At 62.3% G+C, this 109,716-nt stretch carries 115 protein-coding genes, 1 tRNA gene, 3 pseudogenes and 1 riboswitch (1 of these 120 only partly in view); of the genes and pseudogenes, 49 read left to right on the top strand and 70 right to left on the bottom strand.

All coding sequences use genetic code 11. The features are described from left to right. Together SPO_RS22680 and SPO_RS20355 are read right to left on the bottom strand one after the other, a co-directional pair. Positions 1-144: the 5' portion of a 2-thiouracil desulfurase family protein gene (locus SPO_RS22680; protein ID WP_230981826.1), read on the bottom strand. The gene continues 108 nt to the left of window position 1, outside the view; only the first 144 of its 252 coding nucleotides appear in the window; its start codon is at positions 142-144; the stop codon falls past the left edge of the window. Positions 145-167: 23 nt separating this feature from the next. Then, positions 168-1,382, bottom strand: a complete 1,215-nt coding sequence (locus tag SPO_RS20355) for an MFS transporter (protein ID WP_011241889.1) — start codon at positions 1,380-1,382, stop codon at positions 168-170. A gap of 93 nt (positions 1,383-1,475) precedes the next feature. Here SPO_RS20355 and SPO_RS20350 point away from each other — a divergent pair, with 93 nt between their 5' ends. Then, entirely contained in the window at positions 1,476-2,369 is an 894-nt protein-coding gene (locus tag SPO_RS20350; RefSeq protein ID WP_011241888.1) for a LysR substrate-binding domain-containing protein, read from the top strand. 155 nt (positions 2,370-2,524) lie between these two features. Here SPO_RS20350 and SPO_RS23470 read toward each other — a convergent pair. Together SPO_RS23470 and SPO_RS20345 are read right to left on the bottom strand one after the other, a co-directional pair. Continuing rightward, a pseudogene (locus SPO_RS23470) lies at positions 2,525-2,653 on the bottom strand (IS21 family transposase); the annotation flags it as partial. Between the two features lie 419 nt (positions 2,654-3,072). Next, on the bottom strand, positions 3,073-3,906 hold the full coding sequence (locus SPO_RS20345; protein WP_011241887.1) for a nuclear transport factor 2 family protein: 834 nt from the start codon (positions 3,904-3,906) through the stop codon (positions 3,073-3,075). 116 nt (positions 3,907-4,022) lie between these two features. Here SPO_RS20345 and SPO_RS20340 point away from each other — a divergent pair, with 116 nt between their 5' ends. Next, positions 4,023-4,397, top strand: a complete 375-nt coding sequence (locus tag SPO_RS20340) for a winged helix-turn-helix transcriptional regulator (RefSeq protein WP_011241886.1) — start codon at positions 4,023-4,025, stop codon at positions 4,395-4,397. A gap of 36 nt (positions 4,398-4,433) precedes the next feature. On the opposite strand, the gene SPO_RS20335 is transcribed toward SPO_RS20340, so the two are convergent. Then, a complete protein-coding gene (locus SPO_RS20335; RefSeq protein ID WP_044029510.1) occupies positions 4,434-5,834 on the bottom strand; it encodes an aldehyde dehydrogenase family protein in 1,401 nt (466 codons plus the stop codon). 20 nt (positions 5,835-5,854) lie between these two features. Next, entirely contained in the window at positions 5,855-6,238 is a 384-nt protein-coding gene (locus SPO_RS20330) for a nuclear transport factor 2 family protein (RefSeq protein ID WP_144084093.1), read from the bottom strand. Positions 6,239-6,366: 128 nt separating this feature from the next. Between SPO_RS20330 and SPO_RS20325 the strand changes: the two genes are divergently transcribed. The 7 genes from SPO_RS20325 (at position 6,367) to SPO_RS20295 (ending at position 13,060) form a co-directional block, all read left to right on the top strand. Beyond that, the gene (locus SPO_RS20325; RefSeq protein ID WP_011241883.1) at positions 6,367-7,335 is read left to right on the top strand and encodes a helix-turn-helix transcriptional regulator; all 969 of its coding nucleotides are present in this window, start codon (positions 6,367-6,369) and stop codon (positions 7,333-7,335) included. Between the two features lie 117 nt (positions 7,336-7,452). After that, positions 7,453-8,733 carry an ABC transporter substrate-binding protein gene (locus SPO_RS20320; protein WP_011241882.1) on the top strand — a complete coding sequence of 427 codons (1,281 nt, stop codon included), beginning with the start codon at positions 7,453-7,455 and terminating at the stop codon, positions 8,731-8,733. A 3-nt stretch (positions 8,734-8,736) separates the two neighbouring features. After that, entirely contained in the window at positions 8,737-9,450 is a 714-nt protein-coding gene (locus tag SPO_RS20315; RefSeq protein ID WP_011241881.1) for an ABC transporter ATP-binding protein, read from the top strand. Beyond that, entirely contained in the window at positions 9,447-10,151 is a 705-nt protein-coding gene (locus SPO_RS20310; protein WP_011241880.1) for an ABC transporter ATP-binding protein, read from the top strand. Before SPO_RS20315 ends, SPO_RS20310 begins: the two co-directional genes overlap by 4 nt. Continuing rightward, positions 10,148-11,017, top strand: a complete 870-nt coding sequence (locus SPO_RS20305; protein WP_011241879.1) for a branched-chain amino acid ABC transporter permease — start codon at positions 10,148-10,150, stop codon at positions 11,015-11,017. Before SPO_RS20310 ends, SPO_RS20305 begins: the two co-directional genes overlap by 4 nt. Further along, a complete protein-coding gene (locus tag SPO_RS20300) occupies positions 11,014-11,952 on the top strand; it encodes a branched-chain amino acid ABC transporter permease (protein WP_011241878.1) in 939 nt (312 codons plus the stop codon). The genes SPO_RS20305 and SPO_RS20300 overlap by 4 nt, the downstream gene beginning before the upstream one ends. Before the next feature lie 4 nt (positions 11,953-11,956). Continuing rightward, the gene (locus tag SPO_RS20295; RefSeq protein WP_044029508.1) at positions 11,957-13,060 is read left to right on the top strand and encodes a class II histone deacetylase; all 1,104 of its coding nucleotides are present in this window, start codon (positions 11,957-11,959) and stop codon (positions 13,058-13,060) included. A 235-nt stretch (positions 13,061-13,295) separates the two neighbouring features. Here the strand turns inward: SPO_RS20295 and SPO_RS22675 are convergent, their stop codons facing one another. Genes SPO_RS22675 through SPO_RS20275 form a run of 5 tightly spaced genes read right to left on the bottom strand, consistent with a single transcriptional unit; the run spans position 13,296 to position 16,724 of the window. Beyond that, entirely contained in the window at positions 13,296-13,589 is a 294-nt protein-coding gene (locus tag SPO_RS22675) for a hypothetical protein (RefSeq protein ID WP_084791079.1), read from the bottom strand. Then, a complete protein-coding gene (locus tag SPO_RS20290; RefSeq protein ID WP_011241876.1) occupies positions 13,579-14,628 on the bottom strand; it encodes a hypothetical protein in 1,050 nt (349 codons plus the stop codon). The genes SPO_RS22675 and SPO_RS20290 overlap by 11 nt, the downstream gene beginning before the upstream one ends. Next, the gene (locus tag SPO_RS20285) at positions 14,628-15,038 is read right to left on the bottom strand and encodes a DUF4383 domain-containing protein (RefSeq protein ID WP_011241875.1); all 411 of its coding nucleotides are present in this window, start codon (positions 15,036-15,038) and stop codon (positions 14,628-14,630) included. The genes SPO_RS20290 and SPO_RS20285 overlap by 1 nt, the downstream gene beginning before the upstream one ends. Continuing rightward, positions 15,035-16,522, bottom strand: coding sequence for an FAD-binding oxidoreductase (locus tag SPO_RS20280; protein WP_011241874.1), 1,488 nt, complete (start codon positions 16,520-16,522; stop codon positions 15,035-15,037). The genes SPO_RS20285 and SPO_RS20280 overlap by 4 nt, the downstream gene beginning before the upstream one ends. After that, positions 16,509-16,724, bottom strand: a complete 216-nt coding sequence (locus SPO_RS20275) for a hypothetical protein (protein ID WP_044029506.1) — start codon at positions 16,722-16,724, stop codon at positions 16,509-16,511. Before SPO_RS20275 ends, SPO_RS20280 begins: the two co-directional genes overlap by 14 nt. A 36-nt stretch (positions 16,725-16,760) precedes the next feature. On the opposite strand from SPO_RS20275, the gene SPO_RS20270 reads away from it, so the two are divergent. Further along, positions 16,761-17,090: a hypothetical protein gene (locus tag SPO_RS20270; RefSeq protein WP_044029505.1), complete on the top strand. Its 330-nt coding sequence runs from the start codon at positions 16,761-16,763 to the stop codon at positions 17,088-17,090. Here the strand turns inward: SPO_RS20270 and SPO_RS22990 are convergent. Beyond that, positions 17,078-17,319, bottom strand: a pseudogene (locus tag SPO_RS22990) (transposase); the annotation flags it as partial. The gene SPO_RS20270 and the pseudogene SPO_RS22990 overlap by 13 nt on opposite strands. A 44-nt stretch (positions 17,320-17,363) precedes the next feature. On the opposite strand from SPO_RS22990, the gene SPO_RS20260 reads away from it, so the two are divergent. Continuing rightward, the gene (locus SPO_RS20260) at positions 17,364-17,672 is read left to right on the top strand and encodes a DUF1153 domain-containing protein (protein WP_011241873.1); all 309 of its coding nucleotides are present in this window, start codon (positions 17,364-17,366) and stop codon (positions 17,670-17,672) included. A 121-nt stretch (positions 17,673-17,793) separates the two neighbouring features. Here SPO_RS20260 and SPO_RS22665 read toward each other — a convergent pair. The 4 genes and pseudogenes from SPO_RS22665 to SPO_RS22985 form a co-directional block, all read right to left on the bottom strand. Then, a pseudogene (locus tag SPO_RS22665) lies at positions 17,794-18,552 on the bottom strand (IS5-like element ISSpo7 family transposase). 27 nt (positions 18,553-18,579) lie between these two features. Continuing rightward, entirely contained in the window at positions 18,580-19,110 is a 531-nt protein-coding gene (locus tag SPO_RS20245; RefSeq protein WP_011241872.1) for a DUF6538 domain-containing protein, read from the bottom strand. A gap of 594 nt (positions 19,111-19,704) precedes the next feature. Continuing rightward, positions 19,705-22,008, bottom strand: coding sequence for a hypothetical protein (locus SPO_RS22660; protein ID WP_011241871.1), 2,304 nt, complete (start codon positions 22,006-22,008; stop codon positions 19,705-19,707). Further along, the gene (locus tag SPO_RS22985) at positions 22,005-22,592 is read right to left on the bottom strand and encodes a hypothetical protein (protein ID WP_144084092.1); all 588 of its coding nucleotides are present in this window, start codon (positions 22,590-22,592) and stop codon (positions 22,005-22,007) included. Before SPO_RS22985 ends, SPO_RS22660 begins: the two co-directional genes overlap by 4 nt. A gap of 201 nt (positions 22,593-22,793) precedes the next feature. Between SPO_RS22985 and SPO_RS20230 the strand changes: the two genes are divergently transcribed. The 4 genes from SPO_RS20230 to SPO_RS20215 all read left to right on the top strand — a co-directional run bounded on the left by SPO_RS20230 (position 22,794) and on the right by SPO_RS20215 (position 26,777). Next, entirely contained in the window at positions 22,794-23,996 is a 1,203-nt protein-coding gene (locus tag SPO_RS20230) for a tyrosine-type recombinase/integrase (RefSeq protein WP_011241870.1), read from the top strand. Beyond that, positions 23,915-24,589: a hypothetical protein gene (locus SPO_RS20225; RefSeq protein WP_144084091.1), complete on the top strand. Its 675-nt coding sequence runs from the start codon at positions 23,915-23,917 to the stop codon at positions 24,587-24,589. The genes SPO_RS20230 and SPO_RS20225 overlap by 82 nt, the downstream gene beginning before the upstream one ends. Positions 24,590-24,756: 167 nt before the next feature. Then, a complete protein-coding gene (locus SPO_RS20220) occupies positions 24,757-24,915 on the top strand; it encodes a helix-turn-helix transcriptional regulator (RefSeq protein ID WP_230981825.1) in 159 nt (52 codons plus the stop codon). Between the two features lie 50 nt (positions 24,916-24,965). Beyond that, positions 24,966-26,777, top strand: a complete 1,812-nt coding sequence (locus tag SPO_RS20215; RefSeq protein ID WP_011241869.1) for an AAA family ATPase — start codon at positions 24,966-24,968, stop codon at positions 26,775-26,777. A gap of 383 nt (positions 26,778-27,160) precedes the next feature. Here SPO_RS20215 and SPO_RS20210 read toward each other — a convergent pair whose 3' ends face one another. Then, positions 27,161-27,391: a hypothetical protein gene (locus tag SPO_RS20210; protein ID WP_044029580.1), complete on the bottom strand. Its 231-nt coding sequence runs from the start codon at positions 27,389-27,391 to the stop codon at positions 27,161-27,163. Positions 27,392-27,831: 440 nt separating this feature from the next. Beyond that, positions 27,832-28,338 (bottom strand): GIY-YIG nuclease family protein, encoded by a 507-nt coding sequence (locus tag SPO_RS20205; protein WP_144084090.1) that lies wholly within the window; start codon positions 28,336-28,338, stop codon positions 27,832-27,834. Positions 28,339-28,546: 208 nt separating this feature from the next. Between SPO_RS20205 and SPO_RS20200 the strand changes: the two genes are divergently transcribed. The 5 genes from SPO_RS20200 to SPO_RS20180 all read left to right on the top strand — a co-directional run bounded on the left by SPO_RS20200 (position 28,547) and on the right by SPO_RS20180 (position 33,610). Further along, positions 28,547-28,756: a helix-turn-helix domain-containing protein gene (locus SPO_RS20200; protein WP_230981824.1), complete on the top strand. Its 210-nt coding sequence runs from the start codon at positions 28,547-28,549 to the stop codon at positions 28,754-28,756. Positions 28,757-28,821: 65 nt separating this feature from the next. Further along, positions 28,822-29,022 (top strand): hypothetical protein, encoded by a 201-nt coding sequence (locus tag SPO_RS20195; protein ID WP_011241867.1) that lies wholly within the window; start codon positions 28,822-28,824, stop codon positions 29,020-29,022. Between the two features lie 214 nt (positions 29,023-29,236). After that, on the top strand, positions 29,237-30,340 hold the full coding sequence (locus tag SPO_RS20190) for a DUF4365 domain-containing protein (protein WP_011241866.1): 1,104 nt from the start codon (positions 29,237-29,239) through the stop codon (positions 30,338-30,340). A gap of 113 nt (positions 30,341-30,453) precedes the next feature. Next, a complete protein-coding gene (locus SPO_RS20185; protein ID WP_011241865.1) occupies positions 30,454-32,295 on the top strand; it encodes an ATP-dependent nuclease in 1,842 nt (613 codons plus the stop codon). Next, positions 32,285-33,610, top strand: a complete 1,326-nt coding sequence (locus tag SPO_RS20180) for an ATP-binding domain-containing protein (RefSeq protein WP_011241864.1) — start codon at positions 32,285-32,287, stop codon at positions 33,608-33,610. The genes SPO_RS20185 and SPO_RS20180 overlap by 11 nt, the downstream gene beginning before the upstream one ends. 227 nt (positions 33,611-33,837) lie before the next feature. Here the strand turns inward: SPO_RS20180 and SPO_RS20175 are convergent. From SPO_RS20175 to SPO_RS20115, 14 genes are all read right to left on the bottom strand, one after another. After that, positions 33,838-33,912 (bottom strand) — tRNA-Phe (locus SPO_RS20175). Between the two features lie 79 nt (positions 33,913-33,991). Beyond that, positions 33,992-34,174 carry a DNA gyrase inhibitor YacG gene (locus SPO_RS22655; protein WP_011241863.1) on the bottom strand — a complete coding sequence of 61 codons (183 nt, stop codon included), beginning with the start codon at positions 34,172-34,174 and terminating at the stop codon, positions 33,992-33,994. Continuing rightward, the gene (locus tag SPO_RS20170; protein ID WP_011241862.1) at positions 34,171-35,193 is read right to left on the bottom strand and encodes a ribonuclease E/G; all 1,023 of its coding nucleotides are present in this window, start codon (positions 35,191-35,193) and stop codon (positions 34,171-34,173) included. The genes SPO_RS22655 and SPO_RS20170 overlap by 4 nt, the downstream gene beginning before the upstream one ends. Further along, on the bottom strand, positions 35,190-35,768 hold the full coding sequence (locus tag SPO_RS20165) for a Maf family protein (protein WP_011241861.1): 579 nt from the start codon (positions 35,766-35,768) through the stop codon (positions 35,190-35,192). The genes SPO_RS20170 and SPO_RS20165 overlap by 4 nt, the downstream gene beginning before the upstream one ends. A gap of 10 nt (positions 35,769-35,778) precedes the next feature. After that, positions 35,779-35,997, bottom strand: a complete 219-nt coding sequence (gene infA / locus SPO_RS20160; RefSeq protein ID WP_005978431.1) for a translation initiation factor IF-1 — start codon at positions 35,995-35,997, stop codon at positions 35,779-35,781. Positions 35,998-36,067: 70 nt separating this feature from the next. Next, entirely contained in the window at positions 36,068-36,964 is an 897-nt protein-coding gene (locus SPO_RS20155; RefSeq protein WP_011241860.1) for a carbon-nitrogen hydrolase family protein, read from the bottom strand. A 24-nt stretch (positions 36,965-36,988) separates the two neighbouring features. Then, positions 36,989-37,582 (bottom strand): GNAT family N-acetyltransferase, encoded by a 594-nt coding sequence (locus SPO_RS20150; protein ID WP_011241859.1) that lies wholly within the window; start codon positions 37,580-37,582, stop codon positions 36,989-36,991. Next, positions 37,575-37,973 carry a ketosteroid isomerase-related protein gene (locus SPO_RS20145; RefSeq protein WP_011241858.1) on the bottom strand — a complete coding sequence of 133 codons (399 nt, stop codon included), beginning with the start codon at positions 37,971-37,973 and terminating at the stop codon, positions 37,575-37,577. The genes SPO_RS20150 and SPO_RS20145 overlap by 8 nt, the downstream gene beginning before the upstream one ends. Beyond that, positions 37,970-38,428 carry a low molecular weight phosphatase family protein gene (locus SPO_RS20140; protein ID WP_144084117.1) on the bottom strand — a complete coding sequence of 153 codons (459 nt, stop codon included), beginning with the start codon at positions 38,426-38,428 and terminating at the stop codon, positions 37,970-37,972. The genes SPO_RS20145 and SPO_RS20140 overlap by 4 nt, the downstream gene beginning before the upstream one ends. Positions 38,429-38,431: 3 nt before the next feature. Continuing rightward, positions 38,432-38,911, bottom strand: coding sequence for a UPF0262 family protein (locus SPO_RS20135; protein ID WP_044029498.1), 480 nt, complete (start codon positions 38,909-38,911; stop codon positions 38,432-38,434). 78 nt (positions 38,912-38,989) lie between these two features. After that, positions 38,990-39,778 carry an ABC transporter permease gene (locus tag SPO_RS20130; RefSeq protein ID WP_011241855.1) on the bottom strand — a complete coding sequence of 263 codons (789 nt, stop codon included), beginning with the start codon at positions 39,776-39,778 and terminating at the stop codon, positions 38,990-38,992. Continuing rightward, on the bottom strand, positions 39,775-40,527 hold the full coding sequence (locus SPO_RS20125; RefSeq protein WP_011241854.1) for an ABC transporter permease: 753 nt from the start codon (positions 40,525-40,527) through the stop codon (positions 39,775-39,777). The genes SPO_RS20130 and SPO_RS20125 overlap by 4 nt, the downstream gene beginning before the upstream one ends. 9 nt (positions 40,528-40,536) lie before the next feature. Beyond that, positions 40,537-41,307 carry a transporter substrate-binding domain-containing protein gene (locus tag SPO_RS20120; protein WP_011241853.1) on the bottom strand — a complete coding sequence of 257 codons (771 nt, stop codon included), beginning with the start codon at positions 41,305-41,307 and terminating at the stop codon, positions 40,537-40,539. A gap of 32 nt (positions 41,308-41,339) precedes the next feature. Then, positions 41,340-42,122 (bottom strand): ABC transporter ATP-binding protein, encoded by a 783-nt coding sequence (locus SPO_RS20115; protein WP_051420479.1) that lies wholly within the window; start codon positions 42,120-42,122, stop codon positions 41,340-41,342. A gap of 139 nt (positions 42,123-42,261) precedes the next feature. Between SPO_RS20115 and SPO_RS20110 the strand changes: the two genes are divergently transcribed. The 7 genes from SPO_RS20110 to katG all read left to right on the top strand — a co-directional run bounded on the left by SPO_RS20110 (position 42,262) and on the right by katG (position 52,227). Then, positions 42,262-42,909, top strand: a complete 648-nt coding sequence (locus SPO_RS20110) for a TetR/AcrR family transcriptional regulator (protein WP_011241851.1) — start codon at positions 42,262-42,264, stop codon at positions 42,907-42,909. Continuing rightward, complete coding sequence (locus SPO_RS20105) at positions 42,906-44,093, top strand: pyridoxal phosphate-dependent aminotransferase (RefSeq protein ID WP_011241850.1); 1,188 nt, start codon at positions 42,906-42,908, stop codon at positions 44,091-44,093. The genes SPO_RS20110 and SPO_RS20105 overlap by 4 nt, the downstream gene beginning before the upstream one ends. Next, positions 44,093-45,694, top strand: a complete 1,602-nt coding sequence (locus SPO_RS20100) for a 5-guanidino-2-oxopentanoate decarboxylase (protein ID WP_011241849.1) — start codon at positions 44,093-44,095, stop codon at positions 45,692-45,694. Before SPO_RS20105 ends, SPO_RS20100 begins: the two co-directional genes overlap by 1 nt. Before the next feature lie 6 nt (positions 45,695-45,700). Next, the gene (locus SPO_RS20095) at positions 45,701-46,483 is read left to right on the top strand and encodes a dimethylarginine dimethylaminohydrolase family protein (RefSeq protein WP_011241848.1); all 783 of its coding nucleotides are present in this window, start codon (positions 45,701-45,703) and stop codon (positions 46,481-46,483) included. Positions 46,484-46,624: 141 nt separating this feature from the next. Continuing rightward, positions 46,625-49,060 (top strand): GcvT family protein, encoded by a 2,436-nt coding sequence (locus SPO_RS20090; RefSeq protein WP_011241847.1) that lies wholly within the window; start codon positions 46,625-46,627, stop codon positions 49,058-49,060. A gap of 112 nt (positions 49,061-49,172) precedes the next feature. Continuing rightward, positions 49,173-49,871 carry an aspartate/glutamate racemase family protein gene (locus tag SPO_RS20085; RefSeq protein WP_011241846.1) on the top strand — a complete coding sequence of 233 codons (699 nt, stop codon included), beginning with the start codon at positions 49,173-49,175 and terminating at the stop codon, positions 49,869-49,871. Between the two features lie 160 nt (positions 49,872-50,031). Further along, the gene (gene katG / locus SPO_RS20080; RefSeq protein ID WP_011241845.1) at positions 50,032-52,227 is read left to right on the top strand and encodes a catalase/peroxidase HPI; all 2,196 of its coding nucleotides are present in this window, start codon (positions 50,032-50,034) and stop codon (positions 52,225-52,227) included. Between the two features lie 59 nt (positions 52,228-52,286). Here the strand turns inward: katG and SPO_RS20075 are convergent, their stop codons facing one another. From SPO_RS20075 to gcvT, 4 genes are all read right to left on the bottom strand, one after another. Further along, positions 52,287-53,243, bottom strand: a complete 957-nt coding sequence (locus SPO_RS20075) for a helix-turn-helix domain-containing protein (RefSeq protein WP_051420466.1) — start codon at positions 53,241-53,243, stop codon at positions 52,287-52,289. A 59-nt stretch (positions 53,244-53,302) separates the two neighbouring features. After that, complete coding sequence (gcvP, locus tag SPO_RS20070; protein WP_011241843.1) at positions 53,303-56,161, bottom strand: aminomethyl-transferring glycine dehydrogenase; 2,859 nt, start codon at positions 56,159-56,161, stop codon at positions 53,303-53,305. Between the two features lie 56 nt (positions 56,162-56,217). Next, positions 56,218-56,583, bottom strand: coding sequence for a glycine cleavage system protein GcvH (gene gcvH, locus SPO_RS20065; protein ID WP_044029497.1), 366 nt, complete (start codon positions 56,581-56,583; stop codon positions 56,218-56,220). 120 nt (positions 56,584-56,703) lie between these two features. Next, a complete protein-coding gene (gene gcvT / locus SPO_RS20060) occupies positions 56,704-57,801 on the bottom strand; it encodes a glycine cleavage system aminomethyltransferase GcvT (protein ID WP_011241841.1) in 1,098 nt (365 codons plus the stop codon). Between the two features lie 379 nt (positions 57,802-58,180). On the opposite strand from gcvT, the gene SPO_RS20055 reads away from it, so the two are divergent. Then, positions 58,181-58,795: a helix-turn-helix domain-containing protein gene (locus tag SPO_RS20055; RefSeq protein ID WP_011241840.1), complete on the top strand. Its 615-nt coding sequence runs from the start codon at positions 58,181-58,183 to the stop codon at positions 58,793-58,795. Positions 58,796-58,826: 31 nt separating this feature from the next. On the opposite strand, the gene SPO_RS20050 is transcribed toward SPO_RS20055, so the two are convergent. The 9 genes from SPO_RS20050 to pcaQ all read right to left on the bottom strand — a co-directional run bounded on the left by SPO_RS20050 (position 58,827) and on the right by pcaQ (position 68,194). Then, positions 58,827-59,204, bottom strand: a complete 378-nt coding sequence (locus SPO_RS20050; RefSeq protein ID WP_011241839.1) for a c-type cytochrome — start codon at positions 59,202-59,204, stop codon at positions 58,827-58,829. Positions 59,205-59,239: 35 nt separating this feature from the next. After that, the gene (locus SPO_RS20045; protein ID WP_011241838.1) at positions 59,240-59,761 is read right to left on the bottom strand and encodes a nitrous oxide reductase accessory protein NosL; all 522 of its coding nucleotides are present in this window, start codon (positions 59,759-59,761) and stop codon (positions 59,240-59,242) included. After that, positions 59,758-60,579, bottom strand: a complete 822-nt coding sequence (locus SPO_RS20040) for an ABC transporter permease (RefSeq protein ID WP_011241837.1) — start codon at positions 60,577-60,579, stop codon at positions 59,758-59,760. The genes SPO_RS20045 and SPO_RS20040 overlap by 4 nt, the downstream gene beginning before the upstream one ends. Then, a complete protein-coding gene (locus SPO_RS20035) occupies positions 60,576-61,469 on the bottom strand; it encodes an ABC transporter ATP-binding protein (protein WP_011241836.1) in 894 nt (297 codons plus the stop codon). Before SPO_RS20035 ends, SPO_RS20040 begins: the two co-directional genes overlap by 4 nt. Further along, positions 61,459-62,715 carry a nitrous oxide reductase family maturation protein NosD gene (locus SPO_RS20030; protein ID WP_011241835.1) on the bottom strand — a complete coding sequence of 419 codons (1,257 nt, stop codon included), beginning with the start codon at positions 62,713-62,715 and terminating at the stop codon, positions 61,459-61,461. Before SPO_RS20030 ends, SPO_RS20035 begins: the two co-directional genes overlap by 11 nt. A gap of 3 nt (positions 62,716-62,718) precedes the next feature. Beyond that, positions 62,719-64,626 (bottom strand): TAT-dependent nitrous-oxide reductase, encoded by a 1,908-nt coding sequence (nosZ, locus tag SPO_RS20025; protein WP_011241834.1) that lies wholly within the window; start codon positions 64,624-64,626, stop codon positions 62,719-62,721. 14 nt (positions 64,627-64,640) lie between these two features. Continuing rightward, positions 64,641-66,812 carry a NosR/NirI family protein gene (locus SPO_RS20020; protein ID WP_011241833.1) on the bottom strand — a complete coding sequence of 724 codons (2,172 nt, stop codon included), beginning with the start codon at positions 66,810-66,812 and terminating at the stop codon, positions 64,641-64,643. Next, positions 66,806-67,204, bottom strand: coding sequence for a DUF2946 family protein (locus tag SPO_RS20015; protein WP_011241832.1), 399 nt, complete (start codon positions 67,202-67,204; stop codon positions 66,806-66,808). The genes SPO_RS20020 and SPO_RS20015 overlap by 7 nt, the downstream gene beginning before the upstream one ends. 72 nt (positions 67,205-67,276) lie before the next feature. Then, on the bottom strand, positions 67,277-68,194 hold the full coding sequence (pcaQ, locus tag SPO_RS20010; RefSeq protein WP_011241831.1) for a pca operon transcription factor PcaQ: 918 nt from the start codon (positions 68,192-68,194) through the stop codon (positions 67,277-67,279). Between the two features lie 92 nt (positions 68,195-68,286). On the opposite strand from pcaQ, the gene pobA reads away from it, so the two are divergent. The 7 genes from pobA to SPO_RS19975 all read left to right on the top strand — a co-directional run bounded on the left by pobA (position 68,287) and on the right by SPO_RS19975 (position 72,950). Further along, positions 68,287-69,456: a 4-hydroxybenzoate 3-monooxygenase gene (gene pobA, locus SPO_RS20005; protein ID WP_011241830.1), complete on the top strand. Its 1,170-nt coding sequence runs from the start codon at positions 68,287-68,289 to the stop codon at positions 69,454-69,456. A 22-nt stretch (positions 69,457-69,478) separates the two neighbouring features. Then, positions 69,479-69,856, top strand: a complete 378-nt coding sequence (gene pcaC / locus SPO_RS20000) for a 4-carboxymuconolactone decarboxylase (RefSeq protein ID WP_011241829.1) — start codon at positions 69,479-69,481, stop codon at positions 69,854-69,856. 44 nt (positions 69,857-69,900) lie between these two features. Continuing rightward, the gene (gene pcaH, locus SPO_RS19995) at positions 69,901-70,629 is read left to right on the top strand and encodes a protocatechuate 3,4-dioxygenase subunit beta (protein ID WP_011241828.1); all 729 of its coding nucleotides are present in this window, start codon (positions 69,901-69,903) and stop codon (positions 70,627-70,629) included. 63 nt (positions 70,630-70,692) lie between these two features. After that, positions 70,693-71,313 (top strand): protocatechuate 3,4-dioxygenase subunit alpha, encoded by a 621-nt coding sequence (gene pcaG, locus SPO_RS19990; protein ID WP_011241827.1) that lies wholly within the window; start codon positions 70,693-70,695, stop codon positions 71,311-71,313. 14 nt (positions 71,314-71,327) lie between these two features. Beyond that, positions 71,328-72,179, top strand: coding sequence for a 3-keto-5-aminohexanoate cleavage protein (locus tag SPO_RS19985; protein WP_011241826.1), 852 nt, complete (start codon positions 71,328-71,330; stop codon positions 72,177-72,179). A gap of 31 nt (positions 72,180-72,210) precedes the next feature. Then, positions 72,211-72,591, top strand: a complete 381-nt coding sequence (locus SPO_RS19980) for a FluC/FEX family fluoride channel (protein WP_011241825.1) — start codon at positions 72,211-72,213, stop codon at positions 72,589-72,591. Next, on the top strand, positions 72,588-72,950 hold the full coding sequence (locus tag SPO_RS19975) for a fluoride efflux transporter FluC (RefSeq protein ID WP_044029495.1): 363 nt from the start codon (positions 72,588-72,590) through the stop codon (positions 72,948-72,950). The genes SPO_RS19980 and SPO_RS19975 overlap by 4 nt, the downstream gene beginning before the upstream one ends. Before the next feature lie 224 nt (positions 72,951-73,174). On the opposite strand, the gene SPO_RS19970 is transcribed toward SPO_RS19975, so the two are convergent. Further along, the gene (locus SPO_RS19970) at positions 73,175-75,094 is read right to left on the bottom strand and encodes a di-heme-cytochrome C peroxidase (RefSeq protein WP_011241823.1); all 1,920 of its coding nucleotides are present in this window, start codon (positions 75,092-75,094) and stop codon (positions 73,175-73,177) included. Between the two features lie 526 nt (positions 75,095-75,620). Here SPO_RS19970 and SPO_RS19965 point away from each other — a divergent pair. After that, positions 75,621-76,676: a helix-turn-helix transcriptional regulator gene (locus SPO_RS19965; RefSeq protein ID WP_044029491.1), complete on the top strand. Its 1,056-nt coding sequence runs from the start codon at positions 75,621-75,623 to the stop codon at positions 76,674-76,676. 12 nt (positions 76,677-76,688) lie between these two features. Here SPO_RS19965 and nqrM read toward each other — a convergent pair whose 3' ends face one another. The 3 genes from nqrM to SPO_RS22980 all read right to left on the bottom strand — a co-directional run bounded on the left by nqrM (position 76,689) and on the right by SPO_RS22980 (position 78,226). Further along, positions 76,689-76,925, bottom strand: a complete 237-nt coding sequence (gene nqrM, locus SPO_RS19960) for a (Na+)-NQR maturation NqrM (protein WP_011241821.1) — start codon at positions 76,923-76,925, stop codon at positions 76,689-76,691. A 20-nt stretch (positions 76,926-76,945) separates the two neighbouring features. After that, positions 76,946-77,974, bottom strand: a complete 1,029-nt coding sequence (locus SPO_RS19955) for an FAD:protein FMN transferase (RefSeq protein WP_051420465.1) — start codon at positions 77,972-77,974, stop codon at positions 76,946-76,948. Positions 77,975-78,037: 63 nt separating this feature from the next. Continuing rightward, positions 78,038-78,226: a hypothetical protein gene (locus tag SPO_RS22980; protein WP_044029489.1), complete on the bottom strand. Its 189-nt coding sequence runs from the start codon at positions 78,224-78,226 to the stop codon at positions 78,038-78,040. Positions 78,227-78,333: 107 nt separating this feature from the next. On the opposite strand from SPO_RS22980, the gene SPO_RS19945 reads away from it, so the two are divergent. Further along, the gene (locus tag SPO_RS19945) at positions 78,334-78,858 is read left to right on the top strand and encodes a CBS domain-containing protein (RefSeq protein WP_011241818.1); all 525 of its coding nucleotides are present in this window, start codon (positions 78,334-78,336) and stop codon (positions 78,856-78,858) included. Positions 78,859-78,972: 114 nt separating this feature from the next. Here SPO_RS19945 and nqrF read toward each other — a convergent pair whose 3' ends face one another. The 6 genes from nqrF to SPO_RS19915 are packed head-to-tail and all read right to left on the bottom strand — an operon-like array spanning position 78,973 to position 84,819. Continuing rightward, positions 78,973-80,193, bottom strand: a complete 1,221-nt coding sequence (nqrF, locus tag SPO_RS19940; RefSeq protein ID WP_011241817.1) for an NADH:ubiquinone reductase (Na(+)-transporting) subunit F — start codon at positions 80,191-80,193, stop codon at positions 78,973-78,975. A 12-nt stretch (positions 80,194-80,205) separates the two neighbouring features. Beyond that, complete coding sequence (gene nqrE / locus SPO_RS19935; RefSeq protein ID WP_011241816.1) at positions 80,206-80,814, bottom strand: NADH:ubiquinone reductase (Na(+)-transporting) subunit E; 609 nt, start codon at positions 80,812-80,814, stop codon at positions 80,206-80,208. After that, positions 80,814-81,467 carry an NADH:ubiquinone reductase (Na(+)-transporting) subunit D gene (locus SPO_RS19930; protein ID WP_011241815.1) on the bottom strand — a complete coding sequence of 218 codons (654 nt, stop codon included), beginning with the start codon at positions 81,465-81,467 and terminating at the stop codon, positions 80,814-80,816. Before SPO_RS19930 ends, nqrE begins: the two co-directional genes overlap by 1 nt. Beyond that, the gene (locus SPO_RS19925) at positions 81,467-82,270 is read right to left on the bottom strand and encodes a Na(+)-translocating NADH-quinone reductase subunit C (protein WP_011241814.1); all 804 of its coding nucleotides are present in this window, start codon (positions 82,268-82,270) and stop codon (positions 81,467-81,469) included. Before SPO_RS19925 ends, SPO_RS19930 begins: the two co-directional genes overlap by 1 nt. Further along, positions 82,263-83,471 (bottom strand): NADH:ubiquinone reductase (Na(+)-transporting) subunit B, encoded by a 1,209-nt coding sequence (locus SPO_RS19920; RefSeq protein ID WP_011241813.1) that lies wholly within the window; start codon positions 83,469-83,471, stop codon positions 82,263-82,265. The genes SPO_RS19925 and SPO_RS19920 overlap by 8 nt, the downstream gene beginning before the upstream one ends. 4 nt (positions 83,472-83,475) lie before the next feature. Beyond that, complete coding sequence (locus SPO_RS19915; RefSeq protein WP_011241812.1) at positions 83,476-84,819, bottom strand: Na(+)-translocating NADH-quinone reductase subunit A; 1,344 nt, start codon at positions 84,817-84,819, stop codon at positions 83,476-83,478. Positions 84,820-85,191: 372 nt separating this feature from the next. Here SPO_RS19915 and hpaE point away from each other — a divergent pair, with 372 nt between their 5' ends. The 10 genes from hpaE to SPO_RS19865 all read left to right on the top strand — a co-directional run bounded on the left by hpaE (position 85,192) and on the right by SPO_RS19865 (position 94,775). Next, the gene (gene hpaE / locus SPO_RS19910) at positions 85,192-86,700 is read left to right on the top strand and encodes a 5-carboxymethyl-2-hydroxymuconate semialdehyde dehydrogenase (RefSeq protein WP_011241811.1); all 1,509 of its coding nucleotides are present in this window, start codon (positions 85,192-85,194) and stop codon (positions 86,698-86,700) included. Positions 86,701-86,746: 46 nt separating this feature from the next. Further along, positions 86,747-87,598: a 3,4-dihydroxyphenylacetate 2,3-dioxygenase gene (gene hpaD / locus SPO_RS19905; protein WP_011241810.1), complete on the top strand. Its 852-nt coding sequence runs from the start codon at positions 86,747-86,749 to the stop codon at positions 87,596-87,598. 26 nt (positions 87,599-87,624) lie between these two features. Beyond that, complete coding sequence (locus SPO_RS19900; RefSeq protein ID WP_011241809.1) at positions 87,625-88,476, top strand: fumarylacetoacetate hydrolase family protein; 852 nt, start codon at positions 87,625-87,627, stop codon at positions 88,474-88,476. Continuing rightward, positions 88,473-89,273, top strand: coding sequence for a 2-oxo-hept-4-ene-1,7-dioate hydratase (gene hpaH / locus SPO_RS19895; RefSeq protein ID WP_011241808.1), 801 nt, complete (start codon positions 88,473-88,475; stop codon positions 89,271-89,273). Before SPO_RS19900 ends, hpaH begins: the two co-directional genes overlap by 4 nt. 87 nt (positions 89,274-89,360) lie before the next feature. Then, the gene (locus tag SPO_RS19890; protein WP_011241807.1) at positions 89,361-90,017 is read left to right on the top strand and encodes a TetR/AcrR family transcriptional regulator; all 657 of its coding nucleotides are present in this window, start codon (positions 89,361-89,363) and stop codon (positions 90,015-90,017) included. Beyond that, positions 90,017-90,394, top strand: coding sequence for a c-type cytochrome (locus SPO_RS19885; protein WP_011241806.1), 378 nt, complete (start codon positions 90,017-90,019; stop codon positions 90,392-90,394). The genes SPO_RS19890 and SPO_RS19885 overlap by 1 nt, the downstream gene beginning before the upstream one ends. After that, positions 90,391-91,824: a D-arabinono-1,4-lactone oxidase gene (locus SPO_RS19880; RefSeq protein WP_011241805.1), complete on the top strand. Its 1,434-nt coding sequence runs from the start codon at positions 90,391-90,393 to the stop codon at positions 91,822-91,824. Before SPO_RS19885 ends, SPO_RS19880 begins: the two co-directional genes overlap by 4 nt. After that, positions 91,817-92,989 (top strand): DSD1 family PLP-dependent enzyme, encoded by a 1,173-nt coding sequence (locus SPO_RS19875; RefSeq protein ID WP_011241804.1) that lies wholly within the window; start codon positions 91,817-91,819, stop codon positions 92,987-92,989. Before SPO_RS19880 ends, SPO_RS19875 begins: the two co-directional genes overlap by 8 nt. 9 nt (positions 92,990-92,998) lie before the next feature. Beyond that, positions 92,999-94,144 (top strand): DUF819 family protein, encoded by a 1,146-nt coding sequence (locus tag SPO_RS19870; RefSeq protein ID WP_011241803.1) that lies wholly within the window; start codon positions 92,999-93,001, stop codon positions 94,142-94,144. Positions 94,145-94,295: 151 nt separating this feature from the next. Continuing rightward, complete coding sequence (locus SPO_RS19865) at positions 94,296-94,775, top strand: YHS domain-containing (seleno)protein (RefSeq protein WP_011241802.1); 480 nt, start codon at positions 94,296-94,298, stop codon at positions 94,773-94,775. Positions 94,776-94,826: 51 nt separating this feature from the next. Here SPO_RS19865 and SPO_RS19860 read toward each other — a convergent pair whose 3' ends face one another. The 13 genes from SPO_RS19860 to SPO_RS19800 all read right to left on the bottom strand — a co-directional run bounded on the left by SPO_RS19860 (position 94,827) and on the right by SPO_RS19800 (position 105,715). After that, entirely contained in the window at positions 94,827-95,444 is a 618-nt protein-coding gene (locus tag SPO_RS19860; protein WP_011241801.1) for a (d)CMP kinase, read from the bottom strand. Continuing rightward, on the bottom strand, positions 95,441-96,787 hold the full coding sequence (gene aroA / locus SPO_RS19855) for a 3-phosphoshikimate 1-carboxyvinyltransferase (RefSeq protein WP_011241800.1): 1,347 nt from the start codon (positions 96,785-96,787) through the stop codon (positions 95,441-95,443). Before aroA ends, SPO_RS19860 begins: the two co-directional genes overlap by 4 nt. Before the next feature lie 146 nt (positions 96,788-96,933). After that, complete coding sequence (gene trmB, locus SPO_RS19850) at positions 96,934-97,647, bottom strand: tRNA (guanine(46)-N(7))-methyltransferase TrmB (RefSeq protein ID WP_011241799.1); 714 nt, start codon at positions 97,645-97,647, stop codon at positions 96,934-96,936. A 60-nt stretch (positions 97,648-97,707) separates the two neighbouring features. Continuing rightward, on the bottom strand, positions 97,708-98,373 hold the full coding sequence (locus SPO_RS19845; protein ID WP_011241798.1) for a hypothetical protein: 666 nt from the start codon (positions 98,371-98,373) through the stop codon (positions 97,708-97,710). 151 nt (positions 98,374-98,524) lie between these two features. Then, positions 98,525-99,037, bottom strand: coding sequence for a DNA topology modulation kinase FlaR (locus tag SPO_RS19840; protein WP_011241797.1), 513 nt, complete (start codon positions 99,035-99,037; stop codon positions 98,525-98,527). 69 nt (positions 99,038-99,106) lie between these two features. After that, positions 99,107-100,288 carry a methionine adenosyltransferase gene (metK, locus tag SPO_RS19835; protein ID WP_011241796.1) on the bottom strand — a complete coding sequence of 394 codons (1,182 nt, stop codon included), beginning with the start codon at positions 100,286-100,288 and terminating at the stop codon, positions 99,107-99,109. A gap of 6 nt (positions 100,289-100,294) precedes the next feature. Next, positions 100,295-100,345, bottom strand: a riboswitch (SAM-SAH riboswitch). A 31-nt stretch (positions 100,346-100,376) separates the two neighbouring features. Continuing rightward, the gene (gene lnt, locus SPO_RS19830) at positions 100,377-101,894 is read right to left on the bottom strand and encodes an apolipoprotein N-acyltransferase (RefSeq protein ID WP_011241795.1); all 1,518 of its coding nucleotides are present in this window, start codon (positions 101,892-101,894) and stop codon (positions 100,377-100,379) included. Continuing rightward, positions 101,891-102,778, bottom strand: a complete 888-nt coding sequence (locus tag SPO_RS19825; protein ID WP_011241794.1) for a hemolysin family protein — start codon at positions 102,776-102,778, stop codon at positions 101,891-101,893. The genes lnt and SPO_RS19825 overlap by 4 nt, the downstream gene beginning before the upstream one ends. Positions 102,779-102,811: 33 nt before the next feature. Continuing rightward, a complete protein-coding gene (gene ybeY / locus SPO_RS19820; RefSeq protein WP_011241793.1) occupies positions 102,812-103,309 on the bottom strand; it encodes an rRNA maturation RNase YbeY in 498 nt (165 codons plus the stop codon). Then, positions 103,306-103,683, bottom strand: a complete 378-nt coding sequence (locus SPO_RS19815; protein WP_011241792.1) for a hypothetical protein — start codon at positions 103,681-103,683, stop codon at positions 103,306-103,308. Before SPO_RS19815 ends, ybeY begins: the two co-directional genes overlap by 4 nt. A gap of 13 nt (positions 103,684-103,696) precedes the next feature. Beyond that, positions 103,697-104,707 (bottom strand): PhoH family protein, encoded by a 1,011-nt coding sequence (locus SPO_RS19810; RefSeq protein ID WP_011241791.1) that lies wholly within the window; start codon positions 104,705-104,707, stop codon positions 103,697-103,699. Positions 104,708-104,844: 137 nt separating this feature from the next. After that, complete coding sequence (locus SPO_RS19805; RefSeq protein WP_011241790.1) at positions 104,845-105,138, bottom strand: hypothetical protein; 294 nt, start codon at positions 105,136-105,138, stop codon at positions 104,845-104,847. Positions 105,139-105,148: 10 nt separating this feature from the next. After that, complete coding sequence (locus SPO_RS19800; protein WP_414706019.1) at positions 105,149-105,715, bottom strand: OmpA family protein; 567 nt, start codon at positions 105,713-105,715, stop codon at positions 105,149-105,151. A 473-nt stretch (positions 105,716-106,188) separates the two neighbouring features. Here SPO_RS19800 and SPO_RS22975 point away from each other — a divergent pair, with 473 nt between their 5' ends. Beyond that, entirely contained in the window at positions 106,189-106,512 is a 324-nt protein-coding gene (locus SPO_RS22975; RefSeq protein WP_044029486.1) for a hypothetical protein, read from the top strand. Between the two features lie 12 nt (positions 106,513-106,524). On the opposite strand, the gene miaB is transcribed toward SPO_RS22975, so the two are convergent. Further along, complete coding sequence (gene miaB / locus SPO_RS19790; RefSeq protein ID WP_044029485.1) at positions 106,525-107,844, bottom strand: tRNA (N6-isopentenyl adenosine(37)-C2)-methylthiotransferase MiaB; 1,320 nt, start codon at positions 107,842-107,844, stop codon at positions 106,525-106,527. A 134-nt stretch (positions 107,845-107,978) separates the two neighbouring features. On the opposite strand from miaB, the gene SPO_RS19785 reads away from it, so the two are divergent. After that, entirely contained in the window at positions 107,979-108,845 is an 867-nt protein-coding gene (locus tag SPO_RS19785) for a hypothetical protein (RefSeq protein WP_044029484.1), read from the top strand. Positions 108,846-108,918: 73 nt separating this feature from the next. On the opposite strand, the gene SPO_RS19780 is transcribed toward SPO_RS19785, so the two are convergent. Then, positions 108,919-109,716: a phytanoyl-CoA dioxygenase family protein gene (locus SPO_RS19780; RefSeq protein WP_011241785.1), complete on the bottom strand. Its 798-nt coding sequence runs from the start codon at positions 109,714-109,716 to the stop codon at positions 108,919-108,921.

Below are 109,716 nucleotides of genomic sequence, written 5' to 3'. Positions count from 1 at the left end.
CTGTGGGCAAAGCGGGACTATTATTCCTCGCGCCCTCCAGCGTGGTATCAGACCGCCCTCAAGTGACAACGCTTGCCCATTGTAATGAAGGGGTTGGCCCAGCAGGCACGCGCTGACCAGAACCTTGGATATTTGCTGCGGCATCGATCCCCCATATCACCTCTGTGCTATGCACCGGCGGGTTGCCGCCCGCGTTCCCGAAGAAACATAACCATCACGCCTGCGCCGATTGCGAGCCATAATGACGCCGTCCAAAGCAGATCATAGTTGCCAGTTTGATCGAACAGATAGCCGCCGGCCATGGCACCCATCGCGCCACCGATTGCGTGTCCTGCCGAGATCATTCCCATGGCAAGGCCCATCACCTTCAGCCCGACATGGCTGGCCACAAGACTGGCGGTCACCGGCACCGTTGCGTAGTCGACCGCGCCAAAGAACAGGGCGAAGGCGAACAGCATTTCGATGGGCATACCCGGCAGGTTCGACAGGAATACGAAGGTGAGCGCACGCAGCGCGTAGATCGCGCCAAGCAGCAAGGGGCGGTTCATGCGGTCGGTTAGCCACCCGGCAGCGATCATGCCAAACAGATTGACTAGTGACAAAACACCGTAAGCCGTCGCGCTTGGGACCGGTGGAAAACCGCAGAAGGAAGCAAAGGGCAAGAGGTGCGTCTCGATGACGCCCGTTGTTGTGAAACCGCAGATCAGAAAGCTCCAGAACAGGATATGAAATGCGGGCAGTCGGACAATGGTGACGAAATCCGCCGCCATGGTGGTCCGGGCGTCCCCATCCCCACCTCCATCAGTTTCCACGCGCGGCGGAAGGCTTGCCCGTATGCACGGGACCAGGGCCAGGCTCATCACCGACAAGGCTCCGAAGCTCCAACGCCAACTCGCGAAGGCGAGAAGTGCTGCGATCAACGGCACGATGAGGAACTGTCCGCCGGTGGCGCCAGAAGTCGCTATGCCAATGGCCAGACCGGCATTCCTGTCAAATGATCTCGTAACGGCCGTCGCGACGACATGGGTCGCCACGATGCCGAAACCCACCGCTCCAAACCCCGCGAACCCGACAATGAACATCCACTTGCTGGACATCGCGGCAACGACGGCACAGCCAACTCCCAGCAGTCCCATACCGAGGTTCAACGCAAGGCCCGGTCCTCTTGTATCGACAAGACGTCCGGCAAACGGGGCAACACCAGCCATGACGATCAGGGCTGCTGCGCCAACACCGGAGATATAGCCGCTCGACCATCCGAACTCCGCCTGCCAGACCGGCATGATGAGGCCAAGCGCCGCGCGTGCCGAAAACGCCAGCGACAAAGCCAGGAAGCCGAACAGGACGATGGTCCAGTTTTGATTTATGGTGGGTGCGCGCATTGATGTCTCCCTTTCGGAGACATTCTGCCGGACTACCAAAACTTGGGAAAACGAGAAGCTGGCCGTTTTGCTTTAGCTCAGCTAAAGTCAGGCATGCCGCTGCCCATTCGCGATCTCTATACATTCTTTGTCGTCGCCAGAGCCGGCGCGATGCAAGCCGCCGCGCACGAACTGGGTGTGACGCCGGGCGCGATCAGCCAGCGCATCAGATCAATCGAGGACCGTTATGGCAAGCGCCTGTTCGTTCGGAGCCGCGACGGCGTTTCGCTTACGGCATCCGGGAAAGCACTCTGGAAAGAGGTAAAAAGCGCCTTTGCTCAGATCGAAACTTCGCATAACCGACACATCGGCAAGGATGGAAAAACGATCCTGCGCATCAGTGCTGCTCCTACCTTCGCGCATTCCTTCCTGGTCTCGAACCTTGCGTCATTCAATGAGGACCATCCGGGGATCAGGTTCAATATCGAGACAGAAGACCGGCTGGCGGACTTGCGATCCGAACCGATTGACCTCGCCATCCGCCATGGGTTGGGTGACTATGCCGGCCTCAGATCTGAGTGGCTATGTGCTCCCGAACTGATCGTCGTTGGCAGCCCGGCGCTGTTGGAATCCCAACATCCGGTTAAAGAGCCGGAAGACTGCCTTCGCTTCACGCTCCTGCCCGATGAGACCGGGCTTGATTGGGCGCTCTGGTTCGAAGCTCATCGCGTGAACGCGGTCGCTCCGTCATACGGCACTGCGTTCAAGGACGGGTTCTTGACGGTGAAAGCCGCCTCACGAGGGCAGGGTCTCGCTCTCATCAACGACATCTATGTCCGCGAAGAACTGGCGGATGGGCGGCTTGTTCAGCTCTTGCCCGGAAGTTGGCCAACGAAATTTGCCTACTATGCGGTCGCGCTACCCGAAACGTTCGACCGACCTGCGGTGAAGGCTTTTGTGAAGTGGCTCTGCGCTGCGTGCGCAGTCGAGCAGATGCACCAGAAGTGAGTTTCCAGCCGTTTGGTGTTCGCCGATGAGCGGCAGCAATGTCCCACTCTGCCGACCTTAAGTCTTAGAAAATGCTGCAAGATGGAGGAACGGCCGGTCTGGTGAAGCTGCGGTGCGGCGCTGAAGACTACCGCAGATGGCTGGTCTGGGCCGATCGCGTATGGGTCCAGCTTGCTCGGCCGCGATGGCGTCTTGAAATTCGGTTCGACCGCGCCCTCGCGCAGATACATTCCGATGGTGTTGCGAGACAGCCCGTTGCGTCTTGAAATTTCGCGGATTGGCATTTTTTCACGCAATGTCCAGCGTCGAATAACACTCAAAATCCGATGTCGATCACTCCTTCTCTCCCCGACCGATTCCGTCGGGGCAGCGTGTGCACATGGGTCAAATCTCAGTGGAAAGTTATGGGCCTACCGGGTCACTTCTCAGCGGAGAGCAACACCAGATCCTTTAGCGGTGCTGCTGGGCGTCGGATGCCCGCACCGGTCCGCATCGATCTGCGTTGCTCCAAGGCGTGGGTTTCAGAAACCGTTGCCGGTGCACCCGTAAGGGTGATCACTGATGGGAGAGGTTCAACTCGCTCCTGTTCATCAACGGAGTGACCTGGCGGAAAGTGGCCTCGTGTTGCGCTACTGCCGTCACCTGGTTCGATCAACTGGAAACCATCCGGGGCGCACGCTACAGCGCCCCGGACGAACCCGTTTCAGAACATGCCATTCTCGTGGGCGAATTCGGTCGGGATCGGCTGTACTGTGTCCCAGTGTTCCACGATCATTCCGTCCTCGATCCGCCAGATGTCATAGAACGCGGTCGGCGTGCCGTCATAAACGCCCTCGGCCTGCGTGAAGACAAAGTTGCCCTCGGCCACCACCAGATGCAACTCCGAGTACCAGAACGAGATGTTGTTCTCGCCCAGATAGGCCACGAAGCCTTTCAGCCCTTCGCGGGTATCGGGTACGAAGGGATTGTGCTGCATGTATCCCTCGGCGATGTAGTCGTCGATCCGGTCGATCTTTCCGCCCATCAGGACGTCCTTGACCAACCCAGTGACCAGCGCCTTGTTCTCAGCGGTTTTGTCCAGATCGGTGATTTTGGTCGTCCCATCGGTCATGGAACGCCCGCTTGCGGTTTCCGTCACCGTTTCCTGGATGCTGTCCCAATGCTCGGCGATCTTCCCGTCTTCAAAGCGGAACACGTCGATAATGACCTTGGGACCGAAAAACTCTGCCTCCTGATGGATCACGACGAAATTGTCATCCGCGATGACCCGCACCGGGTTGACCGTGACCGGCGGATCAAGGGTTTCCAGGAAGCTGACAAAACCCAGCAACCCCTCACGCCCGTCGGCGGCCTGCGGGTTATGCTGGATATAGCCCTCGGCGACATGGGTCATGATGAAATCGCGGTCACCCTTGGCCAATCCCTGCTCCAGCAGTCCAACGGCGATCTCCTTGTTGGCGGCGCTGTCGGCGGCGGCGGATAGCGCGGTCAGGGCCAGCGCGGCGGCGGCAGAAGTGGTGCGAAGTGACATGATCATCTGGTTCTCCTTTGAATTGATGCTTGCCCGGTTTCGGGCGGTGAGCTATGGGTATTCAAGTTGATTACTAAAAGTAAGTAGGCACTTTTTAGTAACTAAAAAATATTGGAGGGCTCATGAAAAGGCGCGAAGAAATCGAGAAAGAACTGGGGCTTGACCTGTGCCCGATCCGGACCGTGCTGGCCCAGATCGGGGACAAATGGAGCCTTTTGATCATCCTGTTGCTGCGCGACGGAGGGCAGCGGTTCTCCGAAATGCAGCGGGCGATTCCGGATATCTCGCAGCGGATGCTAACCCAGACGTTGCGCAAGCTTGAGCGTGACGGGCTGGTCAGCCGGACGGTGACGCCAACAATCCCGCCGCGGGTTGATTACGCGATTACAACGCTGGGCAGGTCTCTGTTCGCGCCGATCGGGGCGATGGCGCAATGGGCGGTGGAAAAACAGCCGCAGATCATCGAGGCGCGCAGGGCGTTCGACGCGGCCGGGTAGCCCGGACCGCCCCGGCGAGGACGGTCCGGTTTTCAGTCAGGAAAACACCACCTGGATGTCGGTGTATTCCGCCAGCCCTTCCTCGGCGAATTCCACGCCCAGGCCCGAGGCCTTGATCCCGCCAAAAGGAACGTTGGGCTGGATCGCGCCATGCTTGTTGATCCAGACCGACCCGCATTCCAGCCGCTGCGCCACCGATCTGGCCTTGTCGATATCCGGCGACCAGACCGAGCCACCCAGCCCGTTTGGGCTGTTATTGGCGGCGGCAATCGCGGCCTCCAGATCGCTGTAGCGGATGATTGGCAGTACAGGCCCGAATTGTTCCTCGTCCACCAGCGGATCACCGTTTTCCAAACCCGAGATGATCGTGGGCGGAAAGAAAAGCCCCTCGCCCGATTCCCCGCCAAGCAGAACATTGCCCTTGTTCTTCGCCGCCGCCACGAGACGGCACAGTTTGGCGTGCTGCACGGCATTCTGCACCGGACCCAGAATCGCATGTTCGTCGTCGCCGCGCCCGACGGGAATGTTGCGGGCGAATGCAACAAGTGCCTCGCAAACCGCATCATGTACGTCCTCATGCACATAAAGCCGTTTCATCGCCGCACAGGTTTGGCCGTTGTTGATGAAGGCGCCCCAGAACAAACCTTCGGCAATCGCCTCGGGATCGACATCGGGCAGCACGATTCCCGCATCGTTGCCGCCCATTTCCAGCGTCAGCCGCTTCATGCTGTCCGCCGCTGATGCCATGATCTTTTGCCCGGTGGCGCAGGAGCCGGTAAAGACGATCTTGCGGATGCCGGGATGCGCCGACATAGCAGCACCCAGATTGACCGCCTTGTCATCGCCGGTGATCACATTGACCACCCCGGCGGGCAGCACCTCGTTCATCAATTCGACCAGACGCAGGGTTGACAGCGGGGTCAGGGGCGAGGGCTTGATCACCACCGTATTCCCGGTACGCAGAGCGGGCAGAATATGCCAGACCGCGATCATCAACGGGAAGTTCCAAGGCGTGATCGACCCGACGACCCCCAGAGGTTTGCGATGCATTTCTACCCGGCCCGCGTCATCGTCCTGCAAGATCTTGACCGGCAGGGCCAGGCTGCTGGTGTAGCCTGCCCATGCCTGCGCGCCGCCCAGCTCCCAGCGTGACCCCAGACCATTCAGCGGCTTGCCCTGCTCGGCGGTGATCAACTGCGCCAGTTCCTCTGCATGTTCGCCGATCTTGGCGGTAACTGCCTCGCAGGCGGCCCGCAGGGTTGCGTCATCCTGCCGCGACCAGAGTGTGAACGCGCCCTGCGCTGCGGCAACCGCGCGATCCAGATCCTCAAGCGTGGCATTTGGCGCATGACCTGCAATCCCGCCAGCGGGATTGGCAACTTCGAATTCGGATGCGGCGGCGACGGCCTGCGCATCAATCGTCATATGGTAACTCATCGGGGACCCTTTCCGAGACCTCAGCGCACGACGCCAGGCATGAAATAATCCATGTGCACGGCCCAGCCGTCGGCGTGCCTTTGCCAGACCAGCACATAGGTCAGGTCTATCTGCGCAGCGCCGTCCTCGCGCGGGGTCAGCTTGACGCCGCCGGTCTCGATGGCACTGTCTTCGCCTTCCTGAATGGTGTAGGTCGTCAGCTTCGCCGATTTCATCGCTTCGACCGCGCCGGTAAAGTACTGCGTTGCCCCCTCACGTCCGGTGAAGGTGGCCACGCCCTGCCCGATCACCACCGGATCGTTGTTGTAGTAATCCGCAACCAATGCGGGCACATCGCCCCTGGCAAAGTTTTCCTCGAACCTGCGCGACTTGGCTGCGATGATGTCCTTCAAGGCTTCTGGCATGTCTTCCTCCACTTGGAACGGCCCTCTCCAGTCCGCGGGGCCGGTTGCATTGCAGGCAAGGCTAGCCAGAAGGCGCGAGAACCAGATATAGTGCAGATGCACTATGACCAAGTAGCGAGGACGCCGGCATGAACCGCTATGACCTCAGCGAGTTTGTCCTTAAGCTGATGGACAAGGCCAATACCCACACACCGCTGCATTTCCAGAAGTTCATGATGGACCTGGTGCGCGACATAACCCGGTTCGACGCGGCATGGTGGGGCTGGTCTCTGTTCCGGGGCGGACGGATTGCGATGGTGCATACCGATGTCAGCGACCTGCCCGAAGATTTCGAGCCGCGGGTCAAGGCCCAGCTTGCCAACGATCCTTTCGTGCGGACAGGACGCAATCTGCAGCGCTATGCGCGGTCGATCACCGTGGCCGAGGCGGTCACCGATCCCAGCTTTCGTGACTTTGCGGGCCATTTCAACCTGACCCAGATGTTGAACGGCCACTGCAAGGTGCGCGACGGACGCTTCAATTTCTTTATGTCGCTGTACCGGCGGGGCGCTGCCGAACCCTTTACCGATACCGAGAACGCCGATTTTCTGGCGATCCTTCGTCATATTGAACAGGCGCTGTCGATGAGCCTGCAACTGGATCTGGGGATGCGGGTCGATCCGAACACCGACTGGGCACTGGTCGACGCCACCGGGGAGCTTTTTCTGTCTTCGACCGGCTTTCAGCACCGCGCCGAGTTCTCGGCCACCAGCCGTGGCCGGGTGCCGGACCTGCTGCGCGCCGCCGCCGCCACCGCGTCGCATGTCGGGCGCGATGGCGCGGTTTTCACGCGCGAGCGGTATTCTGACGACCTTTGGCTGTTGCGGCTGACGCCGCCCAATCCCTGGGGCGATCTGTCCCGGCGAGAAAAGCTGGTGGCGAACTGTCTGGTTCAAGGCATGACTATGCGGCAGGCAGCGGAAAGGCTGGATGTGTCGGTGAACACCGTCCGAAATCAGGTCAGCTCGATCTATCGCAAGACCGGCGTCGAGAACCGGGTTCAACTGTTGCGACTGGCGAATCCCACCCTGACCGAGGCCGCACCCGACGAGGCTTGACCACGAACGTGGCAGCCAAGCCTCCTGGTTCTCCCGATCTGCGACCCGAACTTAGTGCATCTGCACTATGTCTTGCCATCGGTCGGCTCTTCTACGCTGAAGAAAAGGGAGAGCAACATGACCAGAAACCAATCCTTGAACCGTCGCAGTTTTCTTGCCGGCAGCGCTGCTTTCATCGGCACGCTGGCCGCCCCTTCAATCGTCACCGCCGCCAGCAAGAAGCTGCGCATCGGCTTCATCTCGCCGCTCAGCGGGCCGCGTGCTTCTTTCGGAACCTCGGACCAGTGGATGGTCGAGACCATCAGCAAGCATCTTTCCGGCGGGCTCATCTCCGGCGGGGCCAGCCACGAGGTCGAGATCATCGTCAAGGACAACCAGTCCAACATGAACCGGTCGATTTCGGTGGGCAACGAGCTCTTGCTGCGCGATCAGGTGGACATGCTGCTGATCAATGACGGCGACGCGGCTGTCGCTTTGGGCGAGATCGCCGATATCCATGGTGTGCCCACGATGAGCACCATGCAGCCCTGGCAGGCCTGGATGTTCCCGCGCGGATCGAACCCGGAACAGGGCTTTCCGTGGACCTTCCATTTCTTCTGGGGTGCCGATGACGCAATGAGCACGTTCACAAGACTCTGGGACCAGATCGACACCAACAAGGTGGTGGGGGATTTCTACCTCGACAACCCGGTCGGCAATGCCTTCGCCGATCCGGCGATGGGCCTGCCCGGCTTCATCGAACGCGGCGGTTACTCGCGCGTCGATGGCGGAATGTTCAAGATCGACGCCGACGATTACTCGGGCCAGGTGTCGCGGTTCAAGGAGGCAGGGGCCGATATCGTCACCGGCTTCGGCTTCCCGCCGCACTGGATCACTTTCTGGAACCAGGCAGGGCAGGCGGGCTATACCCCAAAGGCCTGCACTTTCGCTGCCGCCTTCCTGTTTCCACAGGCCATCGAGGCGATGGGCGACCGGGGCGACGGTATGACGACCGAGGTCTGGTGGACGCCGAACGTGCCGTTCGCCTCGTCCCTGACCGGTCAGACGGCCCGCGAACTGGCCGACGCTTGGGAAGCAGAAAGCAATGCGCAATGGGTGCAGACGCTTGGCTACAGCCATGCGCTATTCGAAACAGGGCTGAACGCCCTGGTGCAATCCGGGGCGCCCAAGGACCGCGCCGCTGTGCGCGATGTCTTCGCCTCGACCAGGCTCGATACGGTGGTCGGCCCGGTGAACTTTGCCGACAGCCCGATCAGGAACACCGCCAGAACCCAGCTTGCGGGCGGTCAGTGGCGCAAGTCCTCGGGCAAGCACGCCTTCGAGTTGGTGATCACCGAAAACACGCTGGCACCGGATATCGGTGTCGAGTCCGAAACCATCGCGCTGCCGCAGGTCTGAGCCATGCTGGAAGCGCGCAACCTCTCCAAGTCCTTCGGAGGGCTCGAGGTACTCAGGGACGTGTCCCTGACCGTCGAGCCGGGCATCTGCCTGGGCATCATGGGGCCGAACGGTGCGGGCAAGAGTACGCTGTTCGACCTGCTGATGGATGTGACACGGGCTGACAGCGGCACAGTTTCGGTTGCGGGCCGCGACGTGACCGGGCTGGATACCGCGGGTCGGGTCAAATCCGGCATGGCCCGCGCTTTCCAGGTGCCGCGGGCGTTTGCCTCGCTGAGCGTGGAACAGACGCTCTATCTGGCCCAGCACGCCGGTCACGGCGTTGCCCCGCAGAAGGCATACGACAAGGTGGAGGCCGTGCTGGAAATCACCGGTCTCACCGCCATGCGGCACCAGATGGGCGGCGCACTGCGCCTTCTCGACCGCAAGCGGCTGGAACTGGCCAAGGCATTGGCAGCCGATCCGCAAGTGATCCTGCTCGATGAGATCTCTGGCGGGCTGACCGATAGGGAAGCTGCCGAAATGGTCACATTGGTGCACCGCCTGAAAGAGGCCGGTCTTGCCGTACTCTGGATCGAACATATCGCCCACGCGCTTCAGGCCGCCTCGGACCGGATCATGATGCTGGCGCTTGGCCGCAAGGTGATCGAGGACACGCCACAGGCGGTGGTCGCCGATCCGCAGGTTCGGGCGCTCTATCTGGGGACACCGGCATGAGCATGCTCGAGATCGAAAATCTGGATGCCCGCTACGGCGACTTTCAGGCGCTCTTCGGTATTTCGCTGAATGTGAGACGCGGTGAAACCATCGCCCTTGTCGGCGCTAACGGGGCAGGCAAGACAACACTGCTGCGCGCCATAGCCGGCCTGGGTCAATACCACGCCGGGGTGCTGCGCCTGAATGGCCGCGACATCGGCAGCGCCAGTCCGCAGGAACTTGCGCGGATGGGGATCTCGATGGTGCCCGAGGGGCGCCGGCTTTTCACTGGCATGAGTGTTGCAGAGAATCTCATGATCGGAGCCGATCTGGGCCGCGGCGGCCACTGGGTGCGCGACGCGGTCTTTGACCTCTTCCCTGAAATCGCCGTGATGGCGCATCGACCCGCTGGGCTTCTTTCCGGAGGGCAACAGCAGATGGTCTCGCTTGGCCGGGCCCTGATGACCAACCCGGATCTTCTGCTGGTGGACGAGGTCTCGCTGGGGCTGGCCCCGGTTGTGGTCGACCGCGTCTATGCCGCGTTGGCGCAATTGAAAGAGCGGAAAACGACGCTGGTCGTGGTGGAACAGGACATCCGCCGCGCTCTTGATGTCTCGGACCGGTTCTACTGCATGCTATCGGGGCGAGTCGCTCTTGCGGGTGCCTCGGCCCCTGCGGCCTTCGATGCCGTCAGCCGGGCCTATTTTGGAGAAGCCGCATGAGCATCGTCATCGACATTCTGATCAACGGGCTGTTTCTGGGCGGGCTTTACGCGCTCTTCGGTCTTGGACTGACACTGATCTTCGGTGTCATGCGCATCGCCAACATCGCCCATGGCGAGATCGCCGTTGCCGGAGCGCTGGCGCTCTTTACCCTTGGCGGCAACCTGCCGGTGCATCCACTTGTTCTTTTGCCGGTCGTCATGGTGCTGGCTTTCGGGCTGGGGTGGCTGCTGCAAGCGCAGCTCATCAACCGGGTGCTCAGCGCTGATCCGATGCCGGCGCTGCTTTTGACCTTTGGTCTTTCCGTGGTGCTGCAGAATCTGATGGTCGAAATCTACGGCGCCGACAACCGCAGCATCGACATCGGCACCATCAAAACCGCCGGGTTCCAGATCGGCGGCGTGACGCTGGGCTATCTGCCGCTTGCGATATTTCTGCTGGCGCTGGTGCTTTTTGGCCTGCTGCACCTTGGCCTGCAACACACACGCCTGGGTCGGGCGATCCGCGCCACCTCTCAGGATGCCGACATCGTGGCGCTGTTCGGAATCCGGCAGAAACGGGTCTTTGCGCTGGTGATGGCGCTGGCGGCGGGTTTTGCCGCGCTGGCCGGGATGCTGCTGGCGATGCGCTCAACCATCACGCCCTTTTCCGGCGCCGAGCGGTTGCTGATCGCCTTCGAGGTGATCGTGATCGGCGGGCTAGGTTCGATCTGGGCCAGCTACCTGGGCGGCATCGCGCTGGCTCTGGTGCATGTGGCCAGCTTCTATTTCGACCCCGCGTCGGGGCTTCTTTACGGGCATCTGACGCTGCTGCTGTTCCTGCTGCTCAGGCCGCAGGGTATCGCCGGAAAGGTGGTGACACGATGACCCGTCTGATCCTTGCCCTGGCCGCACTGGTCCTGGCATCCGTACCCTACTGGCTGGGCGGCGGCGCGCTGGCGCTGGTGACCGAGATGCTGATCCTTCTGGCCATCGCCCAAAGCTGGAATCTGCTGGCCGGTTTCGGAGGGCTGCTGTCGCTGGGCCACCACGCCTTTGTCGCCATCGGGGCCTACCTGCTCTTTGCCGTCACACGGGATCTGCCGATCTCTCCCTACGCGATGATCCCGTTTTGCGGGGTCGGAGCGGCGTTACTGGCGCTGGTTCTGACCCCGATCCTTTTCCGCCTGCGCGAGGTCTATTTCGCCGTCGGCATGTGGGTCGCCGCCGAGATCGTCAAGATCGTGGTCAGCCGGATGGATTACTTTGGCGCCTCTTCCGGCCTGCCTTTGTTTGCCGCCCGCCGGATCGACACGAGCCTGCTGCCTTCGATGGGCTACTGGCTGGCCCTGGCGCTGACGGCTGGGTTGTGCGTCGGCCTTTGGTGGTTGGGTCGCAGCCCCTGGGGGCTGCATGTCCACGCCATGCGCGATGACGAAATCGCGGCCCGCTCGCTGGGTGTCAAGACAGGCCGTATCAAGGCGCTTCTGTTCATCCTGTCCGCCGCGGGCAGTGGCATGGCAGGGGCCATCGGGTTCATGGGCAGTCTCTATGTCTCGCCCATCGCCGCCTTCGACATCAACTGGACGGTCTACGCGATCTTCATCTGCGTGATCGGTGGGCTGGGTACGATCCGGGGGCCGGTGATTGGCGTGATGCTGTTCGTCGCCCTTCGCGAGGCGCTCTCGGCCTCGCCGGGCTGGAACCTGATCGCGCTGGGGCTGATCGCCATGCTGCTGATGATCTTTGCGCCCAGGGGTATCGACGGGCTGATCCCGCGCCTGGGCAACCTGGCTTCGAAAAGACACTTCAAGGAAGGATAAACCCATGCCACGTACCGGCTTCTATTTTGACGAACACTGCCTGTGGCACACGACCGGAGAACATGCGCTGATCATGCCGGTCGGTGGATGGATCCAGCCTCCGGCCGCCGCTGGCCATGCGGAATCTCCCGAATCCAAGCGGCGGTTCAAGTCACTGATGGATGTCTCGGGCCTGACCGCGCAACTGAGCGTGCAATCTGCGGAGCCGGTGACCGAGACAGACATGGCACGTGTTCACAGCGAGGCCTATCTGGACCGGTTCAAGACCCTCAGCGACGCGGGTGGCGGCAATGCCGGTGAATTCTCGCCCTTCGGATCGGGCAGTTACGAGATCGCGGCACTGTCGGCCGGGCTGGTCAAGCGGGCGGTGTTTGACGTAGTTGATGGCACCTTCGACAACGCCTATGCCTTGTCGCGCCCGCCGGGGCACCACGCGATGCGGGATGGATCCATGGGGTTCTGCCTGCTGGCCAATATCGCCATCGCGATCGAGGCCGCCCGTGCCGAGCGCGGTCTGACCCGCGTCGCGGTACTGGACTGGGATGTACATCACGGCAACGGCACGCAGGACATCTTCTACGAACGGGAAGATGTACTGACGATCTCGATCCATCAGGAAAACTGCTTCCCCCCCGGATCGGGAAGCGGCAGCGAGCGGGGCGCAGGTGCGGGGGAAGGGGCGAACCTCAACGTCAACCTGCTGCCCGGCGCGGGACATCAGAGCTACATCGACGCGATGGACATCCTGGTGCTGCCGGCGTTGCATGCCTTCAGGCCTGAGCTGATCATCGTCGCCTGCGGGCTGGATGCCAACAACTTCGACCCGCTCAGCCGCATGACTGCGCATAGCGGCACCTTTGGCTATTTGACCCGGGCCGTAATGGGAGCGGCGAATGACCTTTGTGGCGGCCGGCTGGTTTGTGCCCATGAGGGCGGGTATGCCGAGGCGGTAGTGCCCTTTTGTGCCCACGAGGTCGTGCGTACCTTGGCCGGGGTGGAAAGCGAGGTGGTCGACCCGTTTCGCGCTGTGGCGGAGGCCAACCAGCCGCCGGCGGATTTCGTTGCTTTCCAGCGCCAGCGACTTGAATGCTTCAAAGCGTCCCTCTAGCAGCGCGCAACAGCGCTGCGCCGACTATTGGGAAAGGCACATTTGCATCGTTCGCGGATTGACGGTGCATCGGACTCTTCAGTGTCATACGCGGCGGCCTTGCGTGCGAAGGCCGCGCGCCAGCCCACCGTCAATCCATATGAAAACCCTCAGAACCGGGATTGATAAACTGTTCAAAGCAAATTTCTCTTCGCGGGCAGAAGTGGCCGCACCGGCTTGGCACAGCGGATCCCTTTCACCGCACCTGTGGCAGCGGCAGGCAACCTGGCAGGCCGGCGGGCAAGACAATCCATGCGCCGCTGCCGTAAAGTGATCTTGCAAAGCCCGAAGCATCCGACGTGAGTGTGACAGTGAGCCTTGAAACAGCAATGACGGACGCATCCTCGGGCAAGCCCCGAAGGAATGCTTTCCCGGGAAAGATCACCACGTAAGCGGGAGCTTCATCCGTCAGCATTGCCACCGTCAGAAGAACGGAAAGCCATCCCAGGAAAAGCAACGGCAGCGCAAGCAGAACCGATCTAATAGTCATGAATATGTTCCAGCCTCAGACCGGATTCATTCAGTAGGCGCAGCCGCTCGGCCAACTCCGGAACTTTCACCAGGATCAGGTGACGATAGTCGCCAAACCCTTGCCGTTCGCTGCTGAAAAGCGCGCCGGGCTCGGCCGGCCGGTTCGAAATTGCGGTGAAGAGGATGTCGTCATTGCCGGCGATCTCGACCAGATTCACCTTTTCAGCCGCCAACTGCTGAATCAGATGCGTCAACGCACGGTAACGCGGGGTCTCGATCTCGATCCCCTCCGGCCGCTCTTGCAACACCCGAACGCCCTGGTATCGGGCCAGTTGCCCGGCCTCGACGCCGGTGACGATCATCCGCAAAACCAGCTCATCCTGCCCAACCTGCGCAACGGCCTGTGCGATCACATCCGCATAGGCCGCCTTGGCGCGGTACTCCAGGCCAAGCGCCAACCGCCGCTCGCTGTCGCGCAAGACGGTGCTGGGACGGTCGCGCAGGTCTTTGACGTCTTCGCGAAACTGCCATTTGTACCAGGGCACCTGCTGCAGAAACTTGGCGTATGCCGCCGCCTGGTCCGCTGACAGATCGTCTAGCGGCGCCCGATGCGGGCCGCGCAAGGCCGCAAAGAGCCGCCCAAGGGTTTCTTCATAAGCCGCCTTGAGCGCCAGCTCGGCGGTGAAACTCACCCCGATCACATAGTTCATCTGCTTGGTGCCGCCATCAACGCCACCATGTTCAGGAGCGATCCGGGACAGGGTGCAGAGCGAGTTCCAGAAGCCACCGATCGCGCGCAGAAACCCGTAATCGTGCGGGTCGCCGCTGCTCAGGACCTTTGCATAATCCTCGTAGGCGTGAACGATATGCCATTCGGGATAGGTCAACAGGGTACGGCTTTCAGGACGGTGATGGGCCGGGCTGATCAGGGCGTCATAGGGCTGGGTCAGGCCGTTGCCGCGGCACATGGTTTCCACATAGACCACCGGGGCGCCAAGACCGATTGCCAGCACCGCCAACAGCAAGGCCAGCCGTTTGGTCCAGCGCCACAGCAGCATCACGGGGTCTGACCGGCGTTACGGTACCCGGCCCAGACCGCGACACCGCCAAGGGCCAGATGCGGCAGGTTGGCCAGGAAACGGGGCAGCGACAGGTCGATCCCGGCCGGATCATTGGTAAAGATGCCCAGATCGAGATACCCAAAACCGGTAAAAAACCCGAATATGCCATCGCCCAGGTAGGCAAGCCCGAACAGAATGAGAAAGCTCCGCGCCGCCCGGTGCGACAACATCCCTGCCACCAGCGCCCAAAGGGCCGAGGCCACGTGTAGCGCGTCATCATAGATATCAAGTGCGAAGATGCCGAAGGCCAGTCCGTTTTCATCAGTGAGGCCCGGAACATAGTTCAGCGATGCGGCGATCATCAGGGCAAGAAAATAGCCCAGAGACAGTTTTTGCAGTGTGGTCATAGCTGCCCCAAATAGTTGTCCCAAAGGTTGTTTCGCAGCACCAGCTGCGGGTCGAGCCCCCGTTTGGCGCGCGCGAAATCCCCTGCGCCTGGATAGGTCGAGGTAAACTGGTCCACCGTGGCATGTGGTCTGTAGGGCAGATAATAGGCCCCGCCAAGCGCCACCATCCGGTCGATCAGCGCGCTGGTCATGCGGGCCATGTCGGCCTCAGCGCGCTGCGTCAGCTCCTGGCTGAAAGACATGACCGCGGCGATCCTGGGCTCGGTTGCAAAGGACAGCGCACTCTGATCGTCCTGCGCCACATAGCGCAGGGTCACATTGAGGAACTCCTGATACGAGGCCGGAATCACGTCGCGGCAGGCAGCCAGAAAGCCGTCAAAGGCACCGAAACCCACAAAATACTCGTGCAGAATATCCGTGCGGTCCGGGTTGCGGTCATCCAGCGTGGCGACGGGCTCGTTGAGAAGCGTGTTGCGCGTTACCTCTCCTGATCCCAGGGCTGGACCCAACCGGGTTTCGTTCCACCAGCGAAAGGATTTGAAGGTCTCGTTGCCGAGCTGAGCCCGATAGAGGCGGCTGGCGGCATGTGACATCCATCCAGAGCCTGCGGCCGCTGGCAGGTCCGTCTGATCCGCGGTTTCGCGGTAGGTCACCAACAGTGCCTTTTGCAGAAAAGCCGCACGTTCGACGTTCAGCCGTCCATAAGCCATGGTGACCGCAGGGTCTTCGGTTGCGCTGCGGAAGGCCTCGCCAAATGCGCTTGCATCCATGAGCTCGAATGTCGGTGTCAGACGGGTATTCGGCACCATCTCCACCTCCAGATCCACGATGACACCGACCAGCCCGTAACCGCCCATGGCCAGATTGAAGAGATCGGCGTTCTTGGTGGCTGAACATGTCACCAGATCGCCGGACGGCAGCACCATGCGCAGTGACCGCACGGTTGATCCCATCGGGCCAAAGGGCACAGGCCAGCCATGGGCATTCACCGAAAAGGTGGCGGCAACCCCAAAGTCATTGTTGGACTGCATGACCTTGGGTGACCATCCAGCAGGATCGAGCGCGGCAATCACCTGTGACCAGCGCGCGCCTGCATGGACCAGATAAGTCTGGCTCGCGCTATCGATCTCCACCGACCCATTGTCAAAGGTGATGGCGGTGCCGTTGCGCGGGATGGCCTGACCGCCCATGGAATGGCGCGCCGCCCCGACATTGACGGGGCGACCGTCGGCCTTGGCCTCGGCGAGCTCGCGGCGGATAGCCGCGATCAGATCATCACCAGAGTCGTGTTGCAGTATCAGGTGTTCATGGATCGGTGTAGCGGACAGGCCGCTGGCATCATTCAGCCAAGCCTCGCCAGACGGAGCCGTGATCCGGCTGGTGCCGCCATCGCCTGGCAGATCCGCACCCAGCCATCGTGACAACCCCCATCCAGCCACGCCACCGGCCCCCAGCAAGGCGGCTCTTCTGCTAAACCTCTTCATCTGCTGATATCTCCTGCTGCTGGCTGACAATGGATTGCAGTAACAAAATCAGTGCTTTCTGAAACGCGCCCGGCTCTTCGATCTGTGAGACAAACCCCGCGCCCTGCAATATGGAGAGCGGCACACCAGGTATCAATGATTCCAGCTGACCGGCTTGCCCGACAGGGGCAATCGTGTCCTCCTGGCTCTCGATCAGGCCCACAGTCGCCGATGTCAGACAATCCAAGCTGGCAACTCAATGCCATTCCTCCTCGCATTCGACCGCGCCGCCGACGAATTCGCCTGGGATAAGCAGGAAGGGCGGTCCAACGGGATTGAACGCCAGACCAAACGCCAGATCGCCGATCTAGACAGCAAGGTCGCCCTGCTGGGGGATCACCTCGTCGCTTCAGATGCTCCGCGCATTGTCGAAGCCTATGAAAAGCCCATCACCGACATGGAGAAGAACAAACTTTTCCTTGCCGTTAACTGGAATATGGCACGGGCCCGAAACACACCTTCGAGCAAATGTTTGAACTATGAAAACACCTTCTTTCAACATGCTAGGGTCAGGGTTCATAACCAATAGATGGCGGTCGCCGCGAGGGCGATGGCCGATAGGAACACCTCGGGGCATCGATCATAGCGAGTCGCCACACGCCGCCAATCCTTGAGCCTGCCGAACATGATCTCGATCACTGCCTGGCAGTGCATTGCGCAGCAATGTCACGAGAGGGGCGGTTGCGCCGCATGTAGCGGCGCTTGTCGTACTTGATCGGCGTCTTGCGTTGCTTCCGGCCGGGAATGCAGGCGTGTATTGACCCAGTGAAATCCTGCTCATGCTACAAGGGAGAACGTAGCGATGAGTATGACGATGGACGACAGCATCAAGCGATGGACGGCGAAGCGTAAGACCGCCTTGGTGATCGAGATCATCCAGGGCAAGACCACGGTGGCGGAGGCGAGCAGGACGTTCGACCTGACCCCATCCGAGATCGAGGGCTGGGTCGAGGATGCGAAGCGTGGCATGGAGAATTCCCTGCGCGCCAACCCTCTCGACATTCGCGAGCAATACGAGAAGCAGCTCAAGGACCTGCAGGAGGCCTACGGCGAGGCGATGCTGGAGCTGCGCGCGAGAAAAAAGCTGGCGGCCCTCATGGTGAGCCATTGATGCGCCATTGGTTCGAGCACAATGGCGAACGGAGGACGGCAATTGATCCGGACGCTCCATGAGGGCCTGTTGGCGGACGGGATCGCGGTGCCGCTGACTAGGCTCAGGACTCGTTCTCGGGTCATAACCAGAACAAAACGGTTGCGGCTAGCATGATCGCGGAGAAGAACGTTTCCGCGCACCGGTCGTATCGGGTGGCGACGCGCCTCCAATCCTTCAACCGGCCGAACATGATCTCGATCCGGTTGCGCCGTTTGTAGCGCCGCTTGTCGTATTTGACGGCCTTCTTGCGGGATTTCCGGCCGGGGATGCAAACCTTTATCCCCTTGTCTTTCAACGCTTCTCTGAACCAATCGGCGTCATAGCCCCTGTCGGCCAGCAGCCAACCCGCCTTCGGCAGACTGCCCAGAAGAGCCGCGGCGCCGGTATAATCGCTGACCTGCCCGGCGGACATGAAGAACCCGATCGGCCGCCCCTTGGCATCGGCAACGGCGTGCAGCTTGGTGTTCATACCGCCTTTGGTGCGCCCGATTTGGCGCCCGCGCCCCCCTTTTTCACGCACAGGCTCGACGCAGTGCGGTGTGCCTTGAGATAGGTCGCGTCGATCATGATCGTCTTGTGCTCGGCGCTTTCGGTGGCCAGGCCCACCATGATCCGGGCGAAGACCCCGTTGTCGCTCCAGCGTTTCCAACGGTTGTAGAGGGTCTTGGCCGGGCCGTATTCCTTCGGCGCGTCACACCAACGCAACCCATTGCGATTGATGAAGATTATGCCGCTGAGGACGCGACGCGTCATCGACGCGGGGCTTGCCATGGCTCTTGGGAAAGAACGGCTTCAGGCGCTCCATCTGGGCGTCGGTCAGCCAATACAGATTGCTCATCGATCAGATCTCCTTGCGGAGCCTGAATCACGCCAGAAGCATGAAATCAATGGGTCTGGAGCCTAGATAGATGTTGCGCTTCACGCGCTGCTGATCGCGACTGTCACGGATCCATTCGTCTTTGATGTAGTCCCAAAAACGGTCGAAGGCATCGGAGAGCGAATACTGAGGCTCGGCGGTCAACCCGAGAACGGCCCCTCGCTCGGGCGCGGATTGCTGACCCGAAATCAGAAGCCGCAACCGCTCCAAGAGCTCTTCATCCGTCAGGTCTGCCGCTGGCTTTGGGGCAAACCCAAACTGCCGTTGCACAGCCGCCGCCGCTCGGTATTGCTCGGCAGCGTCTTGGGCACAGAGCGAAACGCCTCGCGCCTTGGCGTCGCGCCAATCTTGTTCAAGCCGCGCCGAAATATCGGCTGCCATGCGCTTGGCTTCGGTGAAGTCGCCAGTCTTGAGAGAGAAACTGATCAGGGGCTTTCGTTCAACGTCTGCAAACTCACGCGGAACCGAACGATAGTAGTGCCACCAGCGACCTTTCTGTTTGAGATGAGTGCCCCACATGAGACCGGATCCCTTTGTCCAGAAATTGTCCAGACTGGCCGATTCCAGCTGAACGCGGGATCACGCTACTTTCAACAAAATCAAGCCTTTAGGGGCGGGGTTCCGTCGCTATGTTGGATGAATGGTGCCCGGGGGCGGAATCGAACCACCGACACGAGGATTTTCAATTAGCCTTGTGATCCGCGCGTGCTGTCTCAGGATTGCTCAACCTGCAACGTAGCCGATTGAAAACCTTGACCTTTGCGCCTGGCAGATCGTCTCACGCCGTCTCACGCCTGAACGTTCAAGCTCGAGGCTAACGCTACCCGAGCAATACCCGAAAACGTTCGTGGCTTCCAACATGTATTTCCCAAGTGGTGGCGTGACAAATGCGCCAAAACACAATTCTCAAAAAATAGTACGTCAAAACTGCGTTAGCCTACACAGACTCTTTAACTTGCAGCTTAGAATTGATTAGTAGAACCAGTGAACTCCACTGCCGACGAAGAAAAGCTAGTTTAGCATCATCGACCTCCTTCTCTAACTCTATATCCAGATCTTGTAGTAAGGCAGACAATTGATGGACGTCCAACTTGGACAGATCATCTATGTCACTCATTTCCATATCTCCTCTAAGGTGTCGAAATTCGGAAACTCACCTAATAAAGGCTTAAGTTTTTCCGGAATATTGTTGAAGTGCCACTCTAGATTCCCACTAAATCTGCGACGACTGAAAATACGCTGAGCCTCCCATATTAGAGATTCCCGAAGCCTTTTACATAAGGAGAATTTTTCAAAGTCTTTGCCAGCCGACTGTCGGCATTTCCGCTCGCCTATTTCAGCATCCTGCACGATGTTGTAGGCAATAATAGAATTAAATACACAATTTGCTATCCAGTCTTCATTTGTGCGAAAGTTTCTCTCACGAAAGTGCGTGCCAAATCCTGATCTAATTAGCTCTGAAATCATCAAAGACTGTGAAAAGTAAGACACGGAGTAGATTACTTTGTTTAAAAGTATGAAGCCGAAATTGCTTACAAAGAATCGGCACTCATCAAGGCTCGCTGAGTTTTCCACTCCCTCAAAAACGACATATTCGTTCTCGCAAAGGCAGATAGTATAAAATCGAAGCTCTTCGAGAGAGATATTGTCATAAAAACAGGAAATCTCGTCATGGAGGTCCTCAATTGTGATGCCTGGATCGAATTTTAGAATCTGAAGTATGCGAACAAACACCAAAGTATGTGGGTAGCACTTGCCTTCCGATTCATCTAGCCCCTTTGTCATATAATTAAAAATGCTATCAAACAAGCCTTCTAGTTCAGGTCTTTCATCTATTGCGGCCAACGCAGAAACAAGATCAGAACCCTCAAGGAAGTTGCTTATTTCCCGGCTATTCAATCGAAACTTACTCTGTAAGCACTTAGTATCATCGAGAAAAAATGCCTCAAGCACACTATATGCGGCCATGTCTTTTAAAGCACGATTATTAATCGTTTTCTCCCAAAGCCAAGCCTCACTGAGACCCGCAGACTTCTGCCTTTCGTCTAATTGATCTCCATGTGAAATGAGATAATTCTCTAGTGACCAGATGCATATTCTACGAATATGTCTTTTCATATGACGTGCGTTCCAGGAGAAAGCACTGCTTATTGGTTGATTTATGGAAAGGCCAACCGAAGTACCTTTCAGAACATTGATCAAATTTTTTCTAACGTTTACAACAAAGCTGTCTAGACCCTCCTGACCCACCGAGGAACTGACATCACCGTCAACAGCGGAAACAATTGTCTCGGCAAGGATCTTGTAAGGTGGAGGCACAATCCAACGAACAGGAATTCTTCGCTCACCGTTCGGCGTTAAATTAAGTTCAAGTCGGATGCGCGCATACGTCGTATCTCTCATAAAAACAACTAGGTTTGTATTGTGACTTGAAGGGGTTCCACCATACCTCGCCACCTGATTTAGCGCGTCGCTAAGTAGGTCAGCAACAGCACTAATTGGGCCGTGATACCGATCCGAAATCAAAAAGTCCTTTGTCTTAAGGGCGTCAAAACCGTCAAGACTAACTAGAAATTGAATATGGAAGCTGGGACTCTTGATCTTGCCAAGTATATTGCGGCAAACTTCTTCTGGAAAATAGCCTACTTGCTCCTTCCAAATATTGTGAGCTTCGGATAGAGTGAAGCTTGAGCCATCGATTTTCTTGCCCTCAGCTAGCGCAACCATTCCCCGTATCTTATTATGGTGCTCTCTATATTCGCCATGTGAAGAAAGGATCCCTTCCAACGCATCTTTGCTTGGAACTCCGACTTCAGAAAAGCACAAATAAATTAGCAGGTCTCGCGTCTGGCATTGATGGATAGCATCAAGTATTTGCTGGCTAGAGAGCTCTTGTCCGGCTTTGAAAAACTTGGTGAACTCTACTCTTGAGGGAATAATTCCGTTTGCCCAAAAGACTTGCGCTCCCGATGAGAACAGGCACTTACTATATGCGGTTTTCCCACTCCCAGTCGGGCCAGTCAGAATTGATACATAAGGCGTTTTGAGTTGCCGCGCCTGCAGTAGTTCGCCGCTAAATTTTTTTGCCAGGCCAATAAATCGATCGGCGGGAGGTAAGGATTCGGTTCCAGGGCCTATTGTATTCACTGAATTTGCTATATCTATTTCTACATCTGTCTTGTCTATATAATTTTTTCCAAATTGCCGGAATTTGTGCGCAAAGAATGATTCTGAATTTTTGTAATCTGAGAATCGGTAAAATTTATTTACTTCCCTATCTGAAATTCCAAATTTGTACCTGTCTGTTCTGCTTCGAACCGAGTTTAACAGAGAAGATGATTTCGGAAATCGAGCTAATATCTTTTCCTCGCGCGTTCTTATAGAATTCGGAACTGGTGCATGTACTTTAAGCCTCAACTTGAAAGCACTCCCAATAGCATTTCACCAAGCCTAGAAATCTTGTATCCTTCACCTGTCTGCGAGGCAAGTCCAGCCAACTCCAACTTCCGAAGCGCTGTTTCCTTTAGGCTCTCGATGTCTTTGGACTCCTCCTCTAGCTTCGCAATGGTTTCTCGAAACTCCAAAAATCGTCCCACAATCGTTATCTCAGGCCGATCGAGTGCGAGTGTTGTCAGTGTGCAAACTTCGAGTTCATTGAGGTCACTAGCGGCGGCTATCAAAGCATGACGCAGGAATTTATCAATCTCACTTGGTCGCGCGGTAACGATACTCGCAAGGAAAATTGGTTTCCACGGTTCGTTCGAGTGCCTTGCTGCTTCATAGCCCAGCTGAACTGTGGAATCTCCTGGTAGACTTGAGTTTTCTAGTTGCCGGACACGAACCGCGAGCTCGTCAAGGTATTGCCGCGTTCGAGCTTCGCGACGTTCCTGTAGATTTTTTTCCAATAGAACCGTTGCACTTCCACCCACTCCGGGTATCGCAGCAATCAACATTCTGGCTATGGTCACTTGTGGGAGATTTTCGGTATCCGAACGAGTCATGCGTTCTCCACTACTTAATCGTCGTAAAAATGCATGAATGAAGTGGCCGTGTCCATCTGATAGTCGACAGAATCTGACCTGTACCGAGAGCATTCATTCGGTTTCTTAGCTACAAGAAAACGTCACCTTTGAGGCCAGCGCGTTTCAAGCCGTCTAGAGTTGTCCCTGACGCGGCTTGTCCGCCCATCTTATCATAGGCTTATGAAACGCAAACTCACCACCAAGTTCATCGAAAGCCAGAAGCCCAACCCGTCGAAACGGCTCGATTTCCGCGACGAGTTGATGCCAGGTCTGGTCCTGCGCATCAGCACGTCCGGCACCAAGACGTTCTGCCTGCACAAGCGCATCAGCGGTAAGATGCGTCGCCTGACCATCGGACGGTTCGGCGTCGTGTCGCTGGCCGAGGCGCGTGAACGGGTGCGAAAGGTGCTCTACGAAATCGAGACGGGACGGTTCGAGGACCGCACTGGCGTCGAGGTCGAAACGAAGCCCACGCTGGGCGACGTGATCCCCGATTACATCGAAAAGCACGCCAAGGTTCACAACCGCGACTGGAAGCGCAAGGAAGCCCTGCTGGCGAAGTTCGCCGCCCTGCACGTCAAACGGATCGACGAGATCAAGCGCGCCGATGTCGTGAAAGCCTGCGATCTGATCCACAAATCCGCGCCGGTCAGCGCGAACCGCGCGCTGGCCCACCTCAAGCACCTGATGGGCTGGTGTGTCGAGCGCGGCATGATCGATGCTTCCCCCATCGCCGGAATGAAACCGTTGTCCAAGGAACGGTCGCGTGAGCGTGTCCTGACCGACGATGAGCTGGGCGCGCTGTGGACGGCCTGTGACGCCGAAGGCTATCCTTTCGGGGATTGCATGAAGCTGTTGATCCTCAGCGGCCAGAGACGCGCCGAGGTCGCCGAGATGCGCTGGACGGAACTCGACCTCGAAAAACGCCTGTGGACCCTGCCTTCGCAGCGCGCGAAAAACGGCAGGCAGCACACGGTTCCGATCACCGACGCGATGATTGACGTGCTGCGCAGGGTGCCGAGGTTCCTCGGGTCGGACTACGTGTTCACGACCACCGGCAAATCGCCAGTTTCGGGGTTCGGTCGCCTGAAGGACCGGCTCGACAAGGCGCTGCCCGAAGGCACCGAACCGTGGATCATCCACGATCTGCGCCGCACGATGTCCACGAACATGGCGATGCTGGGCGTGCCGCAGCCCGTCACCGAGGCGTTGCTGAACCACAAGACGGGTGTGGTCTCAGGCGTTGCCGCTATCTACAATGTCTATTCATACACGGACGAGAAGTGCGAGGCATTGGAACAGTGGAACCGCCATCTGACCAAGATGACACAGGGCCATTCGGATCGGCTTGCCGGAAAGATGTCGGCGCAATTCTCGGCCTGAAAGACGATCCACGCTTTCCAGATTTCTGGGAAAAGATCAGTGCATCGGGTAAGGTGAAACGCCGGGCTCTGCAAATGTCGCCGTCTGCCTTCGCCATTTCCCCGTTCGACATGTCGGCAACGCAGCGCATCACGTGGCTGAAACGGAACGTCCTGCATCCCGTCGAAAGATTGGAAAGCGCGCTGGCAAATGAGAACGCACCACATTTCGTCCATTGGGAGGATCAGCTTCGGGAACCCCAAGATGGAATTGTTCCCGTTGACTGTGTTGAGCTTCTGTCAGGCTTGGCCGCGCTCAAGGTGCAAGCCATAAACGTAATCTCGAAGCTCGAATGTGATCTTGGGATGAAGGTTCAGACGACCGACGAAATCCGTTTCACCATCGTCTATGACGCCATTTGGGACCTGCACGATTTCTTTCCCGAATTTCCGTTGTCACGGGGCAACTGGGACCCAGAACATAAACAAGTTGGGATTTTGCCCGATTACGTGCGGCGCGTCTTCTTGGAGACCACGGGCGACCATGAACAGCTGGATGGCCCCATCCAACTTGCCCTTCAAGATGTAAGAAGATCCCAACGCAAATCGACCTGAAGCTTTCAGGACCTTCGCTCGAAACGAGTCACGATCTGCGCCATCTTTCTCCTTGTCGGAGCGCTCCTTCGCAAACCCTAACTTGCTGAAGGAAAAGACAGATGAAGATTTCAGACGGTCGCAAGACCTTGGCCACACGCGCGGACCTCAAGCGCCTTGGCATAAACGTGAGCAACACGACCCTGTTGCGCTGGGAGGCCCGTGGGCGCTTCCCTCGGCGTATCAGGATGGCCGGGACCAGCGTTGCGTGGTTCCTGTCCGAGATCGAGGACTGGCTTGCTGACCGCGCAGCCGAGCGCGTGCGCACCCATTACGCTGAGTACTGATTGGGGGCTTTCCAGCCCCCTTTCTTCCAGAAGAAATCAAAGGAAACACCATGCGACAACATTTTCGCGTGTCAAAACAGATGCGCTCCCGAAATACACTAGACGCTGCCAAGGCGCAGATCGCCGCCGGGCGAAAAGTGATTTTGACATATGGCATTGGCGAGGACGGGCGATGCTCGTGCAAGCGTGACGACTGCCCCTCACCCGGCAAACACCCCTTGTCCAAGTACTTTCCGAACGGCGTATATAGTGCGACCGATGATATCGAACTGGTGCAAAAAGCCCTGCGAACGCATCCCCGTGCCAATCTCGCGATATCTCTCGCCGGATTGACGGTGGTCGATGTGGACGGGAAAGCGGGCAAACAGGCCGTTGAGGGTCTTGATCTGCCGAAAACGGTCAAGGTTTTCACCGGGCGCGGCTATCACTTGTACTATCAGGGTGAATGTTCTGGTGGCGCGTTCAAAGGTGATGAGATTGACGTCCTGACCGGCGCGAACAGGATGGTGATGGTTCCTCCCAGCACCCATCCCTCGGGCAAGCGCTATCGTTACTCCTCGCAATCGCCTTCCGGTATGGCCGCTATGCCGAAAAACTTGAGCAAGCTCAAACCTGATCGAACGCAGCATAGGAAAGAGGGACCGCAAACGGCATCAACGGACCTCGTCATCAAGAGCGGTAGCCGCAACGATTTCTTCTTTCGTACGGCCTGCTTCTTGCGTCGAAGGTTCGATGATAAAAATGCGGTTGAGGCCATGCTGGAAACCCTGAACAACGATTTCACCGAAGCCCCGTTGTCGCCAAGCGAGTTGCGCTCGGTCATCCAGAGCAGCGGGAACTATGTCGAAGACACTGCAGCCCTGTTCGGGCCACCAAAGACAACCGAGCCCTTGCCGATGGAGTTCCTGTACTACCCGTACATCCCATATTTTGGCGTAACGCTGCTCGCGGGCAATCCCGGTATGGGTAAGTCCCTGCTGGTAAGCCGATTGATCGCTGCAGTGACCTCCGGCAGCCCTTGGCCGCTTTCGGACGAATGCGCTCCGAAAGGCAAAGTTCTATTACTTTCGGCCGAAGACAACTGGCAAAGGGTAACCCTTGGGAGGCTGTTAGAGCATGGGGCAGATATTTCGCAAATACGCATGATGCAGAGATTCAAGATCCTATGCCCGGACAACCTTGAGGCAATGGCGCGCTACATTGACGAAGAGCGGCCCAAACTGGTCGTGATCGACACGCTGACCGCCTACATGGGCAGTGGACGCGACATGAACCGGCAAAACGAGGTTGGCGAGTTTCTGGGGCGCCTGACGGAGATCGCCGAGGATGCCGGGTGTGCGGTGCTGGCCATTGGTCACTTGAACAAACAGTCGTCAGAGCATCCACTATTCCGAATTGTCGGCTCAATTGGCTTCGCCGCCAGTATTCGATCTGCGCTGTTCTATGGCACGGACCCGACGGATCGGTCGCGCTTCGCTTTGGCGCACGGCAAGGCCAACGCCAGTGAACTCGGCAAGACGATCATTTTCGAGCGCTTTGGGGGCGGGCGAGACGAGACGCCGGTCCTGCACCCGGTGGAGTTCTCTGACGCCAATGAGGCCGAGGTTTGCAGGGTCGAGACAAATTCGGTCGGCAGGCCTGCGTCAGCCACTGACTCTGCGCGAGAGTTCATCCTCGAGTTTCTATCCGATCAGCCAGTCAGGTGGGAGGCAGTCGAAAGCGCCGTGACGAGCCGCAGCCTCGCGTCTGTTGGCACTTTGAACGTGCTTCGGGCGGACATGGCAAAATCCGGTGAGATCGTGCAGGTGGGTAAGGGAAAAAGCACCCGCTGGAAACTCGGCGAACCCCGCACCGATGAGTGATCGTTATAATAATTCGTGTACAACAATTTTTATATCGAATGAGAGGCGGGCTTCGGCCCGTCTTTCGCTTTTCCAGTAGTCGGCGCTGGACCGGACGGCGGAGCGGCTAGGGGCCAAAAACCTCGGCGGTATGTATGACCCCTCGTCTGCCCGTAGGGCGCGCGCCGTTAAAAAAACGCCTCCCCCAAGCCCTTGTGTCAGCACCTCTTAGGGTGCCCGTCAGACCTGTCTAGGGTGACACGAGGACTATCTATCAGTCTGTCGGATGCGAGCCGGATCCGAATTGCCGAGTCTTTTCATACGGTCCGCATTCACGCTGGGTTTCGGCATAGTGCGCCGGGTTCCACTCGGGTGGCAAACTGCTTGGGCGGAGGTGCTGGCGGTCATTCTTGAACCCAGCCCTTGCGGTGAAAGTGGCGCAGTACGATGCTGCGATTGAACAACGGGAAGCCGACCCACAACCCGTTCGCGGTGATTAGCGACAAGAGCGCCCACCAGAACATGCCTTTGAACAGGTAATAGAGCGGCCCGAAGATTAGGCACCATAGCCTGTGCCAGTTCCCCAAGATAGTTTTCGTCTGGCCATTGAAGGCCCACGTCGCGCGGATCGTCATTTCCGTCTCCTTGCTTTCAGGTTCGACGCAAGCGCGATAAGATCTGAGGCTGCTCCGTGTCAGGGCAAATCCTCCGACGACGAGGAAGGCCACAGGCGCAATAATGTCCGTCCCGGCACGCATTGGCAGGTCAGACCTCCTGCAGGGTCCGTAGCGGGCGCAAAGGGGCGGGAGGACGTTTTCGGGTGGGGCAGAAGGTGGTCTTGCGCATGGACCACGCCCAGCGGCGCTCTCCGTGGCGCTGACGAGCGGCTTGGCCCTCGTGGACCCGCGCCGACCATCCCACATAGATCAAGTGCGCCTCAGCGCGGCGCACAGCGCGCCAGCCGGGATTGCGACGGGATCACCACGCCCGAGGCACGCCCCGGCGCTCCTGGCTCAATACAACGCCGCCGCGCGCGCGTTTCGCTCTCGATCCTCGGGGTTAGTTGCAGGCGCGGTCAGTTTCGCCCCAGAGCGCGGCGCAGGTTGCTCAGCGTCGATCTGAACGGATGCCCGGACATGCTCAGGTTCAGGGGCAAGGGTGGCCCGTTCCTGACCAGCATTTCCTCAAGGGACCACGGTTCGTCATGCTGGACGACCGAGATCGCGGCGTGCGTGGCAATCCATTCCGACAGCTTGTCCTCGTGGTGGCGGTCCATGCGAACGCGGTTCCGCTCGACGCGCCAGAACGCCAGTTCAAGTTCTTGTTCAAGAAGCGCCGCAAGGGAATGTCTCAAGGTCGAGGAGCGCACGGTCCCGCGTAGGTGGTTGCGCCAAAGTCGGCTTTTCACGGGCGTTGGCCCGCCTCGGCGCTCTGGCCGATCTTTCGGGGGTGCGATGCCAATGTAGAGCAGGTGCTTCCCGTCGCGCTCGATGCACCCGTTCCTCGGCACCAGAGGCAGGCGGTTGTCGAACCACCAGCCATAGACGCCGTGCGTGACCGCGTGCCGATCGATGAAATCCAAGACATGATCGGGCAGCAGCAGGGTGTCAGGCGACAGGACGGCCCTCGCCTCGTCAGATAGACTATGAGTCAACCAAGAGGGCGCACGTCCCCCTGCCTCTTCCTGCATTCCTGAATGTCGCCAGTGACTTCGGGCCTTCCGTGAGCCTAAGTCGAATATGACTCATAGTCTATGGTCGAGAGCGTGACCGCCATGCGCCATGCCGCGCATGTCAATTCAATCGCGCGTTTCGAGAAATATCCAGAGGATCAGGAGGGAGAAGGACCTTTCGCAAGAAGAGGTCGCCCATCGCGCGGACATTCACCAGACCTATCTGAGCGGCGTCGAGACCGGGAAGCGCAACCCGTCGATCTTGGTGGTCGAGCGCATCGCCAAGGCACTCGGTGTGGACGTCTCGGAAATCTTCAAGCCGAACTAGGGTTATCCCTGACACGCTCCGATCTTGCGTCTTATCGATCTGCATCAGCAACTTAGGAGATCGACATGACCGACATCGTGACGCTCAAGGCCATCTGCGACGAACTCAAGATCGACCCGCGCGAGGCACGCGAACGCCTGCGCTCCGCCGCCAGCGACGCCAAGGCGAACCCGGAACTGGCAAAGGCGAGGAAGCCACGCACTCCTTGGCAATGGGTGAAGGGGTCTGCCGCCGAGAAAGAAGCGAGAAAGGCATTGGCGACCTAACCAACTCTATGCTTATCAATAGCTGGGCCGCCTAGTGCGGCCCTTTATTTTTGAGCGCAAGTACCGCATCTTCGGCGAGTGCGAAGAACTGATGGGGTTCCCTTACAAGAGAATGGTCGAAGCCGGGAGGATGTAGTGCAAAGAGTGTGTCGAGACATGGCAAACGGGCTACGGTTGCCTGCAATAAATCGAAATCTACTAAGGGGCAAAGCATTTGAAGATCGGTGGTCGCGACGACTTTGAAAACAGATACATGGGCAAGTTCAGAGCCTTAGCCGCCAACTATGGTGTTTTTGTAGAGTATGAACGCGACCGCGCTGGACGCGACATTGGGCTTCACCTCACACAACCAGACTCCAACCGAGATGGAAAAATAGTGACCCCCGCGCTGATCTGGTTCCAAATGAAAGGAATCATGGATGGCACTTTGAGCCGCGAAGAATATGACGCTGTTGAGGAAGTGGCTCTGGACTTGGAAGTCGCGCACTTGAGGTTCTGGTATCTAAATGTGCAACCGACATATCTTGCTCTGTATATCGAAAGCGTTGATCGTTTCTTGGCTATTGACTTGCAGAAGTGGGTAGGCGCCCATTTTGGCGCTGACATCCTAACTCTGGAACAAAAAACCGTCAGAGTGAAAGTTGCCAAGAAAAATGAACTCGACAACGAGTTTTTTCGTACCGTTTTGCACGGGAATCTTGTTCCAATCCTTAGGCAGTCCCTAAGAAATGAGAACGACAAGGAGATTGCTCGATTCTTGCGTGACTCATCTGTTGTGCAATGGTTGAGCAGGTGTCAGCAGCAGGGCATTCAAGCACGCCTTACCGTGGTTAAATGGATTTCCAAGATGAGGACCGAAGCGTATTTCGAAGCTCGCGAGCAGGACGGTGACTGGGAGTTGTTTCGTACTCACTGGCAATATTCAATGGGTGAACTGGCATTGGCGTTCCCCTACGTGAAATTTACACCTGAAACTAGGGCAGAAATGGTCCGCTACCCGGAAACGATAGAAGACTTCGACGGAAATGAATTCCAGATCTGGCATGAAAGCTTTATTGCGATTGAGACAGAGACGGGCATGGAAATTGACGACGATGAACTCGAAGGTGAGTGCCTGCTGGAATTGGGTGACGGAGAGTTTTCATTTGGCGATATGGGCGGCGGAGAAATAGTTGAGCATCGGCTGGCACTGGAACTGAATGAGATCGGAGTGCGCTGGGCCGAAACGCTGGCAGTGCTTGTCAAGGCTGAAGTTTTGTCGGTGGACTCAGAGCCTCACATGGTTAGCGTTGCTCCGTGGCATGCGCGCGACGTGTAGATAGCAACGGATGACCGAAAACCAATAAACAGAATAGGTTACACAGGACTCATCAAGCTGACAAAAAACTTAAAACACTGTGACTTTTCACCGACCAAAACAGAGATGAAAACATGCATATTCACCGCCTCAAGGTTTCAGGCCTGCGCGGCATTCAGAACGCGGACATTACGCTTGGGAAACACTCTGTCCTTGTCGGTCCAAACAATAACGGCAAGACAACGATTGTTGAGGCTCTTGCCCTGCTGCTGGGAAGAGACCGATTGGTTCGGCGCTTGACCGAACATGACTTTTACCAAAGCAGACCAATCGAGACATCTCGCATCCTAATCATCGCAACCATCTCAGGCTTCCCAGAGAATGACCCACAGCATAGTCCCTCTTGGTTTGCCATGGGGCGCGGAGGTGTTGAGAAGTGGCTCAACCCAGCCACAGGCGACCTCGCCGCGTCGGCAGACGGAGAACACACAGATCTTAGTGTTCAAATTGCGTTTGCGGCTCGATATGATCTCCAAGAGCTTGAGGCCGAAACCATAAGGTTCTTCGTTGATGATGAAGCAACCCTTGGTGATCCATTCCATGATGAAACAAGCTACACTCAGATTTCGTCAAAGACGCTCCAAGAGCTTGGCTTCTTCATGGTCCCAGCGTCTAGAACGTGGGACAAATGGATTTCCTTCACATCAGAGCTTTTTCGTCGTCTTGTAGCGACATTGGGTGGCCTCCCTGCGACTGCGATACGCGATGCAAGGGAACGTCTTTGGGAACCGGAAGTAGGCCAGCGACTGGAAGAACAAGACGGGCTAACAGCAATCGTGGAGCAGGCCAATAGTGAACTTGGCAAGCTCATGCCATCATCACCAAGGCTTCGGCTTCGCATTACAGGTACAGACAGCAACTCTGTCCTCGAAAGTGTCGTACCCCATTTTGCACACGGAGATGGTCCAACTCTTCCTTCCGCGCGGCATGGAACTGGTTTGACTTCCTTGCAAAGTCTTTTGTTGCTGATGCAGTTCGGAAAGGCCAGAGCAGATGCGAATAAGTCATTCGTCCTCGCGGTAGAGGAACCTGAGCTGCACATCCAACCTTCTCAACAAAAGCGGCTCGTCAACCGGCTAAACGCTCTCTGTGATCAGACTATTGTCACTACACACTCACCGCTGGTTGCGGCGATGTTCCCTGTAGAAGCAACTTATTTTGTCGATAACGACGATGGACAAATGTCTGTCTCTCCATTGTCAAAGACAGCGCCCGCTGGTCCGACCAATCACAAGCAACACCTCTTTTTCGCTTGGCGACAAAAACTAATTGCCGCGCTGATGCATCAGCGTGTCCTGATACCAGAGGGAATAAGCGATGTCGCTTGGCTAGAGGCGCTCCAAACTGCCTTGGAACTTAGGCAAAGTTGGGATTCGCCTGAAGACGAACAATCGAAGTTCTCGACGTTTGTTGGGGTCGTGCCGACAGACGACGCAAAGATCGCTGAGACGCACGATGTCGTCAGACGGGTTCATCATCATTGCGCGATCCTTGTTGACGGAGATCAAGCAGGAAGGGACTACCTAGCGGAACTGAATGCGGCTGATCCATCGCCTAGCGCGGCAATCATATGGCAAACAGATTGGAAAATTGAACACGTGGTCGCTTGGATTGCGGAAGCAAACCTTGCGCTAGTTTTGCCCCAGTTAGCTGAGGCCAATAGCACGGCAATCGAGAACGCGGCAGAGCTTTCTGCTTTCTTAGAAAGCAGGAAGTCTTACGCCCCCACACAAGAAATCACGTCGGCGATACTGATGGGAGAATCCGCATGCCGCAAGCGGGCAGCGCAGCTACTTAATGCACTGTGTGACACTCTGCTTGACCCATCAGTCCAGAGTTCTCCACTTTTCGTCCGGGAGACCGAAGACGGTGCTGTTATGCCGACCTTCCGGTTCGAGCCTCCCGATGACGTTTGACTTCTTCGAAGGGCCCGCTGGATCGGGCAAGACCTTCAGCATGGTGGCTCATGCCCGGCAATTGATTGAGAGCGATGCGTTGGGTGAGGGTCAACGTATGCTTGCACTTACCTTCATGAATGGTGCGCGACGGCGGCTCACTTCTAACCTGAACGCCGAGGCGTCTTTCAGACGAAAATTTGACTGTCTCACCTTTGACTCTTTTGCTCAGTCGTTGGCCAAACGAAGAAGTGCCAAACTGACCGACGAAATGCGGCAGCAGGCCGAAGAGCTAGGCCAATTTCACGGTCCTTGTTTCTTGGCCTGTGAACTCTTGAATGATGTTGAGGTTCGTCGTTGGGTGGCTCGAACTTATCCCTTGGTGCTGGTCGATGAGGCTCAAGACCTTGATGTCCATCGGCAAGGGATAGTTCTTGGTTTGAAGGAATGCTGTACGACTGTTGTTGCCGCAGACAGTTTTCAGTGCTTGAGCGACGGCCAAGAGACGGCGGACTTCATCGACCGGTTACTACGCGCGGGAACCACTCACACCCTGACCCAAAGTCACCGAACGAACAAGGCAGGTTTGCTGGCCGCCGCTTTGGCTGTGAGAAACGGTGAAGACATTCGGGCCGTATTGAATGAGGAAGCTATCGGGAAGACTAACAGGGTTCATTGGATCGGCGAAGGTATTGAGCTTGTGGAAGTTCCAGCCACGGCAAGAAATTCAGGACTGCTCGCATGGAATCTGGCGTTTCAATTGAGACTAGGCTCTGATGACGTTGCACTCCTCACGCCAGATTCAGCGAACACGATCATACGGAACGCAATTGGAACTGTCGCAAGCAAGCAAAGGCCATGGCCGCACAACGCGTTTTCAGTCAGTTGGGAAGGCGGTGATAGCAGCGTTGCGGACGAATTGGCTGAGGCAATCGGTTTTCCAGATACAGCGCCATACGACGAGGTTTGTGCATTGTTGGAAGAGCACTCGGCGCAGCCAATGGTCAAAACAGTGATCCGGCGTATCCGCAGGCTCCAAAGGGTGACAGGCCAAAGCGAATTCGAAAAGGCTCAACTGGTTTCCTTTATCTCCGATGCTGTCAGAACAAATACACGCCTTGGCTTCAAGAAGAGTGCGAAGATCAAGGCTATGTCTATACATGGAGCAAAAAACAGAGAATTCGACAGGGTGATCGTCCTGTGGCCACAGTCAGCAACCGGAAGTGATGAGCACAAACGGCGCTTGCTCTATAATGCAATGACACGTACAAAGAACCACTGCACCGTTATTGTTCTGGGTACGGGGAGATTGAACTCAGCCCCCTTCGCCCCGTAGCAAATCCGTGTTGCTCGATCTGCGGAGCTCTAACAGCGGAACCATGATGCGGTGTGTCCTACTTGCGGTGTGGGGTTCGCGGCATACACGTCCCAACTACAAATCGCGTCTCAAGCGGCCTCTGGGCATATAGCTTCTTAATGATACCCAAATGATACCCACACGGCAGAATGAGCAGCTAAAGAGCGAGCGCCATTCACATAATGCATTGATATTATTTGGTAAAATGGTGCCCGGGGGCGGAATCGAACCACCGACACGAGGATTTTCAATCCACTGCTCTACCCCTGAGCTACCCGGGCACGGAAACGGCATCTACCGTTGGGTGGAGGCCTTCTAGGACGTGGCCGAGGCGGTGTCCAGAGGCTTTTTCAAGTTTTTTCAGTGCCGCGGCGCTACCGGAGTTTCCGCCTCTTGATCAAGGGGTTCTTCCTCGTCTTCCGAGCTCGCCGGGATCGCGTATGAGCCGTTCAGCCACTTGGCCAGGTCGAGGTCGGCACAGCGTTTCGAGCAGAAGGGACGGTAGGATGGAGCGGTTTTGGAACCGCAGATCGGGCAGGTCATGACAGGGCCTCCGCCACCGGCACCCGGCCGCGTTTGCGTTGCAACTCGTAATGACCCAGCGGGGTCCAGCCGGCAAGGGTTGTCTCTTCGCTATCGGCCTTCAGCGCGGCCCGCAGGGCGGCTTCGAACCCACGCCGGTCCTTCTTGGCCATCGGCGCGAGGTCCAGCGTGATCTGGCCACCAAGGCCCCGTATGCGCAGGACACGCGGCAGCAGTTTCGCGCAGGCGAAATTAGCCTTTTGCCCGGCCGCAAGCGAGGTATCGCTGCCGGTATTCACATCCACCGCTACCAGCGCACGGGTGGGCTGGATATAGAGATGACCTCCGCCAGGCAGTGGCTCAGCGATACCACGTACCCGCTCCAGCGCGTCGAGCACGCCATGATCCTCGAACCCGCCTGCCGCGGTCACCACCTCGGCCGGATCGGTCCAGTCACGCCAGGCCAGCACATGCGGGCCGTCGCCCTCGATCAGGGTTTCGCAGTCCTTGCCGTCATCCTCCAGCACCTGCTGCGCCTGGGCGATCATGGCGGCGATATCTTCGGCGATCACCTCGCCCTCGACCTCGGCGCAAGACGATCGCAGGATCAGGCCAAAGCCGTGGCCCTCCATCTCTTCATGCGCGATTTCCAGCAGGCGGTCACGCTCTGCCTCGTCACGGATATTGCGCGACAGATTCAGGCCCGGCGCCCCGGGCGTGACGATGGCATAGCGGCTCTTGAACAAGAGCTTGGCGGTGACCGGAATCGCCTTGCCCGGCTCTGCATAGCCGGTGACCTGCACCAGCAGATGGGCTCCGGGGGCCAGCCCCTTGACCTGGCGCAGAAAGGCCGGGCCATCGGGCGTGGTCAGGAACATGCCGCCCTGGCCCTTGACCGGGCGGTCGGCGCGGGCGCGATAGATGGTGCCGGGGGGCGGCGCATCGCTGGCGATCAGGAAATCGTCCAACTGGCCATCGACCATCAGGGCCGCGGCCTCGCGCCCTGCGATATGGTCCAGTACGATGGTACGGCCCTTCATGTGTCACCTTTGAATTTTGAGTGTCCCGCGGCGGCCAACAGGACTGCGGTTTCCGCCAGCGGCAGGCCGACGATGGCGCTGAACGAACCCGAGATCCAGGGCACGAAGGCGCCCGCAGGTCCCTGGATCGCATAGGCGCCGGCCTTGCCCTGCCAATCGCCGGTGGTGAGATAGGCAGAGATCTCGCCTTCCGACAGGCGCTTGACCTTGACCTGGCTGACCACGTCGCGTTCCCACAGGCGCCCGCCCCGGCGCACCGCCACGGCGGTGATCACCCGGTGACGACGGCCCGACAGGGAGCGGAGGAACCGCGCCGCCTCGTCCGCGTCGGCGGGTTTGCCCAGGATGCGGCGACCAAGCGCCACGGTGGTATCGGCGCATAGCACGATATCGTCCGGCCCGGCCTCGACGGCGGCCACCTTTTCGCGGCTGATACGGGTGCAATAGGCGCGGGGCAACTCGCCCTTAGCCGGGGTTTCGTCGATCTCGGGCGGGCGGACCGCATCGGGCGTGATGCCAAGCTGCGCCAGCAGGTCCAGCCGCCTTGGGCTGCCCGATCCGAGAATGAACGCCATGCGAACGGCGTTACTTGAAGCGGTAGTTGATCCGACCCTTGGTCAGATCGTAGGGGGTCATCTCGACCTGTACCTTGTCGCCAGCCAGAACACGGATGCGGTTCTTGCGCATCTTGCCTGCCGTATGTGCGATGATCTCATGGCCGTTTTCAAGCTCGACCCGGAACGTCGCATTGGGCAGGAGTTCCTTCACGACACCGGGAAATTCGAGCGTATCTTCCTTGGCCATGTTGTCTCCATCATTGCGTTTAGCCCGCGGAATCCGCAGGCATTGGCGCTTAAATGCGCTCATTCCCCCCCTAATTCAAGGGTGCTTTTGCGCTCAGGCAAGAGTTTGTGACCGATTGGGCGCGCCCATCCTGTTCCACCCAGTGGCTACGGTTAAGCACGCCGCCATCGGCGCGCACATGGGCGATGGCAGTCAGGTCGATCTCGGCATAGGTCCAGCCGGGCCGGTTCAACTGTCCCTCGGCCAGGATGCCAGTGCCGGGAAATCCCTTGTCGGGCGGGCCGAAAATACCGCCCATGCCGGTGTTGCGGTCGACCGCGTCGGACCAGTCGTTATTGCCCACGATCGAGGACATCACACTCACGCATTGGTTTTCCAGCGCCCGTGCCATCGCGCCGATCCGCACCCGGCTGTATCCCGCCAATGCCTCGGTGCAGGACGGAACCAGCAGGATATCGGCCTCGGACAGGGCCCGGCCCAAGAGAGGGAATTCGCTGTCATAGCAGATCAGCACGCCAATGCGGCCCAGTTCGGTGTCGAACAGCTTCAGCGGCCCTCCGGGAACGATATCCCAATCCTCGCGCTCGAACCGGGTCATGATCTGCTTGTCCTGATGGTCGCGCCCGCCGCCCGGGGTATAAAGCTCTGCCCGGTTCACAGGACGGCCATCGCCGGTGCTGACCGGCGCCGAAGCGCCAAGAACATGCACACCATATTCGCCGGCCAGTTTCAGGTGCAGCGCGGCGGCCTCTTCCATCCGTTCGCTGACCGCATGGATCGAGCGTTCCAGGTCGGCGGCCACGGCTGGCCCCGCCAGCGTGCTCAACTCCATCGCGCCATACTCGGGAAAAACCAGCAGATCCGCCCCCTGCCCCGCCGCCTCGGAGACCCATCCGGCCAGCTTGTCCTCGTAGTGTGCCCAGCTATCGAGCCAGTCGAGCGGATAGGCGGCAGTGGCGATCTTCATATGCGATCTCTCCATTAGGTGGGATCAGAGATCCCGTATCCAGAATTGCAGGGGCTTGTCTGTCTCGTTCTCCTGATCCAGGTCCTTCCAACTGAAATGAGCCACCGCACCGGGCAGTTTCTCGTACCCGCGTGCGCGCCAGAATGCATCGAGCGGGCGATAGCTGTCGGGTTTCAGCGGGTGATCGGCGGGGCGCTGCACTCCGCAAAAGGCGCATTTGGCAAATCCCAGTGCGCGGGCATGGCCCTCGCGCAGGTCAAAGAACCGGTGCCCCACACCATGGCCGCGATAGTCGGGCAACAGAACGGATTCGGCGCAATAGAACACCTGGTCCAGCGCCAGCCCGCTATCGGCAAAGGCAGCCGCGAAATCGTCGGCATGATCGGCCAGCGGCATGCCGGTCGAGGCACCGATCAGCCGGTCGCCGTCAAAGGCGCCGACCACGATAGCACGGTCGCTGTTGCGATAGGCCTGCAGATAGTCCCGCTCATAGTCCAGGTCGCCGTCGTAAAGGTAGGGCCAGGCGCGAAACACCGCGATCCGCAGCCGGGCGACATCCTCCAGCGCGGCGTCCAGCGCCGCGCCAGTCAGCGCCCGGACCCCGGTCACCTCAGCCATTGCTGACCTGTTTCACCCAATCGGCCAGGTTATAGAAGGTGGTCACCCGCGAGATCTTGCCGCCCTCGAGCGTAAAAAACGAGCCCGCCGGCAGGCGATAGGTCTGGCCATGTGCCTCGGGCAGGCCGGAATCTGTCTGCAGATAGGTGCCGTTCACGATGAACTCTGCCGCCGCGCGGGTGCCGCCCTCGGCCTCGAACACGACGATGTCGGTCAACAGCTCTTTGTAGCAGCGGTTCATATGGGCGCAGAATTCGGCGAATTTCTCTTTGCCGACGCGGATTTGCCCCTCGTTCACGTGATGGGCCACATCTTCGGACAGGCAGTCCAGCATGCCCTGCACATCCCCTGCGTTGAAGGCATCGAAATAGCGTTTGACGGTCTCGCTCATGATCTCTCCGTTGGCTCTCCCCAGCGCTCTTTCAGATGTTTGATGATCTGATCGCGGGTCTGACGATAGTGGTGTAGCTTCTCCGCCCGCGTCTCGCCCAGTCCGGTAGGGTCCATAATTGGCCAATATTCGACATCGAGGTGAAAAAAACGGGTCAGTTCCAGCGCCCTGCGCTGGCTGGCGGGCGACAGCGCCACCACCAGATCGAACGAGCTGAGGTCGTCTCCCCATTCCTGCATCATGTCGAAGGATCGCGAGCGATGGCGCGCCAGTTCGACGTCGATCTCCTGGCAGACGGCGATGCAGAACCCGTCGATTTCCATGTCGTTGTGAACACCGGCAGATTGCACATAGGTGCCGGTGCCATAGAATTTCTTCATGATGCCTTCCGCCATGGGCGAGCGGACCGCGTTGTGGTCGCAGCAAAACAGGACCGACTGCGGAAGCGGGTGCACCATTCAGCCCCCGAAATGCAAAACGCAAATCAGGGTAAACAGGCGTCGGGCGGTGTCGGTGTCGATCTCGGCCTTGCCGTCCAGCCGCTCCTGCAACACCCGGCTGCCCTCGTTGTGAATGCCGCGCCGGGCCATGTCGATGGTCTCGATCTGGCTGGGCGGCAGGGTCTTGACCGCGTTGAAATAGCTCTCGCAGATCTGGAAGTAATCCTTGACCACCTGCCGGAACGGACCCAGCGACAGGTGGAATTCGGCCGCCTTCTCTTCGTCCTCGGTCTGGATATCAAAGACCAGCCGCTTGTCGCGGATCGACAGGTTCACCCGATAGGGCCCCTCGGGCACGGCGCGGTCGTCGCGCGCCGGCAGGGCAAAGCTGTTTTCCTCCAACAGATCGTAGATCGCGACTTTGCGTTCCTGCTCGATCTCGGGCGTTGGCGGGGGAAGGTTGCTGTCATCCAGCTCGATATGAGAGATACGGCTCATCGTCACGGGTGCCTGTTCGATAGATCGGGACAGACCTACACCATGGGTTTGCGATGGGCAACGTGTTGCAATGCGCGATCAGCCGCCCGGCCGCCGGGTAGGCACCCGGTTTTCCAGCCAGCGAAAGGCCAGCGCGATCAGCCCCGCAATGACCATATAGACCAGCGCCAGCAACAGGAGCGGTTCGTAGATCACGAATGTGTCCTGCCGCACCCGCGACGAGACAGCGAAGATCTCGACCACGGTGATCGTCGCCACCAGCGGCGTTGCCTTAAGTTGCAGGATGGTCTCTCCCCCCAGCGTCGGCAGCACGTTGTTGATCGCCTGCGGCAGCCAGATCCGGCGGAACAGGGTAAAGCGCGGCATCCCGAACGAGCGCGCCGCCTCCAGCTGGCCGCGGTTGACCCCCGAAAAGGCCCCGCGCATCACCTCGCCCTCATACCCGGCAAAGGACAGCGTCAGCGCCAGCAGCGCATAGGGCCAGGCCTGTCGCAGATAGGGCCACAGAACGCTGTCGCGAATACCGTCGATCTGGGGAAAGACCGACCCCAGCCCATAATACAGCAGCCATATCTGCAAGAGCAGCGGCGTCCCCCGGATCAGGGTGCAGAACACCCGCGCCGGAACGGCAAGATACCAAGGCCCCACCGCCTGGGCAAAGCCCAGCGGAACCGCCAGCAGGAACCCCAGGAATGTACTTGCCGCCAGCAGCCAGACGGTGCGCCACAGCCCCTCCATCGCCAGCGGCAGGTATTTCGGCAGCCAGTCCCAGCGCAATGTCAGGGCGCACCACAGCGCCAGCGCCACGGCCAGCGCAATCAGCACCAGACGGTGCGGCATCAGCATCGGTCGGATCAGCCGCATCATCGACCCGCCCCCTTGAGCGAGGGCTGACCGCGCCGTGACCGCCTCTCAAGCAGCTGGAACAGCGCGGACGACATCAGCGTTACCATCAGGTAAAGCCCGCCAGCGGCGAGGAAAAAGGTGAAATAGGCCCGCGTGCTCGACGCGGCCTGCCGGGTTTCCAGCGTCAGTTCGCTGAACCCCACAACCGCCAGCAGCGCGGTATCCTTGGTGGCGATCAGCCACAGGTTCGCCAGCCCCGGCAGAGCAAACGACAACATGGCCGGAATGGTCACCCGCCGCATCAGCATCACCGGCGGCATGCCAAAGGCGCGCGCCGCCTCGATCTGGCCCTGCGGCACCGCCAGGATGGCGCCGCGCAGCACCTCGGTCGAATAGGCGCCCTGAACCACGCCCAACACCCAGATACCGGCGGCAACGCCGCTGATCTCGACCCGGCCATATCCCAGCGCCTCGGACGCGCGGTTGATCAGGTCGGTACCGACGAAATAGAGAATGAGGATCAGCACCAGTTCGGGCACCGCCCGGACAACGGTGGTGTATATGGCGAGCAGATCACGAACGACCGGCCCGCCATAAAGCTTTCCATAGGCTCCGAACAATCCGATCACCAGACCGAAGCCGAAGGCCCCGAACGCGATCTGGAGCGATTTGCCCAGACCGCGCAGCAGGTTCATCCCCCAGCCCGGCGGCGACAGCGACAGCAGCTCGGCGCTTTTCGCCAGGCCGAGCAGGTCCAGAAGCCCCTCCATCGACAGCGATTATTCGCTGTAGATGGGCGCGGCGAAGTAGCGCGCGGTGATCGCCTCGTGCGTGCCATCGGCCAGGATTGCGGCGATGCCCTTGTTCAGCGCCTCGCGCAGCGCGTCGTCGCCCTTGCGCACACCGGCACCCACGCCCTTGCCCAGGATCGCTTCGTCATTGGCGACATTGCCCTTGATCTCGCAGCACTGGCCCGCATCGGTGGCAACAAAATCGGCCATGGCGATGCTGTCAGCCTGGGTTGCGTCGATGCGACCGGCGTAAAGGTCCTGATTGGCCTCGTCCTGGGTCTGATAGACGCGGATCTCGGCATCGCCGAAATACGCGTTGGCATAGGCCTGGTGGATGGTCGATGCCTGTACCCCGATGATCTTGCCGGCCAGCGAGGCGGGCGACGCATCGATATCCAGCGACTTGTCGGCCACGATCACGGCAGGCGTGTTGTAATAGGCATTCGAAAAGTCGATGGTCTGCATCCGCTCTTCGGTGATCGACATCGAGGCCATGATGGCGTCGATCTGCTTGCCGGTCAGCGAGGGGATGATGCCGTCCCATGCGACGGGGGTCAGCACGCAATCCAGCGCGGCCGCCTTGCAAACGGCGTCGATCACCTCGATCTCCCAGCCGACCCAGTTGCCTGCGGAATCGGGCGAGGCAAAGGGCGGATAAGGCTCGGCCGCGATGCCGATCTTGACCTCTTCGGCGGCCGCGGCGCCAGCGCTCAGGGCTAATGCGGCCAGACCGGCCAGCAGCGATGTCTTGAAGTTCATTTGTTGGTCTCCCTGTTTTTCATTCTTGGTGTTCAGTTGATGGATTTCAGAAATTGCTTCAGCCGCTCGGATTGCGGATTGCCGAATATCTGGGCAGGCGGCCCCTGCTCTTCGATCCGGCCCTGGTAAAGATAGATCACGTGATCGGCGACCTCGCGGGCAAAGTTCATCTCGTGGGTCACCACCAACATGGTACGCCCCTCGGCGGCCAGGTCGCGCATCACGCTCAGCACCTCGCCCACAAGCTCGGGGTCCAGCGCCGAGGTCGGCTCGTCAAACAGCATCACCGCCGGGTCCACCGCCAGCGCGCGCGCGATGGCCGCGCGCTGCTGCTGACCACCGGACAGGAACAACGGATAGGTGTCTTCCTTCTCGGCCAGGCCCACCCGTTCCAGCAGGGCGCGCGCCTTTTCGATTGCCTGCGCGCGCGGCATCTTGAGGACATGCACCGGCACCTCGATCACGTTTTCCAGCAGGGTGCGGTGAGTCCACAGGTTGAAGGACTGGAACACCATCGCCAACCGGGTGCGCACCCGCTCCAGCTGTTTGCGGTTGGCAGCGGTGCCATCGGCGCGCATCTGGATTTCCTCGCCACCGATGACGATCCGGCCCGCGCTGGGGGTTTCCAGAAAGTTGATGCAGCGCAGCATGGTCGACTTGCCCGAGCCCGAGCCGCCGATGATCGCAATCACATCGCCCCGGTTCGCGGTCAATGACACGCCCTTGAGCACTTCGAGATCGCCAAAGGATTTATGCAGATCCTCAATCAGCAGGGTGCCCGCCAAATCGCTGGCGGCCCCCGCTTCGGGCGTCAGTTTCTGCGTTGCCGTCACGCGATCCCCCCTGACTTTCCGGTTGCCTATCTGGCCCGGCTCTGCTTATATTTATACAAACGTATAACAATATGCGTGATGCAAATCAAGCACGCTTTTCTCACCGCCGGAGGCCCCGCCCTTGGAAAGTTCACGCCGCAGCTTTACCCGCGAATCCGCCGAACATCGGCGCGAGGCGCTGATCCGGGCGACGCTGACCCTGATCGGGCGCAAGGGTGTGCAGGCGGCCACCGTGCGCAGCATCGCCGAGGAGGCGGGAGTGACGCTGGGCCTGATCCGGCACTATTTCGATGGCAAGGACGAGCTGATCTATGCCGCCTATCAGGCACATATGAGCCAGCTGACCGATGCCACGATGGATTGCCCCCGTCAGGCCGGTGAACCGGCGGCGCACCAACTGGCCCGCATCGTACGCGCCAGCCTGACCCCGCCGGTCAGCAGCCCGCAGGCGGTTGGTCTCTGGGCCGGGTTCCTGAACATGGTGCAGCGCGACCCGCGCATGGCCGAGGTGCACAGCCGCACCTATTACGATTTCCGCGACCGCCTGCAGGCGCTGATCGCCCCGGCGCTGGAGGAGGCGGGCGAAACCCCCTCGCCCGAGCAACTGCGCGCGCTGGCCATCGCCTGCAACGCGGTCATCGACGGGCTCTGGCTAGAAGGCGGCGCGCTGCCCGAAGCCTTTGATCCGGGCGAACTTGTGAACATCGGCCTGACCTCGGTCGGCGCCATTCTGGGGCTGACCCTGAACGATCCAGGAGAAGAGGCATGAAAACCACCGCCATTACCCGCCGCCTGACTGATCTGGGCGGCGCCAAATGGGGCATCTACCTGCGCGCCAAGGCGATGATCGCCAAGGGCGCCGATGTGATCAGCCTGACCATCGGCGCGCCGGACGTGCCCCCTCCCGCCGAGCTGATGGATGTGGCCGAGGCCGCGATGCGCGCCGGGCGCACCACCTATTCCGATGGCGCGGGCGAGCCGGGCCTGCGCGCGGCCCTCGCCGAACGTTACAGCGCCAGCACCGGACGGGCGATCTCAGCCGATCAGGTCATGTGTTTCCCTGGCACCCAGACCGCGCTTTACGCGGTGTTGATGGGCGTGGCCGAGGAAGGCGACGAGGTGCTGGTGGGCGATCCCATGTATGCCACCTATGCCGGGGTGATCCGCGCCACCGGTGCCGATCTGGTACCGGTGCCGTTGCGGCCCGAAAACGGCTTTCGCATCACGGCGGCCGATATCGCCGCGCGCATCACCCCGCGCAGCCGTGCCATCCTGCTTACCACACCGCACAACCCCACCGGCGCCATCCTGACGCCGGAGGATATCGCCGCAATCGGCGACCTCGCGTGCAAGCACGATCTGTGGATCATCTCGGACGAGGTGTACGAACAGCTGGTGTTCGACGGGCAAGGCTTTTCCTCGCCGCTGGCGCAGCCCGATCTGGCCGAGCGGGTGATCGTGGTCTCGTCGATCTCGAAATCCCATGCCGCGCCGGGCTTTCGCAGTGGCTGGTGCATCGGGTCTGAGGCATTTACGGCCGCGCTTCTGCCGCTGTCGGAAACCATGCTGTTCGGCAACCAGCCCTTTATCGCCGACATGACCGAAGCGGCGGTACGCAACGGTTCCTCGGTCGCGCCGGGCATGCGGGCGCGCTACGCCGCGCGGGCGGACCGGCTGGCCGCGCGGTTGAACGGGCGGACCTGCCTGCACGTTCTGAAACCGCAGGCCGGCATGTTCGCGATGATCGACGTCAGCGGCACCGGCATGACGGGCGAGGCCTATGCCGCACACTTGCTGGATCATGCCGGGGTGGCGGTGATGCCCGGCGCCTCGTTCGGCGACACCATTGACGGCTGGGTCCGGGTGGCGCTGACCGCCGATGACGCGGCCTTTGACACCGCCTGCGAGCGCATCGCCGCACATGCGGCAGAGTTCCAGAGCGAGGACGCCTGATGACCACGGTGGGAGAGGCGCTGGTGGCCGGGCTGGCCGCACGCGGGGTGACCTGTGTGTTCGGCATTCCCGGCGTTCACACGATCGAGATGTATCGCGGTCTGGCCGCCTCGGGCATCCGCCATGTCACACCCCGCCACGAACAGGGCGCCGGGTTCATGGCCGATGGCTATGCCCGGGTCTCTGGGCGGCCCGGCGTGGCCTTTGTCATCACCGGTCCGGGAGTGACCAACACGCTGACCGCGATGGGACAGGCCCGCGCCGACAGCGTGCCGATGTTGGTGGTCTCGGGCGTGAACACCCGCGCCAGCCTGGGGCGCGGCATGGGGCATCTGCACGAGTTGCCCGACCAGCTGGGGCTGGTCTCGCAGGTGGCGTTGGAGGCGCATCGCGTCTCGCAGGCGGATCAGCTGGCCCCGGCGCTGGGATCGGTGTTTGACCGGCTCGCAACAGGTCGCGGCGGCCCCTGTCATATCGAGGTGCCGTTGGATGTGGCGGGGTCTGGCTTCGACGGTGCCTTGCCCGCAGCCACCCCCGCACTGCCCGATGAACCAGAGGCCGCGCTGCTTGACACGGCCGCTGCGCGGCTCGACGCGGCGCGCCGCACGGTGATCCTGATCGGAGGCGGGGCAAAGGGCATGGAAACGGCCCTACAGGCGCTGGCCGAACGGCTGGATGCGCCGGTGGTGCAGACGGTGAACGCGCGCGGGCTGATGCATGGCCATCCTCTGACCGTTGCCGCCAGCCCCAGCCTTGATGCCGTGCGCGCCCTGATCTCTGGCGCCGACCGGGTGCTGGCCATCGGGACCGAGTTGGGCCCGACCGATTACGACATGTATGCCACCGGCACCATGCCGTCGATGGCGGGGCTGATCCGCATCGATATCTGCGACGCGCAGCTTGCCCGCCACCCGGCCGACCTGACGATCCGGGGCGATGCAGGCGCCACCGTGGTGGGGCTGTTGGCGCGGCTCCCCGAGGGTGCGCGCACCCACGACGGCGCCAGCCGCGCCACCGCCGCCCGGCACGCGGCGCGCGAGGAAATCGGCCCTTATATGCGCTCCATGGTCGAGATGCTGGAGGCCGCGCGCGACGCCGTGCCCGGCGCGCTGATGGTGGGGGATTCGACCCAGCCGATCTATGCCGGAAACCTCGTTTACGACCATGACCGCCCCGGTGGCTGGTTCAACGCCGCAACCGGGTTCGGTGCGCTGGGATATGCTATTCCTGCCGCCATCGGCGCCGCCATTGCCGCCCCCGAGACCCCGGTGATCTGCATCGCCGGCGATGGCGGCGCGCAGTTCAGCCTGAGCGAGCTGATGGTCGCCCGCGACGAGGCACTGCCCATCACATTCGTGATCTGGAACAGTCGCGGCTATCGCGAGATCGACATGTCGATGCGCGCGGTAGGTGTCGAGGTGGTGGGTTGCGACCCGACCCCGCCCGATTTCGCCGCCATCGCCGCCGCCTGTGGCATGCCCTACGCCACCTGCGCCGCCGGTGACCCGGCGGGCTTTGCCGCTGCCCTGGCCGAGGCCCGGCGCCATGCTGGCCCCACCCTCATCGAAATCGACGCGCCCTATGCGCCGGAACAGGATTGATCCGCCATGACCGACCCGACCTATGAATTCTCGCGCGCGATCACCCGCCGCCCGGCGCCCAGCGTGATCGACGGGCTCAGGGCCGAGGATATCGGCACTCCCGATCTGGGCCGCATGCAAAAGGCGCATGACCACTATGTCGCCACCCTGAAAAGCACCGGCGCCGAGGTGATCGAACTGCCCCCGCTCGATGCCTATCCCGACGCGCTGTTTGTCGAGGATACCGCGCTCTGCCTGCCCCGGGGCGCTGTTCTGATGCGACCCGGCGCCCCCAGCCGAATGGGCGAGGTGGCCGAGATGGCCCCGGCCCTGCGCGCCTGTTATGGCGAGCTGCGCGAGATTGCCGGCCCCGGCCATATCGAGGGCGGCGATATCCTGGTCACCGGGCGCGAGATCCTGGTGGGTCGTTCGGACCGGACCGATGCCGCCGGGGTGGCCGAACTGGCCGGTATCGTCAGCGACTGGGGCTATACCCTGCGCGAGGTCTTTACCCCGCCCGGCGTGCTACATTTCAAGACCGACTGCTCGCTCCTGGATGGCGAGACCATTCTGGCGACCGAGCGGCTGGATGCCTCGGGCTGTTTTGACGGCTACCGGGTGATCCACACCGCCCCCGGCGAAGAGGCCGCCGCCAACACGATCCGGTTCAACAAGCTGGTACTGATGCCCGCAGGGTTCCCGAAAACCGCCGAGATTCTGGACAAAGCCGGATTTGAGGTTGTGGAAATCGACAACAGCGAATGCGCCAAGCTTGACGGCGGCATGTCCTGTCTGTCGTTGCGGTTCTGAACCTGCGCCATCCCGACCGGGGGTGGCGCGAATTTCAAACTTTCAAATCTTCTTTTGATGTTGCTTGATCCACAATCGCATTGTTGCCGGTGACGAATATCCCGTGCCCTAATTGGCGCAGAGTTTTGGAGGCACCCCAACATGAAATCGCGTACACGGGTCGTTGTTATTGGTGGCGGTATCGCCGGATGTTCGACGCTGTATCACCTCACACAAGAAGGCTGGACCGATGTGGTTCTGGTCGAACGCAACGAGCTGACCAGCGGCACCACCTGGCACTCTGCCGCCCAGGTCACCAACTTTGGCATGAACCAGACGATGGTGGGGCTGAAAAGCCACTCCATCGCGCTGTACAAGGCGCTTGCCGAAAACCCCGAATACCCGATCAACTATCACCACGGCGATGGCGGCATCCGGCTGGCCAATACGCCCGAGCAGATGCAGGGGTACCGCCATTTCACCTCGATGGCACGCGGGATGGATGTGCATTTCGAGGTCATCGACGCCCAAGAATGCGCCCGCCGCCATCCGCTGATTTCGACCGAGAACCTGCTGGGCGGGCTGTGGGATCCGCTGGATGGCGATATCGACCCGGCGCAGCTGTGCCAGGCGCTGGCCTATCACGCGCGCAAGGCCGGGGCCGAGGTCTATCGCAACACGCCGGTGACCGCGCTGACCCAGCACAAGGACGACACCTGGACGGTGCATACCGAAAACGGCGATATCGATTGCGATATCGTGGTGAACGCCTGCGGCTATCGCGTCAACGAGGTGGGCGCCATGATGGGCGTGCATCACCCGGTCGCCTCGATGGAGCACCAGTATTTCCTGACCGAGGATATCCCGGAAATCGTGGCGGCAGGTCACCGCATGCCGCTGATCCGCTGCCCGATCTCGGACTACTACTGCCGGCAGGAAAAGAGCGGGCTTCTGATCGGTTTCTACGAACAGGATTGCCAGACCTGGGGCATGGACGGGATCGACCCGAATTTCGTCAACGCGCTCTGTCCCGACGATCTGGATCGGGTGATGGACGTGCTGGAAGGCGCCTTTGCCCGCATGCCCGCGTTGCGCGAAACCGGCATCCGCTCGATCGTGAACGGCCCGATCACCTATACCATCGACGGCGCTCCGCTGATCGGACCGATCCCGGGCAAGCGCAATGCGTTCTGCGCCATCGGTCTGCGCGCCGGTCTGGGCGAGGGCGGCGGCCATGGCTGGCTGCTGGCACAGATGATCGTACATGGCGAGGCCTGTTATGACACCTGGTGCATCGACCCGCGCCGGTTCACCGGTCACGCAAATGTGGAACTGACCGCGCTGAAGGCAATCGAAGACTATCAGAACGAATTCCGCTTCCACTTCCCGCATGAGCACCGCCCCGCTGGCCGCCCGGCCAAGACCACGCCGCTGACCCCGGTTCTGGCCGCTGAAGGGGCCGAGTTCACCGTTGTAAACGGCTGGGAGCGGGTGGATTACATCAAGCCCTCGCCCGAGTTCCACCCCTCGCTCACCTTCGATTTCGACGAAGCCTTCGACGTCGTCGCCGCCGAGGTGAAAGCTGTCCAGAACAGCGTGGGACTGGCCGAGGTGAACGGCTTCAACAGGATCGAAATCACCGGCAGCGGCCGCCATGCCTTCCTCGACCGCATGTTCTGCGGCAGCGTCACCAAGCGTGCGGGCCGCGTTGGCCTCGGTTACCTGCTGAACCATCACGGCATGATCAAGGCAGAGGCGACTATCGCCAATCTTCCCGCCTCGGACCGCGGGCCCGCGCGGGTCTGGTACGGCTCCGCCGCCGCCAGCGAATTTCACGACATGGACTGGCTCAGCCAGCATATCCAGCCAGGCGAGGACGTGCAGCTGCGCTCCCTCACCAATGACCAGACCATCCTGGTCCTGGCCGGCCCCCGGGCGCGCGCGGTGCTCTCAGCCTGCGCCCGGGGCGACTGGTCGCGCGAGGCCTTCCCCTGGCTCTCGGTGCGCGAGTGTTTCATCGGCTTTGCCCCGGCAACGGTCATGGGGGTCAGTTTCTCGGGTGAGCTGGCCTATGAGATCCACATTCCCAACGCCTCGCTCTATGCGGCCTATCTGGCGCTCAGGAAGGCGGGTGAGGCGCATGGCCTGACCCTGTTCGGCGCCCGGGCGGTGGAATCGATGCGGATGGAAAAAGGCTTCCTGCACTGGAAGGCCGATCTGATCACTGAGTTCGACCCGTTTGAAACCGGGCTCAGCCGGTTCGTCAAGCTGGACAAGGGCGCATTCATCGGCAAACCAGCGCTGCTCGACCGCCAGTCTGACGGCCCGCGCAAGATGCTGGTCACCCTTCAGATCGCCACCGACCGCGCCCCGGCCCGCGGCGGCGCTTCGCTGATGGTGGGGCAGCGGGTGGTCGGCACGGTGACCTCGGGCGACTGGGGCCATCGGGTCGGCATGAACCTGGCCTATGCCTTTGTCGATCCCGAACTGGCGGAGCCGGGCAGTGAGATGATGCTGGACCTCTGTGGTGACATGGTGGCCGCGCGGGTGATCGCACCCTCGCCCTATGACCCCGACCATGCCCGCATGCGCGGCTGACCCTTGCCTATCCGCCCGGTTGCGGCTTTCGTAAGCGCAGCCTCCTTGATGCATAGACCCGAAAGGACACCAACATGCCCAGCCTTCTCCCCTGCCCCGGCCGGTGCCCGACATGACCCGGCGCGTGGTTGGCATTCTGGGCGGCATGGGCCCCGAGGCGACGATCCTGCTGCAACAGCGGCTGCTGGCAACGGTTCGCGCGGCGGATGATGCCGATCACCTGCCGCTGTTGATCGACATGAACCCGCAGGTGCCCTCGCGGATCGCACATCTGATCCAGGGCACCGGCACCGATCCCGGTCCCACCCTGGCCCAGATGGCGCGGGGGCTGGAACAGGCCGGCGCTACCGCGCTTGGCATGCCCTGCAACACTGCCCATCACTATGCCCCCGCTATCGAGGCGGCGGTGTCGATTCCGCTGTTGAACATGGTATCGCTGTCGGTGGCACGCGCGCGCGCGCTAGTGGCACCGGGCGCACGGGTGGGCCTGCTTGCCTCGCCCGCCGTGCGGATGGCGGGCGTCTTCGATGCGGCGCTGGCCGAGGCGCAGCTCACTCCGCTCTGGCCCGAGGACGCCGACCGCATGCTGACTGCGATTCGCACCATCAAGGCCGAAGGACCGGTGCCCGCCGCCCGCGCGATTCTGACCGCCGCGGCAGAGGAACTGGCCGACAAGGGAGCCGCGCTGATCTTTGTTGCCTGTTCCGAATTCTCGCTGATCGCCGACAGCCTGCCCTCCTCCCCGCCGGTGATCGACACGGTCGATGTGCTGGCCGAAGCGATCCGCGATCACACCCTGGCAAAGCCATAAGCTTTGATTATCGAATAGATCGGAAAATGTAACTTATTCCGATCATGTTCCTTTGCTAGTCTCGCCTCATGACATCAGGATACCCCGGTGAGTGCCACGGCCGCGACCGGTTCTTTCTGGTGCTGCAACCCATTCTATCAACTCATGATCGGAGACAGACATGGACGGAAACGACGCCCCCAACGCAGGCCAGTGCCCGGTGATGCACGGACATGCCGCCGGTACCGGCATGCGCAACCACCATTGGTGGCCCAACCAGATCAATCTGAAGGTGCTGCACCAGCATTCGTCCAAATCGGACCCGATGGGCGCTCAGTTCAACTATGCCGAGGCGTTCAAGTCGCTGGACCTCGACGCGCTCAAGGCCGATCTGACCGCGCTGATGACCGACAGCCAGGACTGGTGGCCCGCCGATTACGGCCATTACGGCCCTCTTTTCATCCGCATGACCTGGCACGCGGCGGGCACCTATCGCACCGCCGACGGGCGCGGCGGTGGCAGCACCGGCAACCAGCGGTTCGCCCCGCTCAACAGCTGGCCCGATAACGGCAACCTGGACAAGGCGCGTCGCCTGCTCTGGCCAATCAAGAAGAAATACGGCGACAAGATCTCGTGGGCCGATCTGCTGATCCTGACCGGCAACGTGGCGCTGGAATCGATGGGCTTCAAGACCTTCGGCTTTGCCGGTGGCCGGCCCGACATCTGGGAACCCGAAGAGGATATCTATTGGGGGTCCGAAGGCGAATGGCTCGCCCCTTCGGACACCGCCAACAGCCGCTACTCGGGTGCGCGCGATCTGGAAAACCCGCTGGCCGCCGTGCAGATGGGCCTGATCTATGTGAATCCCGAGGGGCCGGACGGCAACCCTGACATCGTCGCCTCGGGTCACGACGTGATCGAGACCTTCGGGCGGATGGCGATGGACGAGGCCGAGACCGTGGCGCTGGTCGCGGGCGGCCACACCTTCGGCAAGGCGCACGGCAACGGCCCCGCATCCGCTGTCGGCCCCGAGCCCGAAGCCGCCCCGATCGAGGCGATGGGCCTGGGTTGGCTGTCGACGCATGGTTCGGGCAAGGGCGCAGACGCCATCACCTCGGGCATCGAAGGCGCGTGGAAACCGCACCCGACCACCTGGGACATGGGCTATTTCAAGGTTCTGTTCAAATACGACTGGGAGCTGACCAAAAGCCCCGCAGGGGCCAATATCTGGCTGGCCACCAATGTCGAGGACGAGGACATGGTCGAAGATGCCTTTGACCCGTCCAAGAAGCATCGCCCGATGATGACCACCGCCGACCTGTCGCTGCGCTATCATCCCAAACTGTTGCCGCATGCCAAGCGCTTTGCCGAGGATCCGGCGGCCTTTGCCGACGCCTTTGCCCGCGCCTGGTTCAAGCTGACCCATCGCGACATGGGCCCACGCGCGCGCTATCTGGGCAAGGAAGTGCCGGCTGAAGAGCTGATCTGGCAGGATCCGATCCCGGCAGGCACGCAGATCGACGCGGATGATGCCGCGGCGCTCAAGGCGCAGATCCTGGCCTCGGGCCTCAGCGTGTCGGACATGGTGTCGACCGCATGGGCCTCGGCCTCGACCTTCCGTGGCTCGGACATGCGCGGCGGCGCCAATGGCGCCCGCATCCGCCTGGCCCCGCAAAAGGACTGGGAGGTCAACGAGCCCGCGAAACTGGCCCGTGTGCTGGGCGTGCTCGAAGGGATCCAGGCCGGGTTCAGCAGCGGCGGCAAGTCGGTGTCGATGGCCGACCTGATCGTGCTGGCGGGCTGTGCCGGCGTCGAACAGGCGGCAAAGGCCGGCGGTCACCAGATCGAGGTGCCCTTCACCTCGGGACGGGGTGATGCCAGCGCAGAGCAGACCGACGCCGAAAGCTTTGCGGTGATGGAACCCGTGATGGACGGTTTCCGCAACTATCAGGCGCGCGAGTTGTCCACCTCGCCCGAGGAGATGCTGGTCGATCGTGCCCAGCTTCTGGGTCTGAGCGCACCGGAAATGACGGTGCTGGTTGCCGGTCTGCGGGTGCTGGGCGCCAATCACGGCGGTTCGGCCCACGGTGTCCTGACCAACCGCCCCGGCGTGCTGAGCAGCGATTTCCTGACCAACCTGCTGGATATGGGCACCGAGTGGAAACCGTCGGGCAAGGGTGTCTATGAAGGCCGCGACCGCGCCAGCGGCGCAGCCCGCTGGACCGCGACGCGGGTCGATCTGGTGTTCGGCTCAAACTCGCAACTCCGCGCATTGGCCGAGCGCTATGCCCAGGACGATGCCGAGGCCAGCTTTGTGGCCGATTTCGTCGCCGCCTGGGTCAAGGTGATGAATGCCGACCGCTTCGACCTGACCTGATCGGGACCACGGACCAGGAAGATGGGGCGGCCCTTGCCGCCCCGTTTTCGTTTCGTGACCTAGGCCGCGCGTCCCGACAGGGCGCGCTGGCGCAGGATATGCGGGCTGGCCCCGGTTTCCTTGCGCATCCATCGGGCCAGATTGGAATGGGTGCCGAACCCGGTCGCCGCAATGATCTCGGTCAGCGGCAGATTGGTCTGCTCCAGCAATTGCTGCGCCCGTTCGATCCGCAAGGCGCGATAGGCGGCCAGCGGCCCCTCGCCGGTCAGGTCCAGGAATTGCCGTTGCAGCTTGCGCGTCGAGACCCCCAGCATGCCCGCGAGATCGCCGATCCTCAGCGGCTCCTCGATATGCTCCTGCATCAGGGTCAGCGTGCGCTCGATCAGCCGGTCGCCGCGGGCCCTTTGCAACAGGCCCAGGCTCAGGCGGCTGCGGGGCTGCGACTGGGGCGCGGGCAGGCCCAGATAGGCGCGCAGGGCATCCGCGCTGACCTGGCCATGATCCTCGGCGATCAGGTCCAGCATCAGCGGCACTGCGGCAAAACCGCTGACCGCGCTGGAAACCGGCCCGTCAGAGTGAAAGAGCGGTGCATCGGGCAGCCCCTCCAACCCCTCTTCGGCGGCGGCGGCGCAAAAGTTTGAGTGGATCGCCAGCGCGCAGTTCCGCGCCAGCCCGGCATCGCGCAACAGGAACACCGCGCCCCCCACCAGCACCCGGCGCGGCGCCTGCGCCAACAGGACCCGCAACACCGGCAATAACGGGTCCGCCACGCTCCAGCGTGTGCGGATATCGCCCAGCAGGATGACGGTCCGCCGGGTCCAGCGGCGTGGATCGGCGCAGGGCTGCGCCGCCAGCCGATGTACCGAGACCCGATAGGCATGGGCGCCCAGGATCTCGTTTGCGGTGCGAAACAGATCGGCCAGCATCCGTGCCGCCGAGGGCGGGCTGCCATCGGGCAGAATGATGTCGATCTCCCGCGCCGGGCGCGCGGCGCGGGTCTGGTCAGGGCAGATCATGTTATCCTTCCCGTTTGCTCGGGACAGGACGGGCGCGGGCGCCCGCCCCGGTCGGCACGCTATTCGGCGGCCTCTTCATAGGCATCCATCGGCGGGCAGGTGCAGACAAGGTGACGGTCGCCATAGGCGTTGTCGACCCGGTTCACCACCGGCCAGTACTTGTCGACACCCAGGTTGCCCGGCGGGAAGCAGGCCTGTTCACGGCTGTAGGGCCGGTCCCAGTCCCCCACCAGGTCACGCACCGTATGGGGGGCGTGTTTGAGCGGGTTGTTTTCGGGGTCGATCTTGCCGTCGATGATCTGTTGCGCCTCGGCGCGGATCGACAGCATGGCCTCGCAGAACCGGTCCAGCTCGTCCTTGGGTTCGGATTCCGTGGGTTCGACCATCAGCGTGCCCGCCACCGGCCAGCTCATCGTCGGCGCGTGGAACCCGCTGTCGATCAACCGCTTGGCCACGTCATCCACGCTCACGCCGCCCTCGTCGTTCAGCGGCCGGGTGTCGAGGATGCATTCATGCGCCACCCGCCCCGTCGCCGAGGTGTAGAGGATCGGATAGGCATCCTTGAGCCGTGCGGCGATGTAGTTGGCGTTCAGGATCGCCACCTTGGTCGCCTGGGTCAGGCCTGCGCCGCCCATCAGCAGAACATAGGCCCAGCTGACCGGCAGGATCGAGGGCGAGCCGAAAGGCGCCGCCGACACCGGGCCCACCGCCGTGCCATATTCAGGATGGCCCGGCAGATGTTCGGCCAGATGCGCCTTGACCCCGATCGGACCCATGCCGGGGCCGCCGCCGCCATGCGGAATGCAGAAGGTCTTGTGCAGGTTCAGGTGGCTCACATCGCCGCCGATCTCGCCTGGCTGCGCCAGACCCACCATCGCGTTCATATTGGCCCCGTCGATATAGACCTGACCGCCATGTTCATGGGTGATGTCGCAAACCTCACGCACGGTCTCCTCGAACACGCCATGGGTCGAGGGATAGGTGATCATGCAGGCCGCCAGATTGGCGCTGTGCTGCTCGGCCTTGGCGCGGAAATCGGCCAGGTCGATATTGCCGTGATCGTCCGAGCGGACCGGCACCACCTGATAGCCCACCATCTGCGCGGTGGCCGGGTTGGTGCCATGCGCCGAAGTGGGGATCAGGCAGATGTTGCGGTGTCCCTGCCCCTGAGCCGCGTGATAGTTGCGGATGGTCATCAGGCCCGCATATTCACCCTGCGCGCCCGAATTGGGCTGCATCGAGATCGCGTCATAGCCGGTGATCTGGCACAGTTTCTCGGACAGGTCGTCGATCATCTCGAGATAGCCCTGCGCCTGATCCTCGGGCACGAAGGGGTGCAGGTTTGCGAATTCCGGCCAGGTCACCGGGATCATCTCGATGGTGGCATTCAGCTTCATGGTGCAGCTGCCCAGCGGGATCATCGCCCGGTCCAGCGCCAGGTCGCGGTCGGCCAGACGCCGCATATAGCGGGTCATCTCGGCCTCGGCCCGGTTCTTGTGGAAGATGGGATGGGTCAGATAGGGCGTCTCGCGCAGCGCGTAATCGGGCAGGCGATAGGCACGGTTCTTGACGCTGTCATCCTTCTTGTCGATGCCGAAGGCACCCCAGACCGCCTCGATGGTTTCCGAGCGGGTCTGTTCGTCCAGAGAAATGCCGATCCGGTCACTGCCCACCTTGCGCAGGTTGACACCACGCGCCACGGCGGCCTCGATCACCGTCTTTTGCAGGGGGCCGACATCGACTGTGATGGTGTCAAAGAATACTTCTGGCGCTACTTTGAACCCGTGCTCCTCAAGCCCGGCGGCCAGGCGCGAGGTCTTGCGGTGCACGGATTGCGCGATCGCCTTGATCCCGTCCGGACCGTGATAGACCGCATACATCGAGGCCATCACCGCCAGCAGCGCCTGGGCGGTGCAGACGTTCGAGTTGGCCTTTTCGCGGCGGATATGCTGTTCGCGGGTCTGCAGCGCCAGGCGATAGGCCTTGTTGCCGCGCGCGTCGATGCTGACGCCGATGATCCGGCCCGGCATGGCACGCTTAAGCTTGTCGGTGGTGGCCATATAGGCCGCGTGCGGGCCGCCATAGCCCATCGGCACGCCAAAGCGCTGGGTCGAGCCGATGGCGATATCGGCGCCCATCTCGCCGGGCGATTTCAGCAGCGCCAGCGACAGGATGTCGGCCGCGACGATGGCGATGGCGTTGTGCTCGTGCAGCGCCGCGATCTCGGCGGTGTAATCGCGCACATGGCCATAGGTGCCGGGATACTGGAAGATGGCGCCAAACACCGCGCCGGCCTCCAGCTCGGAGGGGTCGCCCACCTGCACATCCACGCCCAAGGGCTCGGCCCGGGTGCGGATCACCGCGACGGTTTGGGGGTGACAGTTCTTGTCGACGAAGAAGGCCGCGTTGTTGGCCTTGGACCGGCTGGAGCGTTTCGCCATGGCCATCGCCTCGGCCGCCGCGGTGGCCTCGTCCAACAGCGAGGCGTTGGCCACGTCGAGCCCGGTCAGATCGCTGACCATGGTCTGGAAGTTCAACAGCGCCTCAAGCCGGCCCTGGCTGATCTCGGGCTGATAGGGGGTATAGGCGGTGTACCAGGCCGGGTTTTCCAGGATATTGCGCAGGATCGGCGCCGGGGTGGTGGTGCCGTAATAGCCCTGGCCGATCAGCGAAGTCAGAACCTTGTTCTTCGAGGCGACCTGTTTCATGTGATAGAGCGCGTCGCGCTCGGTCATGGCCGGACCCCAGTCCAGCGCCTCTTTCTGCCGGATCGACGGCGGCACGGTGGCGTCGATCAGCTGGTCGAGCGTCTTGAAGCCGATCACCTGCAACATATCGGCCATCTCGCGCGGGCTGGGTCCGATATGGCGGCGGTTGGCGAAATCGTAAGCTTCGTAATCGGTGAGTTTGAAGGCCATGGCTCTGCGTCCTCGTCAGGCGGTGGGTGCCGCCGGCAGGGCCGGCGGCCGGCGGCTTAGCCGATCATGTCGGTATAGGCGGCGAGATCCATCAAGCCGTCAAGCTGGGCGGGATCGCTGAGCTTGATCTTGTAGATCCAGGCATCGCCCTCGGGGCTGTCGTTCAGAGCGCCGGGATTGTCGGCCAGTTCCTCGTTCACCTCGACCACTTCGCCATCAACAGGGGCATAGATCTCCGAAGCCGCCTTGACCGATTCGATCACGCCGATCTCGTCGCCCTGGGCAAAGGCATCACCGGCCTCTTTCTGTTCGATGAACACCACCTCGCCCAGCTGGTCGGCAGCGTGTTTGGTGATACCCAGCGTGGCGATCTCGCCCTCGACGCTGAGCCATTCGTGATCTTCGGAGTAATAGATGGTCATGTTTGTCGATCCTTCAGATAGTATGTTTCGGTTACCACAGGCGGGGGCAAGGTTTTGTAAAAACCTTGTGGACAAAGCCTTTACAAGGCTTTGTGCCCCCTGCCGCGCGGCAGGGCTGGGTTAACGTTTGTAATTCTGCGCAACAAAGGGCAGCGCAACGATCTCGGCAGGCTGGGCCTTCCCCCGGATAATCAGGTTCACCTTTTCGCCGGGTGCAGCATGAGCGCTGGCGACATAGCCCATCGCCACCGGAGCGCCGACCGTCGGGCCGAACCCGCCCGAGGTGATCTCGCCGATGGTCTCGCCGCCAAGGCTCTGGATCTCCACATGCTGGCGGGCAGGCGCCCTACCTTCGGGCTTGATACCGACCAGCTTGCGCGGGGCACCTTCAGCGATCTCTTTCAGGATGCGCCCGGCGCCCGGAAACCCGCCCTCTTCGCGGCGCCGTTTCTGGATTGCCCAGAGCAGGCTGGCCTCGATCGGCGAGGTACCGTTGTCGATGTCATTGCCATAGAGGCACAGCCCCGCCTCCAGCCGCAGGCTGTCGCGGGCGCCCAGGCCCGCCGGTTCGCAATCCTCATGCGCCAGGAACAGGCGCGAGATGCGGATCGCCTCGCCCTCGGGGATCGAAATCTCGTAACCGTCCTCGCCGGTATAGCCCAGCCGCGAGATACGGCAGTCTACGCCGTCGATCTCTCCCAGCATCGTCTCCATGAATTTCAGATCGCGCGCGGCGGGGCAGAGGCGGCCCACCACATCCTCGGCGCTGGGGCCCTGTACCGCGACCAGCGCGCGGTCGAAGATCTCGGTCACCTCGACCCCATCCAGATGCGCCGCCAAATGCGGGATATCCTGATGGCGCAGCGCCGCGTTCACCACGACAAAGAAATACTCGCCGGCATTCGACACGATCAGGTCATCCATGATGCCGCCCTCGGCATTGGTAAAGAAGCCGTAACGCGCCTTGCCCTCGGGCAGGGTCAAGAACACCTGTGGGCAAAGCTTTTCCAGCTTGGCGCCGATATCGTCCCCGCGCAGGATCACCTGCCCCATGTGGCTGACATCGAACAGCGCCGCCTTTTCGCGGCACTGCTTGTGCTCGCCCATGATCCCCATCGGGTATTGCACCGGCATTTCCCATCCGGCGAAATCCACCATCTTGCCGCCAAGCTCGACATGCAGATCATAGAGCGGGGTGCGTTTGGGCGTATCGGTCATGACTGGGGAATCCCTTGGGCTGAAAGACAGGATGCGGCGGAGAAGAAACCGTTCCGGTCCACGCCCGGTGAGGCCGGGAGGAGGAGAGAGAGGCCAGCGACAGGCGCGGACCGGAACGGTAGTTTTTCGGAGGTGGACCTGCGGCCCGCGGCAGGGGCGGGGCCTGGTTGGCCCTCCCCTCTGCCGATCAGTGACGAAACGCGCTCGCTCACGAGAACCCCCCTGAATGCCCTGTTGGCGCGCGGATTGTATCCCGTCGCACACAAGGTGCGTCTCCTATAGGAAACTTTTCCCTTATTCGCAACAAAAGATTTGCGTGAGAAATTTTGATTGGGTTAGGCTGATCCTGCAAGGAATTGGGGACATGCGGAGGGATGATATGGAACCGGTACAGGCCGAGGACGAGGGGTTGAGCCCCGAAGCGCTGGAAGCGCCCGATGGCGAAACGCTGGGCAAAATGATTCGCGACGCCCGCAAGGACAAGGGCCTGACGCTGGAAGAGGCCGCACGGTCGGCCGCGATCGGCCGCTCGACCCTGTCCAAGATCGAGAACAACCAGACCCGGCCCAGTTTCGACATCATCCGCCGCCTGATGCAGGCGCTGGATCTGGAGACGCCGCAACTGTTCGTGCAATCGGGCAAGAGCGACATCTCGGGCCGGCGCGATTTCACCCGCAAGGACCAGGGCGAACATCAGGTCACCGGCACCTATGACCACGAATTGCTGTGTACCGAACTGACCAGCAAGCGGATGCTGCCCTATATCAGCACGATCAAGGCCCGCGACGTCAGCGAGTTCGACACCTGGGTGCGCCACCGGGGCGAAGAGTTCATGTTCGTGCTGAGCGGCGAGCTGACCCTTTATACCGAACACTACCGGCCCCTGCCGATGAAGGCGGGCGACAGCGTCTATTACGACAGCGGCATGGGTCATGGCTGCGTCTCGACCAGTGACGAAGACGCGCGCGTGCTCTGGGTCTCGCTCGAAGGTTAGGGCGGGCCGCCGGGCGACCCGCCCGGCAAGGTCAGAATCCTTGCAAATAGGCGATGACGTTTTCGATCTCGTCTTCCTTCTTGAGCCCGGCAAAGGACATCTTGGTGCCCTTCATGAAATCCTTGGGCTTGGCCAGAAACGCGGCCAGGCTCTCGTCGTCCCAGACCAGACCCCCTGCGGCGGCCTCGATCAGGGCGTCGGAATACTTGAACCCTTCGACCTGACCGGCGGCGGCACCGATGATGCCGTTCAGCTGTGGCCCGACCTTGTTGGCCGCGCCCTCGCCGACCGCATGGCAGGCCTTGCACTTGTTGAACACTTTCTTGCCCTTGTCGGCATCGCCATCGGCCAGGGCGGGCAGCGCCAGCCCTGCGGCCAGAATGGTCAGGATCAGTCGGTTTTTGAACATGGGGTTCTCCTTCTCTTTGGGTTGCGGGTGCGGAATTACAGCACCGGTGTCGCCAGCGGCTGGGTCAGGTCGACCGGACCCAGGACCGCGGCATCGGGAATGTCGTTGAGCGGCAGCGCCTGACCGCCATGACGCGCGATGAACCGCGCGGCGGCCTCGGGCGTGGCAAAGGGCACCAGTTCGGGCGCGCCCATGCCGCCCGCCACATCGGCGCCGGTGACAAAAAGCGCGCTATCGGCGGCGATCCAGTTGCCCGGCCCGGGCTCGGCCCAGCTGCGCGCAGCGCCCATGTCGCTGACGTAAACGGCGGTGATCTCGGCCTCGCGCTCGGGGCTTTTGAGATAAGCGACCATGTCGCGCACCTGGGCAAAGAACAGCGGTGCCGGATGCCCCTTGAGGTGGATCTGGCCCTTTGGCCCGCCATGTTCGGCCACGTTCATCTGACAGAAATAGCTGAGCGCGCTTTCGGTCAGATCGACCGGCACAGGCGGCGCGGCGGCCTCTTCCTCCTTGCAGGCGGCCAGCGCAATCAGCGCGATCAGGGCAAGGGTTCTCATGGCTCGACCCTCCGGAAGGCGGCGCGGGCCAACAACAGCCCCAGCACCGGCCAGATGAGCAGCGAGGCGGGCGCGGCCCAGACCGGCAGCGCCTGTGCGGCGCCGGTCATGCCCGAGGCCATGGCGACCCCCTCGGTCGCGGCGATGTTCCACAGCCGGAAGGCGTCGGCCGGGTTGGCCACCATCACCCAGGGGAAGACAGATTGGGTGAAGGTGCCGCCCTTGTCCATGACCACGGCCCCCAACAGGCCAAGATCGTAGAGGACGACAAAAACCAGCCAGAGCCCGGCCGACAGACCCGCCGCCGCGGCCGAGCCTCGGGCGGTCGCGGACAGCAGGTATCCCAGCGCCAGAAAGGCGGCGCCCAGCAGGATCGAGGTGAGGATGAGGCGCAAGAGCGCCATCAGGCTTTCAGGACCCGCGCCACCGAACCAGGCCGCGACGGCACCGGCAGTGCCAAACCCGACGGTCATGGCGAATGCCAGGGCGGCCAGATGCGCGGCGAACTTGCCCAGCAGAATCTCGCCCCGCCCCGCCGGATAGGACAGCAGCAGGGGCAGGCTGCCCCGGTCCATGTCGCCCGCCACCGCGTCAAACGAGATCATCAACGCCAGGAGCGGCGCCAGATAGACGCTGAGCGTGGTCATCGAGGCGACCGAGACCGTCAGCATATCGACCCCCAGCGTGCCGGTGGGCGCGCTGCCCGCAAATGTCAGCGCCAGCGCGAACAGGACCATGATCAGGGTCGCGACCAGCAGCCAGCGGTTGCGGCGCAGGATCAGCATTTCGGTTTGGGCAACCGCAAGAAAACGGGTCATTGCAGCGTCTCCTTTGCATAATGGCGATAGAGGTCCTCCAGCCGGGGCGGGGTCATGTCGACATCGACAACCGCCTCGCCCATGGCGGCGATGCTGCGCAGCGCCGTCATCTTGTCGGCGGGATCGCACAGCAGCTCGACCGAGGCACCGTTGACGCGGCTGCCGCCCAGCCGGGCGGCCAGCGCATCGGCGTTCTCGCGCGCCCTGACCCGCAAGCGGATTGGCAGACCCGCCAGCGCAGACAGGTTGGCCAGTGTGTCGTCAGCCACCTTGACCCCCTTGCGCAGGATGGCGATGCGGTCGGTGCGGGCCTCGACCTCGGTCAGGGCATGGCTGGCGATCAGGACCGCCGCCCCCTGCCCCGCCAGTTCGTCGATGATGGCATAGAGATCCTGCCGCGAGATCGGGTCCAAACCGCTCGTCGGCTCGTCCAGCAGCGCCACACGGGGTTTGCCGAGCAGCACCTGGGCGAGGCCCAGTCGCTGCCGCATCCCCTTGGAATAGGCGCCGATGCGGCGGTCCATCGCGTCGGCCAGCCCGACCCGCTCCAGCAATCCGGACACATCGGCCCGCTCGCCGGACAGGCGGGCGAACAGCCTCAGCTGCTCGCGCCCGGTCAGGGCCGGGTGGAACGAGACCGCCTCGGGCAGATAGGCGGTCTCGCGCCGGGCCTGAGCGCTGCCGGGCGCGGCAGTGCCGATGCGAATGCTGCCACCGTCGATCCGGGTCAGGCCCAGGATGGATTTGATCAGCGTCGATTTACCGGCGCCGTTATGGCCCAGCAGCGCCACGCGCTCGCCGGGGGCGACATGCAGAGACACATCGCTCAGAACGCGGGTCGGTCCGCGATCCTTGCACAGGGTTTCGATGGTCAGGGCCTTATCCGTCATGAGGCACCTTTTTCAGGGCTGAGGGTTCAGGGGCTTTGATCAGGGCGTTGCTGTCGATCACGCCGCCGGGCAAAAGGGCCGGAAAGGCGGATTGCGACCAGCGCAGCAGCTGCACGGCGGGGGAGCCGAGCAGCAACTTGGCCGCCGGCTGGGTCCACAGCACATGGTCCATGCTGTCGTTGGGGCGATAGGGGGCGTCGGCGATGCCGTCGCCGTTCACGTCATAGGCCGCAAAATCGGACCAGTAATTGCCGCGCCCATCCTCGGACCACTCGACCCAGCGGGTCGAGACATATTTCACCTGGGTCCGGTTACCGACAAAGGCGTTGCCGACGATCCGGTTCCGCTCGGACCCGGCGGTGAAATGGATGCCGATGCCGCAGCCTTCGAACCAGTTGTTGGTAAACTCGTTCTTGTTGGCATTGTAGAGGAAGGTGCATTTCTCTTTCGCCCCCTTCACCACATTGCCCGAGATCACGCTGTCATTGGCATAGTTCAGCATGACCCCGTGTTCGCGGTCGCCGATCGAGACATTGTCGACCACCTTGACCCGGCTGGTGAACATCACCGCATAACCCAGATCGTTGCCGATCGAGACATTGCCCGAGACCTCGGAATTGTCGGCATACATGTAATGCACGGCAAAACGCAGATCGCGGAACAGGTTGTCGCGGAACAGATTGCGGCGCGAGGAGTTCACGAAGATGCCATCGCGGCCGTATTGGATATCATTGCCCTCAACAACCGCGCCGGGGGCGTTCCAGACATAGACGCCATTGCCGCGCGCGTTCATGCGGCGGTCCTGACGGCCTTCGATCCGGTTGCCCTTGACCAGCGCATCCTTGGCGCCGTGGATATCGACGCCGTAGAGATTGCCGATCAGCACGTTGTTTTCCACCACCGGGGCGCGGGCGGTCTTGGTCAGCTGGATACCGCTGTCGATCCCGTCATGGTCCGAGCCGGAGCCGATCACGGTGAGCCCGCGCAGGGTCACGCCGGGGCCGGTCACGGTGATCACGCTGCCGGTGCCTTGCCCGTCGATGGTGGCCCGCCCCATCCCGTCAAGGGTGACGGGCCGGGACAGGACCAGGGTTTCGGCATAGATACCGGGCGCCAGGCGGAGGGTGTCACCATCCGCCGCCTGGGCCAGTGTTTCGGAAATGGCCCCCGCCCGGTTGGGCACGTCCCAATCCGCCGCCCAAAGGGGCGAGGCAATAAGGGTCGCAATCAGCAGGGGCCAGCGCATGACTTATGCTCCCCGCGGTTCGACAAACATACGGCCACGCATTTCCATGTGCAGCGCGTGGCAGAACCACTGGCAATAGAACCAGTGCACGCCCGGACGGTCGGCAATGAACGTGACCGAAGCGGTCGCCTGCGGCGCCACTTCCATCGCGATGCCAAAGTTGGCCATGCACAGCCCGTGGGTCACATCATCCACATCGTCGAGGTTGGTGACATAGATCGTCACCTCGTCGCCCTGCTTCACCGTGAACTTCTCGAGGCTGAAGGTCGGCGCCACGGACGTCATGTAGACCCGTACCTTGTTGCCATCGCGGATCGGCTCTTCGGCACCTTCCTCCAGGTCGACACCATCGGCGGCGGCCTGCTGGCGGGCGTCTTCCCACATCGGGTCGTTGCGGTCCCAGACGTTGACCGGGTTCACCTTGGACCGGTGCACGATGATGCTGTCATGCGGCTCGGCAAAGGTCGGGCCGTCATGCACCACCTTCATCTTGTCGCCGGAAATGTCGATCAGCTGCTCGTTCTCGGGCTTCAGGGGGCCGACGTTCAGGAACCGGTCCTTCGAGAACTTGTTCATCGAGATCAGCCATTTGCCATCGGCCTCGGCGGTTTCACCCATCGAGGTCGAGTTGTGGCCCGGCTGATACTGCACATCGACCTTGTCGAGGATCGGGTCAACATCGGCGCCGGCATAGGCCTCGATCGCCTTTGCGATGTTCCACTTCACCACCTGGCTGTCCAGGAACAGGGTGGTATAAGCGTTGCCCTTGTTGTCGAATGCGGTGTGAAGCGGCCCAAGGCCCAGCTGCGGTTCGGCCACGATGGCCGAGCGCGGATCGGCATTGTCGGCAAACAGCGCATCGACCTTCTCGACGTCGATCACCGAGACGGTGGGCGACAGCTTGCCGTTGATCATGATGTGGCGCTTGTCGGGGGCGGCGTTCACGCCGTGCGGGCTGTTGGGGATCGGGATATAGCGGGTATAGTTGTTGCCCGCGCCCTTGCGCCCGTCGACGACCTTGACGCCGTTCAGCTCCTGATAATCGCCCGCCGCGATGCCAGCCTCGATTTCCTTGAGGTTGAAGACAACCACATGGTCCAGCTCGTTCTCGGTCATCTCGGCCAGGTTCATGCCCATTTCCGAGTTGTACGAGGTCGAAAAGGCGTATTTGCCCTGATAGTCGCAATCGGTGTTGTCGAGGTTGCCCGACACGATCACCTGCCAGGCGATCTCCATGCTGTCGCCGTCAATCGCGGTGAAGATGTTCACATATTGCGAGGGATCATCGAGGATCTGGCCGTCATTGACCAGCGGCGCCTCGTGCTCGCCATTGGCAAAGACATAGCCGGTGCGCGGGTATTTCTGCGGCCGCAGGCCGTGGATGTCATGCGCATTGGGGATCTCGATGATCTTGTCGCATTTCATCACGTCGCAGCGCACGCGGGCCACCCGGGTGTTGGCCTTGTCGTTCATGAACAGGTAACGGCCGTCATAGGTGCCATCGGTGAACGACATATGCGGGTGGTGCAGGTCGCCGTTGTCATAGGTTTTCTTGCCGTTGGACGCCAGGAACTGCTTGGTCTCGGGCAAGAGGCCCTCGGTCAGCACCTTGAGCGACTCGTTGGTCTGGCCCCAGCCGGTCGCCGAGCAGCGGTTGAACACCGGCACCCGCATCAGCTCGCGCATCGAGGGGATGCCGAGGATACGCAGCTCGCCGGTCTGACCCGAGGACCAGAAGCCGTAATACTCGTCCAGCTCGCCGGGTTCGAGATTGACCTTGGCGGCGGCGGATGCCTCGCGCGCGGTCATCAGGGTGGCACCCAGCCCGGTGCTGGCGAGAACGGCGCCGGTGGCTGTCGCGCCCAGCAGGCCGCGGCGGGTGACGCTCAGGTTGTTATCGTGGTCCGACATGATCGTTCCTCCTTTCAGGAAGCTTCTTGCGGTTTGGCGTTTGGATGGTTCGCCGGTGGGTGTCCGAGGGTCAGTTTCGGATCGACCGTCCCTGTGCGCGCCCGCCGCTTGATCTGGCGGATGACGACGGGGCATTTGGCCTCGGACTGATAGAGCACCTGACAATGCAGGCAGGTGATGCATTCGTTCGGGTTGATCTCGCCCGTGGGGTGGATCGCCTGAACGGGGCATTCGTTGGCGCAGGTCTGGCAGGGGTTGCCGCAATCCTTGTAACGGCGCAGCCAGTCGAACATGCGGATGCGGGCGGGGATCGCTAGTGCGGCGCCCAGCGGGCAGAGATAGCGGCAATAGAACCGTTCGATGAAGAGGCCGATCAGCAACAGCAGCAGCGCAAACACCACGAAAGGCCAGTCGCGCATGAACTTGAGGATGATCGCGGTCTTGAACGGTTCGACCTCGGCATAGGTTTCGGCCAGCGGGATCGAGACAAAGCTGAGACCGAACAGACCCAGGAAGATCATGTACTTCACCGGCCAAAGCCGCTCGTTCAGCCCCCACGGAAGGGTCCATTGCGGCAGGCGCAGGGCGCGGGCCAGCTTGTTGGTCAGCTCTTGCAGGGCGCCGAACGGGCAGAGCCAGCCGCAATAGGCGCCCCGCCCCCAGAAGATCAGCGCGGCGGCCACCGCGAACCACTGGATGAACACCAGCGGGTCAAGCAGGAAGGCATCCCAGCTGAAGCCCGTGCGCAGGCTGCCCGCCAGCGCCATCAGGTTGACGACGCTCAGCTGCGCATTGGCATACCAGCCGATGAAGAACAGCGTCGCACTCAGATAGGCAAAGCGGAACCAATAGAAGACGCGCGCGTTCATCGTGGCCTGGAACTGAAAGAAGAAGGTCGCTGTCAGCAACAGCAGCATCGCGCTCAGCACGCCAATCTCGACGGTGCGGTCCTTCCAGATCCGCTGCCACAGCGCGGCCTTGGCGGCGGCCTCGTCGCTTGCGTCCTCGACCACCGCCGGGGCGGCTGCGGGCAGCAGGAAGCGTTCCGGCAGGCGGTAGCCCAGATCGAAGGTGAGGAAGCTTTTCTCCACCGCGCCCACGGCGCGCTGCACCAGCAGTTGCAGGCGGAAGGGGGCGGCCGGGTCGAACTCGGCATCGGCGGGGATCTTGAACAGGTCAAGCTCGGTAAAGCCGGGCGCATCCGTCGCCGCAACCGTGCCCAGGCGGCGTTGCTGACGGTCGAAGAACCGCACCGCGCTGTCGCCCTGGATCAGCTGGATCCGGTCGAAGATACCGCCGCGCACATAGCCCGAACCCTTGAAGCTGTAGGCGCCGCGCCCCAACACCAGAATGGCCTGTTCGCCGGGCTCCAACCAGTTGACAAGATTTGCATATTCCGCCTCGCCCAGCAGGGTGCGGCCGATCTCGGGCACCGAGACCAGGGCCAGATGCATGTCGATGAAGGTATCCTCGGGCGCGCCACGTTCGCGCCGCCGTTTGGCGCGTTCGTCGCCCGTGGCGTCAAACGCGGCATTGATCTGACCGATGTCCAAGGTCATCCGCCGGACCGAGCCGTCGCCCGACAGGGTGAACCAGTCGCTGGTCCCGGTCTGGCCCATGTCGATCTCGCGACGCGGGCCTTCGGGGGTGGCGGGCGACAGGCCGCCCAGCCCCAGCGCGCGGGCCACCTTGAGTCCTGCGCGCACCAGACTGTCGTCGATCACCATGATGGTGACGGTGGCACCCGAGATGATATCGAGATCATGCCCCTCGCCGCCGGTCTCGGCCTCGCGCTTCAGGTCGAGGCCTTTGTAGCCTTCGGTCAGGGCCACCATCTTGGAATTGGGAATCCCGATCAGCACGATCGGTTCGGAATGTTCCACCAGCTTGACGCCGGTCAGCACCGCGTCGGCATCGATGGCGGCGATCACATGGATGGGCTTGCCGGAATAACCGGTGGTGCCCACGAAATCCGAAGTCAGAAAGGCCCAGGCAACGGTCTCGCCACCCTTGAGCACCGGTGCCACCGGCACATCCTCGCGCAGCGGGCCAAAGCCATCGGCGCCAGGGGCCAGGTCGGCGGGCGCAAGCGCGGCCAGAAACCGGGGCAGGTCGCTGGCCAGCGCCGGGAGGGGGGCCAGGAACAGAAGGGTCAGCAGAACCCGGATGACGCGCGTGATCAGCACATCGCACCTCTCTTGTCTTGGAATGGGGGGCCACGGGTTTCAGGCCAAAGACGGTGTCGCGCTGCCGCAACCGACACATCGGTTCCGGTCAGTTGCCGGGCGATGAGGATGACCGGTTCGACAGCCGCGCCATAGGCGGGCGTCAGGACATCCATCGCAGTTGAACACAGCAGGCAATCGCCGCAGTCGGGACAGGGGTCACCCGTCTCCTCGGCGGGCATCTGGATCCAGGTGGCGCCACCTTCGGCACAAATCTCGATCCATGCGCCTTCATCAGCCTGGGCCAGGTGCGGCACCAGCAGTTGCAGCACCAGCAGCAAAGCGCCCAGCACACCGGCGACACGGCGCAGGGCGCAACGGATCGGTTCCGGTCTGTTGGGTTGGCGGGGCATGGGCACCTCGGGCACAGGATTGCGTCTGGCCACAGTCCTAGGCGCCCCGCCGCGCCGATTACTTGACTTTGGTCAGGCCCCTGCCCCGGCGCCGATCACATTGCGCAATGCCAGCGCAAAGAGCTGGGCCACCGCGCTCTCGGGCCGGTCTGGCCGGGTCATCAGCCCAACCGGTCCCCGGGTCAGCTCGGTACCAAAGGGCAGCGCGACAAGCCGCCCCTCTGCGATCTCATTGGCCACAACCCCGCGCGAGATGATCCAGACCGCGTCCGAGCGGCGGGCATGCACCCGGCCAAAGGCGCCCGAGACGGTTTCCAGCCGGTTGGGAAACTCGCCGATCCCGTTGGCGATCAGCATCTGCTCGACCAGGGGCCGGATCGCGGCGCCGGGCGGGGGATAGATCACCGGCCAGTCGGCCACCCGCGCCAGATCGGGCGCGGCCAGCAACGGATGGCCCGGGCGTACCACAAAGACCACCTGTTCCTGATAGAGCTGGGTAAAGGACAGGCCCTGCATGGTTTCCGGCGGACCCATCCGCCCGATCACCAGGTCCAGCGCCCCCAGCCTGAGCCGCTCGATCAGATATCCGTGCGGCCCGTCCTGAATTCGCAACAACGCATGTGGCGCCAACCGCGAGAATTCACTCACGGCACCGGGCATCAGATAGGCCGCCACACTGGGCAGCGCGCCTACCGACAGGGTTTCCCGCTGGCGGCGCCCCTCGGTCTCGATCCCGTCGAGCCCCTGTTGCAGGCTGGCCAACGACATCCGGGCGAAATGCAGGAACACCTCGCCTGGCTTGGTCAGCTCAACCCCCGCCCGGCTGCGGCGCATCAGGGTGGTGCCGGTGATCTCTTCCAACTCCTTCAGGGTCTTGGACATGGCGGGCTGGGTCAGGAACAGCTTTGCCGCCGCAGTTTTCAGACTGCCCTCGCGCGCGATTTCCACAAAACACTGGATGTGGCGGAACTTGATGCGGCGGTCGATCATTTACTTGCCTATTTCGGAAATCAAGTGACAGGTTTACTCATTTTACATCACGCATTCAATCATTCATCCTGTGACCAATGGGAGGAGAGACGATGCGCACGCAGGTTGTGATTGTCGGAGGCGGCCCCTCGGGCCTGCTGCTGGGGCAGCTGTTGCACCGCAAGGGCATCGACACCGTGGTGCTGGAACGTCAGTCGCGGGCGCATGTGCTGGGGCGCATCCGGGCCGGTGTGCTGGAGGTGGGTTTTGTCAACCTGATGCGCGAGGCGGGCGTGGCCGAGCGGATGGATCGCGAAGGCTTTGTCCATCACGGCACCATCCTGGCCCATGGTGAGGAGCAGATCCGCATCAGCTTCGAAGAGCTGATCGGGCGGCATGTGGTGGTCTATGGCCAGACCGAGGTGACGCATGATCTCTATGAGGCGCGCGACCGGGTCGGCGGCAAGAGCGTGTTCAACGCCGAGGGCGTGACGATCCACGATGCCGACAGCGATGCGCCTTACGTGACCTATACCGCCAACGGCACCGAACACCGGATCGACTGTGACTATGTTGCGGGCTGCGACGGGTTCCACGGCGTCAGCCGCCAGACCATCCCGACCGGCATTCGCAAGGAGTTCGAGCAGGTCTATCCGTTCGGCTGGCTGGGGCTGCTGTCGGAAACGCCACCCGTGAGCGACGAGGTGCTTTACAGCCTCTCGGACCGCGGCTTTGCCCTCTGTTCCATGCGCAACGCCACGCTCAGCCGCTATTACATCCAGTGCGCGCTGTCCGACAAGGTCGCGGATTGGAGCGACGATGCCTTCTGGGCCGAGTTTCGGCAGCGGCTGCCGCGCGCTGTTGCAGAACGTCTAGTGACCGGTCCTTCGATCGAGAAATCTATCGCGCCACTCCGGTCGTTTGTCTGCGAGCCGATGCGCTGGGGGCGGCTGTTCCTGTGTGGCGATGCGGCCCATATCGTGCCGCCAACCGGCGCCAAGGGGCTGAACACGGCGGCCAGCGATATCCATTACCTCTATCACGCGCTGGTGCAGGTGTTCGAGAGCGGTGAGACCGAGGGGATCGAGCGCTATTCCGAACAGGCCCTGGCCCGGATCTGGAAAACGCAACGCTTCAGCTGGTGGATGACCAAATTGCTGCACCGTTTTCCCGAACAGAGCGAGTTCGACCTGCGCATCCAGCGGGCCGAGCTGGAGTTCCTGCGCGACAGTCGGGATGCGCAGACAGTGCTTGCACAAAACTACGTCGGTCTGCCCTATTAGGGCATGGCGGAAAGGAAGACGGATGTCTGAACGCTATGACAACGGAATGAAGGTGCGCCGCCGGGTGCTGGGGGATGCCTATGTCGACCGGGCCGAGGCGGGCAAGACCGCGTTTGAGGCACCGTTTCAGACCCTGATCACCGAAGGCGCCTGGGGCACGGTCTGGGCCAGCGACGGGATCAGCGACCGAGAGCGGTCGATGCTGACGCTGGCGCTGTTGGCGGCGCTGGGGAATTTCGACGAAATTCCGATGCATATCCGCGCCACCGCACGGACCGGCGCCAGCAAGCAGGACGTGCTCGAGGCGTTCCAGCACGTGGCGATCTATGCCGGTGTGCCGCGCGCCAACCAGGCGCTGAAACTGGCGCGGCAGACCTATGACGAAATGGAAGCGGATTGATCGGACCGGCGCGCGAACGGCCCAGTGACAAGGAGAAGGCGCAGATGCCCAAACCCGGCGAATTCTACCAGCGCGACCGCGCCTGGCACCCGCCCGCGCATGTACACGACTACAAGACCTCGGTGGCGCGTTCCCCCCGGCAGGCGCTGATCAGCCTTGAGAACACGGTGAGCGAGATCACCGGCCCCGTGTTCGGCCATGGCGATATCGGCGCCGGCGACAATGACCTGATCCATAACTATGCCCAGGCGGGCCACAGCGCGCTTGGCGAACGGATCCTGTTGCATGGGAGAATTTTCGACGAAAATTCTCGGCCCCTGCCCCATACGCTGGTGGAGATCTGGCAGGCCAATGCGGGCGGGCGGTACCGCCATAAAAAGGATACCTATCTTGCCCCCATCGATCCCAATTTTGGTGGCTGCGGGCGCACCCTGACCGACGAGAACGGCTATTACTACTTCCGCACCGTCAAACCCGGCGCCTATCCCTGGCGCAACTGGGTCAACAGCTGGCGGCCCGCCCATATCCACATGTCGATCTTTGGCACCGCCTTTGCCCAGCGGCTGATCACCCAGCTCTATTTCGAGGGCGATCCGCTGATCCACGCATGCCCGATCGTCAACACCATCCCCGACCCCGCCGCCATCGACCGGCTGATCGCGCCGCTGGACATGAATGCCGCGATCCCCTTCGATTGTCTGGCCTACCGGTTCGACGTGGTGCTGCGCGGGCGCCGCTCGACCCTGTTCGAAAACCGGCTTGAGGGGAATTGAAGCGTTTCCAGACAGGGTGACCCCGGTTTTCCGGTTGGGAAACGCGACAAGGAGAAGAGGATCATGGTGCAGAAGCTCGACTATCTGAAGGAAACGCCGTCCCAGACCGCCGGCCCCTATGTGCATATCGGCCTGGCCCCGGGTGCCGCGGGGTTCGACATCTACGAGCGGGAACTGGGCTGGGATATCGCCGGACCCAATGCCGCCGGCGCGCGTATCCGGGTCGAGGGCCGGGTGATCGACGGGACCGGCAGCCCGGTCAAGGATGTGCTGATCGAGGTCTGGCAGGCCAATGCCGCCGGCATCCATGCCCATCCCGAAGACCCCGGCCAGGTCGAGGAGGGGTTTCGCGGCTGGGGCCGGGTGATCACCGATTTCGAGACCGGCGACTGGGGGTTCGACACCGTCAAGCCCGGCCCGGTGCCGGGCCGCAACGGCGCGATGCAGGCGCCGCATCTGACCCTTTGGATCGTGGCGCGCGGCATCAATATCGGCCTCAACACCCGGCTCTATTTCAGCGACGAGGCCGAGGCCAATGCCGCCGACCCGGTGCTGAACCTGATCGAATGGGAAAACCGCCGCGCCACCCTGATCGCAAACCGTGACGAACGCGACGGCAAACCGCTCTACCGCTTCGACATCCACCTGCAAGGCCCGCAGGAAACCGTCTTCTTCGATATCTGAACCGGAGACCGCCCATGGACACGCCCGCCAACAAGCCCTGCATCATCTGCGTCGCGATCACCGGGTCGGTTCCCACCAAGGCCGACAATCCGGCGGTGCCCATCACGGTCAGCGAACAGGTCGAAAGCACGCAAGAGGCGTTCGAGGCCGGCGCCGCCATCGCCCATTGCCATGTGCGCAACGACGACGGCACCCCATCCAGCGACCCCGACCGCTTTGCGCGGCTGACGGAGGGGCTGCACACACATTGCCCGGGCATGATCGTACAATTCTCGACCGGCGGGCGCTCGGGCGCCGGGCAGGCGCGCGGCGGCATGCTGCCACTGAAACCTGACATGGCCTCGCTCTCGGTGGGCTCCAACAACTTTCCCTCCCGGGTCTATGAGAACCCGCCCGACCTGGTCGACTGGCTGGCCGCCCAGATGCGCAGCTATCGCGTCACCCCGGAAATCGAGGCCTTCGACCTCAGCCATATCCTGCGCGCCATTGACATGCACGGGCGCGGGCTGCTCTACGGCAAGCTCTATGTGCAATTCGTGATGGGGGTGAAGAACGCGATGCCCGCCGACCGCGAGGTGTTCGATTTCTATGTCCGGATGATGCGGACCCGGGCCCCCCAGGCCGAATGGTGCGCCGCCGGCATCGGCGCCAATCAACTGACCGTCAACGAATGGGCCATCGCTGCGGGCGGACACACACGCACGGGGCTCGAGGACAACATCCGCCTCGACCGGCAAACGCTGGCCCCCTCAAACGCTGCACTCGTCCGACGCAGCGTCGAACTCTGTGACAAATACCAGCGCCCAGTCGCCAGCTGGCAACAGGCGCGTGAGATCCTCGGGCTGCCAGCCGCGGCGCGGAATTGAAACCCGCCGCGCCGCCCGCTATGCGAAGCCGATGAGACAAAAGGCGGGCAGTTATCTGGCGGTATTCGCAGGCGGAGCGATCGGCTCTGTCCTGCGCGAGTTGCTGGGATTTCAACTGCCGGGCCTGTCCTTCCTCACCGCCACATTCGGCATCAACATCGCCGCCTGTTTCCTGCTCGGCTGGCTCTATGCCATCCGGCACCGGCTGCATCCCCATCTGCTGCATCTGGGAGCGGTGGGGTTCTGTGGCGGTCTTTCGACCTTTTCCTCCTTCGTCCTTGAGCTCGACCAGCTCACGCGCATGGACGGATGGTCCATCGGCCTCACCGCCATGACCCTGGAGATCGCCGCGGGCTTGGCCGCCGCAATACTGGGCGAGGCGCTGGGGCGCGGCCGCGAGGCCCGGCGATGACCGCACTTACACTGCATGCATTCTTTGCGCTTGGCGGCGGTCTGGGGGCGGTTCTGCGCCACTGGATGTCAAGCCGCATCACCCATGACCTGCCGCTCGCAACCCTGGTGGTCAACGTGTTGGGGACGCTACTTCTGGGTTTCTGGCTCGGTCAGCCAGAAACCGGCGGACCGGACATTGAACATGGCCGTCGCCTGATCCTCGGCTTCTGCGGCGGCTTTACCACTTTCTCGAGCTTCGCCTATCAGACGCTCGACTTGCATCGCACCCGCTCGATCGCCACCGCCGCCGGCAATATCCTCGCCAGCGTGACGCTCTGTGCGCTTGCCTTCCTGATGGGCACCTATCTGAGCGGCTGAACCAGACGACAGCGCCGGGGGACCAGTCCCCCGGACCCCCTGGAGTATTTCCGACCAGAAAGAAACATAATATTCCCTGCTTCTTTCTGGTTCAAAATACTCCCGCCGGAGGCGTCCCGCCTTGCGAAGAGCACCGCCGATCCAAGGATGCGTCACCTCGCGTCCCGCGCCGAGGAGGAGGAACGACGACGAGACATCAAGCGCGCCGAAGGCGCACCGCCTGATTACAGGGTCTTCAGATACTCGACCAGCGCGCGGCGATCCTCCTCGCTCAGCCCGGCGGTGCCGTAATCGTGGCCCGCGTTGAAATTGCCGGGGATCGGCTCTCCATCCTCGCCCCGCGCGCGGAAGGTGAACGGGTTCTGGTCCAGCTCCGAGACGAAACCGACCTTGACCGGGTCAAACTCGCGGCTGCCCACACCAAAGACCTCGGGCCGGGTGGCGGCATCCTCGGGCAGCTCCGCATCAAGCGCCGTTGCCACGTTGCGCATACGCGCGGGCAGCAGCAGGTCGTAGAGCGTCGGGACCGACCCGTTATGCAGATAAGGCGCAGTGGCCCAGATACCGTTCAACGAGCGGGCCTTGTAGGCCAGCAGCGGATGTTCCTGGGTCAGACATTCCTCGGCATCGGCCTTCTTCTTTGCGTCACTGACACCGGGGAGATATTCGGTGACAAGGCTGCTTTCGGTGCGGATTCCACTGGGCCGGTCGTCCTTGCCCAGAATGGCAGCCAGAACCTCGAACAGCTTGCCGCGAATGGTGCCCACGGTCGCGTTGACCAGCATCAGGCGGGTATAGTCCTCGTCCCGGTCGATCCGGGTGAATTTGGTATCCACCAGCTGACCGCCGAAATTGCCCGATTTCGAGCGGTGCAGGAATGTGTTGCAGGTGGTGAACACATCCGTCCCCAGCTCGGTCAGCGGGGTCATGCTGATTTCCATCTTGCTGCTGGTGTCGCCGGGCGCCATGTGGCTGTGGCAATCCGCGCAGCTTTCGCCGTCGATCTTGCGGGTAAAGACCTCGCGCCCCTGCGCCGCCAGATCCCAGTCGATCGCGCCCAGCATGTCCTCGGGCCAGCGCGGCGATTGCAGGCTTTCCAGCTGACGCTCCAGCGACACCAGTTCGCGGACACGCGCGCTGGAAGGATAGCCGCGCAGCACCTTGGACTTGTCCGTCTCGAGATGGGCAAAGACACCGATCACCTCGGAGGTGTTGCGCACAAGCGCGCCCAGCTCGGTGTTTTCGCCCAGGAGCCGGATCCTGGCCATGCGCGGCGCGATGCCGTTCCATTGCAGCTGATCCTGTTGCGAGGTGTTCCAGATATGCGGATAGCTGGCCGGCGCATCGGCCAGCACATTGGTGATCTGGTTCGGGTGGCGGATGGTCAGCGCCACCTTGTTCAGGATATGGCCCTGCGCGTCCAGCCGGGCATGGCCGTAGCGCACCTTGGGCGCGGCATTCTTGTCGGCCAGCGCCTGCTGCCAGACGATCTGTTCGTTAAGCTGCAGTTCCAGCGACTCGCGCCCGTCGATCGATTGATCGGCCCCCAGCACCCCGCGCGCGAACCGATCGAACCGGTCGCGATCGGCCACCGTGTCCTTGAGTGCCTGCAGCAGATCCTCTTCCATCCGCTGGAAATCGGCCAGCGTCGGTGCCCCTTCGACCCGCAGGCGGCGGCCCTGATGGGTGATCTCGTTGGTGTGGCAGGCCGAACAGGTCAGCCCGACCCAAGGCTCGCGCATGGTCAGCGCATCGCAGGTTTCCGGGAAGGTGTCGCACATCAGGTCGGCGCTCAGCGTCTTGTCCTGATCCACCACCCAGCCCAGCGGCAGCCCCTCGGGATTGTGCACCGGATCGGGATTGGCGATATAGCCCAGCTCGTCCATATAGGCGCGGTCCAGGAAGGCGCGGATCGCCCCGTCTCCATCGCCGGGCTGTTCCAGCGCGCGCATCCAGGACAGCGGCAACAGGCGCGAACCCTGGGTGGTGGTGTACCACCAGCGGCGCTGCGCATCGTTCCACCCCTGGTCCAGGCATTCGACGTCGCGGCAGACGCTCCACCCCGATTGCGCCTGTGCTTCGGGCGCGGCCAGAGCAACCAGCCCACAGGCCAGGGCCATACCAATCACATGTTTCGAAATCATCAATCTACCTCCGGTCTGTTGTCCCTGGGGCCTCCCGCGCCGTCGGGCGGGAAAACGAAAGGGCGGCAACACCATTCTGCCGCCACCCTTGCGTGTTTTTCAAATGTCTTCTGCAATTTTTCAGGTCGCCTATTTCTAACGCGCAATCCATCTAGGATGCTGAGTGGTGATCCGCGTTCAACCGCCCTTGGCTCAGGACCGGGTCGTAATTTCCCCGGCGGGACCCTGCACGGTTCGGTGAACGGTCTTCCGCGGACACCAACTCAGCAAGACTATAAATTGTACCGAGCCACTCACTCTCAGTTATCAATGAGACGTAGGGTAAGGCTTGGATACGTGACAATAATCACCCGAAATGGTGAAACACGCTATATTCGTGAAAAGACCCATCGAATCATCAAGACCCATGGCCCCGACTGACCAGCACGATCAACTCGTTCTCTCAATTTACGACGCCGCGCTGGACCCTGGAAAGTGGCCGGAGCTTCTGACTCGAATCGCGCGCTATGCCGGCGGGATCGGTGCAATGATTTTCGAGGTCGAAACGCCGGGCGATCAGCCGCATCTGCTGGCCTCGCATTTCAGCGACACCTATCAGATCGATCTGGTCGAAGGGTATCTGAACCAGCACAACGATCTGGAAATCGCCGATCAGGCCGTTTTTGCCCGTCATTCCCGTGCGACCGACGATATCCAGCTGATTCCCGATTCGGTGCTGGCCGCATCCGAGGCCGAACTGCTGGCGCGTCCCAATCAGAAAACGATGATGCAATATGGCATCCGCTATCGCTGTGGCGCGCTGTTGAACAAGGATCAGTTGTTTCACGACCGGTTTTCCATGCAGTTCGGCTCGGACGCCTCTGACGACCTGCCGCAGCGGTTGGCGCGCGCATCGCGATTGTTGCCGCATATTGCCAAGGCGCTCAGCATCGGGCGCCCGATTCAGGCGGTACAGAAACGGCATCAGACGGTTCTGAACGCGCTGGACAAATTGGATGTGGGGTTCTGCGTTCTGGACGAGCGCATGAACGTGATCGCCGGCAACGAGGAGTTCCGCCGCCAGTCCGAAGAAAGCGGCGTGTTCCGCCGCGACCCGCAGGGCAAGCTGAGCTTTCGCAGCGATGACGATCTGAGCCGCGCCCGCACCCTGCTGGGTGATCCGCAGCAACATGGCAGATTCGGCGCCCGCCCCCGCAAGGAAGCGTTGGAGGCCGATCATCAAAGCGACGCCCGTATCGGCGACGCGCTGTGCATCGACATCTCTCCCCTGCACAAGGCCCGTGAAATCGGCGAGCAGGCGCTGGACGGCTTTCTGCTGATGAGTACCGATACCAGCCGCACCTATCGGCTGGAAATGCCCACGATCGCGGCACTGTTCGACCTGAGCGAGGCCGAATGCGCAGTGTTCGAGTTGATGGCCGAAGGCAAGACCAACAAACAGATCGCCGAAGAGCGTGGCCGTTCGCTCGACACGATCAATTCACAGGTCAAGTCGATCCTGTCGAAATCCAATTGCGACAACCGCACACAGGCCATTCGCATGGCCACCAATATCTCGTCGGGTTTCCTGGTGCGCGACTGAGGCCTCGCAGGCTCAGTCCGCGTCCTGCAGCCGCTCGGCCATCTTGCGCGCGCGGGGGCATTGCAGCCGGTCACGCAGCGGGCTGTCGGGGTCGATCTCCTTGGAGCAGACGACGCAGCGGTCCGCCCCCGAGATCGCGTTGAGCCCACCGCAACTGCCCTTGATCCGCTTGCCCATCAGCATCACGCCCAGCGACATTCCCAACATGACGATCATCAACAGGAAGAAGGCCAGCAGGAAGGTGGTCATGGCGATACCCTTTCGCGGTGTCAGTCGGCGGCGTTGAGCAGATCGGCGAAGGCACTGCTCTGGGCCGTCATATAAGCCTCGGCGCCGTCTTGCGCATCCCTTTCGATGAAGAACACGGCAAGTTTATGCGCCTCTGCAACCTTCAGCCCCTGGTCCAGCCCCAGAACCAGCATCGCGGTGGCCCAGGCATCGGCCATCATGGCACTGTCGGCAATCACGGTGACCGAGGTGGTGCGATGGGTGACGGGACGCCCGGTGACCGGATCGAGGATATGGGAATAGCGCTGGCCCTGATGCTCGAAATAGTTGCGATAATCGCCCGAGGTCGCCATGCCGTAATCGCTGATTGGCACCACCAGTTGCACGGTTTGCGCGCCCCGGTCGGGCCGCTCGATGCCGATGCGCCAGGCCTCGCCCTTGTCGTTCTTGCCGCGCGTCACCAGATCGCCGCCGATCTCGACCATGTAATCGTCGATCTCGAACCCGCGCAGGGTCTCGGCCACCGCGTCAACACCGTATCCCTTGGCAATGGCGCTCAGGTTGATACCCGTCTCGGGCCGCGCCTTGGCCAGAGTCCCACCAGCCGTATCCAGCGTCAGCAGCCGCGCCTGCCCAACGCCCTGAAGCGCGCTGGCAATCTCGGCATCCGAGGGGATCGGATCCTCGGGCTTGCGTGGGCCAAAGCCCCACAGCTCGATCAGCGGGCCCAGCGTGATGTCGAACTTGCCCCCCGATTGTGCATGAACCTGGTTGGCGGCCCCGATCACAGTGACAAACTCGGGTGAGACCGGCATCGGCGCTGTGTCAGTTCGGGCCGAGAAGGTCGAAACCTCGGACTTCGGGTCCCAGTTCGACATCTTGGCGTTCACGGCGGCCAGCGTCACTTCGACCGCGGCCCCCAGCGCCTCGGCGTCCAGATCCGCGCCGATGGCCGTGATGTGATAGGTCGTTCCCATCGTGTCGCCAGAGAGTTTCACCACCTCCGGTTCGGCCTCGAAAAGACAGCCGGACAGCATGAGGGCAACGGGCAGTGCAAGCCAACGGACCATGGGCCAACCTCGGATATTTCGCTGCTGCGGCATAGGCCAGCGGCGCGGCGGAGTCAAACCGGCTCAGCCCTTGAGCGGCAGGAAGGCCAGCGTCAGAAGGCCGATTGCCGCCGGCAGCCCATAGGCCCAGAGATGCCAGCGCGGCGCGGGTGGCTCGGCCTTCCAGCTTTTGCGGTAGCCATGGCCACAGACGACGACCATGAAAAAGATCAGCGCCGCGCTGGCCGGGGTCAGGTACAGGGTGTCGAACATGGGCGGGCTGCGGTTTTGTCCTGGCTGCGGCCGATTGGCCCTTTGCGGATCGGGATGCCCGGGTAAGATGGGGGTAAGCCGCAACAAGCAAGCAGGAGACCCAGCCCATGGCCCCATCCTCATATCAGGCCCCGACACGTGGCGACAAGGCCGAGAAGACGACCTATAGCCAGTCGGCCAGTTCGAACCTGGCCCAGTCACAGTCGACCGTTGCCGATCTGCTTGGCGGCAAGGGCGAGGCGGTGTTTTCGGTCAGACCGGGCGACACGATCGGCCAGGTCGTCGGCGTGTTGAAGGACAAGCGGATCGGCGCGGTTCTGGTCACAGATCAGAACGGTGCCCTGCTGGGCATCCTCTCCGAGCGCGACATCGTGCGCCGCATGGCCGATACGCCGGGCCAGACCCTGCCCCAGCAGGCCGAGGGGCTGATGACGCGCGCGGTGCAGACCTGCGCGCCCGACGAAACGCTGAACGTGGTGCTCAAACGGATGACCGAAGGCCGGTTCCGCCACCTGCCGGTGATGCGCGACGGCAAGCTCTGCGGCATGATCACCATCGGCGACGTGGTGAACTTCCGCCTGAGGGAACTGGAATACGAAGCATTGAAGATGAAGCAGATGATCGTCGGCTGACCCATCAGTGAAGCCCCGAGAAAATTCTGCGAATTTTCTCCTGAGATTATTCGCAGAATAATCTTGGGCGCGGATACGAAGACACCGGTGCCTGTCAGCACCGGTGTTTCTTGTTCATCCCCCGAAATCGTCGAGCATGATGTCTTCGCGATCCACACCCAGTTCCAGCAGCATGTTGATCACCGACTGGTTCATGATCGGCGGTCCACACATGTAGAACTCGCAATCCTCGGGTGCGGGATGGTTCTTGAGATACTCTTCGAACAGCACGTTGTGGATGAAGCCGGTATAGCCTTTCCAGTCATCCTCGGGCTGCGCGTCCGACAGGGCCACATGCCATTCGAAATTGGGGTTCTCGGCAGCCAGCATGTCGAAATCCTCGACAAAGAACATCTCTTTCTTCGAGCGCGCGCCGTACCAGAACGAGATCTTGCGCTTGCTCTTCAACCGCTTGAGCTGGTCGAAGATATGGCTGCGCATCGGTGCCATACCGGCGCCACCGCCGATGAACACCATTTCCTTGTCGGTATCGCGGGCAAAGAACTCGCCGAAGGGACCCGAGATGGTGACCTCATCGCCCGGCTTCAGGTTGAAGATATAAGACGACATTTTGCCGGCCGGAATGTCGCTGCTGCCCGGCGGGGGCGAGGCGACCCGGACGTTGAGCATGATGATGCCCTTCTCCTCGGGATAGTTGGCCATCGAATAGGCGCGTTCGACCGGTTCGTTCACGACGGATTTGTACTGCCACAGATTGAAGCGGTCCCAATCCTCGCGATACTCGTCCTGAACATCGAAATCGGTATAGGCCAGCTGGTGCGCGGGGGCCTCGATCTGGATATAGCCACCGGCGCGGAAATTGACGTTCTCGCCCTCGGGCAGCTCCAGCACCAGCGCCTTGATGAAGGTGGCCACGTTGTCGTTCGAGCGCACCTTGCAGCGCCATTTCTTGACGCCGAACACCTCTTCCGGCACCTCGATATCCATGTCCTGCTTGACCGCGACCTGACAGGACAGGCGGTCACCACAGGCGGCCTCGCGCTTGGTGATGTGGCTTTCCTCGGTCGGCAGGATCGAGCCGCCCCCCGAATGGATCTTGACCCGGCATTGCGCGCAGGTACCGCCGCCGCCACAGGCCGAGGGCACGAACAGTTTCTCGGCCGCCAGCGTCTGCAACAGCTTGCCACCGGCGGGGACCGAGATCGTCTTCTCGCCGTTGATGGTGATGTTCACATTGCCGGTCGAGACCAGCCGCGAGCGGGCCATCAGGATCACGCCAACCAGCGCGATCACGATCAGGGTAAAGAGGACGACGCCCAGCGAAAAGGTTTCCATCTGTCCGCCCCCTTACAGTTTGACGCCCGAGAAGGACATGAAGGCCATCGCCATCAGCCCCGCGGTAATGAAGGTGATGCCCAGACCCTGAAGCCCGTCCGGCACGTCGGAATATTTCAGCTTCTCGCGCACGCCCGCCATGGCGGTGATGGCCAGCGCCCAGCCAAAGCCCGAGGACAGGCCATAGGTCGTCGCCTCGGCAAAGTTGTAGTCACGCTCCACCATGAACAGAGAACCGCCCAGAATGGCGCAGTTCACCGTGATCAGCGGCAGGAAGATGCCAAGTGCGTTATAGAGCGGCGGGAAATACTTATCGAGGATCATCTCGAGGATCTGCACCATCGCCGCGATCACCCCGATATACGAGATCAGACCAAGGAAGGTCAGGTCCACATCCGGGAAACCCGCCCAGGCCAGCGCTCCCGGTTTCAAGAGCGTATTCAGCAGCAGGTTGTTGGCCGGCACGGTGATCGCCTGCACCACCATGACCGAGATACCCAGGCCCAATGCGGTCGAGATCTTCTTGGACACCGCGATGAAGGTACACATGCCGAGAAAGAAGCTGAGCGCCAGGTTCTCGACGAATACGGCCTTGACCGCGAGGGAAATCAGCCCTTCCATCAATGCGCCTCCACCGACTGGATCTTGAATTCACGTTCCTCGATCTGCTTGGGCTTCCAGGTGCGGAAGGCCCAGATCAACAGGCCGATCACGAAAAACGCCGAAGGCGGCAGCAGCAACAGACCGTTGGGCACGTACCAGCCGCCGTTGTTAACGGTTTGCAGGATGGTCACGCCAAACAGGCTGCCCGAGCCGAACAGCTCGCGGATCACGCCCACCAGCATCAGGATCAGCCCGTAACCCAGACCGTTGCCGAAGCCGTCGATGAACGAGGCAACCGGCGGGTTCTTCATCGCAAATGCCTCGGCCCGGCCCATCACGATGCAGTTGGTGATGATCAGGCCAACAAAGACCGACAGGGTCTTCGAGATTTCAAAGGCATAGGCCTTGAGGATCTGGTCGACCAGGATCACGAGGCTGGCAATGATCACCATTTGCACGATGATCCGGATCGAGCTGGGGATCTGGTTGCGCAGGATCGAGATGAAGAAGGACGAGAACGCCGTCACGAAGGTCACCGCCAGCGCCATGACAAAGGCAACCTGCAGCGACGAGGTGACCGCCAGCGCCGAGCAGATGCCCAGCACCTGAAGCGTGATCGGGTTGTTGTCGACCAGCGGATCGATCAGCAGTTCTTTCTTGGTCTGGGACATCAGATCTCTCCCGCTTTCAGGGCCTCGAGGAAGGGCGCATAGCCTTGCTCGCCCATCCAGAACCGCACCAGGTTATCCACCCCGACCGAGGTCAGCGTGGCGCCGGCCAGCGCGTCGACATAGAAATCGGCACCGGCGGCGGGTTGCGACTTGGCAACGGTGATCTGCAGATCGCCCGCATCGTCGCGCAGCTTCTTGCCGTTCCACATCGCCTTCCAGCGCGGGTTGTCCACCTCGGCGCCCAGGCCCGGCGTCTCGCCGTGCTGATAGAATTGCAGGCCAAAGATGTCGTTGCCGTTCTCTTCGACCGCGATAAAGCCATAGAGCGTCGACCACAGGCCATAGCCATGGATCGGCAGGATCACCTTGTCGATGCCACCGGCTTCGTCCCGCAGCAGATAGACGGTGCGGTAAAGCGCCTGACGGCCGATCCCGGCGGGGTCGTCATCCAGCGCGCGGCTCAGATCGGCATCGTTGGCGGCGGCCTTGTCATCGAATGTGGCAGCGTCGAACTGGTCGGTGAACCGGCCCGTGGTCAGTTCCAGCACCTGCGGTTCAAACGCCTTGAATGCCTCGGCCACGTTCTGGCCCGGTTCGAACAGCCCCGCGACCTGCAGAATGTTCATCTGCTTGTCCTTGAGCTTGTTGACCTCTTGCACCGGGCGCAGGGCGACGGCGGCAGAGGACACGATCATCGAGGCGACCAGACAGACGGCCACGGCAACAAAGATGGTCTTGCCCACCGAATCCGGCGGCGCGGCGAGGAAACGGGCGATCAGGCCCTTGCTCTGCGTCTCAGACATGGCGGCGCGCCCTCCGTTTGATGTTGGCCTGCACGACGAAATAGTCGATCAGCGGCGCAAACACGTTGCCGAACAGGATGGCCAGCATCATCCCCTCGGGGAAGGCCGGGTTGATCACCCGGATCAGCACCACCATCACCCCGATCAGCGCGCCATAGATATAGCGGCCGGTGTTGGTGTGGCTGGCCGAAACCGGCTCTGTCACCATGAAGGCCAGGCCAAAGGCATAGCCGCCCAGCACCAGGTGCCAGTACCACGGCATGGCGAACATCGGGTTGCTGTCCGACCCGATGACATTGAGCAGCAGCGAAAAGCCGATCATGCCCGCCATGCTGCCCACGATCAGGCGCCAGTTGGCGATTTTCGTCATCAACAGGAAAGCAAGGCCGATCAGGCAGGCCAGTGTCGAGGTTTCGCCGAAACTGCCCTGAATGGTGCCATAGAAGGCGTCCATCCAGGTGATGCCGTTGGTCGCCAGCTGCTGATAGCCATCCGCCGCCGACACCGCCAGCGCGGTGGCGCCGGAAAACCCGTCGACCGGGGTCCAGACGCTGTCGCCCGACATATTGGCGGGATAGGCGAAATACAGGAACGCACGCCCGACCAGCGCGGGGTTGAGGAAGTTCTTGCCGGTGCCGCCAAACACTTCCTTCCCGATCACCACCCCAAACGAGATGCCAAGCGCCACCTGCCACAGCGGCGCGCTGGCCGGCATGATCAGGGTGTAGAGCATCGAAGTGACCAGAAAGCCCTCGTTCACCTCATGCCCGCGCACAGTGGCAAAGACCACCTCCCAGATACCGCCGACAATCAGCGTGGTCAGGTAGATCGGCAGGAAATACAGGAACCCGTGCGCCACATTGGCCAGCGGATTGGCCGCATCCAGCGAAATGCCGAGCGCCTGAAGGATGGCGATGCGCCAGCCGGTGGCCGCGTCGGCGCCCAGCATGGCGATGGCAGAATTGGCCTGATAGCCGGTATTCCACATCCCCCACAGGATGGCGGGAATGGTGGCGATCACGACATAGGTCATGATCCGCTTCATATCGACATAAGACCGGGCATGCGGCGCCGCCGTCGTCACAGTCTTGGGCGTATAGATAAAGCTTTCGACCATCTCGTAGATGGGGAACAGCTTTTCGTATTTGCCGCCCTTGGTGAAATTCGGCTCGATCCGGTCAAAGAAGTTGCGCAACCCCATGGGCTCAGCCCTCCTTTTCGATCTTGGAGAGGCTGTCGCGCAGCGCCAGCCCGTATTCGTATTTCGCCGGACAGGCAAAGCCGACAAGGCCCAGATCCTCTTCGTCCAGCTCCAGCGCGCCCAGTGCCTGCGCGGTGTCGGTATCCATCACCAGAAGCGCGCGCAAGAGCTGCGTCGGCAGGTAATCCTGCGGCATCAGCTCTTCGAACGTGCCGGTGGGCACCATGGCGCGGCGGCCACCGTTCAGGTTCGAGGTCAGCGCATAAAGCTTGCGCGAAAAGGCCGAGCCCAGCACCGGCTGCACCGCGAATTTCGACGGCATCGGCAGGATCCACCCCAACGTGTGCTGCTTGCGGTCTTCCTCGATCAGGGTCACCTGCCGGGCGAAGCGGCCAAGATAGGCAAACGGTCCCTCGGCCTGCCGCCCGCTCAGGATCGATCCCGAGATGACACGCACCGGTGCGTCGACACTGATCTCGGCGGTGGTCAGATCGCCGGTCGAGGCGCCCATGATGGTACGGATCAGGCGCGGCTCGCGCGCGGCGGGGCCGGAAAGAGCGATCACCATCGACGGGTCGAGATGGCCGGTTTCCAGCAGCCGCCCGATGGCGATCACGTCCTGATAGCCGATGGTCCAGACCGATTTGTCCGACGTCAGCGGCGCCAGGAAATGGATATGGGTGCCAGCCAGGCCCGCCGGGTGCGGCCCATCGAAGGTGGCGACCGACACGCCCGCCACATCGCCGCCCGGGATCGCATCGCCCGGCTTGTGACACAGCCAGGTCGGCCCGTCGCTCAGCAGCGCCACCGCCGCCAGACCGCTGGCAAAGGCGCTGCCCGCGTCGGCGATGATGGTGGCGGCATCGGCGGCCAGCGGCTCGCTGTCCATCGCGGTGACAAAAATCGCGTTGGGCGTGTCGCCCGGCACCGGCATTTTGGAATAGGGACGGGTACGAAACGCGGTCCACAGACCGGCGGCACAGAGCTTCTCGGTCAGGCCCTCACGCGTCTTGCCATTGCCGGTGGTGGCAAAGTCAAGCCCGGGATCGGCGGCATCGGTCACCTCGATCACCACGCTTTGCAACACCCGGCGCGCGCCGCGATTGATCGCGGCGACACGGCCCGTCACCGGTGCGACCATCATCGCCTCGGGCGCGTCCTTGTGACAAAGGAGCGGCGTGCCACGGCGCACCTCGTCGCCTTCCTGCACCAGCATCCGGGGTTTCAGCCCCAGATAATCGGCGCCCAGAACGGCCACCGAGCCGATCGCCGGGCCGGGATGAATGGTCTGAACCGGTGCGCCTTTCACCGGCAGGTCCAATCCCTTTTTCAATCTGAAATTCTGCATGTGATCGCTACGTCTTCTCGTGTCCGAATCCCGTCGCGGGCCCTACCTAATTCATGGGACGGTCCGGGCAAATACCCGGAAACCCTGAGAGCTTCGCCTGATGCCGAGGCATCTGATTTGCATAATGTCCCGCTTGGCGCGCAGCTTTACGGGAGGGGGGCGGCGAAATCAAACACACTTGGCAGGTTTGTGTCGGATTTTCCGATCTATTTGGTCGCTAACAGGCGATTTTCCAATCCGAGTTTGCAGATTTGCTGCGCTGTGGCGGGCGGATATGCCGCAGCGCAGAAGCAGGCCGCTGGGGAAGGGGTTGACTCGTGGCATCATTTTATTTAACATGTGAATGATAATAACCCCCAGGAGACATTCCCGATGCCCGACCTCAGCACCAGGCTGGCCGATCTTGACCGACATCTCCAGCGGTTTCGCCGCGACGGGGTGATGAACCGGATTGGCGGGCAGGACGTACCGGGCGGCGCGGGGCGGTTCGACAGCATCTCTCCGGTCGACAGATCGGTGATCTGTTCTGTGGCGCGCGGCGACGCGGCCGATATGGACGCGGCGGCAAGGGCCGCACATGCGGCCTTTCCCGCCTGGCGCGACATGCCCGCGACCGAGCGGCGCGCCATCCTGATCCGCATCGCCGAAGGAATCGAGGCGCGAGCCGAGGAAATCGCGCTGTGTGAATGCTGGGACACCGGGCAGGCCTGGCGCTTCATGTCCAAGGCGGCGCTGCGCGGGGCCGAGAATTTCCGCTATTTCGCGGATCAGGTGGTGCAGGCGCGCGATGGGCAGCATCTGAAATCGCCCACTTTGATGAATATCACCACCCGCGTTCCGATCGGCCCGGTGGGGGTGATCACGCCGTGGAACACGCCGTTCATGCTGTCCACCTGGAAGATTGCGCCGGCGCTGGCCGCCGGTTGCACCGTGGTGCATAAACCCGCCGAGCTCAGCCCGCTGAGCGCGCGGCTGTTGATCGAGATCGCCGAAGAGGCGGGCCTGCCCCCCGGGGTGCTGAACCTGGTCAACGGATTTGGCGAGGATGCGGGCAAGGCGCTGACCGAACATCCGCTGATCAAGGCCGTGGCCTTTGTCGGCGAAAGCCGCACCGGCAGCCTGATCGTGAAACAGGGGGCCGACACGCTGAAGCGGGTGCATCTGGAACTGGGCGGCAAGAACCCGGTGATCGTGTTCGACGATGCCGATACCGAGCGCGCGCTGGATGCGGTGATCTTCATGATCTACTCAATCAACGGCGAACGCTGCACGTCCTCCTCGCGCTTGCTTGTGCAGGACACGATCCGCGAAGAGTTCGAGGCGCGGCTGGTCGAACGCGTGAACAACATCAAGGTGGGCCACCCGCTGGATCCGACAACCGAGATCGGGCCGCTGATCGGCGAGGAGCATTTTGCCAAGGTTACCAGCTACTTCGACATCGCGCGCCAGGACGGCGCCACCGTCGCAGCGGGCGGTGAGGTGGTGGGCGACCAAGGCTATTTCGTGCGCCCCACCCTGTTTACCGGCGCCAACAACCGGATGCGTATCGCGCGCGAAGAGATTTTCGGCCCGGTGCTGACCGCGATCCCGTTTTCGACGGAAGAAGAGGCGCTGCAAATCGCCAATGACACGCCCTATGGGCTGACCGGCTATCTCTGGACTAACGACCTGACGCGCGCGCTGCGGTTCACCGACAAGCTCGAGGCCGGGATGATCTGGGTGAACTCCGAGAATGTGCGCCACCTGCCCACCCCCTTTGGCGGGGTCAAGGCCAGCGGCATCGGCCGCGACGGCGGCGACTGGTCGTTTGAATTCTACATGGAGCAGAAGCACATCGGCTTTGCCACCGGCCAGCACAAGATCCAGCGCCTGGGCGCCTGAACCACCCACCGGGAAACGCGCGACCATCCCGTGACGGAGGAAAGAAATGGGAGAAATAGTCCTCGCCGCCAAATGCACCCATGTACCGACCATGCTGATGTCGGAGCAGGAGGGGCCCGTGAAGGGCAAGCGGCAGGCGGCCATCGACGGGCATCTGGAGATCGCCCGCCGCGCCCGCGCGCTTGGCGCCGATACCGTGGTGATCTGCGACACCCATTGGGTGATCAACGCAGGGTTCCACATCAACGCAAACAGCCGGTTTCAGGGGCTGTTCACCTCGAACGAGTTTCCGCAATTCATCCAGAACATGCCCTATGACTATGAGGGCAATCCGGGGCTGGGCGATGCCATCGCCAAAGAGGCCAGCGCGCGCGGCGCCTATACGCTGGCCCATCACCTTGACAGTCTGGAACTGGAATACGGCACGCTGGTGCCGATGCGGTTCATGAGCCGGGAACACAAGATGAAGGTGGTCTCGGTCGCCGCATGGTGCACGGTGCACGACCATGACGAAAGCCGCATCGTGGGCGAGGCGATCCGCGCCGCGGTCGAGGCCAGCAACAGCAAGGTGTTGCTGGTCGCCTCTGGCTCTTTGTCGCACAAGATCTGGCCCAACAAGGACTATGCCGCCAACAACGGCACCTTTACCATCAGTTCCGAGTTCAACCGGCAGATGGACCTGCATGTGCTGGAGATGTGGAAGCGCGGCGATCATGCGACGTTTCTGAAGATGCTGGGCGATTACGCCCGCTTTTGCTGCGGCGAGGGGTCGATGCACGATACCGCGATGCTCTATGGTGCGCTTGGCTGGGACAGTTATGACAAGCCGTGTGAGGTGGTGACCGAGTATTTTCCATCCTCGGGAACCGGTCAGACCAACGTGATTTTCCCGGTTTGAACTCCGGGCCAGACGAGAGGAACAGCATGAAGTTCGCCACCATTGCCGCCGAGCGGCAGGAGCTTTACGGCATCATCCGTGACGAGGGGTTCGTGGCGTTGTCGCCCGACTTCCCGCGGTGGCCCGACCTGCGCGCGGTGATCGCGGCGGGCGGTCTGCATGATCTGGCCAAGGCGGCGATGGGCCGGGCGGTGACGCATAGCGATTTCACCTATCTGCCGCCGGTGCCGAACCCCGGCAAGATCATCTGCGTCGGCGTCAACTTTCCCGACCGCAACGCCGAATACAAGGATGGCAGCGCGGCGCCGAAATACATGTCGCTGTTTCCCCGCTTTGCGTCGAGCTTTGTCGGCCATGGCCAGCCCCTGATCCGCCCGCCCGAGAACCACACCCTGGATTACGAGGGTGAGATGGCCGTGGTGATCGGCAAGGGGGGCCGGCGCATCCGGGCCGAGGATGCCTATGACCATATCGCGGGGCTGAGCGTTTGCAACGAGGGCACCATTCGCGACTGGGTGCGGCATGCCAAGTTCAACGTGACGCAAGGCAAGAACTGGGACCGGTCGGGTGCCATCGGACCGTGGATGGTGCCCTTCACCCATCCCGCCCAGATCGACGCGGCGCGGATCACCACCCGGGTCAATGGCGAGCTGCGGCAGGACGATGCGCTGGCCAACATGATCTTTTCCGTGCGCGAGGAAATCGCCTATATCTCGACCTTCACCACCCTGAACCCCGGCGACATCATCGTGACCGGCACGCCTACCGGCGCGGGCGCACGGTTCGATCCGCCGCGTTACCTGAAACCCGGCGATGTGGTCGAGGTCGAGGTGACGGGGGTCGGCACGCTGGTCAACGGGGTGGAGGACGAGGTATGACACCCGAACAGCACGCCGATGCCGCCGCCCGCCTGATCAAGGCCGAGGAAACCGGCCGCCAGATCGGGCTGTTGTCGCTGGCCTATCCGGGCATGGACATGGACGACGCCTATGCCATCCAGCAGGCGCTGGCGGCACACAAGCAGACCGCAGGGCGCCATGTGATCGGGTGGAAGATCGGGCTGACCTCGAAGGCGATGCAATATGCGCTGAACATCGACATTCCCGACAGCGGCATCCTGTTCGACGACATGGCCTTTGACGATGGGGCCACGGTGCCCAAGGGGCGGTTCATCCAGCCCCGGGTTGAGGCCGAGATCGCCTTTGTGATGAAGGAACCGCTGGGCGGGGCATATGTGACGCGCGCCGATGTGCTGGCGGCCACCGACTATGTCGCGCCGTCGCTGGAAATCCTCGACACCCGCATCCTGCGGGTCGATCCCGAGACGGGGCACGCGCGCAATGTCTGCGACACGATCAGCGACAATGCCGCCAATGCGGGCGTGGTGCTGGGCAAGCAGCGCCATGCGCCGGACGCGTTCGATCTGCGCTGGGTCGGGGCGCTGACCTTTCGCAATGGCGAGATCGAGGAAACCGGGCTGGGTGCGGGCGTGCTGAACGATCCGGTCGAAAGCGTGGTCTGGCTCGCCCGCCGCATGGCGCAATACGGGCAAGTCATCGAACCGGGGCATATCGTGCTGTCGGGCAGTTTCATCCGCCCGGTCGAATGCCCGCCCGGCACCCGGATCGAGGCGGATTTCGGCCCCTTTGGCGCGGTCTCGGTCCATTTCGCCTGACGCGCGGCTGCCGCAACGTCAGGTGCGAAAGAAGTTGAAAATTTTTCGGAAAAAGTTTCCGCTTTCTGATGAGAGGAGAGCGGAGCCATGGTTCCAACTGAAACCGACACCCCGATGCATACCCGCGCGACGCCGAAACAGGCCCGCGCGCGCCAGCGGGTTGCAGATATCCTGGATGCGGCATCCGCGCTCTTGGCCGAGCGGCCGCCGGGCGATCTGAACACCTCGCTGATAGCCGAGCGGGCGGGTGTGCCCGTCAGCTCAATCTATCGCTACTTTCCCACCCTTCGCGATCTGCTGGACGAGCTGTCGGCCCGCGCCGCGGGCGACCTGCGCCAACATTTCATCGAGACGATTGCCGCCACCGAAGGCGAGCCCGATCTGGTGCTGCGCATCCGGCGCACGCTGGAGGGCATCCGCGTGTTTATGGCCGAGCATCCTTATTACAGGGGCCTCTTGCTGCTGCTGGCCTCGCTGCGCGGGGTGCAGAGCGTCGAGGACGACGACAATGCCGAACTGGTGGGCTTCCTCGCCGACCGCTGGGCGCGGGGGCTGGACGGGTTCACCGGCGGCGATCCGCAGGTGGTGGCGACCACCGCCGTGCAGATCGCCCTGACGCTGGAAGACCGGATGGCGCGGCAGACCTCACCCGCGCTGGAGGCGCAGTATCACGAAGAGATGGTGCGCGCGCTGGATGCCTATCTTTCGCTCTACTTGCGTCGCGACACTGAGGAGGAGAGCTGATGCGCGCCCTTATCCTGCTCATCTCAGCGCTGGTTCTGGCGGCGCTCTGGTGGTGGCTCTCCGGCGCGGACGCGCCTGCGGAACCGGAGGCAACCGACATCGCCCGGGCCGAGACCCAGCGCCCGACCGACCCGGAGCTGGCGGCAATCTACGAACGGTCCTGCATGGCCTGTCACGCATTGGTCGAGGCGCAGGCGCCTTTGACCGGCTTTGTCCCGGCGTGGGCTGCGCGGGAAAAGGAACGTGGAGCGCATGGCCTGTTGTTATCGGCGCGGAACGGGTTCGGGAACATGCCCGCAATGGGCCTGTGTCTGGATTGTTCGGACGAGCAACTGGCGGCGCTGATCGCGTTCATGTCCGGGGAGGGGCAGCAATGACACTGACACGGCGCAAACTGCTGGGCTATGGCGCGCTGGCCGGGTTGGCGGTGCCCGCAGCGATGCAGGCCCATTGGTTGAGCCGCGATTTCACCCGGCCCGATTACAGCCCCGACATCCCCCCTGCCCCGCCGGGCCGCCAGGTCTGGCGCAACTGGTCGGGCTATCAGGTGGCCACGCCGCAGCAGATCTACGCGGCCGCCTCGGAGGAGGAGCTGGCCACCCGCATCGCCGCATGGCCGGGGCGGATTCGCCCTGTTGGCTCGGGCCATTCCTTTTCCGCGCTGGTGCCAAGCCAGGACATGATTCTGGATACCGGACGGCTGTCGGGCCTGATCTCGGTCGATGCGGCGGCGGGGATGGCGACATTCGGGGCCGGGACCCGGCTGCGTCAGGCGGCGATGCTGGCGGCAGACCACGGTCTGGGCTTTGCCAACCTGCCCGATATCGACGTGCAGACGCTGGCCGGGTCATTCAGCACCGCCACCCATGGCACCGGGCGCGGCTTGCAGGCCATGCATGGCTGTATCACAGGGTTCCGTCTGATCACCGCCGATGGCACCGCCCGCGACGTGACCCGCGACAGCAATCCCGATCTGTTCGACGCAGGCCGGGTGTCGCTGGGCACGCTGGGGGTGATCACGCGATATACGCTGAAACTGGAGCCCAGCTATGCGCTGAACCGCCGGCTGTTCATCCTGCCCACCGATGAGGCGATCACGCGCATGCACGATCTGGCCGCCGCCCATCGCAATTTCGAATTCTACGTGCTGCCCAATCTGGGCTATGCGGCGGTGATCACCCATGACCTGTACGAGGGAGAGATCGCCGGACGGGTGCCCAGCGAGGACGAGGACTGGATCGCGACGCTCAAGGACCTGCGCGATATCCTGGGCTGGTGGCCCTGGTTGCGGCGGCGCGCGTTCGGTGCCTATGTGGCGCTGGAGGTCCCCGCAGACGGGGTGCTGGAGGATACGACCGACGAATATTGGAAACTCCTCTCGACCGCTCGCGCCACCCGGATGAACGAGATGGAATACCACCTGCCCGAGGACCGCGCACAAGAGGCGGTGCGCGCGGTGGTGGCGGCGCTGGAATCGCGCAAGGAGAGCTTCTTCCCCATGGAGGTGCGGTTCACCGGACAGGACGATGCATGGCTGTCGCCCTTCAACGACGGCACGCGGGTGTCGGTCGCGGTGCACAAGCTCGCGTCAGAGCCGCTGGACATGCTGTTTGGCACGGTCGAGCCGATCATGCGCGCATATGGCGGGCGGCCGCATTGGGGCAAGCTGCATTCGCTCAATGCTCCCGATCTGGTGGCGCTTTATCCCGATTTCGACCGGTTCGCCGCACTGCGGGCGCGGCTTGATCCGGCGGGCAAGTTCCTCAACCCCCATACCGCCGCGCTGTTCGGGGCTGGAGATGTCTGAGGCGTATTTCCAGAAGTTGCAGGCCGCGTTGATCGCGGCGGGGCGACAGCTGCCGACGTTGGTGGTGGATACCGAAAGGTTGGCCGCCAACATGGCGGCGGTGCGCCGGATGACGGCGCCCAGTCTGGCGCTGCGGGTGGTCGAAAAATCGCTGCCCGCACCAGACCTGTTGCGGGTGGTGATTGCAGGGCTGGAGACCAACAGGCTGATGAGCTTTCACCTGCCCTTTGTCCAGCAGGCCGCAGCGGCGTTTCCAGAGGCCGATATCCTGCTGGGCAAGCCGATGCCGGTGGGTGCGGTGGCAGGCACGTCTCCCACGCTGGACGCACAGGTGCACTGGCTGATCGACAGCCCGGAACGACTGGCGGAATATGCCGCGCTTGCCGCCCAGTCGGACCGCGCCTTGCGCATCTGTCTGGAGGTCGATATCGGGCTGCATCGGGGCGGTTTCTCGCTGGCGCGGGCCGGGGAGTTTGCTGCCGCCCTGACCCGACTGCGCGACGATCCGAACCTGCACCTGACTGGGCTGATGGGCTACGAGCCGCATATCGCCCGCCTGCCCCGCCTGATCGCCAGCCGGGCGCGCGCGTTGGACGCGGCGCGGGCGGCCTATGCCCGGTTCCATGCGCTGACGGTTCAGACGCTCGGGGCCGGGACCGCGGCCAAACTGATCTATAACACCGGCGGCAGCACCACCTTCATGCTTTATGATGGAAGCGGGCCGGAAACAGAGCTGGCGCTGGCCTCGGCCCTGGTCAAGCCGACCGATTTCGACCTGCCCGCGCTGGAGGCACTGCAACCGGCGGCCTTTATCGCGGCACCGGTTCTGAAAACCGTGGAACGGCCCGAAATACCAATGGCGCCGGGGCTGAGCCGGGTGCTGCGCCTCATGGGCCGCTCGCCTGAGCGCGCCTGTTTCATCTATGGCGGCAACTGGCTGGCCGATCCCTGCCACCCGGCGGGCGCGCGGCGCTCCGCCTTGTTCGGGCATTCCAGCAATCAGGAAATGTATGATCTGCCTGCAAACAGCACCCTGAAACCCGGTGATTTCCTGTTTTTCCGCCCGCGCCAAAGCGAGGCGCTGTTCCTGCAATTCGGCGATATCGCCGTGTTCGACGGCACCGCGATCACCGATTGGTGGCCGGTCTGGCACGAAACACATTAGGAGGCCGCGATGCTGTTTGCCCTGATCCTGCTGACCCTGCCCGCGCTGATCATCTGGCTGGCGGCGCGAATACCCGCGCTGGACCGGATCGGCGTTGTGCCGCTGACCTTTGCCACCGGATTTGCGCTGGCGCTGAGCCTCGACCTGAGCGCCTTCACCCAGATACAGACCACTCTGCAAGAGGTAAGCGTGGCGCTGGCGCTGCCGCTGATCCTGTTTGCCGCCAACCTGCGCCGCGCCCTGACCGAGGCGCGCGGCGCCGGGCTGGCCATGGCGCTGTCGCTGGTCTCGGTCTGTGTGGCCAGCCTGCTGGGGGTGCTGCTGTTCCAGGGCCGGGTCGAGAACCTGCCGCAGGTCGCGGGCATGGCGGTGGGCGCCTATACCGGCAGCGGCGTCAACATGGGTGCGATCAAATCCGCAACCGGGGCCAGCGACGCGCTGTTTCTGACCATGGTGACCTATGACATCGTGTTTTCCATCGGTTACATGCTGGTCATCGTGCTGGTGGGCCAGCGGCTGGCGGGCTTGATCCTGCCGCCCTTCGTGCCCCATTCCCAAGGCGATCATGAGGCCAACACATCTCATATCGCCGATGACAGCGCGCGCGGATATGCGCGCCTGATCCAGCGTTCCGGGCTGGCAGGGTCTGCGCTTGCCTTTGGCGCGGCGGGTCTGTGTGTCGGTGTGGCGGTAGCACTCTCCGGCCTGCTGCCCGAGACGTGGTCGGGCACCGCAACCATCCTTCTGATCACCACATTCGGCCTGCTGGGCGCCTTTGTTCCCCGGTTGCATGCCAGTACGACCAGCTTCCACCTTGGCATGTATCTGATCCTGATCTTCTGCCTCAGCTCGGCCACCCTGCTGGATCTGTCGGTGCTGAGCGGGATGAACTGGGCCCTTGGCGGCTATTTCGCCTTTATCCTGCTGGGGGCCATGGCGCTGCACGCGTTGCTTTGCCGCCTGTTCGGGATCGACCGCGACACCTATCTGGTGGCCTCGGGCGCGGCGATCATGTCGGTGCCCTTCATCCCGGTGATCTGCGGTGCGCTGCGCAACCGGGCGCTGCTGGTGCCCGGCATCGCGATTGCGATCCTGGGCTATGCGGTGGGCAACTATCTGGGCGTTGTTGTGGCAAGCCTGGCGGCAGGGATGTAAGGCCAACGCCTAAAATTGCCAATCATTCGAACATCTGAACGATCTGCAATTCTTTCGGGATCATCTGCCATAACAGGTTCACGTTGCGGCCTCTATCTGTTGGTCACCGGGCCGATCCGCCCGGTTGAAACCACACTGGAAGGATCTCAACATGAAGACTTTCGCACTCACTGCCCTGATTGCTGCGCTGCCGATGCTGGCCGCCCCCGCCTTTGCCGCGGACGAGGTCAACGTCTCGAATGGCATTTCGGCAGGCGGCGCGCCGCTGGCCGCACATGGCGTCGATCTGGTGACCCTGGTGCGCGACGGCAACCCGGTCGAGGGCTTTGCCAATTACTCGGCAACCATCGACGGGGCGTCCTACTATTTCACCTCCGAAGAGAACCTCAAGGAATTCCAGGCCGAGCCGGCGCGTTATCTGCCCCAGCACGGCGGCTTCTGCTCTTATGGCGTGGCCGTGGGCAAGAAGTTCGACGGCGACCCGGACAAATACGTCCTGGCGGATGGCAAACTGTTCCTGTTCCTGAACGCCGCCACCCGCGACAAGTTCCTTGAGGACGTGGCAGGCACCACCGCCACCGCCGATGGCAACTGGGCCAAGATCAAGCATGTCGCGGTGGGCGACCTCTGATCCCGGCCCCAGGGGCGCGCTTCCCGGCGCCCCGACACGCCCGCGAAGGAATTAGCCCTTCGCGGGCATCTTCCGTTCGATCTCGGCAATCGCGGCGGCCAGCGCAGTTGGAATGTCCATCGTGCTGGTATCCAGCAGCACAGCATCCTCGGCCGGTTTCATCGGCGCGGTGGCACGGTCGGCATCGCGCGCATCCCGTTCGCGCACATCGGCCAGAACCGCCGCGCGCGTGGTGTCCTGGCCCTTGGCCGTCAGTTCCAGATAGCGGCGTTCGGCGCGCACCTCGGCGCTGGCGGTGACGAAGAGCTTCACCTCGGCCTCGGGGCAGATCACGGTGCCGATATCGCGCCCGTCCAGCACAGCACCCCCGGCCCGGCGGGCAAAGGCGCGCTGGAAATCGACCAGCGCCGCGCGCACCTCAGCGATCACCGCCACCTTGCTGGCGGCCTGCGCTACCTGGGCCGTGCGCAGGTCATCACGCTCCAGATCCTCGGTGCGCAAGTCTCGGGCAGCCGTTTCGGCCGCCTCGCCCTCCAGAGTGCGGCGTCCCACCGCGCGATAGAGCAGCCCGGTATCCAGATGGGCGAAACCGAAATGCGCCGCAACAGCTTTGGAAATCGTCCCCTTGCCAGCGGCGGCGGGCCCGTCGATTGCAACCGTAAACGTCATGCCCGCTCCAGCTTGGCGCCCAGACCGCCCATCAGCGGTTCGAAGATCGGGAAAGAGGTGGCGATCGGGCTGCCATCGTTGACCGAAACCGGCGCCTGAGCCCCCATGCCCATCACCATGAAGGACATGGCAATGCGGTGATCCAGAAAGCTCTCGCAGGTGCCGCCGCCCGGCACCTTGCCGATACCCAGACCATGTACCGCCCACCAGTCATCGCCCTCTTCGACGGTCACGCCATTGGCGCGCAACCCGCGCGCCATCGCGTCGATCCGGTCGCTTTCCTTGACGCGCAGCTCCTTGACGCCACCCATCATGGTCACGCCTTGCGCGTTGGCGGCAACCACCGACAGCACCGGGTATTCGTCGATCATGCTGGCCGCGCGCTCGGGCGGCACGGTGATCCCCTTCATGTCGGGCGAATAACGCGCGCGCAGGTCGGCCACCGGCTCGCCCCCCTCGGTGCGCTCGTTCTCATAGGTCAGGTCGGCACCCATCTCGCGCAGCGTGGTGAAGAGGCCCGCCCGCGTCGGGTTCAGCCCGATGCCGGGAACCAGCACATCCGAGCCGGGGGTGATCAGCGCGGCGCAGACCGGGAAGGCGGCGCTCGACGGGTCGCGCGGCACGGCGATGACCTGCGGTTTCAGCTCGGGCCGCCCGGTCAGGGTGATGACGCGGCCTTCATCGGTATCCTCGACCGTGACCTCGGCGCCAAAACCCGCCAACATCCGCTCGGAATGGTCGCGGGTGGCCTCTTTTTCGATCACCACGGTCTGGCCGGGTGCGTTCAGGCCCGCAAGCAACACCGCCGATTTCACCTGGGCCGAGGGCACCGGCACCTCGTAACGCACCGGCACCGGATCGGCGGCGCCCACGATTGTCATCGGCAGCCGGCCGCCTTCGCGACCCACCGCCTGCGCGCCAAACAGCGCCAGCGGATCGGTGACCCGCGCCATCGGGCGCTTGTTCAGGCTGGCATCGCCGGTAAAGGTCGCGCTGATGGGCGATGTGGCCATCGCCCCCATGATCAGCCGCACACCGGTGCCCGAGTTACCGCAGTCGATCACCTGCTCAGGCTCGGCAAAGCCGCCCACGCCGACACCGTGCACCGACCATGATCCATCGGCATGCCGGGTCACTTCGGCGCCAAAGGCGCGCATCGCCTTGGCGGTGTCCAGCACATCCTCGCCCTCCAAGAGGCCGGTGATGCGCGTCTCGCCCACCGCCATCGCGCCCAGGATCAGGGCCCGGTGCGAGATCGACTTGTCGCCCGGCACCTCGGCCACACCGCTCAGCGGGCCACAGGGATGCGAGGTCATCGGGATGGGGGTGCCGTGTCCGGACATGCGCGCTCCTTTGGAAAACTCCCCCTGCGATTACCCAATTGCCCAGTCAGGGTCCAGCGGGAACAGGCACGCAGACCATCCGCTTCTTTCTGGTTCGAAATACTCCGGGGGACGCGCCGCAGGCGTGGGGGGCAGCGCCCCCTGGCTCACCCCTCCAGCCGGCGGAAGGTCAGATAATGTGGCACCCGCCCCTCGCGCAGCGCCTTCTGCTCATACCGGGTCGAGATCCAGTCACCCCAGGGCTGCCGCCAGTCGGCGGGACGCTCGGCCAGCCATTCGAAACCGGCGCGCGGCACTTCCTCCAGCGTCTGGCGGACATAGTCGGGAATATCGGTCGCCACCCGAAAGATGGCGCCGGGTTTCAGCACGCGCGCCAGCGGCTCCAGATGTTCGGGCGTCACGAACCGGCGGCGGTGATGCCGTTTCTTGGGCCAGGGATCGGGATAGAGCAGGAAAGCGCGCGAAATGCTCTGTGCCGGCAGCACATCGAACAGGTCGCGCACATCGCCGGGATGCACCCGCACATTGTCTCCGCCCGCCGCCCGGATCTTGCCCAACAGCATCGCCACCCCGTTGATATAGGGTTCCGCGCCGATAATGCCGATACCGGGGTTCGAGGCCGCCTGATGCACCAGGTGCTCGCCGCCGCCAAAGCCGATCTCCAGCCAGGTCTCGCGACCGCCAAACAGCGCGTTCAGATCCAGCGGCTGGCGGGTGGGATTGTCCTGCCAGCTCACCGGGCCGGGCGCCAGCGGCGTCAGGTCCTCGTCCAGATAGGTCCGCTGGTTCGGTTTCAGGGTCTTGCCCTTGATGCGGCCATAGAAGTTGCGGCGCGGGCGGTCAGGTGTCGTCTTGCTCATGGCCGCGGGGTTACTGCGCCCGCGCGCCCGGTGCAAGGGTCTGCCTGGGGGCCTGGCCGCTCATTCAGCGTCACGCAGCCGCTCGCGCAGCACCCCGGCGCGCGTCAGCTCCAGCCGCGAGGGGTACCAGCTGTCGTCCGCGCGCACGCCCTTGGTGCGCACGGCGAATTCCGCATCCACGCCCCGGTCGATCATATAGATCAGGTCGTCATGCACCTCGGTCTGGGTATCCTCATAGACCCATGACGCAAAATCGAACGGGGTGCCCCAGCCGTCCGAGTCGCGGTTGGCGTTGTAATACTCCTCGACCGACCCGGGCGACCAGGTGGTCTGGTGAAAGCCGATCTTGGCGCCCAGCAGCATCCGCCGCCCGGCCCCGGCCAGAAAGATGCGCACGCAAGAGCTGAAACATTCGCCCGACACCAGGGTGTCGAGGTCGAAATCCAGCACGATCCGCGCCATCTCGCGCCCGGCATAAAGACTGCCGCCGGTGCTATTGAGATCAAGTACCCGGATCTCGGGGTTCTGACGCAGAAGCGCCAGCAGGCGGTCGACATGGGCCACCTCGATATCGTCGGTGCCACCCGCCTCGTCACCGCGTGTGGTGTCATAGACCAGGGTCTCGCCATCGACCCGAAACACCAGGTCGTCCTCTTCCGCATGCGCCATCAGCGCAGAGCCAAGCGTCAGCGCGGCGATAAGCGTATAGCGTGCAAACTGGCGCATATGCGGTCTCCGTCTTCCTTGCCAAAGGTGAAAAACCACGCCGTGCGGGTCAAGCGCAAACACCCCGGGTCAACGAAAAAGGGCGACCACCTGGCCGCCCTGTCGTCGATCACGTTGCGCCGGGCACAAGACGATGCCGCATCCGGGCGTTTCACTGCCGGTCAATTTCGACCAGAAATGCCGCGACCTGCCGCCGCGATGTCAGAATGCGAACGCGACGTCGGTCGCGCCAGTCGTCGACGAAGCCAAGTGCGCGCAAACGTCCCTCGCGGTCATAGGTCCAGCAGAACTTAAGAAAGGCACGGTTAAACCGCTCGGGACAGTTCGGCCCCATATCCGGCCGGGTGCGCCCGTAGTAGCGCAGCGACCGCCACAGAATCCGCCACATGCGCAGAACGCGGGGCATATCGAGGAACACGATCAGATCGGCACGCTCCGCCCGGTACGCCATCGACGCGAAATGGTTGCCCTCAAACACCCATTGCGAACCGTCGGCGACCTCCTTGGCCATTCGCATTGCTTCGGCCTTGTCGCGCTCGACCCAATCGCCCAGCCAATAGATCGGATCCATATGCACCACCGGAAGTCCCAGCCGCGCGCCAAGCTTGCGGCCAAGCGTGGACTTGCCCGATCCCGGCCCGCCGATCACCATGATCCTCTGCATCACTCGCCCTCACCAATGCGGAACGGGCGGCCTTTAAGCCGCCCGTTCAGCTTAATCAATGAAACCGGTTCAGACCGCCTTTTTCAGCGCCTCGGCCAGATCGGTGCGCTCCCAGCTGAAGCCGCCATCGGCCTCGGGCTCGCGGCCGAAATGGCCATAAGCGGCGGTGCGCTCGTAAATCGGCTTGTTCAGGCCCAGATGGGTGCGGATGCCGCGCGGGGTCAGATCCATCACCGTGTCGATGGCCTTCTCGATCGCCGCCGGGGCGATGTCGCCGGTGCCATGGGTATCGGCATAGATCGACAGCGGTTTGGACACGCCGATGGCATAGCTCAGCTGGATGGTGCATTTGTCGGCCAGACCGGCAGCGACCACGTTCTTGGCCAGGTAGCGCGCGGCATAGGCGGCCGAGCGGTCCACCTTGGTCGGATCCTTGCCCGAGAAGGCACCACCGCCATGGGGCGCGGCACCGCCATAGGTGTCGACGATGATCTTGCGCCCGGTCAGACCGGCGTCGCCATCGGGGCCGCCGATCACGAACTTGCCGGTCGGATTGACATGCCAGACAGTGTCGGCACTCAGCCAGCCCTCGGGAAGGACCTCGCGGATATAGGGTTCGACGATGGCGCGGATATCGGCGCTGGTCAGATCGGGGTCCAGATGCTGGGTCGACAGCACCAGCGACGAGACGCCGACCGGCATGCCGTCACGATAGATCACCGACAGCTGCGATTTCGCGTCCGGCCCCAGCGCCGGTTCGGTGCCGTTCTTGCGCACTTCGGCCAGGCGGCGCAGGATGGCATGGCTGTACTGGATCGGCGCCGGCATCAATGCCGGTGTTTCGGTGGTGGCATAGCCGAACATGATGCCCTGATCGCCGGCCCCCTCGTCCTTGCCCTCGGCGGCATTGACGCCCTGGGCGATATGGGCCGATTGTTCGTGCAGCAGGTTGGTTATCTCCACCGTCTCGTGGTGGAACTTGTCCTGCTCGTAGCCGATATCCTTGATACAGTCCCGGGCGATCTGGTCGATCCGGCCCATGTATTCGCGCAGCTTGGCCTGATCGGACAGGCCCACCTCGCCGCCGATCACGACGCGATTGGTGGTGGCAAAGGTTTCGCAGGCAACACGCGCCTCGGGCTCCTCGGTCAGAAAGGCGTCGAGAACAGCATCGGAAATGCGGTCGCACACCTTGTCCGGGTGCCCTTCGGAAACGGATTCCGAAGTGAAGATATAGTTCTGTCGGGACATGAAAAGTGCTCCATTGAAGGTTTCCCTCGCCACGCCAGGAAGCCGTTGTGGCAGGTCCAAGCCGGGATACGCGGGGCCATTGGCAAGGTCAATCGCTATTTGGCAACAGGTTGCGACCCTGTATCCGCGCTGCCGCAGCCAATAGAACCAGCAGGGTCACCAGCAGCGGCAGATCCCCAGTGCGGCCATAAACGGTTGGCGCCAGCGCAGGCGGCAGGTCCACATCCAGATAGCCCTCGCGCCCCAAGGCCAAGGCGGCCGTGATGCGACCCTGGGGGTCGATCATCGCCGAGACACCGGTATTGGCCACCCGCACCATCGGCAGCCCCTGCTCGATCGCCCGCATCCGCGCCTGAGCAAGATGCTGATAGGGGCCGGCCCAGGTACCGAACCACGCGTCATTGGTCGCCTGCACCAGCAGTCGGGGACGTTCGGCGGTACCGCGCGCGTCGCGGGGGAACACCGCCTCGTAACAGATCAACGGCAGCGCCGCACCGATCCCCGGGATCGCCAGCGTAACCGGGCCCGGCCCCGCGCTGAAGCCACGCCCGCTGCGGGTGGCAAACCCCGAGATGCCGAATTGTTCCAGCAGATCGCCAAGCGGGACATATTCCCCGAAAGGGACAAGGTGGTGCTTGTCGTAAGTGGCCTCGATCCGCCCGCCCGCCCCGATCAGCGCAAGTGCGTTATAGATACGCGGGCCTTCGGCCCGGTTGGCCCCGAGCAGTACCGGGGTGCCGCGCGCAGCGGCGGCGATCCGTTCCAGCACCGGGCCGGCGTCATCCAGCCAGTAGGGCAGTGCCGATTCCGGCCAGACCACCAGATCGGGCGCTGTGCCCGCGGCGGTAAAGCGGATCTGGCGCTCCAGAAAGAGCGGGTACCAATCGGGATCCCATTTCTGGTGCTGCGGCGCGTTGGGCTGCACCAGACGCACCACCTTGCCAGAGCCTTCGAGCGGAACGCGCGCGCCATCCACGGCCAGTATCGCCAGCCCCAACGCCAGCGCGGGAACGCAGCGCAACAGCAACGCCCGCCCGCCCAGACCGCGCGCCAGCGCAACACCGGGCGGCAACACCGCCGCCAGTGTCGCCAGCGCCAGCCCATGCGGGCCGGTCCAGGCCAGCAGCAGCGCGGCATCGGTCTCGACCCAGATCTGCGCCAGACCGGCCCAGGGAAATCCGGTAAAGACATAGCCGCGCGCCATCTCGGCGAGGCTCAACGTCAGCACCAGCAGCATCACCCGGCGTTCCGGCCCCCGCGCGGGCGCCGCCGCCAGCGCAAATGCGGCAGCCCAGAACAGGGCCAGCCCGCCCGCCATCAGCACCAGCGCAAACGGCGCCATCCAGCCATGACGCGCCACATCCACCAGAAACGGTTCAACAATCCAGGCCAGTGCGTGTCCGAAATAGCCGGTGGCAAAGGCCCATCCCGTCCAGGCCGCCTGACGCCATCCCGGCGACGCCAGAAACAGCGCGGGCAGCGCCAGCAAGGCGCCGATCGTGGCCAGCCACAGCGACATCGGTGCGAGCCCCAGCGCCGCCACGGCCCCCAGACCCAGCGCCAGCATCATGCGCTGCCACAGATACCAACCGGCAAGTAAACTCATTCGGCGGCGTCGGGGATCATCACCCGCAAGCGCTTGATCCTGCGCGGATCGGCATCAATCACTTCGAATTCGACCCCGTCGGGATGCGGCACCACCTCGCCCCGCGCCGGCACCCGGCCCGACAGCATGAAGACCAGCCCACCCAGCGTGTCGATCTCTTCCTCGTCGACATCCTCGTGATTGGTCAGCGAGCGCCCGATCTCGGTCTCGAACTCGTCAAGCGGCGTGCGCGCCTGCGCGATATAGCAGCCGGGCCGTTCCTTGACCCAGGTCTGCGCCTCGTCGGTATCGTGCTCGTCCTCGATCTCGCCGACCACCTGTTCGATCAGGTCCTCGATAGTGAGCAGCCCGTCGACGCCGCCATATTCGTCGATCACCAGCGCCATATGGCGGCGCTCGGTCTGCATCTTGGCCAGAAGAACGCCGATCGGCATCGACGGCGGCACAAACAGCAGCGGGCGCAGCATCGAGCGCAGGTCGAACTGTGTCGAGTTGCCGTTGAACCCGTGGGTCAGCGCGAAATCCTTGAGATGCACGAAGCCCAGCGGCGTATCGAGCGTGTTTTCATAGACAGGAATCCGGGTCATGCCGCTGTCTCGAAACACATGTACCAGCTCTTCCTTGGAGACGGTCAGCGGCACCGACACGATCTCGGCGGTCGGGATCGCCACATCCTCGACCCGCATCCGGCGCAGGTTGAGGATGCCCGGCACCGGAACAGGTGCGGCCGAGGCCCCGCCAAGGGTTGGTTCCTGCTGGCTTTCACCGGATGAAAATGCATCCATGATACGGGTGAAAAACCCTGTCTTGTCTGCGTTCGTTTCGCCGGTTTCCTCCGGCTGCGCGCTCTGCGCTGCGCTAGAACTGCCTTCTATGTCGCCCATCAATCCTGTTCCAAAACGAGGCCCTGCGGCCCCTCACTCCATAGTATATGGGTCATCAATACCGAGATTGCCAAGTATGCGGGTTTCCAAACCCTCCATCAGCGTGGCGTCTTCGTCACGGATGTGATCGTAGCCCAGCAGATGTAACAGACCATGAACGATCAGATGCGTCACGTGGTCGGCGATGGGTTTGCCGGCGGCATCGGCCTCGCGCTGGCAGGTGTCAAAGGCAATGGCAATGTCGCCCAGCGGGACGGCGCCGGTGAAATCGGGTTCGGGCGCAAGCGGCGTGCCACCCGGCGTTTCGGCGGCCAGATCCTCGGCCGGCCAGCTCAACACATTGGTCGGAGAGGGTTTTTCACGGAACTCGGCGTTCAGCGCGGTAATGCGGGCATCGTCGCATCCCAGCAGGCTGATTTCGCAAAGCTCCGGGTCCAGCCCCATCTGCGCCAGCGTTGCCGAGATCGCCCTGTCCGCCAGCGGCGGCAGGATGGTCCAGCGCGGGTCCTCGAGTGTCAGATCCAGCGTCATCGTGCCGCGCCCCGTGCCGCCACCACGCCCAGCAGCGCGACGGGCAGAAACAGCCAACCCTGCGGCAACAGGCCATAGCTCATGCCGATCGCGGGAACCAGGACGATGCCCAGCAACGCAAGCATCGCCGCCTGTGCCGATGCGGCCCAAAGCAGCGCCGCGTTGCGCGCGCGAGTCCCCCAGGCCAGCATCGCCGACATCACCAGCAACAGCCCGGTCATGAACTGCCAGACCAGCCAGCCGGTCCCGCGGGCAACCTCTGGCAGGGCAGAGTGCAGCAGCGGGGTTGCTGTTTCGGCGCCGCCGACAAATGCATGCACCAATGCCCAGACCAGCGTCAGCACCGCCGCTACAAACCCCGCAATTCTGATCACTCGCCCGCTCCGTTCAGCCCGTGTCGGCCTCATAAGCCTCGATGATCGCGGCCACAAGCGGATGACGCACCACATCCTTGGAGGTGAAGTAGTTGAAGCTGATGCCCGGCACCGGTTTCAACAGCCGTTCGGCATCGGACAAGCCCGAGGTCACCCCGCGCGGCAAGTCGACCTGGCTGCGGTCGCCGGTGATCACCATGCGGCTGCCCTCGCCCAGACGGGTCAGGAACATCTTCATCTGCATGGTGGTGGCGTTCTGCGCCTCGTCCAGCACCACAAAGGCATTGGCCAGCGTGCGCCCGCGCATGAAGGCCAGCGGCGCGATCTCGATCTTCTTTTCCTCGATCAGCTTGGCGACCTGCTTGCCCGGCAGGAAATCGTTCAGCGCGTCATAGAGCGGCTGCATATAGGGGTCGACCTTGTCCTTCATGTCGCCCGGCAGATAGCCCAGCTTTTCCCCCGCCTCGACCGCGGGCCGGCTGAGGACAATGCGGTCGACCAGCCCGTTGATGAACATGGACACGCCCACCGCCACCGCCAGATAGGTCTTGCCGGTGCCCGCCGGACCGATGCCAAAGGCCAGTTCGTTCTCGAACAGCGATTTGACATAGGCCTTTTGCGCGTCAGTGCGCGGCTCGACCGGCTTCTTGCGGGTCTTGATCTCGATCCGGCCGCCCAGGAACATCTCCAGCTGGTCCTCCGCCGGCGTGTCCTTGGCCTCTTCGCCCCGACCCATGCGCAATTCGCGGTCCACATCGGCGCCTTCGACCGGGCGGCCCGATTGCAGCCGCTCGTACAGCGCCTCCAGCACCTCGGCGGCGCGGTCACGCGCGCCGTCCTCGCCCAGCACCGACAGCAGATTGCCGCGCCGCACGATCTGCACCCCCAGCACCTGTTCGATCAGCACCAGGTGGCGGTCATGCTCGCCGCATAAATCTATCAACAGCCGGTTGTCGGGGAATTCCAGTTGCAGCTCCGCGGGGGTGCTGCTGTCTTGCGGTGGTGTGAGGGCGCTGATGGCCATCCGCTCTCCTGTTATCGCAGTCCTGAGACAAGCGTAGCCAAGATATTGCGGTCGGTGCAAGCGGGACCGCAAAATTTTCACCTGTTTGAAACAAAAAAGGCCGCCCCAAGGGGCGGCCCTGATGCCATGTCGGGCGCTTAGATTGCGTCGACGATGTTCGAACCTTTCTTGAACGGGCCGGTGGCCACGCCCTTGGGCAGCGAGTCGTCGCAGACCGGCTTGCCGTTGCGGTCCATCCGCTGCGACAGATAGCCTTCGAGACCGTCGTCGATGATCCAGTGCTGGCAGCCGGTCGGATCGACCCAGATACCCGCCTTGAGCTGCGACAGGTCCTTGGCGTCGATGCCACGGTCACGGGTCTTGTCGGTGGCCTCGCAGGCGGCAAGCCCGCCCAGAGCCGCGAGAAGGGCGATTCCCTTGATCAGTTTCATGTCGCTCTCCTCAATTCACGCAGATGATTTCGACGCGGCGGTTCTGCGCCATGTTGGCGGCGCTGGTATTGGGAACGCGCGGATCACGCTCGCCATAGCCGCGCACATCGACGATGCGGGCTCCCGTAGCACGGCCCACCCGCGCCACCGAATTGGCCCGGTTGACCGAAAGACGCAGGTTATAGGCGTCCGAGGCCCGGCTGTCGGTATGTCCGGTGATGATATAGCCGTTGGCGCCGGTCTCCTGGAAGAACTGGCGCAGCCGCGCCTGCCCCTCGGACGAGATACGGTAGCTGTCGGTTGCAAAGAACTGGTCCGCGGGCATCGTGCCGCACAGCGCACCCCGGCGGCAGACCGGGGTTCCGTCGCGGCGGACATGGGGGGTCATGAAACCCTCGGCGCCGTCATCCATAACCCAATGTTCACATCCATCCGGATCGACCCAGATGGTCGGAACATAGCGTTCCCCGATCACGGTCCGGGTGGATTGAGCGGTGGCCGGAGCTGTCGTGAGCCCGGTCAGCGCAAGGACGGTTGCAAGCGCGGCAGCCACGCTCTTGAATTTCAAATCAGTCACCGAAAATCCCTCACCTGAGTTCCCCCACTGTCGGCGATCGGCGGATCAGCGCCGGCCACCAGACGCGAAACTACTGCAAGCTTAGGAAAATTCGACATTTTTGTGAAGCGAAATCCACCATATATTGTGGTGAATTTGTCGACACTCACCAGTGATTACCGGGAATTGTCACGAATCGGTGGCCCTCACCCGGAATTTGCCGACGCTGCCCGCACCGATTCTCGCGCTTGCGCTTGCCCCACCCTGCCTCCCGACAAAGGGATTGCAGAACCATTGGAAACAGATGCGCCCAGGGATCGGAATTACACCCGTTTTGGTTGACAATCGAAGGCGATCACCCCCCTTCGGAGGCGGCTTCCGCGACTCTCCCGGATCGGCTAGCATCATCCCGTCGGCCCCTCTCCGGGACCGGTGCACCGTCATCGGCTGTGTGGCGGTGGTACATATTTCTTGTCAGACGTGGGGGTATTGACATGAAAGCCTATCTGCGCGCCGGGGCTGTCCTGGCGCTAACCGCTGTCGTGGCGACGTCACCCGAGGCGCAACAGCGCCCGACCAAACCGGGGTCGGATGTCCATAACATCACCATCAGCTGCTTTCGCGGACCGACCAGCAGTGTGATCTGGGATCGGCCCAACGCCGTGTTTGTCGAGGATCTGGTGCGGATGGGGTATACCTATCCCGAGGCGCATGCCATCGGCGAGCGCATCTGCCGTGACGAATGGGGCGTGGGTCAGCACGATTACATGCGCTCGTCTCTGCTCCAGATCGTCGCCAAGACGCCGCCGTCGCACTGATCCGATATCGGCTCAGGCCAGCTCGCCAGCCAGCGAGTTGGCCCCCGAGGCGACAATCCGCACCCGGGCGATCTGCCCGGCCTCAAGCCCGGGATCCTGCACGTGCACCGCGTGCAGGTATTCGCTTTTGCCGACCATCTGGCCGGGCTGGCGGCCCGGCTTTTCAAACAGCACGCTGACCTCGCGGCCAACCATGCCGTCCTGGATCTCGCGCTGGTGGCGGGTGATCACCGCCTGCAACCGTTGCAGGCGATCGTCGGCCTCGGCAGGGTCGACCTGCGCGCGCTCGGCCGCCGGGGTGCCCGGGCGGGTCGAGTATTTGAACGAATAGGCATAGCCATAGCGGACCTGCTCGACCAGATCGAGCGTGTCCTGGAAATCGGCCTCGGTCTCTTCGGGGAAGCCGACGATGAAATCGCCCGACATCACGATATCGGGGCGGGCGGCGCGGATGCGCTCGATCAACCGCAGATAGCTTTCGGCGGTATGGCTGCGGTTCATCCGTTTCAGGATCTTGTCCGACCCCGCCTGCACCGGCAGGTGCAGGTACGGCATCAGCTTGGCACAGGTGCCATGCGCCTCGATCAGGTCATCGGCCATGTCATTGGGGTGGCTGGTGGTAAAGCGGATGCGCTCCAGCCCGTCGATCTTGTCCAGCTCCCAGATCAGCCCGGCCAGCGTCATGTCGCCGTTGGGACCTGCGCCGTGATAGGCGTTGACGTTCTGACCCAGCAGAGTGATCTCGCGCACGCCGCGTTCGACCAGCTCGTTCGCCTCGCGCAGGATCCGGTCGGCGGGGCGGCTCACCTCGGCGCCCCGGGTATAGGGCACCACGCAAAAGGCGCAGAACTTGTCACACCCTTCCTGCACGGTCAGGAAGGCGGTCGGACCGCGTTTCGCCTTGGGGCGGCCTTTCAGCTTCTCGAACTTGTCTTCCTCGGGAAAATCGGTGTCCAGCGCCTTCTCCCCGGCGCGCGTCTTGGCCTCCAGCTCGGGCAGGCGGTGATAGCTTTGCGGGCCGACCACCAGATCGACCAGCGGCTGGCGGCGCATGATCTCTTCGCCCTCAGCTTGGGCGACACAGCCTGCCACGCCGATCTTCAGATCGGGTTTGGCGGCCTTCAGCCCCTTGAACCGGCCCAGTTCGGAATAGACCTTTTCCGCCGCCTTTTCCCGGATATGGCAGGTGTTAAGCAGGATCATGTCGGCGTCTTCGGCGCTCTGCGTCTCGACATAGCCCTGCCCGCCAAGCGCTTCGGCCATGCGCTCGCTGTCATAGACGTTCATCTGACAGCCATAGGTCTTGATAAACAGCTTCTTGGGGTCGGACATCGGACGGGCCTTTGCTTTCGCGGGATCAGCGGCGGCCTCTACAGGGTTCGGGCGCCGCTTGCAATGCACGCGCAATTAACCGAAATTGCCCCAGAATGCCAGACAGGCAGATAAGCAAGGCAGGCTGGACAGGCATGGAATACGCCTCATTCGATCATTTCCTCAAGACCGGCGGCGCCGCTCTGGCCAAGGGTCCGGTGGCGATGATCTTTGTCGAGGATGATGTAGAGCTGGCCACCACCATGCGCCACCACATCCAATGCGGGTTCAAATCGGTGCTGGCCCTGATGCCCGATGCCTTTACCCTGCCCCCCGATGTCGAAAGCCGGGTACATCGCATCCCGTTTGATTGCGGACCGCGCCTGGCGGTGACCAATGCCATCAACCGCATCATCGCGGCGGCACCGGGCATCTGGATGTATTACTGCTTTAACGCCGAATACCTGTTCTACCCGTTCTGCGAGACGCGCAGCATCGGCGAGATGCTGGCCTTTCACGGCGAAGAGCGGCGCGATGCCATGCTGACCTATGTGATCGACCTTTATGCCGACGATCTGGGGGCCTTTCCCATCGGCGTCTCGCTCGACCGCGCCTTTCTGGACAAGTCCGGCTATTACGCCCAGGCCCGCAAAGAACCCGAGACCGGCCATCCGCGCGAACGCCAGCTCGATTTCTTCGGCGGCGTGCGCTGGCGCTACGAGGAACATATCCCCAAGGACAGCCGCAAGATCGACCGGATCGCGCTGTTCAGATCGGCGCCCGGCCTGCATCTGCAGCCCGACCACACGTTCGACGATCAGGAATACAACACCTATGCCTGCCCCTGGCACCATAACCTGACAGCGGCAATCTGCTCCTTCCGCACGGCCAAGGCGCTGAAAAAGAACCCCGGATCGACCTTCGAGATCCAGAGCTTCCGCTGGCACAATTCGACGCCCTTCGAGTGGCATTCGCGCCAGCTGCTCGATCTGGGCCTGATGGAACCGGGACAGTGGTTCTGACCCGGCCCTGACCCTTCATTTCGCCACAAATGCCCCGGGCGAGGCGCGCCAGCGCCGAGGGCAGCGCCCCCCGCTAGCGCTTCAGCAGGACGGGGAACCAATCCTCGCGCAGGCGCTGACCCGGCACCATGTCATGCCCCGGATAGGGTGGCGAGGTGCGACCGGGACGCTCTACATAGCGCGCATCGTCGCCCAGCAGCCTCAGCGAGAAGGCCCGTCTGCGGGCCGTGGAGCGGTTGCCGCGCGCGCCGTGCAGGGTGCGGTAATCAAAGGCCACCGCATCGCCCGGCGCCATCTCGAACTCGACGATCCGCATCCCCTCGGCCTCGGGGTCGGGCACCGGCATGTATTGGCCCTCATCGGCAAAGAACCCCTCCTCTGACACCCAGCGTGTCGGCAGAACCTCCTTCTCCCAGCGATGCGACCCGGCCACACAGCGCAGCGTCGCCTCGCTCACCGCGTCGAGCGGCGACCAGAAGCTGACGGTCTGGCGCCCCTCGACAAAGTAATAGGGCCCGTCCTGGTGCCAGGGCGTCGCCATCGAGGTACCCGGTTCCTTGACCAGCACGTGGTCGTGGAACATCTGCACGGTTTTGGACTGCATCAGCTCGGCGGCCACCTCGGCGGCGGGCGAGGTCTCGATCACCTCGCGAAACTCGGGGATACGCTCCCAGTTGCAATAGTCGTCAAAGAACAGGCCCGTGTGCCCCTCCTTGCGGTTGTCCGAGGCATAGGGGCCGGGTGCCGCCATATTGGCGGCTACCCCGGCCCGCAGCGTTTCCACATGATCGGCGAACAGACCCCGGATCAGCACAACGCCATCGCGCTGAAAGGTCTCGATCATCTCGGGCGTAACAAGCGGGTGGGGCAT

Origin of the sequence: Ruegeria pomeroyi DSS-3, from assembly GCF_000011965.2 — a bacterium.
GTDB lineage: Bacteria > Pseudomonadota > Alphaproteobacteria > Rhodobacterales > Rhodobacteraceae > Ruegeria_B > Ruegeria_B pomeroyi.
The sequence above is the reverse complement of the archived record's forward strand: the minus strand, read 5'-3'. Positions and strand labels throughout refer to the sequence as shown.

What these genes read in the sequence shown, in the direction of transcription:
- SPO_RS20355 (WP_011241889.1), bottom strand. Translation starts at nt 1,382, where the DNA reads ATGCGCGCACCCACCATAAATCAAAACTGGACCATCGTCCTGTTCGGC.
- SPO_RS20350 (WP_011241888.1), top strand. Translation starts at nt 1,476, where the DNA reads ATGCCGCTGCCCATTCGCGATCTCTATACATTCTTTGTCGTCGCCAGA.
- SPO_RS20345 (WP_011241887.1), bottom strand. Translation starts at nt 3,906, where the DNA reads ATGATCATGTCACTTCGCACCACTTCTGCCGCCGCCGCGCTGGCCCTG.
- SPO_RS20340 (WP_011241886.1), top strand. Translation starts at nt 4,023, where the DNA reads ATGAAAAGGCGCGAAGAAATCGAGAAAGAACTGGGGCTTGACCTGTGC.
- SPO_RS20335 (WP_044029510.1), bottom strand. Translation starts at nt 5,834, where the DNA reads ATGAGTTACCATATGACGATTGATGCGCAGGCCGTCGCCGCCGCATCC.
- SPO_RS20330 (WP_144084093.1), bottom strand. Translation starts at nt 6,238, where the DNA reads ATGCCAGAAGCCTTGAAGGACATCATCGCAGCCAAGTCGCGCAGGTTC.
- SPO_RS20325 (WP_011241883.1), top strand. Translation starts at nt 6,367, where the DNA reads ATGAACCGCTATGACCTCAGCGAGTTTGTCCTTAAGCTGATGGACAAG.
- SPO_RS20320 (WP_011241882.1), top strand. Translation starts at nt 7,453, where the DNA reads ATGACCAGAAACCAATCCTTGAACCGTCGCAGTTTTCTTGCCGGCAGC.
- SPO_RS20315 (WP_011241881.1), top strand. Translation starts at nt 8,737, where the DNA reads ATGCTGGAAGCGCGCAACCTCTCCAAGTCCTTCGGAGGGCTCGAGGTA.
- SPO_RS20310 (WP_011241880.1), top strand. Translation starts at nt 9,447, where the DNA reads ATGAGCATGCTCGAGATCGAAAATCTGGATGCCCGCTACGGCGACTTT.
- SPO_RS20305 (WP_011241879.1), top strand. Translation starts at nt 10,148, where the DNA reads ATGAGCATCGTCATCGACATTCTGATCAACGGGCTGTTTCTGGGCGGG.
- SPO_RS20300 (WP_011241878.1), top strand. Translation starts at nt 11,014, where the DNA reads ATGACCCGTCTGATCCTTGCCCTGGCCGCACTGGTCCTGGCATCCGTA.
- SPO_RS20295 (WP_044029508.1), top strand. Translation starts at nt 11,957, where the DNA reads ATGCCACGTACCGGCTTCTATTTTGACGAACACTGCCTGTGGCACACG.
- SPO_RS22675 (WP_084791079.1), bottom strand. Translation starts at nt 13,589, where the DNA reads ATGACTATTAGATCGGTTCTGCTTGCGCTGCCGTTGCTTTTCCTGGGA.
- SPO_RS20290 (WP_011241876.1), bottom strand. Translation starts at nt 14,628, where the DNA reads ATGCTGCTGTGGCGCTGGACCAAACGGCTGGCCTTGCTGTTGGCGGTG.
- SPO_RS20285 (WP_011241875.1), bottom strand. Translation starts at nt 15,038, where the DNA reads ATGACCACACTGCAAAAACTGTCTCTGGGCTATTTTCTTGCCCTGATG.
- SPO_RS20280 (WP_011241874.1), bottom strand. Translation starts at nt 16,522, where the DNA reads ATGAAGAGGTTTAGCAGAAGAGCCGCCTTGCTGGGGGCCGGTGGCGTG.
- SPO_RS20270 (WP_044029505.1), top strand. Translation starts at nt 16,761, where the DNA reads ATGCCATTCCTCCTCGCATTCGACCGCGCCGCCGACGAATTCGCCTGG.
- SPO_RS20260 (WP_011241873.1), top strand. Translation starts at nt 17,364, where the DNA reads ATGAGTATGACGATGGACGACAGCATCAAGCGATGGACGGCGAAGCGT.
- SPO_RS20245 (WP_011241872.1), bottom strand. Translation starts at nt 19,110, where the DNA reads ATGTGGGGCACTCATCTCAAACAGAAAGGTCGCTGGTGGCACTACTAT.
- SPO_RS22985 (WP_144084092.1), bottom strand. Translation starts at nt 22,592, where the DNA reads ATGACTCGTTCGGATACCGAAAATCTCCCACAAGTGACCATAGCCAGA.
- SPO_RS20230 (WP_011241870.1), top strand. Translation starts at nt 22,794, where the DNA reads ATGAAACGCAAACTCACCACCAAGTTCATCGAAAGCCAGAAGCCCAAC.
- SPO_RS20215 (WP_011241869.1), top strand. Translation starts at nt 24,966, where the DNA reads ATGCGACAACATTTTCGCGTGTCAAAACAGATGCGCTCCCGAAATACA.
- SPO_RS20210 (WP_044029580.1), bottom strand. Translation starts at nt 27,391, where the DNA reads ATGACGATCCGCGCGACGTGGGCCTTCAATGGCCAGACGAAAACTATC.
- SPO_RS20200 (WP_230981824.1), top strand. Translation starts at nt 28,547, where the DNA reads ATGTCAATTCAATCGCGCGTTTCGAGAAATATCCAGAGGATCAGGAGG.
- SPO_RS20195 (WP_011241867.1), top strand. Translation starts at nt 28,822, where the DNA reads ATGACCGACATCGTGACGCTCAAGGCCATCTGCGACGAACTCAAGATC.
- SPO_RS20185 (WP_011241865.1), top strand. Translation starts at nt 30,454, where the DNA reads ATGCATATTCACCGCCTCAAGGTTTCAGGCCTGCGCGGCATTCAGAAC.
- SPO_RS20180 (WP_011241864.1), top strand. Translation starts at nt 32,285, where the DNA reads ATGACGTTTGACTTCTTCGAAGGGCCCGCTGGATCGGGCAAGACCTTC.
- SPO_RS22655 (WP_011241863.1), bottom strand. Translation starts at nt 34,174, where the DNA reads ATGACCTGCCCGATCTGCGGTTCCAAAACCGCTCCATCCTACCGTCCC.
- SPO_RS20170 (WP_011241862.1), bottom strand. Translation starts at nt 35,193, where the DNA reads ATGAAGGGCCGTACCATCGTACTGGACCATATCGCAGGGCGCGAGGCC.
- SPO_RS20165 (WP_011241861.1), bottom strand. Translation starts at nt 35,768, where the DNA reads ATGGCGTTCATTCTCGGATCGGGCAGCCCAAGGCGGCTGGACCTGCTG.
- infA (WP_005978431.1), bottom strand. Translation starts at nt 35,997, where the DNA reads ATGGCCAAGGAAGATACGCTCGAATTTCCCGGTGTCGTGAAGGAACTC.
- SPO_RS20155 (WP_011241860.1), bottom strand. Translation starts at nt 36,964, where the DNA reads ATGAAGATCGCCACTGCCGCCTATCCGCTCGACTGGCTCGATAGCTGG.
- SPO_RS20150 (WP_011241859.1), bottom strand. Translation starts at nt 37,582, where the DNA reads ATGGCTGAGGTGACCGGGGTCCGGGCGCTGACTGGCGCGGCGCTGGAC.
- SPO_RS20145 (WP_011241858.1), bottom strand. Translation starts at nt 37,973, where the DNA reads ATGAGCGAGACCGTCAAACGCTATTTCGATGCCTTCAACGCAGGGGAT.
- SPO_RS20135 (WP_044029498.1), bottom strand. Translation starts at nt 38,911, where the DNA reads ATGAGCCGTATCTCTCATATCGAGCTGGATGACAGCAACCTTCCCCCG.
- SPO_RS20130 (WP_011241855.1), bottom strand. Translation starts at nt 39,778, where the DNA reads ATGATGCGGCTGATCCGACCGATGCTGATGCCGCACCGTCTGGTGCTG.
- SPO_RS20125 (WP_011241854.1), bottom strand. Translation starts at nt 40,527, where the DNA reads ATGGAGGGGCTTCTGGACCTGCTCGGCCTGGCGAAAAGCGCCGAGCTG.
- SPO_RS20120 (WP_011241853.1), bottom strand. Translation starts at nt 41,307, where the DNA reads ATGAACTTCAAGACATCGCTGCTGGCCGGTCTGGCCGCATTAGCCCTG.
- SPO_RS20105 (WP_011241850.1), top strand. Translation starts at nt 42,906, where the DNA reads ATGAAAACCACCGCCATTACCCGCCGCCTGACTGATCTGGGCGGCGCC.
- SPO_RS20100 (WP_011241849.1), top strand. Translation starts at nt 44,093, where the DNA reads ATGACCACGGTGGGAGAGGCGCTGGTGGCCGGGCTGGCCGCACGCGGG.
- SPO_RS20095 (WP_011241848.1), top strand. Translation starts at nt 45,701, where the DNA reads ATGACCGACCCGACCTATGAATTCTCGCGCGCGATCACCCGCCGCCCG.
- SPO_RS20090 (WP_011241847.1), top strand. Translation starts at nt 46,625, where the DNA reads ATGAAATCGCGTACACGGGTCGTTGTTATTGGTGGCGGTATCGCCGGA.
- SPO_RS20085 (WP_011241846.1), top strand. Translation starts at nt 49,173, where the DNA reads ATGACCCGGCGCGTGGTTGGCATTCTGGGCGGCATGGGCCCCGAGGCG.
- katG (WP_011241845.1), top strand. Translation starts at nt 50,032, where the DNA reads ATGGACGGAAACGACGCCCCCAACGCAGGCCAGTGCCCGGTGATGCAC.
- SPO_RS20075 (WP_051420466.1), bottom strand. Translation starts at nt 53,243, where the DNA reads ATGATCTGCCCTGACCAGACCCGCGCCGCGCGCCCGGCGCGGGAGATC.
- gcvP (WP_011241843.1), bottom strand. Translation starts at nt 56,161, where the DNA reads ATGGCCTTCAAACTCACCGATTACGAAGCTTACGATTTCGCCAACCGC.
- gcvH (WP_044029497.1), bottom strand. Translation starts at nt 56,583, where the DNA reads ATGACCATCTATTACTCCGAAGATCACGAATGGCTCAGCGTCGAGGGC.
- gcvT (WP_011241841.1), bottom strand. Translation starts at nt 57,801, where the DNA reads ATGACCGATACGCCCAAACGCACCCCGCTCTATGATCTGCATGTCGAG.
- SPO_RS20055 (WP_011241840.1), top strand. Translation starts at nt 58,181, where the DNA reads ATGGAACCGGTACAGGCCGAGGACGAGGGGTTGAGCCCCGAAGCGCTG.
- SPO_RS20050 (WP_011241839.1), bottom strand. Translation starts at nt 59,204, where the DNA reads ATGTTCAAAAACCGACTGATCCTGACCATTCTGGCCGCAGGGCTGGCG.
- SPO_RS20045 (WP_011241838.1), bottom strand. Translation starts at nt 59,761, where the DNA reads ATGAGAACCCTTGCCCTGATCGCGCTGATTGCGCTGGCCGCCTGCAAG.
- SPO_RS20040 (WP_011241837.1), bottom strand. Translation starts at nt 60,579, where the DNA reads ATGACCCGTTTTCTTGCGGTTGCCCAAACCGAAATGCTGATCCTGCGC.
- SPO_RS20035 (WP_011241836.1), bottom strand. Translation starts at nt 61,469, where the DNA reads ATGACGGATAAGGCCCTGACCATCGAAACCCTGTGCAAGGATCGCGGA.
- SPO_RS20030 (WP_011241835.1), bottom strand. Translation starts at nt 62,715, where the DNA reads ATGCGCTGGCCCCTGCTGATTGCGACCCTTATTGCCTCGCCCCTTTGG.
- nosZ (WP_011241834.1), bottom strand. Translation starts at nt 64,626, where the DNA reads ATGTCGGACCACGATAACAACCTGAGCGTCACCCGCCGCGGCCTGCTG.
- SPO_RS20015 (WP_011241832.1), bottom strand. Translation starts at nt 67,204, where the DNA reads ATGCCCCGCCAACCCAACAGACCGGAACCGATCCGTTGCGCCCTGCGC.
- pcaQ (WP_011241831.1), bottom strand. Translation starts at nt 68,194, where the DNA reads ATGATCGACCGCCGCATCAAGTTCCGCCACATCCAGTGTTTTGTGGAA.
- pobA (WP_011241830.1), top strand. Translation starts at nt 68,287, where the DNA reads ATGCGCACGCAGGTTGTGATTGTCGGAGGCGGCCCCTCGGGCCTGCTG.
- pcaC (WP_011241829.1), top strand. Translation starts at nt 69,479, where the DNA reads ATGTCTGAACGCTATGACAACGGAATGAAGGTGCGCCGCCGGGTGCTG.
- pcaH (WP_011241828.1), top strand. Translation starts at nt 69,901, where the DNA reads ATGCCCAAACCCGGCGAATTCTACCAGCGCGACCGCGCCTGGCACCCG.
- pcaG (WP_011241827.1), top strand. Translation starts at nt 70,693, where the DNA reads ATGGTGCAGAAGCTCGACTATCTGAAGGAAACGCCGTCCCAGACCGCC.
- SPO_RS19985 (WP_011241826.1), top strand. Translation starts at nt 71,328, where the DNA reads ATGGACACGCCCGCCAACAAGCCCTGCATCATCTGCGTCGCGATCACC.
- SPO_RS19980 (WP_011241825.1), top strand. Translation starts at nt 72,211, where the DNA reads ATGAGACAAAAGGCGGGCAGTTATCTGGCGGTATTCGCAGGCGGAGCG.
- SPO_RS19975 (WP_044029495.1), top strand. Translation starts at nt 72,588, where the DNA reads ATGACCGCACTTACACTGCATGCATTCTTTGCGCTTGGCGGCGGTCTG.
- SPO_RS19970 (WP_011241823.1), bottom strand. Translation starts at nt 75,094, where the DNA reads ATGATTTCGAAACATGTGATTGGTATGGCCCTGGCCTGTGGGCTGGTT.
- SPO_RS19965 (WP_044029491.1), top strand. Translation starts at nt 75,621, where the DNA reads ATGATTTTCGAGGTCGAAACGCCGGGCGATCAGCCGCATCTGCTGGCC.
- nqrM (WP_011241821.1), bottom strand. Translation starts at nt 76,925, where the DNA reads ATGACCACCTTCCTGCTGGCCTTCTTCCTGTTGATGATCGTCATGTTG.
- SPO_RS19955 (WP_051420465.1), bottom strand. Translation starts at nt 77,974, where the DNA reads ATGGTCCGTTGGCTTGCACTGCCCGTTGCCCTCATGCTGTCCGGCTGT.
- SPO_RS22980 (WP_044029489.1), bottom strand. Translation starts at nt 78,226, where the DNA reads ATGTTCGACACCCTGTACCTGACCCCGGCCAGCGCGGCGCTGATCTTT.
- SPO_RS19945 (WP_011241818.1), top strand. Translation starts at nt 78,334, where the DNA reads ATGGCCCCATCCTCATATCAGGCCCCGACACGTGGCGACAAGGCCGAG.
- nqrF (WP_011241817.1), bottom strand. Translation starts at nt 80,193, where the DNA reads ATGGAAACCTTTTCGCTGGGCGTCGTCCTCTTTACCCTGATCGTGATC.
- nqrE (WP_011241816.1), bottom strand. Translation starts at nt 80,814, where the DNA reads ATGGAAGGGCTGATTTCCCTCGCGGTCAAGGCCGTATTCGTCGAGAAC.
- SPO_RS19930 (WP_011241815.1), bottom strand. Translation starts at nt 81,467, where the DNA reads ATGTCCCAGACCAAGAAAGAACTGCTGATCGATCCGCTGGTCGACAAC.
- SPO_RS19925 (WP_011241814.1), bottom strand. Translation starts at nt 82,270, where the DNA reads ATGTCTGAGACGCAGAGCAAGGGCCTGATCGCCCGTTTCCTCGCCGCG.
- SPO_RS19920 (WP_011241813.1), bottom strand. Translation starts at nt 83,471, where the DNA reads ATGGGGTTGCGCAACTTCTTTGACCGGATCGAGCCGAATTTCACCAAG.
- SPO_RS19915 (WP_011241812.1), bottom strand. Translation starts at nt 84,819, where the DNA reads ATGCAGAATTTCAGATTGAAAAAGGGATTGGACCTGCCGGTGAAAGGC.
- hpaE (WP_011241811.1), top strand. Translation starts at nt 85,192, where the DNA reads ATGCCCGACCTCAGCACCAGGCTGGCCGATCTTGACCGACATCTCCAG.
- hpaD (WP_011241810.1), top strand. Translation starts at nt 86,747, where the DNA reads ATGGGAGAAATAGTCCTCGCCGCCAAATGCACCCATGTACCGACCATG.
- SPO_RS19900 (WP_011241809.1), top strand. Translation starts at nt 87,625, where the DNA reads ATGAAGTTCGCCACCATTGCCGCCGAGCGGCAGGAGCTTTACGGCATC.
- hpaH (WP_011241808.1), top strand. Translation starts at nt 88,473, where the DNA reads ATGACACCCGAACAGCACGCCGATGCCGCCGCCCGCCTGATCAAGGCC.
- SPO_RS19890 (WP_011241807.1), top strand. Translation starts at nt 89,361, where the DNA reads ATGGTTCCAACTGAAACCGACACCCCGATGCATACCCGCGCGACGCCG.
- SPO_RS19885 (WP_011241806.1), top strand. Translation starts at nt 90,017, where the DNA reads ATGCGCGCCCTTATCCTGCTCATCTCAGCGCTGGTTCTGGCGGCGCTC.
- SPO_RS19880 (WP_011241805.1), top strand. Translation starts at nt 90,391, where the DNA reads ATGACACTGACACGGCGCAAACTGCTGGGCTATGGCGCGCTGGCCGGG.
- SPO_RS19875 (WP_011241804.1), top strand. Translation starts at nt 91,817, where the DNA reads ATGTCTGAGGCGTATTTCCAGAAGTTGCAGGCCGCGTTGATCGCGGCG.
- SPO_RS19870 (WP_011241803.1), top strand. Translation starts at nt 92,999, where the DNA reads ATGCTGTTTGCCCTGATCCTGCTGACCCTGCCCGCGCTGATCATCTGG.
- SPO_RS19865 (WP_011241802.1), top strand. Translation starts at nt 94,296, where the DNA reads ATGAAGACTTTCGCACTCACTGCCCTGATTGCTGCGCTGCCGATGCTG.
- SPO_RS19860 (WP_011241801.1), bottom strand. Translation starts at nt 95,444, where the DNA reads ATGACGTTTACGGTTGCAATCGACGGGCCCGCCGCCGCTGGCAAGGGG.
- aroA (WP_011241800.1), bottom strand. Translation starts at nt 96,787, where the DNA reads ATGTCCGGACACGGCACCCCCATCCCGATGACCTCGCATCCCTGTGGC.
- trmB (WP_011241799.1), bottom strand. Translation starts at nt 97,647, where the DNA reads ATGAGCAAGACGACACCTGACCGCCCGCGCCGCAACTTCTATGGCCGC.
- SPO_RS19845 (WP_011241798.1), bottom strand. Translation starts at nt 98,373, where the DNA reads ATGCGCCAGTTTGCACGCTATACGCTTATCGCCGCGCTGACGCTTGGC.
- SPO_RS19840 (WP_011241797.1), bottom strand. Translation starts at nt 99,037, where the DNA reads ATGCAGAGGATCATGGTGATCGGCGGGCCGGGATCGGGCAAGTCCACG.
- metK (WP_011241796.1), bottom strand. Translation starts at nt 100,288, where the DNA reads ATGTCCCGACAGAACTATATCTTCACTTCGGAATCCGTTTCCGAAGGG.
- lnt (WP_011241795.1), bottom strand. Translation starts at nt 101,894, where the DNA reads ATGAGTTTACTTGCCGGTTGGTATCTGTGGCAGCGCATGATGCTGGCG.
- SPO_RS19825 (WP_011241794.1), bottom strand. Translation starts at nt 102,778, where the DNA reads ATGGGCGACATAGAAGGCAGTTCTAGCGCAGCGCAGAGCGCGCAGCCG.
- ybeY (WP_011241793.1), bottom strand. Translation starts at nt 103,309, where the DNA reads ATGACGCTGGATCTGACACTCGAGGACCCGCGCTGGACCATCCTGCCG.
- SPO_RS19810 (WP_011241791.1), bottom strand. Translation starts at nt 104,707, where the DNA reads ATGGCCATCAGCGCCCTCACACCACCGCAAGACAGCAGCACCCCCGCG.
- SPO_RS19805 (WP_011241790.1), bottom strand. Translation starts at nt 105,138, where the DNA reads ATGAAACTGATCAAGGGAATCGCCCTTCTCGCGGCTCTGGGCGGGCTT.
- SPO_RS22975 (WP_044029486.1), top strand. Translation starts at nt 106,189, where the DNA reads ATGAAAGCCTATCTGCGCGCCGGGGCTGTCCTGGCGCTAACCGCTGTC.
- miaB (WP_044029485.1), bottom strand. Translation starts at nt 107,844, where the DNA reads ATGTCCGACCCCAAGAAGCTGTTTATCAAGACCTATGGCTGTCAGATG.
- SPO_RS19785 (WP_044029484.1), top strand. Translation starts at nt 107,979, where the DNA reads ATGGAATACGCCTCATTCGATCATTTCCTCAAGACCGGCGGCGCCGCT.
- SPO_RS19780 (WP_011241785.1), bottom strand. Translation starts at nt 109,716, where the DNA reads ATGCCCCACCCGCTTGTTACGCCCGAGATGATCGAGACCTTTCAGCGC.